11 protein-coding genes and 2 pseudogenes (2 of these 13 only partly in view) are annotated in these 115,343 nt (G+C 75.1%); 1 reads left to right on the top strand and 12 read right to left on the bottom strand.

The genetic code is table 11. The annotated features are described in order from the left end of the window. The 8 genes and pseudogenes from OIM89_RS29230 to OIM89_RS29195 form a co-directional block, all read right to left on the bottom strand. On the bottom strand, window positions 1-30,791 hold the 5' portion of the coding sequence (locus OIM89_RS29230) for a type I polyketide synthase (protein ID WP_264491745.1). 1,102 nt of this gene lie to the left of the window's left edge; the window shows 30,791 of its 31,893 coding nt (coding positions 1-30,791); it begins with the start codon at window positions 30,789-30,791; the stop codon falls past the left edge of the window. Between the two features lie 101 nt (window positions 30,792-30,892). Then, entirely contained in the window at window positions 30,893-47,524 is a 16,632-nt protein-coding gene (locus OIM89_RS29225) for a type I polyketide synthase (RefSeq protein ID WP_413747431.1), read from the bottom strand. Between the two features lie 411 nt (window positions 47,525-47,935). Then, window positions 47,936-54,085 (bottom strand): type I polyketide synthase, encoded by a 6,150-nt coding sequence (locus OIM89_RS29220; RefSeq protein WP_264491743.1) that lies wholly within the window; start codon window positions 54,083-54,085, stop codon window positions 47,936-47,938. A 37-nt stretch (window positions 54,086-54,122) separates the two neighbouring features. Further along, window positions 54,123-77,438, bottom strand: coding sequence for a type I polyketide synthase (locus OIM89_RS29215; RefSeq protein WP_264491742.1), 23,316 nt, complete (start codon window positions 77,436-77,438; stop codon window positions 54,123-54,125). Window positions 77,439-77,448: 10 nt separating this feature from the next. Then, window positions 77,449-106,089 (bottom strand): type I polyketide synthase, encoded by a 28,641-nt coding sequence (locus OIM89_RS29210; protein WP_264491741.1) that lies wholly within the window; start codon window positions 106,087-106,089, stop codon window positions 77,449-77,451. 422 nt (window positions 106,090-106,511) lie between these two features. Continuing rightward, on the bottom strand, window positions 106,512-107,546 hold the full coding sequence (locus OIM89_RS29205; protein WP_030699017.1) for a GDP-mannose 4,6-dehydratase: 1,035 nt from the start codon (window positions 107,544-107,546) through the stop codon (window positions 106,512-106,514). A gap of 273 nt (window positions 107,547-107,819) precedes the next feature. Next, complete coding sequence (locus tag OIM89_RS29200; protein WP_030699016.1) at window positions 107,820-108,671, bottom strand: peptidoglycan recognition protein; 852 nt, start codon at window positions 108,669-108,671, stop codon at window positions 107,820-107,822. A gap of 74 nt (window positions 108,672-108,745) precedes the next feature. Next, window positions 108,746-110,214, bottom strand: a pseudogene (locus tag OIM89_RS29195) (alpha/beta hydrolase family protein). A gap of 304 nt (window positions 110,215-110,518) precedes the next feature. On the opposite strand from OIM89_RS29195, the gene OIM89_RS29190 reads away from it, so the two are divergent. After that, window positions 110,519-111,838, top strand: a complete 1,320-nt coding sequence (locus OIM89_RS29190; RefSeq protein ID WP_047467482.1) for a globin domain-containing protein — start codon at window positions 110,519-110,521, stop codon at window positions 111,836-111,838. A 35-nt stretch (window positions 111,839-111,873) separates the two neighbouring features. Here OIM89_RS29190 and OIM89_RS29185 read toward each other — a convergent pair. From OIM89_RS29185 to OIM89_RS29170, 4 genes and pseudogenes are all read right to left on the bottom strand, one after another. After that, window positions 111,874-113,310, bottom strand: a pseudogene (locus OIM89_RS29185) (carotenoid oxygenase family protein). 100 nt (window positions 113,311-113,410) lie between these two features. Further along, the gene (locus tag OIM89_RS29180; RefSeq protein ID WP_030699013.1) at window positions 113,411-113,590 is read right to left on the bottom strand and encodes a hypothetical protein; all 180 of its coding nucleotides are present in this window, start codon (window positions 113,588-113,590) and stop codon (window positions 113,411-113,413) included. A 113-nt stretch (window positions 113,591-113,703) separates the two neighbouring features. Beyond that, a complete protein-coding gene (locus OIM89_RS29175) occupies window positions 113,704-114,822 on the bottom strand; it encodes a polyprenyl synthetase family protein (protein WP_264491740.1) in 1,119 nt (372 codons plus the stop codon). Further along, on the bottom strand, window positions 114,819-115,343 hold the 3' portion of the coding sequence (locus OIM89_RS29170; RefSeq protein ID WP_047467485.1) for a tetratricopeptide repeat protein. The gene runs 636 nt beyond the window's last position; the window shows 525 of its 1,161 coding nt (coding positions 637-1,161); the start codon falls outside the window, past its right edge; it ends in the stop codon at window positions 114,819-114,821. The genes OIM89_RS29175 and OIM89_RS29170 overlap by 4 nt, the downstream gene beginning before the upstream one ends.

Here is a 115,343-nt window from a genome sequence, read left to right as displayed (position 1 = left end):
GCGGGGATGTCCGCCAGCAGCGCGTCGACGGCCGTACGGTCGCCGACGTCGCAGGCGGCGACGGTGACGTGGGCGCCGGACTCCTCCAGCGCGGCGGCCAGTTCGCCGGCCCCCTCGGCGGCCGGACCACGACGGCTGACCAGGAGCAGGCTCCGGACCCCGTGCTCGGCGACCAGGTGGCGGGCGACGGTGGCGCCGAGGCCGCCGGTGCCGCCGGTGATCAGCACGGTGCCCTCCGGGTCCCAGCCGGCCGCGTCGCCGTCGGCGGGCGTCGCCGCGCGCACCAGGCGGGGTGCCAACGGGCGGCCCTCGCGCAGGGCGAGCTGCGGTTCGCCCGAGGCCAGCGCCGCCCGCAGGGCGGACATCCCGAGCGGAGAGGTGGCCGAGGGCTCCAGGTCGAGGAGGGTGATCCGGCCGGGGTTCTCCGCCTGCGCGGCGCGGACCAGCCCCCAGACCGCCGCGGCGGCCGGGTCGGCGCCGTCGGAGGCGCCCCGGGTGACGACGACCAGGCGGGAGGCGGCGAACCGCTCCTCGGCCGACCAGCCGTGGAGGGTCTCCAGGACCCGGGCGGTGGCGGCGTGGGCGGCGGCGGCCAGGTCCCCGGTGCCGGACCCGGCCTCCGGGGCGGTGGTGACCGGCAGCAGTACCACGGGCGGCACGTCGTCCTCGGGGCCGGTGCCGGTGACGAGGTCCGCCAGGCCGGCCGCGCCCTCCGTCCCGGCTTCCGCGAGGAGGCCGCCGTCGCCGAGGAGCGCGGTGTCCGGGCCGAGCACAGCGACCGGGCCGGGCGTCTCGGCGTCCCGCGTGGCGAGGTCCCCGGCCGCCACCCAGTCCAGCCGGAACAGGGAGTCGCGGCCCGCGCCGCCCGCGCCACCGAACTGCCCGGCGGAGAGGGGACGCGTCACCAGGGACCCGACCGAGGCGACCGGGGTGCCGGTGGTGTCGGTGACGGCGATCGCGAGGGTGCCGTCGTCGGTGCGGGAGAGCCGCAGGCGTACGGCCGAGGCGCCGACGGCGTGCACGGAGACCGCGTTCCAGGAGAAGGGGACTCCACCGGTGCCTCCGGCCTCCCCGCCGTCACCGGCCAGGGCGGTGGCGTGGAGGCCGGCGTCGAAGAGCGCCGGGTGCAGGGTGAAGGCGTCGCCGTCGGTGCCGTCGGGCAGCGACGCCTCGGCGAAGACCTCGCCGTCGCGGCTCCAGGCTGCACGCAGCCCCTGGAAGACGGGCCCGTAGGCGAACCCGGCGTCCTCGAAACGCTCGTACAGCCCGGTGGTGTCGAGCGGCTCGGCCTTCTCCGGCGGCCACACGGTGGCGTCGAAGTCGGTGGCGGGGGCCTGCGCCGGTCCGGCGGCCAGGGTGCCCTCGGCGTGCGAGGTCCACGGGGCGCCGGAGTCGTCGGCGGGCCGGGAGTGGATGGTGATCCCGCGCCGGCCCTCCTCGTCGGGGGCGCCGACGCCGACCTGCACCTGGACCGTGACCTGCTCGGGCAGGACCAGCGGGGCCGCCAAGGTCAGTTCCTCCACCCGGTCGCAGCCGAGCACGCCGCCCGCGTGGACCGCGAGTTCCAGCAGGGCGGTGCCGGGCACCAGGACGGCGCCCATGACACGGTGGTCGGAGATCCAGCCGTGGGTGCCCTGGGAAAGACGTCCGGTGAACAGGTGGCCGTCCGTGCCGGCCAGTTCGACCGCGCCGCCGAGCAGCGGATGGCCGGCGGGCGCGAGCCCGGCGGCCTCCGCACCGGCACCCAGGGGCATCATCCCGGCGGGCCAGAACCGGCGCCGCTGGAAGGCGTACGTGGGCAGCTCCACCCGGCGGGCGCCACGGCCGGCGAAGAACGCGGGCCAGTCGACGCGGACGCCGTGGCCGTGCAGCCGGGCGACCGCCTCGACCAGTGCCTGCTCGCCGGGCACGGTGCGGCGCTGGGCGGCGACCGTCACGGCGGACTCGGGCAGGGACTCGCGGGCCATGGCGCAGGCGACGCCGTCGGGGCCCAGTTCCAGGTAGCGGGTGGCACCGGCCTCGTGGAGGGCCCGGACGCCGTCGGCGAAGCGGACGGCCTCCCGGACGTGTCGCACCCAGTACTCGGCGGAGCACAGTTCCTCCGCGCGGGCCGTGGTCCCGGTGAGGTTGGAGACGACGGGCGTCACGGGTGCCTGCGGGGAGAGGCCGGCGACCACGGCCCGGAACTCGGCGAGCATCGGCTCCATCAGCGGCGAGTGGAAGGCGTGCGAGACGCGCAGCGCGGTCGTCCGGCGACCGCGCTGCCGCAGGGCCTCGGTCACCTTCTCCACGCCTTCGGCGGTGCCCGACACCACGACGGACGTGGGTCCGTTGACGGCGGCTACCGAGACCCCGTCGGTGAGGTGCGCCAGCACCTCCTCCTCGGTGGCCTGGACGGCGGCCATCGCGCCGCCCTCCGGCAGTGCCTGCATCAGGCGGCCTCGCGCGGCGACCAGGGCGCAGGCGTCGGCCAGCGAGAAGACCCCGGCGACGTGCGCGGCGGCGATCTCGCCGATCGAGTGGCCCGCCACCAGGTCGGGGGTGACGCCCCACGAGACGACGAGCCGGTGGAGGCCCACTCCCAGGGCGAAGAGCGCCGCCTGCGCGTAGGCGGTGGCGTTCAGGGCGTCCTCGTCGTCGCCCCAGACCACCTCGCGCAGCGGGCGGTCCAGGTGCTCGTCGAGTCCGGCGCAGACCGCGTCGAACGCCTCCGCGAACACCGGGAAACGCTCGTGGAGGTCGCGGCCCATGCCGAGCCGCTGGGAGCCCTGCCCCGGGAAGAGGAGGGCGAGCAGTCCCTCACCGGTCGTCGTGGCCGGTTCCTCGCCCCGGGCAACGGAGCCGAGCGCGGCCAGCAGCCCGTCCCGGCCGGCGCCCGTGACGGCGACCCGGTGCTCGAACGAGGTACGGGTGGTGGCCAGGGAGTAGGCGACATCCAGCGGGCGCGGCGCCTCGGTTCCGCCGGCGGCCGGGTGGTCCCCCGTCAGGTGGTGGAGGAGCCGCTCGGCCTGGGCACGCAGGGCGTCCCGGTCACGGGCCGACAGCAGCCACGGGACGACGGGGGCGGCGCCACCGCCGTCCGCGCCGGTCGCGGTCCCGCCGGCCGGCGGGACCGCGGGCGCCTGCTCGACGATGACGTGGGCGTTGGTGCCGCTGATCCCGAAGGAGGAGATCCCGGCGCGGCGCGGGCGCCCGGAGCCGGTCCACTGCCGGGCCTCGGTCAGCAGCTCCACCGACCCGGTGGTCCAGTCGACCTGGTCGCTGGGGGCGTCGACGTTCAGCGTGGCGGGCAGCAGCCCGTTGCGCAGCGCCAGCACCATCTTGATGACGCCGGCGACTCCCGCGGCGGCCTGCGTGTGCCCGATGTTCGACTTGACCGAGCCGAGCAGCAGTGGCCGGTCCTCGGGGCGGTCCTGGCCGTAGGTGGCGAGGAGCGCCTGGGCCTCGATGGGGTCGCCCAGGGTGGTCCCGGTGCCGTGCGCCTCGACGACGTCGACCTGGTCGGCGGCGAGCCGGGCGTTGGCCAGGGCCTGCCGGATGACGCGGCGCTGGGACGGGCCGTTGGGCGCGGTGAGGCCGTTGCTCGCGCCGTCCTGGTTGACGGCGGAGCCGCGGACGACGGCGAGTACCTCGTGGCCGTTGCGCACCGCGTCGGAGAGCCGCTCGACGACGAGGAAGCCCGCGCCCTCGGAGAAGCCGGTGCCGTCGGCCGCCGACGCGAAGGACTTGCAGCGGCCGTCGGGGGCGAGACCGCCCTGGCGGCCGAACTCGGCGAACACGGCCGGCGTCGACAGCACGGTGACACCACCGGTGACCGCCAGGGAGCACTCGCCCTGCCGGAGCGCCTGCACGGCGAGGTGCAGGGCGACCAGCGAGGAGGAGCAGGCGGTGTCGACGGAGACGGCGGGGCCCTCCAGCCCGAGCTTGTAGGCGACGCGGCCGGTGACCACGCTGCCGTTGCCGTCGCTGCCCGGGTAGTCGTGGTACATCACGCCGGTGAAGACGCCGGTCCGGCTGCCCTTGAGCGAGGCCGGGTCGATCCCGGCCCGCTCCAGGGCCTCCCAGGACATCTCCAGCGCCAGGCGCTGCTGCGGGTCCATGCCGAGCGCCTCACGCGGCGAGATGCCGAAGAAGGCGGGGTCGAAGTCGGCCGCCCCGTCGAGGAAGCCGCCTTCCCGGGCGTACAGGCCGTCCGGGTGGTCGCCGTCGGGGTCGCGGAGGATCGACAGGTCCCAGCCGCGGTCCTGGGGGAACGGGACGATCGCGTCGTCGCCGGAGGTGACCAGGCGCCAGAGGTCCTCGGGCGAGCTGACGCCGCCCGGGTAGCGGCAGGCCATACCGACGATGGCGATGGGCTCGTGCTGGGCCGAGGTGAGCCTGCGGTTGTCGCGGCGCAGCCGGGCGGTCTCGGCACGGGCGGCACGGAGCGCGTCGGCGCCCGGTCCGGTGGCCGTGCCGGTCCCGGCGGTCTCGGCCGCGCCGTCGCTCTCGTCGTACGGTCCGGACGCGTCGTCCTCGTCGTCGCCGTCGAAGGCGGCGAGCAGGGCGTCCCGGTCGGTGTTGGACATCTCGTCGGAGTCCGCGGCGAGTTCGAGCAGCGTCTCCGCCAGCCCCGCGTCACGCAGGCGGCGGGCCGGGATGGCGGAGAGGGCGCGGCGCACCCCGTCGTCGTCGCCGGTGGCGCCGTCCGCGCCGGAGGCGGGGTGGGCGGCGGCGAGTTCCTCCTCTACGACCTCGGTGACGGCGAGGGCGTTGGGGTGGTCGAAGACGAGGGTGGCGGGCAGCCGCAGTCCGGTCAGCGTGTTGAGCTGGTTGCGCAGCTCGGTCGCGGCCAGCGAGTCGAAGCCCAGCTCCTGGAAGGCCCGGTCCGCACCGATCGCCTCCGCCGAACCGTGCCCCAGCACCGCCGCCACCTGCGACCGTACAAGATGCAGCACCGCGCGGTGCCGTTCGGGCGCGGGCAGTTCGGCGAGCCTGCGGGACGGGGAGTCGTCCGGGCCCGGCGCAGGAGCCGAACCCGAGGCCGCGGTGGCGCGGCGGGCGGGAGCCAGCGCGCGCAGGAGGGCGGGGATCTCGTCGGTGCGGGTGCGCAGTGCGGCGGTGTCGACGCGCAGCGGCACGACGGTCGCCTCGCCCCGGTCCAGGCCGGCCGCGAACAGCTCCAGCCCCGCCTCGTGCGACAGCAACGGCAGACCCTGCGACGCCATCCGGCGCCGGTCCACCTCCGACAGATACTCCCCCAGCCCCGCACCCACGTCCCAGAACCCGAAGGCCATGGACGTGGCCACCAGGCCCTCGGCCCGACGCCGCGCCGCCAACGCGTCCAGGAACACATTGGCCGCCGCGTAGTTACCCTGACCCGCCGTCAGCACCAGACCACCCGCCGACGACACCAGCACGAACGCAGCCAGCTCCACACCCACCGTCGCCTCGTGCAACCACCACGCCGCATCGGCCTTCGCACCCAGCACCGCGTCGAACCGGTCGAGAGTGAGGGAGCCCAGGAGCCCGTTGTCACCGACTCCGGCCGCGTGGACCACGGCCAGCAGCCCGCGCCCGGAGACGAGAGAGCCGACGAGGTCCACGACCGATTCACGGTCGGACAGGTCGCACGCGACGACCTCCACCGCCGCACCGGCCTCACGCAGTTCCGCCGCCAGCTCCGCCGCGCCCGGGGCGTCCCCGCCCCGCCGCGACACCAGCACCAGATCCCGCACCCCACGCTCAGCCACCAGATACCGCGCCATCACCGCACCCAGACCACCCGTACCACCCGTCACCAGCACCGCACCCTCACCATCCAGCGACGGCACGGACACCGGCAGTTCGGCAGCGGGTGCGTCGGCGGTCAGCCGCGTCAGCCTCGGTACGAGGACCACGCCGTCCCGGACGGCCACCTCGGCCTCGCCCGAGAGGACAGCCGCGACCGCACGCTCCACCGCCGCATCGTCCGCGTCCACGGCGACATCGGCCAGAGCGAACCGGCCCGGATTCTCCGCAAGTGCTGCCCGCACCAGACCCCACACGGGGGCCTGGACGACGTCGCCTGGGGCGGGGTCGCCGCCGGGGCCCACGGGCATGGCGTCCCGGGTCACCACGACGAGCCGGGAGGCGGCGAACCGCTCCTCGGTCAGCCAGCGCTGTGCCACGGTCAGCACAGCGTCCAGAGCGGAGCGCACCGAACCGGGCACGTCGGTGTCGGCCGGGACGGAAGCGTCCAGCACGACCACGGCGGGCACCTCGGTACCGGCCTCCGCGACCCGGGGCCAGGTGGCCCAGGCCGTGTCGGTGCTGTCGAGCCGGGTCACGGGGACCCACTCGGGGGCGTAGAGCGCGCCCGCGTCACGGGGCGCCGCACCGAGCTGGCCGGCGGAGACGGTGCGGCTCACCATGGAGCCGACCGTCAGGACCGGGGCTCCGGTGACGTCGGCGACGCGGATGTCCATACCGCCGTCGGCGGCGGTGGCGATCCGGACGCGGACGGCGGCGGCACCGACCGCGTGCAGGGCGACGCGGTTCCACGCGAACGGGATGACGGTCCCGCCGCTCCCGCCCTCGGCGTTGTCGTTGCTGTCGTTGCTGTCGTTGCTGTCGTTGAGGATCGCGACGTGCATGGCGGCGTCGAGCAGCGCCGGGTGGAGGCCGAAGCGGCCCGCCTCCGAGGCAGCCTCCTCCGGGAGCGCCACCTCGGCGAAGAGTTCCCCGCCCCGGCGCCAGGCGGCGCGCAGCCCCTGGAAGACCGGCCCGTAGCCGTAGCCACGCTCGCGGAAGATCTGGTACGCGCTGTCCACGGGCACGCTCGCGGCCCCGGCCGGCGGCCACTGCTCCAGTGCGGCCTCGGTCCCTGCCACGAGGGCGTTGTCGGTGAGGAAGCCGGTGGCGTGGGTGGCCCACTCCTGCCCGGTGCCCTCGGGGCGTGAGTAGACGGCGACCGTGCGGCGTTCGGCGGTGCGCGGTCCGACGACCACGCGGACCTGGGCGCCGCCGCGCTCGGGCAGTACCAGGGGGGTCGCCAGGGTCAGTTCGTCGAGTACGGCGCAGTCGACGGATTCTCCGGCCGCGAGGGCCAGTTCCACGAGGACGGCGCCGGGCAGCATGACCCGGCCGAGGACCACATGGTCGGCGAGCCACGGCTGTGCCTCCACCGACAGCAGGCCCGTCAGCACCGCGCCTCCGGAGTCCGGCAGCGACACCACCGCGCCCAGCAACGGATGGTCGGCCGCGTCGAGTCCGGCTCCGGCCGCGGCCGGGGCTCCGTCGGTGGCGGTCAGCCAGTACCGCTGGCGTTGGAAGGCGTAGGTGGGCAGGTCGACGGGTCCGGCGCCGGAGCCGGCGAAGAAGCCGGCCCAGTCGACGGCCGTGCCCGCGGTGTGCAGCCGCGCGAGCGCGGTGAGCAGGGCGTCGGGCTCCTCCCTTCCCTTGCGGGCCGCCGGCACCAGCAGGACTGCGGTGTCCTCGTCGCCGTCGAGGCAGGTGCGGGCCATCCCGGTGAGTACGGCGTCGGGGCCGATCTCGACACAGCGGTCCACGCCCGCGGCGCGCAGCGCCCGGACGCCGTCGCCGAAGCGGACGGGCTCGCGGACGTGCCGCACCCAGTAGTCAGGTGTGGTCAGTTCACCCCGCTCGGCGATCCGGCCCGAGACGTTCGAGACGACGGGCAGGCGCGGTTCCGCGTACGACAGACCGGCCAGGACCGCTCGGAAGTCACCGAGCATCGGTTCCATCAGCGGCGAGTGGAAAGCGTGCGACACCCGCAGACGGCTGACCCGGCGCCCCAGCTCACGGAACACCTCCGCCACCGCCTCGACGGCCTCCTCGGCGCCCGAGACGACCACCGAGGACGGGCCGTTGACGGCAGCGACCGACACACCCGCGACGGGCTCCAGGTGCGGCAGCACCTCCGCCTCGGACGCCTCCACAGCCACCATCGCGCCACCCTCCGGCAACGCCTGCATCAGCCGACCCCGGGCGGCCACCAGAGCACAGGCATCCGCCAGCGAGAACACACCCGCCACGTGCGCGGCCGCCACCTCACCGATCGAATGTCCGGCCACGAGGTCCGGCGTGACGCCCCACGAGGCGAGAAGCCGGAAGAGGGCGACTTCGTAGGCGAACAGGGCGGACTGGGCGTACGCCGTGCCGTCGAGGTCCGGCGCGTTCTCGCCCCAGGCCACCTCGCGCACGGGCCGGTCCAGGTGCTCGTCGAGCCCGGCACAGACCGCGTCGAACGCCTCCGCGAAGACGGGGAACGCCTCGTGGAGGCCGCGCCCCATCTCCAGGCGCTGCGCGCCCTGCCCGGAGAAGAGGAAGGCCGTGGTGCCGACGGAGCGGGCGGTTCCGGTGACGACCCCGGGGGCGTTCTCACCGGCCGCGAGGGCGCGCAGACCGGTCAGGAGGTCGTCCCGGCCGGTGCCGAGGACCACCGCGCGGGCCTCCAGCGAGGTGCGGGAGGTGGCCAGCGCGTGGGCGACGTCCAGAGGACGGGTTCCGGGCCGGTCCGCCAGGTGGGCCAGGAGGCGGGCGGCCTGGGCGCGCAGGGCGTCCGGGGTGGCCGCCGAGACCGTCCACGGGAGGACGGCGGGGGCGCGGCCCTCCTCGGCGGAGCGCGGCGCGTCGGCCGCGGCGTCGGGGCCCTGCTCCAGGACGACGTGCGCGTTGGTGCCGCTGAGGCCGAACGCCGAGACGCTCGCCCGGCGGGGGCGGCCGGTGACCGGCCACGGCCGGTCCTCGGTGACGAGTTCGGCGCTGCCCTCGGTCCAGTCGACGTGCGGGGACGGCTGGTCGACGTGGAGGGTGCGCGGCACGGTGCCGTGCTCCATCGCCATGACCATCTTGATGACGCCGGCGACTCCCGCCGCGGCCTGGGCGTGCCCGATGTTCGACTTGACCGAGCCGAGCAGCAGTGGCCGGTCCTCCGGGCGGTCCTGGCCGTAGGTGGCGAGGAGCGCCTGGGCCTCGATGGGGTCGCCCAGGGTGGTGCCGGTGCCGTGCGCCTCGACCACGTCGACCTCGGAGGCGGGGACCCCGGCGCCGCGCAAGGCCTGGCGGATCACTCGCTGCTGGGAAGGGCCGTTGGGGGCGGTGAAGCCGTTGGAGGCGCCGTCCTGGTTGACGGCCGTGCCCTTGACGACGGCCAGCACGCGGTGGCCGTTGCGCACGGCGTCGGAGAGTCGCTCCACCAGGAGGACGCCGACGCCCTCGGACCAGCCCACGCCGTCCGCCGCGCCCGCGAACGCCTTGCAGCGGCCGTCCACCGACAGGCCACGCTGGCGGCTGAACTCGACGAACATGCCGGGCGTCGACATCACGGTGGCGCCGCCGGCCACGGCCAGCGAGCACTCGCCCGAGCGCAGGGCCTGCACCGCGAGGTGCAGGGCGACCAGGGACGAGGAGCAGGCCGTGTCCACGGTGACGGCCGGGCCCTCCCAGCCGAAGGTGTACGACAGGCGGCCGGAGACCACGCTGCCGCCGGCGGTACCGGAGGGCGAGACGTTCAGCGCGTAGTCGTGGTACATGACGCCGGCGAAGACGCCGGTGCGGCTGCCCCGCAGCGTCGCCGGGTCGATCCCGGCGCGTTCCAGCGCCTCCCAGGAGGTCTCCAGGAGCAGGCGCTGCTGCGGGTCCATGTACAGGGCCTCGCGGGGCGAGATGCCGAAGAAGCCGGGGTCGAACTGGGCGGCGTCGTGCAGGAAGCTGCCACGCCTGGTGTAGCTCTTGCCCTCCTTGCCGGGCTCGGGGTCGTAGAGGCCCTCGATGTCCCAGCCCCGGTCACCGGGGAGGTCGGAGACGGTGTCCACGCCGTCGGCGACCAGGCGCCACAGCTCCTCGGGGGTGGTGACGCCGCCGGGGTAGCGGCAGGCCATCCCGACGATCGCGATGGGCTCGTCGTCGGCCGGTGCCGCCGTGCCCGTACGGACGGGGGTCTCCGCCCGCGCGGTCTCCCCGGCGAGCCGCGCCGAGAGGTGATCGGTGACGGCGAGGGCGTTGGGGTGGTCGAAGACGAGGGTGGCGGGCAGCCTCAGTCCGGTCAGCGTGTTGAGCTGGTTGCGCAGCTCGGTCGCGGCCAGCGAGTCGAAGCCCAGCTCCTGGAAGGCCCGGTCCGCACCGATCGCCTCCGCCGAACCGTGCCCCAGCACCGCCGCCACCTGCGACCGTACAAGATGCAGCACCGCGCGGTGCCGTTCGGGCGCGGGCAGTTCGGCGAGCCTGCGGGACGGGGAGTCGTCCGGGCCCGGCGCAGGAGCCGAACCCGAGGCCGCGGTGGCGCGGCGGGCGGGAGCCAGCGCGCGCAGGAGGGCGGGGATCTCGTCGGTGCGGGTGCGCAGTGCGGCGGTGTCGACGCGCAGCGGCACGACGGTCGCCTCGCCCCGGTCCAGGCCGGCCGCGAACAGCTCCAGCCCCGCCTCGTGCGACAGCAACGGCAGACCCTGCGACGCCATCCGGCGCCGGTCCACCTCCGACAGATACTCCCCCAGCCCCGCACCCACGTCCCAGAACCCGAACGCCATCGACGTGGCCACCAGACCCTCGGCCCGACGCCGCGCCGCCAACGCGTCCAAGAACACGTTCGCGGCAGCGTAGTTACCCTGCCCCGCCGTCAGCACCAGACCACCCGCCGACGACACCAGCACGAACCCGGCCAGCTCCACACCCGCCGTCGCCTCGTGCAACCACCACGCCGCATCCGCCTTCGCACCCAGCACCGCGTCGAACCGGTCGGACGACAGCGTGCCCACCAGGCCGCCGCCCCCGACCCCGGCCGCGTGCACGACGGCGCGCAGCCCACGCCCGGCGACGAGGGACTCGACCAGGCCGACGACCGATTCGCGGTCGGACAGGTCGCACGCGACGACCTCCACCGCGGCACCGGCCTCACGCAGCTCCCCGGCCAGCTCCGCCGCACCCGGAGCGTCCCCGCCCCGCCGCGACACCAGCACCAGATCACGCACGCCACGCTCAGCCACCAGATACCGGGCCATCACCGCACCCAGACCACCCGTACCACCCGTCACCAGCACCGCACCCTCACCATCCAACGACGGCACGGACAACGGCACTTCGGGATCGCCGAGCCGACCGAGCCTCGGCACCAGCACCACACCGTCACGGACGGCCACCTCGGCCTCGCCCGAGAGGACAGCCGCGACCGCACGCTCCACCGCCGCATCGTCCGCGTCCACGGCGACATCGGCCAGAGCGAACCGGCCCGGATTCTCCGCGAGGGCCGCCCGCACCAGACCCCACACGGGGGCCTGGACGACGTCGGCGGATGAACCTGCCGGGGCGACGCCACGGGTGACGACGACCAGACGCGAGGAGGTGAAGCGCGCGTCCTGAAGCCACTGCTGGATCGCGGAGAGGACCTGGTCCAGGACGGTCCGGACGGCCGCCGGGACGTCCGGACCGGAGGGCTCGCGCACCTCCAGGACGACCGCGCCCGGCGTCGTGCTGTCCGCCTCCAGGGCTTCGGCCCAGGAGACGTAGGCGGGGGCCGTGGAGGTGTCCACGGTGACCGGCGTCCACTCGATGCCGTAGAGGGCGCCCGCGCCGGCGGAGGCGCTGCCCAGCTGTTCGGCGGAGACCGGGCGGCTCGCGAGGGAGCCCACGGTCAGGACGGGCGCGCCGGTGGAGTCGGCGAGGGCCAGGGAGACGGTGTGGGCGTCGATGCGGCTCACGCGTACGCGGACGGCGGAGGCGCCGACGGCGTGGAGGGTCACGTCGTTCCAGGCGAACGGGACGACCGCCTGGCCCTCCTCCTCGTTCAGGATGCCGGCGTGCATGGCGGCGTCGAGTACGGCCGGGTGCAGGCCGAACCGGCCCGCCTCGCCTGCCGCTTCCTCGGGGAGCGCCACTTCCGCGAACATCGCGTCGCCGCGCCGCCAGGCGGCGCGCAGGCCCTGGAAGACCGGCCCGTAGCCGTAGCCACGCTCGCGGAACTCCTCGTAGGCGTGCTCGACCGGTACCGGCTCGGCGCCGGGCGGGGGCCACTCGGTCAGGGCCTCGCCGGCGCCTGCCGGAGCGTCGGTGAGGAAGCCGTGCGCATGGGCTGTCCACGGCGCGTCCTCCGCGCCTTCGGGACGCGAGTGGACGGCCACGGTGCGGCGTCCGTCGGTCTTCGGCCCCGCGACGACGCGAAGCTGGAGGCCGGTGTCCTCGGGCAGCACCAGCGGCGCGGCGAGGGTCAGCTCCTCGAGAGCGGCGGACCCGGCCGCGTCCCCGGCCGCGAGGGCCAGTTCCACCAGGCCCGTACCGGGCAGCAGGGCCCGGCCGAGGACCACGTGGTCGGCGAGCCACGGCTGCGCCTCCACCGACAGCCAGCCCGTCAGCACCAGGCCACCCGAGTCGGGCAGCGACACCACCGCGCCCAGCAACGGGTGATCGGCCGCGTCGATCCCCGCCGACCTGGGGTCGGCGGCGGCGCGGACGGTGGCCTCCGGCCAGAAGCGCCGCTTCTGGAAGGCGTAGGTCGGCAGGTCGACGGTGCGGGCCGCGGTACCGGCGAAGAAGCCGCTCCACGTCACCTCGGCGCCCACCGTGTGGAGACGGGCCAGCGCGGCGAGCGCGGTCGACGTCTCCTCGCGGTCCTTGCGCAGGAGCGGGACGAGGACGGCGTCCTCACCGGCGCTCTCGCGCGCCATGCCGCTGAGCACCCCGTCGGGACCCAGCTCCACGAACCGTGTGACGCCCTCTTCCACGAGGACCCGGACACCGTCGTCGAACCGGACGGCCTCCCGGACGTGGGCGACCCAGTAGTCCGGCGTGGTCAGTTCACCGGACTCCGCGATCCGCCCCGTGACGTTCGAGACGACGGGCAGCGACGGCTCCGCGTACGACAGACCGGCCAGGACCTCTCGGAAGTCACCGAGCATGGGCTCCATCAGCGGCGAGTGGAAAGCGTGCGACACCCGCAGACGGCTGACCCGGCGCCCCAGCTCACGGAACACCTCGGCCACCGCCTCGACCGCGCCCTCGGCGCCCGAGACGACCACGGACGAAGAACCGTTGACGGCGGCGATGGACACCCCCTCGACCAATTCCAGGCGCGGCAGCACCTCCGCCTCCGACGCCTCCAGGGCGACCATGGCGCCGCCCTCGGGCAGCGCCTGCATCAGGCGGCCCCGGGCGGCGACGAGCGCGGCGGCGTCGGCGAGGGTGAGCACCCCGGCCACGTGCGCCGCGGCGACCTCACCGATGGAGTGACCGGCCACGAACTCCGGCCGCACCCCCCACGACTCGACAAGACGGAACAGCGCCACCTCGACGGCGAAGAGACCGGCCTGCGCGTACGCCGTCCCGTCCAGTACCGACGGGTCGTCGCCCCAGACCACCTCGCGCAGCGGGCGGTCCAGGTGCGCGTCGAGTCCGGCGCAGATCGCGTCGAACGCCTCCGCGAACACCGGGAACGCCTCGTACAGGCCACGTCCCATCCCCAGCCGCTGCGACCCCTGCCCCGAGAACAGGAACGCGGTACGGCCTCCGGTGACCACGCCTTCCACGACGCCCGCGTCGGGCAGGCCCGAGGCCAGGGCATCCAGGGCCGCTTCACGGTCGGTGCCCAGGACCACCGCCCGGTGGTCGAAGGTGGCACGGCCGGAGACGAGCGAGAAGGCCACGTCCAGCGCGCTCGCCGGTTCGGCGGCCACATGCGCGCGCAGCCGCTCGGCCTGGGCGCGCAGCGCTGGGGCCGACCGTGCGGAGAGCACCCACGGCACGTCGACGGCGGGCGTCACCGTGGGCACGGGCGCCGGCGCCTCCTCCGGCTGTTCGAGGATGACGTGGGCGTTGGTGCCGCTGATCCCGAACGAGGACACACCGGCCCGGCGCACCCGCTCCTCCCCCGGCCACACACGCTCACCCGTCAGCAGCTCCACAGCACCCGCCGACCAGTCGACGTGCGACGACGGAGCATCCACGTGCAGCGTGCGCGGCAGCCTCCCGTGACGCATCGCCATCACCATCTTGATGACACCCGCGACACCCGCCGCAGCTTGCGTGTGCCCGATGTTGGACTTGACGGAGCCGAGCAGCAACGGCCGGCCCTCGTCCCGGCCCTGCCCGTACGTCGCCAGGAGTGCCTGCGCCTCGATCGGGTCACCCAGCGTCGTCCCCGTACCGTGGGCCTCCACCACATCCACATCACCGGCCGACAGACCACCACTCGCCAGAGCCTGACGGATCACCCGCTGCTGAGAGGGACCGTTCGGCGCCGTCAGACCGTTCGACGCACCATCCTGGTTCACCGCCGAACCACGCACCACCGCCAGCACACGATGACCGTTGCGCCGGGCATCCGACAGACGCTCCAGCACCACCATCCCCACACCCTCGGACCAGCCCGCGCCGTCGGCGGCGTCGGAGAACGCCTTGCAGCGGCTGTCCGGGGAGAGGGCGCCCTGGCGGGAGAACTCCACGAACGCGGTGGGGGTGGCCATGACGGTGACGCCGCCGGCCACGGCCAGCGAGCACTCACCGGAGCGCAGCGCCTGCGCCGCCCAGTGCATGGCGACGAGCGACGAGGAGCAGGCGGTGTCGACCGTGACCGCGGGTCCCTCGAAGCCGAAGGTGTAGGAGACACGGCCCGAGGCGATGCTGCCCGCGCTGCCGTTGCCGCGATAGCCCTCGTACTGGTCGTCGGTGAGGATGCTGCCGTAGTCGTTGTACATGACACCGGCGAAGACGCCCGTCTGGCTGCCGCGCAGGGAGGCCGGGTCGATGCCCGACCGCTCGATCGCCTCCCACGTCGTCTCCAACAGCAGACGCTGCTGCGCGTCCGTGGAGACCGCCTCGCGCGGGCTCATCCCGAAGAACTCCGGGTCGAACTCGGGCGCGTCGTGGAGGAAGCCACCGGACCGGGTGTACGTGGTGCCGGGCACGCCCCGATCCTCGCTGTAGAGGGATTCCACGTCCCAGCCACGGTCGGACGGGAAGTCTCCGACCGCGTCGACGCCGTCGGAGACGATGCGCCACAGGTCCTCGGGGGACGTGACGCCGCCCGGGTAGCGGCAGGCCATGCCGACGATGACGACCGGGTCGTCGGCCACGGACGGCAGTGCCGCGACGGGGGTGGCCACGGACGGCTCGGTGCCGAGGACGCTGTCGAGGAGGTGACCGGCGAGGAGGTCGGCGGTCGGGTAGTCGAAGACGACCGTCGCGGGCAGGCGCAGTCCGGTGACCTTGCCGAGCCGGTTGCGCAGTTCCACAGCCGTCAGGGAATCGAAACCGAGGTCCTGGAAGGCGCGGTGCGGGTTGACGGTCTGGGCACCGGAATGGCCGAGCACGACGGCGATCTGGCCACGGACCAGGTCGAGCAGCACCTCTCGGCGCTCGGCCTCCGCGAGGCCGGCGAGGCGCGCGGCCAGGCCGGTGGCGGCGGCCGAGCCGGCTGCGGCAGCGGTGCGGCGGACCGGGGTGCGGATCAGCCCGCCGAGCAGCGGCGGCACCTCACCCCGAGCGCGCAGCGCCGGGAGGTCGAGGCGGACGGGGAGGACGACCGGCTCACCGGAGGCCAGGGCCGCGTCGAAGAGCGCGGTCCCCTGCTCGGCCTCGACCGGCGGCAGACCGGACCGGGCCATACGACGCCGGTCGGTTTCCGACAGCCCCCGCGTCATCCCCGCGTCCCGCGCCCAGGGACCCCACACCAGCGACACACCGGGAAGACCCAGAGCCCGCCGGTACTCCACCAGCGCGTCCAGGAACACATTCCCCGCCGCGTACGCACCCTGCCCCGCACTCCCGAACGTCCCCGCCACCGACGAGAACACCACGAACGCCTCAAGGCCCAGGTCACGCGTCGCCTCATGGAGATTCCACGCCGCATCCACCTTCGGACGCAACACCGCCGCAACGCGCTCCACCGTCAGCGAGGCGAGCGTGGCGTCGTCGATGACGCCCGCCGCGTGTACCACCGCGCGCACGGCGTGCCGGGCGACGAGCCCGGCGACGGCGTCGGCGTCGGCGGCGTCGCACGCCTCGACGGTCACGTGTGCGCCGGCCTCCGTCAGTTCGGCGACGAGTTCCCCGGCGCCCTCGGCGGTGGCACCGCTCCGGCTGACCAGCAGCAGGTCCCGCACCCCGTGCGTCATGACGAGGTGGCGGGCCAGTACCCGGCCCAGGCCGCCGGTACCGCCGGTGATCAGCACCGGACCGGTGAGGGTGTCCCAGCGCGGGCTCTCGGTTGCTTCCTGCGTGACGCGGGCCAGGCGCGGCACCCGCACCTCGCCGTCCCGCACCGCCGACTCCGCCTCGCCGGAGGCGAGAGCAGAGCGGACGGACGCGGTGTCCGCGTCGGCCGGAAGCTCCAGCAGCCCGAAGCGGCCAGGGTGTTCGGAGATCGCGGAGCGCACCAGTCCCCGGGCGGCGGCGTCGGCGAGCCCGGTGGTGTCGTCGGTGGAGGCCGTGACGAAGACCAGGCGGGATCCGGCGAACCGGTCCTCGGCCAGCCACGACCGCACCAGGGCGAGAGCACGGGCGGCGGCGGTGTGCGCGGCCCGGGCCGGGTCGGTCCCGCCGGCGTCGTCGGAGGCGGCCACCAGCACCGTGGAGGGCGTCTCCTCCGCAGCCGCCAGCTCCTCCAGGGTGGCGTACGTGACGAAGTCGTCGGCGGTCGGCACGGCGCACCGGGCCTGGCCCTGACCGAGGACGGCCACCGCACCGGTGTCGGCAGGGCTGTCCACCGGCCGGGCCGGAACCCATTCCACCTGGTAGAGGGAGTCCCGCGCCGGGGTGGCGAGCTGTCCCGTGGCGAGCGGGCGCACCGTCAGGGAGTGGACGGTGGCGACCGGGGAACCGGCGGGGTCGGCGAGGGCGAGGGCCATGGTGCCGTCGGCGTCCCGGGTGAGACGGACGCGGAGGGCCGTGGCGCCGGAGGCGTGGAGGGAGACGCCGCCCCACGAGAACGGGACACCCCCACGGCCGTCGTCGCCAAGGGCGAAGGCGTGCAGCGCGGCGTCGAAGAGCGCGGGGTGCAGGCCGAAGGCGCCGCCGTCGGCACCCTCGTCCAGTGCGACGTCGGCGTAGAGGGCGTCGCCGTGCCGCCAGGCGGCCCGCAGCCCCCGGAAGACGGGGCCGTAGGCGAAGCCGGCCTCCGCCAGGCGCTCGTAGCAGTCGGTCACGTCGACCGGGGCCGCGTCGCGCGGCGGCCAGACGGTGGCGTCGAAGGGGACGGGGGCGAGGGTCTCGGGGGCGAGGACTCCGGTGGCGTGGACGGTCCACGGAGCACCGTCGTCGTCCTCGGTGCGCGCGTGTACGCCGAGGGCACGGCGGCCGCCCTCGTCGGGAGCGGCGACCCGTATCTGGATCTGGAGGGCGCCGCGTTCGGACAGGACCAGCGGGGAGGAGAGCGTCAGCTCCTCGACCGAACCGCAGCCCGCCTCGTCGGCGGCACGGACGGCCATCTCCAGCAGGGCCGTGCCCGGAACCAGCACGGCACCCTGGACGACATGGTCCGCGAGCCACGGATGCGACCGCGTCGACAGGCGTCCGGTGAGGACCACCCCGTCCGCGCCGTCGGCGCCGGCGAGTTCGACGGCCGCGCCGAGCAGCGGGTGGCCGGCGGCGCCGAGACCCGCGAAGCGCACGTCACCGGCGAGCGGGAGCGTGGCCTCGGGCCAGTAGCGCTGCTTCTGGAAGGCGTAGGTCGGCAGGTCGACGGGGCGGGCGCCCACGAGGAAGCCGGACCAGTCGACGTCCACGCCGACGGTGTGGAGCCGGCCGAGGGCGCTCAGCGCCGAGCCCGTCTCCTGGCGGTCCTTGCGCAGGAGCGGGACGAGGACGGCGTCCTCACCGGCGCTCTCGCGCGCCATGCCGCTGAGCACCCCGTCGGGACCCAGCTCCACGAACCGTGTGACGCCCTCTTCCGCGAGGGCCCGGACACCGTCGTCGAACCGGACGGCCTCGCGGACGTGGGCGACCCAGTACTCGGGCTCCTCCACCTGTCCCGCTTCGGCGAGCGTGCCGGTGACGTTCGAGACCAGCGGGATCCTCGGCGCGGCGAAGGACAGCCCCTCCACCACCTCGCGGAACGCGTGGAGCATCGGCTCCATCAGCGGGGAGTGGAAGGCGTGCGAGACGCGCAGCCGGCTGACCCGGCGGCCGAGCTCCCGGAAGACCTCGGCGACCGTCTCGACGGACGCTTCGGAGCCCGAGACGACCACCGAGGACGGGCCGTTGACGGCGGCGATGGACAGCTCGCCGGTCAGGTGCGGCAGTACCTCGGCGCACGTGGCCTCGACCGCCGCCATGGCGCCGCCCTCGGGAAGCGCCTGCATCAGGCGGCCCCGGGCGGCGACGAGCGCGGCGGCGTCGGCGAGGGTGAGCACCCCGGCCACGTGCGCCGCGGCGACCTCACCGATGGAGTGACCGGCCACGAACTCCGGCCGCACGCCCCACGACTCGACAAGACGGAACAGCGCCACCTCCACGGCGAACAGGCCCGGCTGGGCGTAGGCCGTGCGGTTCAGGAGTTCGGCGTCCTCGCCCCACGCGACCTCACGGAGCGGGCGGTCCAGGTGCTCGTCCAGCTCGGCGCATACCGCGTCGAAGGCCTCGGCGAAGACGGGGAACCGTTCGTACAGGTCACGCCCCATACCGAGCCGCTGGGAGCCCTGCCCGGAGAAGAGGAAGGCGGTGCGACCGTTCCCGGCCACGCCTTCCACGACGGCGGCGTCGGGAGTCCCGGTGGCCAGCGCGCGAAGGGACGTCAGTGCCGTTTCCAGGTCGGCGCCCAGGACCACCGCGCGGTGGTCGAAGAGGGTGCGCTGCGTGGCCAGGGAGAGCGCCACGTCCCGTACGTCCGCCGGCGCGTCGGTGAGGAAGTCGGCCAGGCGGGCGGCCTGGGCGCGCAGTGCCTCCTCGGTACGAGCCGACAGGACCCACGGCTGGACACCGGACGGTGCCTCCGTCCCGTCTGCCTCTTCCGGGCCCGACTCGGTGACCGGCTCGGGCTGTTCGAGGATGACGTGGGCGTTGGTGCCGCTGATCCCGAACGAGGACACACCGGCCCGGCGCACCCGCTCCTCCCCCGGCCACACACGCTCACCCGTCAGCAGCTCCACAGCACCGGCCGACCAGTCGACGTGCGACGACGGAGCATCCACGTGCAGCGTGCGCGGCAGCCTCCCGTGACGCATCGCCATCACCATCTTGATGACACCCGCGACACCGGCCGCGGCCTGCGTGTGCCCGATGTTGGACTTGACGGAGCCGAGCAGCAACGGCCGGCCCTCGTCCCGGCCCTGCCCGTACGTCGCCAGGAGTGCCTGCGCCTCGATCGGGTCACCCAGCGTCGTCCCCGTACCGTGGGCCTCCACGACGTCCACATCTCCGGCCGACAGACCACCGCTGGCCAGAGCCTGACGGATCACCCGCTGCTGGGAGGGACCGTTCGGCGCCGTCAGACCGTTCGACGCACCATCCTGGTTCACCGCCGAACCACGCACCACCGCCAGCACACGATGACCGTTGCGCCGGGCATCCGACAGACGCTCCAGCACCACCATCCCCACACCCTCGGACCAGCCCACACCATCAGCCGAGTCCGCGAACGAACGGCACCGCCCGTCCGCCGACAGACCACCCTGCCGTGAGAACTCCACGAACGTCGTCGGCGTCGACATCACCGTCACACCACCGGCAACCGCCAGCGAGCACTCACCCGAACGCAACGCCTGCGCCGCCCAGTGCAACGCCACCAACGACGACGAACACGCCGTGTCCACCGTCACCGCCGGCCCCTCGAACCCGAACGTGTACGAGACACGGCCCGAGGCCACGCTTCCGGCACTGCCGCTGCCCTGGTACCCCTCGTACTCCGGGGAGGCCAGCAGGTTGGCGTAGTCGTGGTACATGACGCCGGCGAAGACACCGGTCTGGCTGCCGCGCAGGGAGACCGGGTCGATGCCCGACCGCTCGATCGCCTCCCACGTCGTCTCCAACAGCAGACGCTGCTGCGCGTCCGTGGAGACGGCCTCACGCGGGCTCATCCCGAAGAACTCCGGGTCGAACTCGGGCGCGTCGTGCAGGAAACCACCGGAGCGCGTGTAGGAGGTACCCGGCACAGCGCGGTCGGGGTTGTAGAGCGCGTCGACGTCCCAGCCTCGGTCCGAGGGGAAGTCCGAGACCGTGTCGACGCCTTCGGAGACGACGGTCCAGAGGTCCTCGGGTGAGGAGACACCACCGGGGTAGCGGCAGGCCATGCCCACGATCACGATCGGGTCCTCGGCCACCGACGGCAGCGCCGACACCGGCACCACCTCCGCCGGCTCCACCCCACCGAACAACTCCTCCAGCAGATACCCCACCAACGCGTTGACCGTCGGATAGTCGAACACCACCGTCGCCGGCAACCGCAACCCCGTCGACTTCCCCAACCGGTTCCGCAACTCCACCGCGGTCAACGAATCAAAACCCAGATCCTGAAACGCACGCCCCGGATCCACCGACTGCACACCCGCATGCCCCAACACCACAGCGACCTGACCACGCACCAGATCCAGCAACACCTCACGACGCTCATCCCCACCCAACGCCCCAAGACGCTGCACCAGACCCGCCGCCGCCACCGAACCACCCGCAGCCGCACGACGACCACGCCGCCGCACCAGACCACGGAAGAGGGCCGGTACGTCCTCCTCACCCCGCAGAGCGGCCAGGTCGAGGCGGACGGGGAGGACGACCGGCTCACCGGAGGCCAGGGCCGCGTCGAAGAGGGCGGTCCCCTGCTCGGCCTCGACCGGCGGCAGACCGGACCGGGCCATACGACGCCGGTCCGTCTCCGACAGCCCCCGCGTCATCCCCGCGTCCCGCGCCCACGGACCCCACACCAGCGACACACCGGGAAGACCCAGAGCACGCCGGTACTCCACCAGCGCGTCCAGGAACACATTCCCCGCCGCGTACGCACCCTGCCCCGCACTCCCGAACGTCCCCGCCACCGACGAGAACACCACGAACGCCTCAAGATCAAGACCACGCGTCGCCTCGTGCAGGTTCCACGCCGCGTCCACCTTCGGACGCAGGACCGCAGCAACCCGCTCCGCCGTCAGCGACTCGGCCATGCCGTCGTCCAGGACGCCCGCCGCGTGCACGACGGCGCGCACCGGGCGGTCGGCCGGTACTCCGGCCAGCAGGGCGTCGAGTGCGGTGCGGTCGGCCAGGTCGCAGGCGGCGACCGCCACCCGGGCGCCGAGGCCGGTCAGCTCCGCGGTGAAGGCGTCGACGCCCTCGGCGGCAGCCCCGCTCCGGCTCACCAGCAGCAGGTCCCGCACCCCGCGCTCGACCACCAGGTGCCGGGCGACGATCCGCCCCAGCCCACCTGTGCCACCGGTCAGCAGCACGGTGCCGGAGCCGAGACCGGCCGATGATTCCGCGGCCTCCTCTCCCCCGGCGTCCGGCGTCGTGCGGACCAGGCGCGGGACGCACACCTCGCCGTCCAGCACGGCGGTCTCCTGTTCGTCCACGGCGAGGGCCGCGAACAGCCGCTCCGCGTCCGTAACCGCCGGGAGGTCCAGCAGGCCGAAGCGGCCGGGGTGTTCCAACGCCACGGAACGCACCAGACCGCGTACGGGCGCGCTGGTCAGAGTGGAGGCGGGCTCCGTCACGTGACCGCCTCGCGTGATGAAGACCAGACGGGAGCCGGCGAACCGCTCCTGCGCCAGCCACTCCTTGACCAGGGCGAGCGCCCAGGCGGCCGAGGCGTGCGCGGAGCCCACGACGCCCTCGGTGTCCGGGGCGGGCGGAACGGCGACCACGACGGTCTCCGGCACCGCTTCGGCCGCGGCCAGCTCCTCCAGGTCGGCGTGGACAGCTGCGTCGTCGCCCGCAAGATCGGCGAGGCCCTCGCCGAGGAGGGCGACGGAACCTGTTGCGGTGGTGGCGCGCGTGCCCAGGGCCGGGACCCACTCCACGCGGTACAGCGGTTCGGCGGTGTCGGCTGCGGCGGCAGCGCGGACGGTGAGGGAGCCGACCGAGGCGACGGGTGCTCCGGTCGGGTCGGCCACGTGCACGGCCAGCGTGTCGTCACCGGTCCGCGTCAGCCGGGTCCGCAGGACGGAGGCGCCGGACGCGTGCAGGGTGGCGTTCTCCCAGACGAAGGGCACTCCGCCGGGCGCGTCGCCGCCGCCGAAGGCGAAGGAGGCGTGCAGGGCGGCGTCGAAGAGGGCCGGGTGCAGGCCGAAGGCGGTGGCGTCGACACCGTCGGGCAGGGCGACCTCGGCGAACACCTCGTCGTCCCGGCGCCAGGCGGCCCGCAGCCCTTGGAAGACGGGGCCGTAGCGCAGTCCGGCCTCGGCCAGGCTCTCGTAGCAGTCGGTCACGTCGACCGGCACGGCATCCCGTGGGGGCCATACGGAGGCGTCGAAGCCTTCGGCCGCCGGAGTCGCATCGGTGGCCTCCGGGGCAAGTACGCCCTGGGCGTGCAGGCTCCAGGGCTGCCGTTCGTCGCCGTCGTCCCGGGAGTGGATCGCCACGGTGCGGCGGCCGGATTCGTCGGGTTCGCCGACGCCCACCTGAACGCGCACGGCGCCGCGCTCGGGCAGCACCAGCGGCGCGGACAGGGCCAGCTCCTCGACGGTCTCGCAGCCCGCCTCGTCGGCGGCGCGGACAGCCATCTCCAGCAGCGCCGTGCCCGGCACCAGCACGGCACCCTGGACGACGTGGTCGGCGAGCCACGGGTGCGACCGCGTCGACAGGCGTCCGGTGAGGATCAGACCATCGGCGCCGGCCAGCTCCACGGCCGCGCCGAGCAGCGGGTGCCTGGCCGCGCCGAGTCCGGCGAGGCGGATGTCCCCGGCCCCGGTGGTCGTTCCGGTGGGCCAGTAGTGCTCGTGCTGGAACGCGTACGTGGGCAGGTCGACCGCCCGGCCGCCCGTGCCGTCGAGGACGGCGCCCCAGCCGGCGGAGACGCCCCGCACGTGCAGTTCGGCGAGGGCGCTCAGGGCGACGGCCACTTCCTCGCGGTCCTTGCGCAGGAGCGGGACGAGGACGGCGTCCTCACCGGCGCTCTCGCGCGCCATGCCGCTGAGCACCCCGTCGGGCCCCAGCTCCACGAACCGCGCGACACCCTCCGCCGCCAGAGTCCGGACACCGTCGTCGAACCGGACGGCCTCACGGACATGCCGCACCCAGTAGCCAGCCGTGGTCAGTTCGCCCGGCTCGGCAACCCTGCCCGAGACGTTCGAGACGACCGGCAGGCACGGCTCGGCGAACGACAGGTCCCGCAGGACCTCGTGGAACGCGTCGAGCATGGGCTCCATCAGCGGCGAGTGGAAGGCGTGCGACACCCGCAGACGGCTGACCCGGCGCCCCAGCTCACGGAACGCCTCCGCCACCGTCTCCACGGCTTCCTCGACGCCCGAGACGACCACCGACGACGGACCGTTTACGGCAGCGACCGACACACCCTCGACAGAGTCCAGGTGCGGCAGCACCTCCGCCTCGCTCGCCTCCACAGCCACCATCGCGCCACCCACCGGCAACGCCTGCATCAACCGCCCACGAGCAGCCACCAGTGCACACGCGTCCGCCAGCGAGAACACACCCGCCACATGCGCGGCCGCCACCTCACCGATCGAATGACCGGCAACGAACTCCGGCCGCACACCCCACGACTCGACGAGCCGGAACAACGCCACCTCGACCGCGAAGAGACCCGCCTGCGCGTACGCCGTCCCGTCCAGTACCGACGCGTCGTCGCCCCACACCACCTCACGCAGCGAACGCTCCAAGTGCGCGTCCAGCCCCGCGCACACCGCGTCGAACGCCTCCGCGAACACCGGGAAACGCTCGTACAGACCACGCCCCATCCCCAGCCGCTGCGACCCCTGCCCCGAGAACAGGAACGCGGTGCGGCCGGGCTCGACGGCGCCGAGGACGACGGCGGGATCCGGCTCACCGACGCATACGGCCGCGAGGCCACGGACGGCGGTCTCGCGGTCGTCCGTCAGGACCACGGCACGGTGGTCGAAGAGGGAACGCTGGGTGGCCAGGGAGAGCGCCAGGTCCACGGGGCGCAGGCCGGGGTGGCCCTCGACCTGGGCCAGCAGCCGGGCGGCCTGGGCGCGCAGCGCCTCCTCGGTACGGCCCGACAGGACCCACGGCACGATGCCGGGGGCGAGGGCGGCGATCCCGTCCCCGCCGGTCTCGGGTTCCGTGACCGGCTCGGGCTGTTCGAGGATGACGTGGGCGTTGGTGCCGCTGATCCCGAACGAGGACACACCGGCCCGGCGCACCCGCTCCTCCGCCGGCCACACACGCTCACCCGTCAGCAGCTCCACAGCACCGGCCGACCAGTCGACGTGCGACGACGGAGCATCCACGTGCAGCGTGCGCGGCAGCCTCCCGTGACGCATCGCCATCACCATCTTGATGACACCCGCGACACCCGCCGCGGCCTGCGTGTGCCCCAGGTTCGACTTCACCGAACCGAGCCAGAGCGGCTTGCCCTCCTCACGCTCCTGGCCGTACGTGGCCAGGAGTGCCTGCGCCTCGATCGGGTCACCCAGCGTCGTCCCGGTGCCGTGGGCCTCCACGACGTCCACATCTCCGGCCGACAGACCACCGCTGGCCAGAGCCTGACGGATCACCCGCTGCTGGGAGGGACCGTTCGGCGCCGTCAGACCGTTCGACGCACCATCCTGGTTCACCGCCGAACCACGCACCACCGCCAGCACGCGATGACCGTTGCGCCGGGCATCCGACAGACGCTCCAGCACCACCATCCCCACACCCTCGGACCAGCCCACACCATCAGCCGAGTCCGCGAACGAACGGCACCGCCCGTCCGCCGACAGACCACCCTGCCGTGAGAACTCCACGAACGTCGTCGGCGTCGACATCACCGTCACACCACCGGCAACCGCCAGCGAGCACTCACCCGAACGCAACGCCTGCGCGGCCCAGTGCAACGCCACCAACGACGACGAACACGCCGTGTCCACCGTCACCGCCGGCCCCTCGAACCCGAACGTGTACGAGACACGGCCGGACGCGATGCTGGGTGCGCTGCCGTTGCTGCGGAAGCCCTCGTACCGCTCGTCGGCGAGCATGTTGCCGTAGTCGTTGTACATGACACCGGCGAAGACGCCCGTCTGGCTGCCGCGCAGGGAGACCGGGTCGATGCCCGACCGCTCGATCGCCTCCCACGTCGTCTCCAACAGCAGACGCTGCTGGGAATCGGTCGCCACCGCCTCGCGCGGGCTCATCCCGAAGAACTCGGAGTCGAAGGCTCCGGCCTCGTGCAGGAAGCCACCGGCCTTGGTGTAGGTGGTGCCGGACGCGTCCCGGTCGGGATTGTAGAGCGCGTCGGTGTCCCAGCCCCGGTTGCCCGGGAAGTCGGAAACGGTGTCGACGCCTTCGGAGACGACGGTCCAGAGGTCCTCGGGTGAGGAAACACCACCCGGGTAGCGGCAGGCCATGCCCACGATCACGATCGGGTCCTCGGCCAGCGACGGCAGCGCCGACACCGGCACCACCTCCGCCGGCTCCACCCCACCGAACAACTCCTCCAGCAGATACCCCACCAACGCGTTGACCGTCGGATAGTCGAACACCACCGTCGCCGGCAACCGCAACCCCGTCGACTTCCCCAACCGGTTCCGCAACTCCACCGCGGTCAACGAATCAAAACCCAGATCCTGAAACGCACGCCCCGGATCCACCGACTGCACACCCGCATGCCCCAACACCACAGCGACCTGACCACGCACCAGATCCAGCAACACCTCACGACGCTCATCCCCACCCAACGCCCCAAGACGCTGCACCAGACCCGCCGCCGCCACCGAACCACCCGCAGCCGCACGACGACCACGCCGCCGCACCAGACCGAGCATCATCGGGTGCAGGTCACCCTGCCCACGCAGGGCGGCCAGGTCGAGGCGGACAGGGAGGACGACCGGCTCACCGGAGGCCAGGGCCGCGTCGAAGAGGGCGGCCCCCTGCTCGGCGGTCAGCTCGGGCATGCCTGCGCGGGCGACGCGCTGCCGGCTGGTCCCGGAGAGGGTGCCGATCATGCCGGCGTCCTGGGTCCACGGGCCCCAGGCGAGCGAGGCCGCGGGCAGGCCGAGGCTGCGGCGGTGGCGTACCAGGGCGTCGAGGAAGGTGTTGCCGGCCGCGTAGTTGGCCTGGCCGGGGCCGCCGAGGATGCCGGACATCGAGGAGAAGACGACGAAGGCTTCGAGGTCGAGGGCGCGGGTGGCCTCGTGCAGGTTCCACGCGGCGTCCGCCTTCGGGCGCAGCACGCGGGCCATGCGCTCGGCCGTGAGCGATTCCACCGTGCCGTCGTCCAGCACCCCGGCCGAGTGGACGACCGCGCGCACCGGGTGGCGGGCGACCAGGTCCGCGACGGCGGCGGGGTCGGAGACGTCGCACGCCTCGACGGTCACGTGCGCACCGGCCTGGGACAGTTCGGCGACCAGTTGCTCGGCGCCGTCCGCTGCGGCCCCGCTGCGGCTCACCAGCAACAGGTCCCGCACCCCGCGCTCGACCACCAGGTGCCGGGCGACGATCCGCCCCAGCCCACCCGTACCACCGGTCAGCAGCACGGTGCCGTCGAGGCTGTCCCAGCGCGGGCCCGTCGTGGTGCCGGCGGCGATCCGGGCCAGTCGCGGAGTGAGCACCTCGCCGTCGCGTGCGGCGGTCTCCGGCTCGCCCGTGGCGACGGCGGCCAGCACGGTCGCGGCGTCGGTGCCGCGTCCCGCCTCCATCAGGCCGAAGCGGCCGGGGTGCTCGGAGACGGCGGAGCGCACCAGGCCCCGGAGCGCCGAGTCGGCCAGATCGCCGCCGTCGACGGCGTCCGAGGTGACGAAGACCAGGCGGGAGTCGGTGAACCGCTCCTGCGCCAGCCACTCCCGCACCAGCTCCAGGCCCCGGGCGGCCAGGGCGTGGACGGCGTCCACCACCGCCTCGGGCCGCGTCGCGGCGTCGGGACGCACCCGGGCCAGCACTGTCGCCGGTACCTCTTCGGCGGCGGCCAGGGCTGCCAGGTCGGGGAAGGCCACGAACCCGCCGTCCGACAGCCCTTCGGCCCGGAGGACTCCCGCGAGGGCCGTGGGCGCGTCGGAATCCCCGAGGACGCCGACCGGACCGGTGTCGGCCGCGTCACCAGGTGTCCCGGTCCGGAGCCAGTCCACCCGGAAGAGCGCGTCACGGGTCAGGGCATCGACACCGGTGGCGTCGGGCGCGACCGGGCGGAGCACCAGGTTCTCGACGCTGGCGACGGGCGCACCGGTGGGGTCGGCCACGGCGACCGTCACGGTCTCGTCGCCGGTCCGGGTCATCCGGACCCGGACCTCCCGGGCGCCGGTGGCGTGCAGGCAAACCCCTTCCCAGGAGAACGGAACCACCCCGCGCGCGAGACCACCCAGGGCCGAGACGTGCAAGGAGGCGTCGAGCAGCGCCGGGTGCAGGCCGAAGCCGGCGGCGTCGCGCTCGGCGGAGTCGGGCAGGGCGACCTCGGCGAAGACGTCGTCGCCCCGCCGCCAGGCGGCCCGCAGGCCCTGGAAGAGCGGCCCGTACCGGTAGCCGCCCTCGGCCATGCGCTCGTACAGGCCGGTGAGGTCGAGGGGTTCGGCGTCGGCGGGGGGCCACACCGCGGTGTCGAACTCCACGGTGCGCTCCCCGGGAGCGAGGACACCGGTGGCGTGCTCGGTCCAGGGCTGGTCGTCGGCGCCCTCGGCGCGGGAGCGGGCGGCGAGGACGCGGCGGCCCGCGGCGTCGGCGGGGCCCACGTGCAGGTGGAGCTGGACGCCGCCCTGCTCGGGCAGAACGAGCGGGGCGGCGAGGGTCAGTTCCTCGACGCGGTCGCAGCCGACCTCGTCGCCGGCGCGGACCGCGAGTTCCACGAAGGCCGTGCCGGGCAGCAGCGCGTTGCCCATGACGACGTGCTCGCCGAGCCAGGGGTGGGTGCGCAGGGACAGCCGGGTGGTGAGCAGCAGGCCGCCGGAGTCGGAGAGTTCGACGGCGGCGCTGAGCAGGGGGTGCCCGGCGGCGCGCAGTCCGGCGGACTCCACGTCACCGGCGGGCATGAGGGCGGGCACGGGCCAGTAGTGCTCGTGCTGGAAGGCGTACGTGGGCAGGTCGGTGAGGCGGGCGCCGGTCCCGGCGAGGACGGCGGTCCAGTCGACGGGCGCACCGGTGGCGTGGAGGCGGCCCAGCGCGCTGAGCGCGGTGATCTCCTCGTCGCGGTCCTTGCGCAGGAGCGGGACGAGAACGGCGTCCTCACCGGCACCGGCCCGCGCCATGCCACTGAGCACCCCGTCGGGCCCCAGCTCCACGAACCGCGCGACACCCTCCGCCGCCAAGGCCCGGACACCGTCGTCGAACCGGACGGTCTCGCGGACGTGCCGCACCCAGTAGTCAGGTGTGGTCAGTTCACCGGACTCCGCGATCCGGCCCGAGACGTTCGAGACGACGGGCAGCGACGGCTCCGCGTACGACAGACCGGCCAGGACCTCTCGGAAGTCACCGAGCATGGGCTCCATCAGCGGCGAGTGGAAGGCGTGCGACACCCGCAGACGGCTGACCCGGCGCCCCAGCTCACGGAACACCTCCGCCACCGCCTCCACGGCTTCCTCGACGCCCGAGACGACCACCGACGACGGACCGTTGACGGCAGCGACCGACACGCCCACGACGGACTCCAGGTGCGGCAGCACCTCCGCCTCGGACGCCTCCACAGCCACCATCGCGCCACCCACCGGCAACGCCTGCATCAACCGCCCACGAGCAGCCACCAGAGCACACGCGTCCGCCAGCGAGAACACACCCGCCACATGCGCGGCCGCCACCTCACCGATCGAATGACCGGCAACGAACTCCGGACGCACACCCCACGACTCGACAAGACGGAACAACGCCACCTCGACCGCGAAGAGACCCGCCTGCGCGTACGCCGTCCCGTCCAGAACCGACGCGTCGTCGCCCCACACCACCTCACGCAGCGAACGCTCCAAGTGCGCGTCCAGCCCCGCGCACACCGCGTCGAACGCCTCCGCGAACACCGGGAAACGCTCGTACAGACCACGCCCCATCCCCAGTCGCTGCGACCCCTGCCCCGAGAACAGGAACGCGGTGGAGGCGCTGCGGACGGAGTCCTCCAGGACCGCGGGGTGGGGTTCGTCGGCGGCGAGGGCGGTGAGGGCCGCTTCGGTGGTTCCGGGGTCGGTGGCGAGGACGACCGCTCGGTGCGGGAGCGGGGCGCGGCTGGTGGCGAGGGAGAGGGCGATGTCCACCGGGCGCGGGGAGTCGGGGCCGGTACGGTCGGTGAGGTGGGCCAGGAGTCGTGCCGCCTGGGCGCGCAGCGCGGTCTGCGAGCGGGCGGAGAGGAGCCAGGGGGTGACGGCCGGGTCGGTGGCCGTCACCGGTTCGGCGGGGGTGGCGTCCTGAGGGGTGTCCTCGGCCGCGGCGAGTTCGGGGGTGGCCTGTTCGAGCAGGACGTGGGCGTTGGTGCCGCTGATGCCGAAGGCGGAGACGCCGGCCCGGCGGGGGCGCTCGGCGTCGGGCCAGTCGACGGCCTCGGTGAGGAGTTCGACGGCGCCCGCCGTCCAGTCGACGTGCGGGGTGGGGGTGTCGACGTGGAGGGTGGCGGGCAGCAGGCCGTGGCGGATGGCCATGACCATCTTGATGACGCCGGCGACACCGGCGGCGGCCTGGGCGTGGCCGATGTTCGACTTGATGCCGCCCAGCCGCAGCGGGCGGTCCTCCGGGCGGTTCTGGCCGTACGTGGCGAGGAGGGCCTGGGCCTCGATGGGGTCGCCCAGGGTGGTGCCGGTGCCGTGCGCCTCGACGGCGTCGACCTGGTCGGCGGCGAGGCGGGCGTCGGCGAGCGCGGCCTCGATGACGCGGCGCTGGGAGGGCCCGTTGGGCGCGGTGAGGCGGCTGCTGGCACCGTCCTGGTTGACGGCGGTGCCGCGGACGACGGCGAGGACGGGGTGGCCGTTGCGGCGGGCGTCGGAGAGCCGCTCGACGAGCAGCACGCCGACGCCTTCGCCCCAGGAGGTGCCGTCGGCGGCTTCGGCGAAGGGCTTGCAGCGGCCGTCGGTGGCGAGGCCGCGCTGGCGGGAGAACTCGGTGAAGAGTTCGGTGGTCGGCATCATGGCGACGCCGCCGGCGAGGGCGAGGGAGCACTCGCCCGCGCGCAGGGCGCGGACCGCGAGGTGCAGGGCGACCAGGGACGAGGAGCAGGCGGTGTCGACGGTGACCGCCGGGCCCTCCAGGCCGAGAGTGTAGGAGATCCGGCCGGAGAGGACGCTCATGGCGCCGCCGGTGAGGTTGTGGCCCTCGGTCTCCTCGGCGGTGCGGGCCAGGGAGCCGTAGTTGGTGTCGGCCCCGCCGACGAAGACGCCGGTGTCGGTGTTGCGCAGGGAGGCGGGGCTGATGCGGGCGCGCTCGACGGCCTCCCAGGCGGTTTCCAGGAGCAGGCGCTGCTGGGGGTCCATGGCGAGGGCTTCGCGCGGGGCGATGCCGAACAGGTCCGCGTCGAAGTCGGCGGCACCTTCGAGGAAGCCACCCTCACGCACATAGCTCTTGCCGGGGGTGCCCGGGTCCGGGTCGTAGAGGCCGTCCAGGTCCCAGCCACGGTCCACGGGGAGGGGGCCGATGGCGTCGGTGCCCTCGGCGACCAGCTGCCACAGGTCCTCCGGGGAGCGGACACCGCCGGGGAACCGGCAGGCCATGCCGATGACGGCGATGGGCTCGCTCTCCCGGGCCTCGACCGACTCCAGCCGCTGCCGGGTGCGGCGAAGGTCGGTGGTGACCTTCTTGAGGTAGTCGCGGAGTTTGGCTTCGGAGCTTGCCATGGGGTGGATCCTCTGAATTCGGGAAGGACGCGGTGGCCGGGACGGGGGGCGGGAGCGGTGGCCGCCGACGCGCTCGTGGACGCGCCGGCGGCCAGGCGCCGTCAGGCGAGCCCGAGTTCGTTGTCGATGAGGTCGAACATCTCGTCGTCCGTGGTGGTGTCGAGGTCGGAGTCGTCGTCGGGCTCTTCGGCGTCCCGGGAGGTGGCGTCGAGCTTCCACCCGAGGGCCTTGAGTCGCTGCGCCAGGCGGGCGCGGTCCTGGTCGTCGAGGGCGGCGCCGCCGACGGCGGCCTCCAGGGCGGCCAGTTCCGCGAAGACGGGCTGGCCGGATTCGCCGTTGGCTGTGCCGAGTTCGGCCTGGAGGTGGCGTACGAGGGCGGCCGGGTCCGGGTGGTCGAAGATCAGGGTGGTGGGCAGGGAGAGCCCGGTGTCGGCGTTGAGCCGGTTGCGGAGTTCGACCGCGGTCAGCGAGGACATCCCGAGGTCGAGGAAGCCGCGGTCCGCGTCGAGGGACGCGGCGGAGGCGTGGCCGAGGACGGCGGCGAGGTGGCCGAGGACCGTACGGTGCAGCAGCGCCCGCTGCTGGGGGCCGCTGAGGCCGGCCAGCCGCTCGCGGAGGTCCGCCGGAGCGCCGGTGGCCGCGTCGGGCCCGGAGTCGGCGGCGCGCCGTACGGTCGGGCGGGCCAGGGCCCGTAGCAGCTGGGGCACCTCGTCGGCGCGCAGGGTGCGGGTGTCGAGCCGTACGGGGACGAGGTGGGCGGTGTCCAGGGCGGTGCTCGCGTCGAGGAGGGCGAGCCCCTGTCCGGCGGTGAGGGGCCGGATGCCGGAGCGTTCCAGGCGGGCGAGACCGGTGGTGTCGAGGGCGCCGGTCAGGTCGCTGCGGTCCTCCCAGAGGCCCCAGGCCAGGGAGTGCGCGGGCAGGCCGCTCGCCCGGCGGTGCTGCGCGAGGGCGTCGAGGAAGGCGTTGGCGGCCGCGTAGTTGGCCTGGCCGGGGCCACCGGCGACGCCCGCGTAGGAGGAGAACATCACGAACGCGGTGAGTTTGGTGTCGCGGGTGAGTTCGTGGAGGTGCCAGGCGGCATCGGCCTTGGGGCGCAGGACGTGGGCGACGCGGTCGGGGGTGAGGCCGTCCAGTGTGCTGTCGTCCAGGACGCCGGCCGTGTGGACGACGGCGGTCAGGGGGTGCTCGGCCGGTACGGCGTCGAGGGCGCCGGCCAGTTGCTCGCGGTCGGCGACGTCGCAGGCGACGATCTCGGCCTCGGCGCCGAGCGCGGCGAGTTCCTCGCGCAGGGCCGCCGCGCCGGGGGCGTCGGGCCCGCGACGGCTGGTGAGCAGCAGGTGGCGTACGCCGTGGCGGGTGACGAGGTGACGGGCGACGAGGGCGCCGAGGGTGCCGGTTCCGCCCGTGATCAGCACGGTGCCGGCTCCGGTTCCCTCGCCCCACGGAGCGGTGGCGGTGGGCGCGGGGGCGCCCTCCGGGTGGCCGGCGGGGACGAGGCGCGGCACGGTGACGGTGCCGGCCCGTACGGCGAGCTGGTGCTCGCCGGTGCGCCCGGCCGCCGCGGCGGCGGCGATCAGGGTGTCCGCGGCGCTGTCCTCGTCGGTGCCGCCGGGGGCGGGGTCGAGGTCGGCCAGGAGGAAGCGTCCGGGGTGCTCGGTCTGGGCGGAGCGCAGCAGGCCCCAGGCGGTGGCGTCGGCGAGGCCGGGAACGGTGTCGTCCGGGCCGGTGGCGACGGCGCCCTCGGTGACCAGGAGGAGCCGGGCGTCGGCGAGGCGCGGCTCCCGGAGCCAGGCGGTGGACAGCTCCAGGGCACGGGTCGCGGAGGTGTGCGCGGCCCTCGTCGGGTCCTCGCCGCTGTCGCGGCCGTGGAAAGCGACGACCAGGGCGGGAGGTGCGGCCTCGTCGTTGTCGAGGGCGGTGGTGAGGGCGGCCAGGTCGGGGTGGAGCTGAACGGTGGCGCCGCTGCGTTCGAGGGCGGCGGCGAGCCGTCCGGGGGCACCGATGACGGCCCACGGGCCGTGTGGTTCCGGGCTGGCGGAGGAGGTGCTGTCGGTCCACGGGAGCCAGGCGACCCGGTACGGGGCCTCAGGGCCGGCGGTGGCGGGGAGCCGGTCGGGGCCGGCCGGGCGGGTCACGGCGGTGCCGGTGAGGACGAGGTCGCCTGCGGCGTCGCGGGCTTCGACGGTCCAGGTGGAGTCGTCTCCCGGGGTGAGGCGGACGCGGAGCCTGGTGGCACCGGTGGCGTGCACGGTGACGTCCCGCCAGGCGGCGGGCAGGACGGGTGCGGTGGCCTCCTCGGCGGTCGCGGCCAGGGCGAGCGGGGTCTGGAGCAGCGCCGGGTGGAGGCGGAAAAGCGCCGCCTCGGCGTGCGCGGTGTCGGGAAGTGCGACCTCGGCGAGGACGTCGGTGCCGGCACGCCACAGGGAGCGCACCGTGTCGAAGGGCGCGGCGAGGTCGAGACCGCGGTCCTCGGCGAGGGCGCGCGCGGGGGCAGGGTCCCCCGCGACCGCGTCGGCGGGCGGCCAGGGGCCGGAAGCCTGCGGGGTGGTGGTGGGCCGGTCGGTGAGGACACCGGTCGCGTTCCGCGTCCAGGGGGTGGTGGGCTCTCCCGCGTCGGCGGCGTGTGGCCTTGAGTGGACGGAGAACGGCCGGGAGTTGGTCTCGGGGGCGGAGACGGTGAGCTGGATCTCGACGCGCCCCTCCTCGGGCACGACGAGCGGGCTGTGCTCGTCGAGTGCGGCGACCACGGGCAGGCCGGTCTCGTCGCCGGCCCGGACCGCCCAGTCCAGCAGGGCGGTGGTGGGGAGGACGGCGACGCCGTGGGTCCGGTGGGCGTCCAGCCAGGGCTGGGTGGCGAGGGACAGGGAGCCGCTGAGGACGGCTCCGCCATCGGCCAGGCGGACGACGGTGTCGAGGCCGGCCGGGTCGCCCTGAGAGGTGCCGGCCTCCAGCCAGTACCGCCGGCGCTGGAAGGCGTAGGTCGGCAGGTCGACGGGGGTGCCGTGGGACACGGCGGGGCGCCAGTCGACGGGAACGCCTTCGACGTGGGCGGCGGCGAGGGCGGTCAGGACACGGGCGGGGCCGCCGTCGTCGCGGCGCAGCGAGCCGAGGGCCACCGCGTCGGCCCCGAGGGCGGCGACGGTGTCCTCGATGCCGACGGTGAGCACCGGGTGCGGGCCGCACTCCACGAAGACGTCGTGGCCCTGCTCGACGAGGGCCCGCAGGGACTCCTCCAGGCGGACGGTGCCGCGCAGGTTGCGGTGCCAGTAGTCTGCGCCGAGTCCGGTGCCGGGGTGCCAGTCCGCGGTGACGGTGGAGAAGAAGGGGATGTCGCCGTCGCGGGGCTCGATGCCGTCGAGGGCGGCGGGCAGGCTCTCGGCGAGCCGGTCGACGTGGGCCGAGTGGGAGGCGTAGTCGACGGGGACGCGGCGGGCGCGGACGCCCTGTTCCTCGCAGGCGGCGAGGAGCGTGTCGAGGCCACCGGTGTCGCCGGAGACCACCACGGAGGAGGGTCCGTTGACGGCGGCGACACAGACGCCGGGCAGGTCGGCGAGGAGGGCGGTCACCTCGTCGTGCGAGGCGGTGACGGCCACCATGCCGCCGTGTCCGGAGAGTTCGCGGGCGATGGCCCGGCTGCGGACCGCGACGATCCTGGCTGCGTCGGCGAGGGAGAGCACTCCGGCGACGGCCGCCGCGGCGATCTCGCCCTGGGAGTGGCCGAGGACGGCGGCCGGGCGCAGGCCGTGGGCGCGCCACACCTCGGCGAGGGCGACCATCACGGCCCAGGTGACGGGCTGGACGACGTCGACGCGGTCGAGGGTGGGGGCGCCCTCCTCCTGGCGCAGGACGGCGGTCAGGGACCAGTCGACGTACGGGGCGAGCGCCTCCTCGCAGGCGGCGACGCGGTCGGCGAAGGCCGGGCTGGCGTCGAGGAGTTCGGCGCCCATGCCGGCCCACTGGGAACCCTGTCCGGGGAAGACGAGGACGGTCCGGCGGTCGCGTCCGGCTCCCCGGCCGCCGGTCACCACGTGGGCGGCGGGGCTGCCCTCGGCGAGGGCGGCGAGGCCGGCGCGGAAGTCGCCGGTGGCGCTTCCGACGACGACGGCCCGCTTCTCCAGCTGGGCCCGGCGCGTGACCAGGGTGTGGGCGATGTCGGCGGGGTCGGTCCCGGGGTGGGCGTCGAGGTGGGCGAGGAGGGCCCTGGCCTGGCCGCGCAGGGCGGCCTCGCTGCGGGCGGACAGCACCCACGGCAGGGGCGCGGGGCCGGTCTCCGCCGCGTCGGCGCCGGTGGGCTCCGGCTCGCCGCCGTCCGGGCCGGCGGCGGGGGCCTCCTCCAGGATCACGTGGGCGTTGGTGCCGCTGATGCCGAAGGAGGAGACGGCGGCGCGGCGCGGGCGGGGGGCGGGGGGCTCGGGCCAGGCGGTGGCCTCGGTCAGCAGGCGCACGCCGGAGTCCGCCCAGTCGACGTGCGGGGTCGGCGCGCCGATGTGCAGGCTCTCGGGGAGCAGGCGGTGACGCAGGGCCAGCACCATCTTCATCACCCCGGCGACACCGGCCGCGGCCTGGGTGTGGCCGAGGTTGGACTTGACGGAGCCGAGGAGCAGCGGGTGGCCGCCGTCCCGGTCGCGGCCGTACGTGGCGAGGAGCGCCTGGGCCTCGATCGGGTCGCCGAGGCGGGTCCCTGTGCCGTGCGCCTCGACGGCGTCGACCTCGGCGGCGCCGACACCCGCGTCGGCGAGGGCCTGGCGGATCACCCGCTGCTGGGCGGGGCCGTTGGGGGCGCTGAGGCCGTTGCTGGCACCGTCCTGGTTGACGGCGGAGCCCCGGATCAGGGCGAGCACCTGGTGGCCGTTGCGGCGGGCGTCGGAGAGCCGCTCGACGAGGATCAGGCCGACGCCCTCGGAGAAGCCGGTGCCGTCGGCGGCCTCGGCGAAGGGCTTGCAGCGGCCGTCGGCGGCGAGGCCGCGCTGCCGGGAGAAGTCCACGATGATCTCGGGCGAGGACATGACGGTGACGCCGCCCGCCAGAGCCATGGTGCATTCGCCGCGTCGCAGGGCCTGGAGCGCCATGTGCAGCGCGACGAGGGAGGAGGAGCAGGCGGTGTCGACGGTGACGGCCGGGCCCTCCAGGCCGAGGGTGTAGGAGACGCGGCCGGAGACGATGCTGTTGGCGTTGCCGTTGTTGACGTATCCGGCGATCTCGTCGGGGACGTGGGTGACCCGCTTGAGGTAGTCGCTGGAGGAGAGGCCGGCGAAGACGCCGGTGCGGCTGCCGCGTACCGAGCGGGGGTCGATGCCGGCGTGTTCGAAGGTCTCCCAGGCCGTCTCCAGGAGCAGGCGCTGCTGCGGGTCCATGGCCAGCGCCTCACGAGGGGAGATGCCGAAGAAGTCGGCGTCGAAGTCGGCGGCGTCGTGGAGGAAGCCGCCCTCGCGGGTACGGGAACTGCCCTGGCCCTCGGGGACGGAGTCGTAGAGGCGGGCGAGGTCCCAGCCACGGTCGTCGGGGAAGGGCGCGACGGCGTCGGCGCCGTCGGCCAGCAGCCGCCACAGGTCCTCGGGCGAGTGGATGTCGCCGGGGAGGCGGCAGGCCATGCCGACGACGGCGAAGGGGTCGTCGTCGCGGGTCGCGGCGGGAGCCGGTGCGGGCGCGGCGGGGAGCGCGGCCGGGGTGCCGTCGGAGAGTTCGCCGTCGAGGTGGGCGGCGAGCGCGGCGACGGTCGGGTGGTCGAAGACGAGGGTGGCGGGCAGCCGCAGACCGGTGGCGGTGCTGAGGCGGTTGCGCAGTTCGACGGCGGTCAGCGAGTCGAAGCCGAGGTCTCGGAAGGCGCGGCCGGCGTGGAACGGCTCGGTGTCGTCGTGGCCGAGGACGGCGGCCGCGTGGGCACCGACCAGGTCGCGCAGGGTGCTGAGCCGGTCCTCGGCGGAGCGGCCGGCCAGGCGCGCGCGCAGGCCGTCGGTACCGGTCGCGGCGCCCGCGTCGGCGGTGCGCCGGGCCGGGCCCCGGTACAGGGAGCGCAGCAGGGGCGGGACCTCGTCGCCGGAGGCGCGCAGCTGCCCGGTCTCCAGGCGGACCGGCACCAGGTGGGGGCGCTGCTCGGCGAGGGCGGCGTCGAAGAGGGCCGTGCCGTCGGCGGCGGAGAGCGGCAGGACACCGGAGCGGCGCACCCGGGCGAGGTCGGTGTCGTCGAGCTGCCCGGTCAGGGCGCTGGTGTCGGCCCACAGGCCCCAGGAGAGGGAGGTGGTGGGCAGGCCGTCGGCGCGGCGCCGGTGGGCGAGGGCGTCGAGGTAGGTGTTGGCGGCGGCGTAGTTGGCCTGTCCGGCGTTGCCGAAGACGCCGGCGCCCGCGGAGAACAGGACCAGCTCCGCGAGGTCGAGGTCGCGGGTGAGGCGGTGCAGGTGGCGGGCGGCGTCGGCCTTCGGGGCGAGGACGGTGCGCAGCCGGTCGGGGGTGAGGGATTCGAGGACGCCGTCGTCGAGGACGCCCGCGGCGTGGACGACGGCGGTCAGCGGGTGCTCGGCGGGGACGGCGGCGAGCACCGCGGCGAGGGCGTCGGCGTCGGCCGCGTCGCAGGCGGCGAGGGTGACCTCGGCGCCCAGTTCCCGCAGCTCCGCGGCGAGTTCTCCGGCGCCGGGGGTGTCGGGGCCCCGGCGGCCGGTGAGGACGAGGTGGCGCATGCCGTGGCGGGTGACGAGGTGGCGGGCGAGGATGCCGCCGAGGACACCGGCGCCCCCGGTGACGAGGACGGTGCCCTCGGGGTCCCAGGCGCGCGGCAGGGTGAGCACGATCTTGCCGTAGTGCTTGGCCTGGGCCATGTGGCGGAAGGCTTCGCGGGCGTGCCGGACGTCCCAGGTGACGGTGGGCAGGGGCCGCAGGGCTCCGGAGGCGAAGAGTTCCGACAGGTCGCGGAACATCTCCTGGATGCGGTCCTCACCGGCCTCACGCAGTTCGTACGCCTGGTAGAGGGCGACGGCGGGGTGGTCACGGAGGACCTGCCCGGGGTCGCGGACATCGGTCTTGCCCATGTCGACGAGGCGTCCGCCGGGGGCGAGCAGCCGCAGGGAGGCATCGATGTAGTCGCCGGCCAGGGAGTTGAGGACGACGTCGACGCCGCGGCCGCCGCTGGTGGCGCGGAAGCGGTCCTCGAAGGCGAGGGTGCGGGAGGAGGCGAGGTGGGCGTCGTCCCAGCCGTCGGCGCGCAGCAGGGTGCGCTTGTGGTCGCCCGCGGTGCCGTAGACCTCGGCGCCCCAGTGGCGGGCGAGCTGGGCGGCGGCCATGCCGACACCGCCGGCGGCGGCGTGTACGAGGACGGACTCGCCGGAGTCGAGGTGGGCGAGGTCGCGCAGTCCGTAGTAGGCGGTGAGGAAGGCGACGGGGACGGAGGCGGCCTGCGCCCAGGTCCAGCCGTCGGGTACGGGGGCGAGCATGCGGGCGTCGGCGACGGCGCGGGGGGCGAAACCGCCGGAGACCAGGCCCATGACGCGGTCGCCCGGGGCGAAGCCGGTGACTTGCTCGCCCACGGCGGTGACCACGCCGGCCGCCTCGGCGCCGAGGAGCACGGCGGGGCCGGGGTACATGCCGAGGGTGTTGAGGACGTCGCGGAAGTTCAGTCCGGCGGCACGCACCTCGATCACCACCTCGCCGGCGGCGGGCTCCTCGGCCGTCCCGGGGGCGGCGACGAGGTCCAGCCGGTCGACGGACCCCTTCTCGGGGATGTCGAGGCGCCAGTTCCCTGTCCCCTCGGGCACGGTGAGGGTGTCGGAGGTGCGGGGGCGGACCAGGCGCGGCGCGTACGCGGCGCCCTCGCGGAGGGCGAGTTGGGGCTCACCGGCGGCGAGCGCGGCCGGCAGGGCGAGCCAGGAGTCGTCGTGGACGTCGAGGTCCACCAGGACGAGGCGGCCCGGGTGCTGGGACTGGGCGGAGCGCACCAGGCCCCAGACGGCGGCGCCGGGCAGGTCGTGGGCGGGGTCGGCGGGGCCGGTGGGGACGGCGCCGCGGGTGACGACGACCAGCGGGACGCCCTCGGTGGTCTCGTCGGCGAGCCAGCTCTGGACGGTGGCGAGCACGTCGCCGAGGACGGCGTCCGGGACGCCCGGCTCGGTGTCGGGCGCGGCGGCCGTGCCCGACGCGGCGGCCCCGGCGAACAGCAGGACTGCGCCCGGCCGGTGACCGGTGGCCTCGGTGTGCTCGGCCAGTCCGCCGGGGGTGGCGAAGGCGGGCAGCGCGGCTCCGCTGCCGTCGGGTGCGGTGACCGGGGCGGCCGGGGTGCCGAGGACGGCCCAGCCGGTGGCGGCGGGGACGGCGGCGGGCGGCGTGACCGGTGTCCAGTCGAGGCGGAACAGCCAGTCGCGGGCGGCGCGGGCGGACGGATCGAGGGTGTCCGGCGCGATCTCGCGTACGACCAGGGCGTCGATGGTGGCGACCGGGGCGCCGGTCGGGTCGGTGAGCTGGACGGAGATGGCGTCCTGCCCTGCCGGGGAGACGCGGACGCGCAGCGAGGTCGCTCCGGCGGCGTGCAGGCAGACCCCGCTCCAGGTGAACGGGACGACCGTGCGCCCGGCGCTGCCGGGGGCGAGGTGGGCGGCGTGCAGGGCGGCGTCGAGGAGCGCGGGGTGGATGCCGAACCGCCCGGCGTCGCCGCGGACCTCCTCGGGCAGGACGACCTCGGCGTACAGGTCCTCACCGCGGCTCCAGGTGGCGCGTACGCCCTGGAAGACGGGCCCGAACGCGTAGCCACGGGCGGCGAGCAGCTCGTAGAAGCCCTCGGCGGCGACGGCGGTGGCGCCGGGGGGCGGCCAGGCGGTGAACTCCTCGGGCCGGTCGACGGCGGGGGCGCCCGGCTCGGTGAGGGTGCCCTGGGCGCGGAGCGTCCAGAGTTCCTCGGTGGCGCCGTCGGGGCCGGTGGTGCGGGTGTGGACGGTGACGGGACGGCGGCCGGAGGCGTCGGGCTCGCCGACGCCGATCTGAACCTGTGCCTCGCCCCGTTCCCGGAGGACCACGGGGGCCTGGAGGGTCAGTTCCTCGATCCGGCCGCAGCCGAGGACGTCTCCGGCCCGGATCACGGACTCCACGAGCGCGGTTCCGGGGACGATCACGGTGCCGGACACCGCGTGGTCCGCCAGCCAGGGGTGGGTGCGCAGCGACCACCGTGCCGTGGCCACCAGGCCGTCACCGCCCGCCAGTTCGACGGAGGCACCGAGCAGGGGGTGGTCGGGCGAGTCGAGGCCGGCCGAGCTGACGTCACCGCCCAGCTCGGCGAAACGCGGCCAGTAGTGCTGCCGCTGGAAGGCATAGGTGGGGAGGTCGACGTGGCCGGGCCGGGTGCCCGCGTAGTGCGTCTCCCAGTCCACCCCGGCACCCAGCGCCCACGCCTCACCCAGCGACAGCGCGAACCGCTCCAGACCACCCTCGTCACGCCGCAGCGTGCCGACGACACCGGCCTGCACCCCCGCGTCCTCGATGGTCTCCTGCACCCCGGTCGCCACCACCGGATGCGCACTCACCTCCACGAACACCCGGAACCCGTCAGCCAGCAACGCACGCGTCCCCGCCTCGAACTCCACCGTCCCCCGCAGGTTCCCGTACCAGTACGCCGCGTCCAGACCAGCCGTGTCGATCACCCCACCGGACAACGTCGAATAGAACGGCACGTCACACGAACGCGGCGCCACCGGAGCCAGGAGCTCGGCCAGCTCCTCCTCGATGCGCTCCACATGGGCGGAGTGCGACGCGTAGTCCACCGCCACCCGACGCGCCCGCACACCCGACTCCTCACACACGGCCACGAACTCGTCCAACGCACCCGCATCACCCGACACCACCACCGACGACGGCCCGTTCACCGCCGCCACACCAATCCGCCCCTCCCAGCCCGCCAGCAGACCACGAACCTCCTCCACACCCCGCGCCACCGACACCATGCCGCCCAGACCCGACAACGCACGCAACGCACGCGACCGCAGCGCCACCACCCGCGCACCGTCCTCCAACGACAGACCACCCGCCACCACCGCAGCCGCGATCTCGCCCTGCGAATGACCGATCACCGCACCCGGCTCCACACCCTGAGCCCGCCACACCTCCGCCAACGACACCATCACCGCCCACAACACCGGCTGCACCACATCCACCCGCTCCAACGACGCGGCACCCTCCACACCGTTCAGCACATCCAGCAACGACCACCCGGTGAACGGCTCCAACACCGCCGCACACTCCGCCACCCGCCCCGCGAACACCGGCGACGAACCCAACAACTCCACCGCCATACCCACCCACTGCGAACCCTGCCCCGGGAACACGAAGGCGACCTTGCCGGAGCCCTCACCGACCGAGCCTTCCACCAGACGCGGGGAAGGCTCCCCGGCGGCGAGCGCGTCCAGCCCCGCGAGCAGCTCCATACGGTCGGATCCCACGACCACCGCACGCCGGTCCATCGCCACCCGCGAGGAGACCAGCGCATGCGCCACGTCCAGCACCGAGGCCCCGGACGCACGCACCGACGCCGCCAGACGCGCCGCCTGCTCCCCCACCGCCGCACGCGACTTGCCCGACACCATCCACGACCGGACGGTGTCGGCCGAGTCGTCCGCGGAGGGCTCGGTGAACGGGTCCGCCGGCTCGTCCTCGGCGGGTTCGGGGGCGGGGGCCTCCTCCAGGATGAGGTGGCCGTTGGTGCCGCTGATGCCGAACGAGGAGACGCCGGCGCGGCGCGGACGCCCGGTCTCGGGCCAGGGGGTGGACTCGGTGACGAGGCGGACGGCGCCGCTCGACCAGTCCACGACGGAGGTCGGCCGGGTGATGTGGAGGCTCTTGGGCAGGGTGCCCTGCCGCATCGCCAGGATCATCTTCATCATGCCGGCGACGCCGGCGGCGGCCTGGGTGTGGCCGATGTTGGACTTGAGCGAACCGAGCAGCAGCGGCCGGGCCGGGTCGCGGTCCTGGCCGTAGGTGGCGAGGATGGCCTGCGCCTCGATGGGGTCGCCGAGCGGGGTGCCGGTGCCGTGCGCCTCGACCACGTCGACCTCGCCCGGGGCGAGGCCCGCGTTGGCGAGGGCCTGGCGGATGACGCGCTGCTGGGAGGGGCCGTTGGGGGCGGTCAGGCCGTTGGACGCGCCGTCCTGGTTCAGGGCGGAGCCGCGGACCACGGCGAGCACCGGGTGACCGTTGCGGCGCGCGTCGGAGAGCCGCTCCAGCAGGACCAGGCCGACGCCCTCGGCGAAGCCCATGCCGTCGGCGCCCTCGGCGAATGCCTTGCAGCGCCCGTCGGCCGCCAGACCCCGCTGCCGGGAGAACTCGACGTAGGGCTCGGGCGTGGACATGACGGTGACACCGCCGGCCAGGGCCATCGTGCACTCGCCGGTGCGCAGCGACTGCAGGGCCAGGTGGAGGGCGACCATGGACGAGGAGCAGCCGGTGTCCATGGTGACGGCGGGGCCCTCGAAGCCGTACGTGTACGACAGGCGGCCGGAGGCGATGCTGGAGGCGTTGCCGGTCATGAGGTGGCCGGCGAGCTGTTCCTGGGCGGCGGCGCCGCCCAGGCGGACCTGGTAGTCCGTGGTGATGCTGCCGACGAAGACACCGGTGGCGCTGTTGCGCAGGGTTCCCGGGTCGATGCCGGCGCGTTCGAAGGTCTCCCAGGAGGTCTCCAGCAGGAGCCGCTGCTGCGGGTCCATGGCCAGGGCCTCGCGCGGCGAGATCCCGAAGAACGCCGGGTCGAATCCGGCGACGTCCTGGATGAAGCCGCCCTCACGGCTGTAGGTGGTGCCGTGGCGTTCGGGGTCCGGGTCGTACAGGGCGTCGAGGTCCCAGCCGCGGTCCTCGGGCGGGGTGGAGACGGCGTCCACCTCGGCGGCCATGAGGTGCCACAGTTCCTCGGGCGTGGTGACGCCGCCGGGGAAGCGGCAGGCCATGGCGACGACCGCCATGGGCTCGTCGGTGGCGCCCGCGGAGACGACGACGGGCGCGGCGGCGGGGCGCTCGTCGCCGAGGAGCAGGGTACGCAGGTGGGCGACGACCGCCCTGGTGTTGGGGTGGTCGAAGAGGAGGGTGGTGGGCAGCTTGACGTCGGTGGCGGCGGTGATCCGGTTACGGACCTCCACGGCGGTCAGCGAGTCGAAGCCCAGGTCCTTGAAAGCACGGTTGACGTCCACGGCCTCCGGTGACGAATGGCGCAGCGCGGTGGCGACCTCGGCGCGGACCAGGTCGGTGAGCAGCCGGTCCTGTTCGGCGGGGGCGAGGCCGCGCAGCCGGTCGCGCAGGGCGTGGGTGTCGGGCGCGGAGGCGGCGGCCGCCTCCAGAGCACGGCGGACCTCGGGGAGGTCGCCGACGAGCGGGCTGGGCCGGGCCGCGGTCATGGCGGAGGCGTAGGACCGCCAGTCCACGTCGAGGACGGTGGCGTGCGGGGCGCCCTCGGCGACGGCGGCGCGCAGCGCGGCGACAGCGGTGTCGGGGTCCATCGGGGCGAGCCCGTCGTGGCTCATCCGGTCGGCGAGCACGTCGGCGGTGGCCATGCCCGCGTCGGCCCACGGCCCCCAGGCCACGGAGGTGACGGGCAGGCCCTCGGCCCGCCGCTGCTCGGCGACGGCGTCCAGATAGGCGTTGGCGGCGGCGTAGTTGGCCTGTCCGGCGTTGCCGAGGACACCGACGATCGAGGAGAAGAGCACGAACAGGGTGACGCCGTGGTCGCGGGTCAGCTCGTGGAGGTTGGCGGTGCCGAGGGTCTTGGGGCGCAGGACGGCGTCGAAGCGGTCCAGGGTGAGGGCGTCGAGGACACCGTCGTCCAGGACACCGGCGGCGTGCACGACGCCGGTGAGGGGGAGGTCGGCGGGGAGGGAGTCCAGCAGACCGGCGAGCTGGTCGCGGTCGGCCACGTCGCAGTCGGCGACGGTGACCCGGGCGCCCAGCTCCTCCAGTTCGGCGACGAGTTCGGCGGCACCGGGACTTCCGGGCCCGCGGCGGCTGGTGAGCACCAGGTGGCGGGCGCCGGAGGCGGCGAGCGAGCGGGCCACGCGGGCGCCCAGCGCACCGGTGCCGCCGGTGATCAGGACGGTGTCGTGGTCGCCCCAGCCCCCGATCCCGTCGTCGTCGGCCGCCCGCACGGCGAGTTCCGCGTCCGCGCCGGTGGCCCGGGCCGGCTCGGGCAGCGGCATCCGGGCCAGCCGGCGGGCGTACGCGCCGGAGGAGCGTACGGCGATCTGGTCCTCGGGGCCGCCGAGGAGCGTGGCGAGGCGGGCGAGGCTGCGGGCGTCGGGGTCGGCGGGCACGTCGGCGAGGCCGCCCCAGGCGTCGGGGAGTTCCAGGGCGACGGCGCGTCCGAAGCCCCAGGTCTCGGCCTGGACGGGCGAGGTCAGCCGGTCGCGGCTGTCGACGGCGACGGCGCCGCGGGTCAGCGCCCACACCGAGGCTTCGGTGCCGGACAGCGCGTGCAGCAGCTCCTTGGCGGTGGCGAGGCCGCGCGGTACGGCGGGGTGGTCGGGGTGGGGGCGCTCGTCGAGGGCGAGGAACGAGAGGACGCCCGCGATGCCTTCGGCGCCGTCGGTCTCGGTGTCACCGGCGCCGGTGAGCAGGGCGGTGAGCGCGGCGGTGTCCTCGTCGCCGGTGAGGTCGTGGCGCTCGACGCGCAGGCCGCGAGCGGTGAGGGCGCCCAGCACCGCGCGCACCCAGGGGTCGTCGGCGTGGCCGGCGGGGACGAGCGCGGGCCAGCGGCCGGCGGGGACGGCGCCGTCTGCGCCGTCTGCGCCGGTCAGCGCGGTCCAGGTGACGCGGTAGCGCCAGGTGTCGAGGGTGGAGCGCAGGGTGCGGCGACGGCGCCAGGACGCCAGCGCGGGCAGCAGCGTGCCGAACGCCTCCACGTCGTCCCCGGTGACCTCCAGCACGGAGGAGAGCCGGGTGAGGTCACCGCTCTCGATGGCCGACCAGAAGTCGCCGTCGGCGGGGTCGCCGGTGGCCGCCGCTGCCGCCGACTCGGCGGGCGTCAGCCAGTACCAGTCACGGCGGAAGGGATAGGTGGGGAGGTCGACGTGGCGGGGCCGGGTGCCCGCGTAGTGCGTCTCCCAGTCCACCCCGGCACCCAGCGCCCACGCCTCACCCAGCGACAGCGCGAACCGCTCCAGACCACCCTCGTCACGCCGCAGCGTGCCGACGACACCGGCCTGCACCCCCGCGTCCTCGATGGTCTCCTGCACCCCGGTCGCCACCACCGGATGCGCACTCACCTCCACGAACACCCGGAACCCGTCAGCCAGCAACGCACGCGTCCCCGCCTCGAACTCCACCGTCCCCCGCAGGTTCCCGTACCAGTACGCCGCGTCCAGACCAGCCGTGTCGATCACCCCACCGGACAACGTCGAATAGAACGGCACATCACACGAACGCGGCGCCACCGGAGCCAGGAGCTCGGCCAGCTCCTCCTCGATGCGCTCCACATGGGCGGAGTGCGACGCGTAGTCCACCGCCACCCGACGCGCCCGCACACCCGACTCCTCACACACGGCCACGAACTCGTCCAACGCACCCGCATCACCCGACACCACCACCGACGACGGCCCGTTCACCGCCGCCACACCAATCCGCCCCTCCCAGCCCGCCAGCAGACCACGAACCTCCTCCACACCCCGCGCCACCGACACCATGCCGCCCAGACCCGACAACGCACGCAACGCACGCGACCGCAGCGCCACCACCCGCGCACCGTCCTCCAACGACAGACCACCCGCCACCACCGCAGCCGCGATCTCGCCCTGCGAATGACCGATCACCGCACCCGGCTCCACACCCTGAGCCCGCCACACCTCCGCCAACGACACCATCACCGCCCACAACACCGGCTGCACCACATCCACCCGCTCCAACGACGCGGCACCCTCCACACCGTTCAGCACATCCAGCAACGACCACCCGGTAAACGGCTCCAACACCGCCGCACACTCCGCCACCCGCCCCGCGAACACCGGCGACGAACCCAACAACTCCACCGCCATACCCACCCACTGCGAACCCTGCCCCGGAAACACGAAGACCACATCACCCGCACCCTCACCGGCGGTGCCCTCGACCACACGCACGGACGGCTCACCCGCCGCCAGCGCGTCCAGCCCCGCGAGCAGCTCCTCACGGTCGGACCCCACGACCACCGCACGCCGGTCCATCGCCACCCGCGACGACACCAGCGCATGCGCCACGTCCAGCACCGAGGCCCCGGACGCACGCACCGACGCCGCCAGACGCGCCGCCTGCTCCCCCACCGCCGCACGCGACTTGCCCGACACCATCCACGACCGCCACGTCCCGTCGCCGGTCGTTCCGGCGGGCTCGGTGCCGGGGTCCTCCGTGCGGGGGGCCTGGTCCTCGGGGGCCTGTTCCAGGATGAGGTGGGCGTTGGTGCCGCTGACGCCGAAGGAGGAGACGGCGGCGCGGCGCGGACGGCCCGTCTCGGGCCAGGTGGTGGACTCGGTGAGCAGTTCCACGCCCCCGGCCGCCCAGTCGGCGTGCGGGGTGGGCGCGTCGACGTGGAGGCTCTTGGGCAGGGTGCCGTGGCGCATGGCCTGCACCATCTTGATGACCCCGGCGACGCCGGAAGCGGCCTGGGTGTGGCCGGTGTTGGACTTCAGCGAGCCGAGCAGCAGCGGGTGCGCGTCGCCGCGGTCCTGCCCGTAGGTGTTGAGGAGGGCCTGTGCCTCGATGGGGTCGCCGAGGGTGGTGCCGGTGCCGTGCGCCTCGACCACGTCGACCTCGCCCGAGGTGAGGCCGGCGTCGATGAGGGCCTGGCGGATCAGCCGCTGCTGGGAGGGGCCGTTGGGGGCGGTCAGGCCGTTGGACGCGCCGTCCTGGTTGATGGCGGAACCCCGGATGACGGCGAGGATCTCGTGGCCGTTGCGCTGCGCGTCGGAGAGCCGCTCCAGCAGGACCAGGCCGACGCCCTCGGACCAGGCGGTGCCGTCGGCGCCGGCGGCGAAGGGCTTGCAGCGCCCGTCGGCCGCCAGGCCCTGCTGGCGGGAGAACTCGGTGAACATCTTCGGCGTCGACATGACCGTGGCGCCGCCGGCCAGGGCCAGCGAGCATTCGCCCTGCCGCAGCGAACGGACGGCCAGGTGCAGGGCGACGAGGGAGGAGGAGCAGGCGGTGTCCACCGTCACGGCGGGGCCCTCGAAGCCGTACGTGTACGACAGGCGGCCGGAGGCGACAGCGACCGTGTTGCCGGTGAGCAGGTGCCCGGCGACCTCCTCCTGGCGGCCGCGCGAGGCGCCGTCGTAGTCGCCGTGCCCGGTGCCGACGAAGACACCGGTGGTGCTGCCCGCGAGGGTGTCGGGCAGGATGCCGGCGCGCTCCAGCGCCTCCCAGGAGGTCTCCAGCAGGAGCCGCTGCTGCGGGTCCATGGCCAGGGCCTCGCGCGGCGAGATCCCGAAGAACGCCGGGTCGAACTCACCGGCGTCGTGGAGGAATCCGCCTTCACGCGTGTAGGTGGTGCCGTGGTGGGCGGGGTCCGGGTGGAACAGGTGGTCGAGGTCCCAGCCACGGTTCGCGGGGAACGCGGAGATGGCGTCCACTCCGTCGCGGGCCAGTTCCCACAGGTCCTCGGGGGTACGCACGCCGCCGGGGTAGCGGCAGGCCATGGCGACGACGGCGACGGGCTCGCGGTCGCGGTTCTCGGCGTCGCTGAGCTGCTGCCGGGCCTCCTGGAGATCGGTGACGGCCCGCTTGAGATATGCGCGGAGCCTGTCCTCGTTCGACATCAGGTGCCCACCTCTCCATGAGATACCGGAAAACGCGGAGGCGGCGATTCCCGAATTCCACGCCCCGACCCAGTTCGCGCTCCCGGAAGTCAGGGGACTCGTCCGGGAAAGCGGCCCCGGGCCGTACGGGACGGCCCGGTGCGAGAGCCAGTCTGGCCGTCTTGGACTGCGGGTTTCCCTAAAGCATGGGGAGGCTGGTGGGGGCGCGGGTTCCGGTCGAGGCGGGTTCTCCGTCCGAGGTCTGGTGAATTCCCTCGACGGTTTCCGATATCGGCGGGGCGGATCGCCGGGCGGGGAATTCGCGACGGCGGAGGGCGGGACGGCTCGGGGGGGGCCGGGCCCGCTCGGTCCCGGGGCCGACGAGGCCCCGCTCCGTCGGGGGTGACGGAACGGGGCCTCGCGGGTGGGGGGCAGTCAGCCGGCGGGGGCGGTCTCCGGCTCGTCGGTGGCGGCCGTGGTCTCCAGGGCGGTCAGCCACGCGTCCATGAGGTCGGCGGCGGGGCCGGAGTCCTCACGGATGAGGGAGAGGTGGTCGGAGTCCAGGGGGCGGACCTCCGCGTCGGGGACGACCGGAAGGTACAGGCGCTCGGGGTCGGGGGCGGGGACGCCCTCGATGAGCGCCCGGGTGCACTTGATCTCCAGGACGGGGGCGGTGGTGGGGTGCACGTCGAGGGCGTTGAGGAGCACCATCCAGCGGCCCATGGCGGACAGGCGGGAGTTGGTCAGGCGCACCGGGGAGTCGTCGACGGCGGTGAAGTTGAACTTCATCATGCCGTTGTAGTCGACGCCCTCGTCGCTCTTGTGCTGGATGCTGAGGGTGTCGAGGAGGACGACGGCCTCGGGCCGGATGCCCCAGACGTGTTCCAGGACTCCGGCCGCCGCGTAGGCGAGGGAGCCTCCGGAGGAGTGGCCGACCAGGACGAAGGGCTTGCCGTCGGCGGCCTGGAGGGTGCAGTCAGCGATGATCCGCGCGGCCGCCTCGGCGTGGGCGGGCAGGGCCTCACCGGTGTTGAAGCCGATGAGGGGCAGCGCGGTGACGTCGCGGCGGCCGCGGAAGTGGCCGGAGAGGGTGGCGTACTGGTGGACGCCGCCGTTGGCGGTGGGGGCGCTGACGCATACCAGGCGGGTCGGTGCGGGGCCCTCGGAGAGCGTCACCGGCCAGGGCAGGTCCTCCAGTTCGGCGGTCACCTCGAAGGAGGGGCGCAGCGCCGCGACGGTGGCGAGCATCCGCTGTGCCTCGCGCACCTTGCCCTGGGCCAGGCCGTCGAGGAACAGCCGCTCCATGGAGTCGTTCTCGGTGGGGCCCCCGGCGGCGCCGGTCTGCGGGGCGCCGCCGCCCTGCGCGCCGAGTTCGGTACGCAGCCAGGCGGTGAGCCCGTTCGGGGAGCCGCTGTCGTAGACGATGCTCGCGGGGAGCTGGAGACCGGTGACCTCGCTGAGCTTGCGGCGCAGTTCGATACCGATCAGGGAGTCGAAGCCGAGCTCCAGGAAGTCGCGGTCGGGGTCGATCTCCGAGGTGTCGGTGTGGCCGAGGAGGGCGGCGGCGCAGGCCACGACCGTCTCGCGCAGGGTGGTCTCCTGCTCCCCCGCGCCGAGATGCGCGAACTCCTCGCGGAAGGAGGCCGCGTCCAGGACGCGGGCCGGGGCGTCGGTCGTGGCGGAGGCGGTCCGGCGCGGGGGACGGACCAGGCCCCGCATGAGCGGCGGCACCTCGTCGAGGTGGGCGGTGGCGGGCGGTGCGGCCAGGTTGGTGGCGACCACCAGCGGCTCGCCGAGCGTGAGCGCGGTGTCGAGAAGGTCCAGGGCGCGGTCGCCGGGCAGGGTGTCGATGCCGCCGGAGCGGATACGGCGGCGGCCGGTGTCGGTGAGGAGGTCGCCGGCCATGCCCTCGTCGAGGTCCCACGCGCCCCAGGCGACGGAGAGGGCCGGCAGGCCCTGGGCGGCCCGGTGCTGGGCGAGGGTGTCGAGGAAGAGGTTGGCGGCGACGTAGTTGGCCTGGCCGGCGCGGGCGGTGACGCCTGAGATGGAGGAGTAGAGGACGAAGGCGTCGAGGCCGAGGCCACGGGTGAGGTCGTGCAGGTGCCAGGCGGCGTCCGCCTTGGACCGCAGGACGGTGGCCAGGCGGTCCGGTGTGAGGGAGGTGACGACGGCGTCGTCGAGGACTCCGGCGGCGTGCACGACGGCGGTGAGCGGGTGCTCGGCGGGGATGCCGCCGAGCAGTGCGGCGAGGGCGTCGCGGTCGGAGACGTCGCAGGCGGCGACGGTGACCTGGGCGCCGAGGGCGGTCAGTTCCTCGCACAGGGCGGCGGCGCCGGGGGCGTCGGGGCCCTGGCGGCCCGCCAGCAGGAGCCGGGTGGCGCCGTGGCGGGTGACGAGGTGGCGGGCGGTACGGGCGCCGAGGGTGCCGGTGCCCCCGGTCACCAGGACGGTGCCGCCACGGGTGACACCGAACGGGTCGGTGTTCTCCGGACCGTCCTGGGGCGTGGGCGGGGGCAGTTGGGTGAGGCGGCCGACGAGGACCTGTCCGTCGCGGACGGCGGCCTGCGGCTCGTCGACGGCGAGGACGGCCTCCAGGGGGAACGGGGCGCCCGGTTCGACGTCGACCAGGGAGAAGTCGGCGGGGTGCTCGGCCTGGGCGGTGCGGACCATGCCCCACACCGCGGCCCCGGCCAGGTTGGCGGCCATGTCGCCGGGACGGGCGGCCACGACGCCGCGCGCCACGAAGACCAGCCGTGCGCCCGCCGGGCGGGGGCCGTCCAGCCACTCCTGGACGAGGGCGAGGGTGGCGCGGGTCGCCTCGTGGGTGGCGGTGACCGGGTCCTCGCCGCCGTCGGGGACGGGTACGAGGACCTGGGTGCCTGCCTCGGTGACCTCGTGAAGGCCTGCCAGGACGGTGCCGGTGCCGAACGGGTCGGTGCCGAGGGCGACCCGGGGGCCGGCGACGGCGGGCCCGGTGGGTTCGGCGGGGACCCAGTCGAGGCCGAGGAGCGTGGAGCGGTCGGTTCCGGGCTTGAGCAGGCGAGCCGCCCCGGAGGGCCGCAGGGCCAGCGACTCGACCGACAGCACGGGCCGGCCGGCGGTGTCGACGGCGGCGATGCTGACGGTGTCCTCACCGGCCTTGGTGATACGGACCCGGAGCCGGGCGGCCCCGGAGGCGTGCAGGGTGACGCCGGACCAGGAGAAGGGCAGGAGCCCTTGGTCGGCGTCCTTCAGCTCGACGTACTCCACGGCGTGGAGGGCGGCGGTGAGCAGGGCGGGGTGGAGGCCGAAGAGGGCGGCGTCGTCGGCGCGGGCGGGGAGTTCGAGTTCGGCGAGGACCTCGTCGTCCCGGGTCCACACGGCACGCAGCCCTTGGAAGAGCGGGCCGTACTCGGTGCGCTCGTAGAAGCCGTCCAGGTCGACGGGGGTGGCGTCGGCGGGGGGCCAGGCACTCTGGCCGAAGGCGACCTGGCGTGCTCCGGCGACCAGGACGCCGGTGGCGTGCTGGGTCCAGGGCTCGTCGTCGGCGGCGTCCTCGGGCCGGGAGTGGATGGCGAGCGGGCGGCAGCCGGCGGCGTCGGGGGGGCCGACGCCGACCTGCACGGAGGCGGCGCCTCGCGGGTCGAGGACGAGCGGAGTGGTGAGGGTGAGTTCCTGGACGCGGCCGCAGCCGGCCTGGTCGCCCGCGCGGACGGCGAGTTCGAGGAAGGCCGTGGCGGGGAAGAGGACGAGGCCGCCCATGACGTGGTCGGCGAGCCAGGGATGAGTGCGCAGACCCACGCGCCCGGTCAGCAGGACGCCCTCGGAACCGGCGAGGGAGACCGCGGCCCCGAGCAGGGGGTGCTCGGCCGGGGTGAGTCCGGCGCCGGGGAGGTCGGCGGCGTGGGCGAGCGGGCGCGGCCAGTACCGGCGGTGCTGCCAGGCGTACGTGGGCAGGTCGGTGCGGCGGGCGCCGGTGCCGGTGAACCAGGCGCCCCAGTCGACGCGGACGCCCGCGACGTGCAGCTGGGCGAGACCGGTGAGCAGGGCTTCCTGCTCGGGCCGCCGGGAGCGCAGCGCCGGGGCGGCCACGGCGCCGGGACCGCCGTCGGGCGTGTCGAGGCTCTGCCGGGCGAGGGCCGTGAGGACGCCGCCGGGGCCGATCTCCAGGTAGGCGTCGGCTCCCGCCTCGGCGAGGGCGCGGACGCCGTCGGCGAAGCGTACGGTCTCGCGGACGTGCCGCACCCAGTACTCGGGGTCGGTGAGCTGACCGGGCTCCGCGAGGGCGCCGGTGACGTGGGAGACCACCGGGACGCGCGGTTCGGCGTAGACCAGTGAGCGGGCGACCTCGCGGAAGGCGTCGAGCATCGGCTCCATCAGCGCCGAGTGGAAGGCGTGACTGACGGACAGACGCTGGACCTTCCGCCCTTCGGCCTCGAACTCGGCCGCGAGGGCGGCCACTTCGCTCTCGGGGCCGGACACGACGACGGAGTCGGGACCGTTCACGGCGGCGAGGGACAGGCCGTCGGTCAGCCGGGGCGCCACCTCGTCCTCGGCCGCCCGCACGGCCACCATCGCCCCGCCGGAGGGAAGCTCCTGCATCAGACGGGCGCGGGCGGCGACCAGCGCGCAGGCGTCGTCCAGCGAGAGGACCCCCGCCACATGAGCCGCCGCGATCTCCCCGACCGAATGCCCCGCCACGAACTCCGGCGAGACCCCCCACGACTCCACCAGCCGGAACAGCGCCACCTCCACCGCGAACAGCGCGGGCTGCGTGTACCCGGTCGCATCCAGCAGCGCCGCCGCCTCCGAACCCTCCTCCGCGAACAGCACCTCCCGCAGCGGACGCTCCAGCCCCGCGTCCAGACGGGCCACCACCGCGTCCAGCGCCTCCGCGAACACCGGGAAACGCCCGTACAACTCCCGGCCCATCCCCGCACGCTGCGAACCCTGCCCCGAGAACAGGACAGCGAGTGTGCGCTCGGTGGCCCGTCCTCGCGCGGCCTCGGCCGGTTCACTCTCGGGGCCCGCGAGGAGAACCGCACGGTGTTCGAAGGTGGAGCGTCCGGTGGCCAGCGAGTGACCGACGTCGAGCGGTGTGGGGCCGGTGACCGAGGTGACGCGGGCGAGTTGCGCGTCGAGCGCCTCGCGGGTCTTCGCGGACACCACCCAGGGGACGACGGTGGGCCTGGCGGCGGGCGTCCCGTCCTCGGGCGCCGCGGGCTCCTCGGGCTCGGGCGCCTGCTCGATCACGACGTGGGCGTTGGTGCCGCTGATGCCGAAGGAGGAGACCCCGGCGCGGCGTGGGCGGCCGGTCTCGGGCCAGACGGTGTTCTCGGTGAGCAGGCGGACGTTGCCCGCGCTCCAGTCGACGTGGCTGGAGGGCTCGTCGATGTGGAGGGAGCGGGGAAGGACGCCGTGCTGGATGGCGAGCACGGTCTTGATGACGCCCGCGACGCCGGCGGCGGCCTGGGAGTGGCCGATGTTCGACTTCACCGAGCCGAGCAGCAACGGCCGGTCCTCGGGCCGGTCCTGCCCGTACGTCGCCAGCAGCGCCTGGGCCTCGATCGGGTCGCCCAGCGGGGTGCCTGTCCCGTGTGCCTCCACGGCGTCCACGTCGGCGGCGGAGAGTCCGGCGCCGGCCAGTGCCTGGCGGATGACGCGCTGCTGGGACGGGCCGTTGGGGGCGGTCAGACCGTTGGAGGCACCGTCCTGGTTGACGGCCGAGCCGCGCACGACGGCCAGTACCTGGTGGCCGTTGCGGCGGGCGTCGGAGAGCCGCTCCAGGACGAGGACGCCGGCGCCCTCGGCCCAGCCGGTCCCGTCGGCGGAGTCGGCGAACGCCTTGCAGCGGCCGCTGGTGGAGATGCCGCCCTGGCGGGTGAAGCCCGAGAAGCCCATCGGGGTGGACATCACGGTGACGCCGCCGGCCAGCGCGAGGCCGCACTCGCCGTTGCGCAGCGCCTGGGCCGCCAGGTGGATGGCGACCAGCGAGGCGGAGCAGGCGGTGTCGACGGTGACGGCGGGCCCGGCGAGGTCGAAGGCGTACGACAGGCGGCCGGAGACCACGCTGGCGGTGAGGCCGGTGGTGGCGTGGCCCTCGGCGTCCTCCCGGGAGTTCATGACGACACCGACGTAGTCGACACCGGCCGTGCCGACGTAGACGCCGGTGCGGCTGCCACGCAGGGAGACCGGGTCGATGCCCGCCCTCTCCACCGCCTCCCAGGTGGTCTCCAGCAGGATGCGCTGCTGCGGGTCCATGGCGACCGCCTCGCGGGGCGAGATCCCGAAGAAGCCCGCGTCGAAGGCGGCGGCGTCGACGAAGCCGCCCTCACCCGCCGCGCTGCTGCCGGCCCCCTCACCGTTCAGGGCGTCGAGGTCCCAGCCGCGGTCGGCCGGGAAGGGCGCGATGCCGTCTCGGCCCTCCTCCAGGAGCCGCCAGTACTCCTCGGGGGTCGCGACGCCTCCGGGCAGTCGGCAGGCCATGCCGACGACCGCGATGGGTTCGCGGCGGTGGGCCTCCGCCTCCTCCAGCCGCCGACGGGTCTTGTGCAGATCGGCCGTGACCCACTTGAGGTAGTCGACGAGCTTCTTGTCATCGGGCATGACGTGGGGAACCTTCCTGTAGTGGATCAAGCTCGTCTCAGCGGTCGCCCAGGCGGCCGAGCTCGTTGTCGATGAAGGCGAACACCTCGTCGGTGCTGGCCGACTCGAAGTTGTCGTCGAGGGAGGAACCGGCCTGCTCGGGGGCCTTGCCGCGCACCTGGTCGAGCATCTGGCCCAGCCGCAGGGCGAGGCCCGCGCGGGTGATCTCGTCCGGGTCCCCGGCCGACAGCAGCGTCTCGAAGCGGTCGAGTTCGGCGAGGAGCGACGGTCCCTGCGGGACGGCGTCGTCACCGGCCAGCTCGGCGACGAAGTGTTCGGCGAGCGAGGTGGGGGTCGGGTAGTCGAAGACCAGCGTGGCGGGCAGCCGCAGCCCGGTCGCGGTCGCCAGGTGGTTACGGAGTTCCAGCGCCGTCAGCGAGTCGACGCCCAGCTCGCGGAACTCCTGGCTGACGTCGACGGACTTCGGTGAGGCGTGGCCGAGGACCCGGGCGGCCTGTTCGCGGACCAGGTCGGTGACGTACCGGACGCGCTCGGCGCCACCGAGCCCGGCGAGCTTGGCGCCGAGCGCGGCGGAGGCGCCGGCCGCGTCCGTGGAGGCGGCGGTACGGCGGCCGCTGCGGACCATGGAGCGGAACAGCGGGGGCAGGTCCTCCGGCGCCGCGCCGCGCATCGCTCCCGCGGCGAGACCGACCAGGACGAGGAAGGACTCGTCCGAGCCACGGGCGATGTCGAACAGTTCCAGGCCCTGGTCGACGGCGAGCGGCGGGAGGCCACCGGACTGCATACGGCGCATGTCCGTGTCGGACAGGGTGCTGGTCATGCCGCCGTCGTGGGCCCAGGGGCCCCAGGCCAGCGAGGTGCCGGCCAGGCCGAGGTGGCGCCGGTGCCGGGTGAGGGCGTCCAGGAAGGAGTTGGCCGCGGCGTAGTTGCCCTGGCCGGGACTGCCCATGACGCCCGCGACGGAGGAGAAGGGCAGGAAGGCGGCGAGGTCGAGGTCCCGGGTCAGCTCGTGCAGGTGCCAGGCGGCGTCCACCTTGGGCCGCAGGACGGAGGCGAGGCGTTCGGGCGTGAGGGAGGCGATCACCCCGTCGTCGAGGATGCCCGCGGTGTGCACGACGGCGGTGAGGGGGTGTGCGGCCGGGACCGCGTCGAGGAGCGCGGCCGTCGCCTCGCGGTCGGCGGTGTCGCAGGCGGCGACGGTGACCTCGGCGCCCAGTTCCTCCAGCTCGGCGGCGAGTTCGGCGGCGCCGGGGGCGTCGGCGCCGCGTCGGCTGGTCAGCAGCAGGTGGCGCATGCCGGCCCGGGCGAAGCGGCGGGCGAGGTGGCCGCCGAGTGCGCCGGTGCCGCCGGTGACGAGGACGGTGCCCTCGGGGTTCCAGCGGGGCGGCATGGTCAGCACGATCTTGCCGGTGTGCTTGGCCTGGCTCATGAAGCGGAACGCCTCGCGGGCCCGGCGGACGTCCCAGGTGCGCACCGGGAGCGGCCGCAGCGCGCCCTCGGCGAAGAGGTCGAGGAGTTCGCCGAGGAGGGCCTTGTTCCGCTCCGGTCCGGCCTCGCCGAGGTCGAAGGCCTGGTAGCGGACCTCGCCCGTGGAGTGCGGGTCGCGGATGTCGGTCTTGCCCATCTCCAGGAACCGGCCACCGGGAGCCGTGATCCGCAACGACGCGTCCACGAACTCGCCCGCCAGCGCGTTCAGGACCACATCCATCCCAGCGCCGCCCGTGACCTCGCGGAACTTCTCCTCGAAGCCCAGGTCACGGGAGGACGCGAGGTGAGCGTCGTCCAGGCCCAGCCCTCGCAGCGTCTCCCACTTGGGCTCACTCGCCGTGGCGAAGACCTCGGCGCCCATGTGCCGTGCCAGCTGGATCGCCGCCATACCGACACCGCCCGCACCGGCGTGGATCAGCACCCGCTCCCCCGCCCGGACCGAGGCCAGGTCACGGAAGGCGTACAGGGCGGTGAGGAAGACCAGCGGCACCGAGGCCGCGTCCTGCATGGTCCAGCCTTCGGGGACCTGGGTGACGTAGTGCTGGTCGGCGACGACGACGGGGCCGAATCCGCCGGGCACGGTGCCGAGGACGCGGTCGCCGGGGGCGAGGCCGGTGACGGCCTCGCCGACGGCGGTGACCACGCCGGCGGCCTCGGTGCCCATGGGGCCCGACTCGCCCGGGTACATGCCGAGCGCGTTCAGCACGTCGCGGAAGTTGAGACCGGCCGCCTCGACGTCGATGCGGACCTCGTGGGCGCCGAGTGGCTGGAGGACCTCCGGGCACGCGGCGAGGACCAGGTTGTCCAGGCTGCCCTTGCCGGTGGTGTCCAGGCGCCACGGGGTGCCGGTGAGGGCGAGGAGGCCGGGTGCCGTGGTGAGCCGTTCGAGCCGGCCGACCAGCGCGGTGCCCTCGCGGACGGCGAACTGGGCGTCGCCGCTGCCCAGCAGACCCGGCAGGTCGGGCAGGAGCGCGCGCAGGGTGTCCGGGGCGTCCGCTCCGTCGAGGTCCAGCAGGACGAAGCGGTCCGGGTTCTCGGACTGGGCGGAGCGCACCAGGCCCCAGGCGGCACCGGCCGCGAGGTCGCGGACGGTCTCGGTGTCGTGGGCGGCGACCGCTCCCGTGGTGACGAAGACCAGGCGGGAGTGGGCGAGCCGGTCGGCTGCCTGCCACTGCTGGAGCAGGTCGAGCGTCCGCGTGGTCAGCGTGTGGACGGCGGCGGGCACGTCGGCGCCGTGGGCGTACGGGTCCTCGGCGCCGGCCGTGTCACAGGCCCCGGCGAGCGGGACGAGGACGAAGTCGGGTGCTGCGGACGGGTCGGCGTCGGGGCCGGTCAGGTCGGTGAGGGAGGCCAGGGTGGTGCCCACGCCGAACACGTCGTCGCCGAGGGTCGCCGCGGTCAGGCCCTCGGTGGGCTTGACCGCGGGTGCGGCCGTCCAGTCCAGGCGGAAGACCGGCTCCTGGCCGCCGGTGGCGACCGGGGCGCTGGGCACGGTGGGGGCGCGCAGGACCAGGGACTCTGCGCAGAGCACCGGGACGCCCTCGGCGTCGACGGCGGTCAGCCGGACCGACTCGTCCCCGAGCCGGGTGATCCGCACCCGCAGCGTGGTGGCGCCCCTGGCGTGCAGGGAGACGCCGTTCCAGGCGAAGGGCAGCAGCGGGTTGTCCTCGCTGCCGACCCCGAGGTAGCCGTTGGCGTGCTGGACGGCGTCAAGGAGCGCGGGGTGCATGCCGAAGTACTGGGCGTCCCCGGCGACCTCCTCGGGGAGGGCGACCTCCACGAAGGCCTCCTCACCGCGGAGCCACACCTGGCGCAGGCCCTGGAAGGACGGCCCGTACCCGGTACGGCTGTAGTCGCCGTCGAACTCCACGGAGACCGCGTCGGCCGGGGGCCAGACGGGTGCTTCGAAGGAGTCGGTGCGCTCCTCCACGGCCAGGAACCCGTCGGCGTGCCGCGTCCACGGCGCGTCCACGGCGTCGGAGGGCCGCGAGTAGAAGGTGATCGACCTGGAGCCGGTGTCGTCGGGAGCGCCGACGGCGACCTGGACGGAGACCGGGTGCTTCTCGTCGAGGACCATCGGCGCGGCGAGGACGAGTTCCTCGACGCGGGCGCAGCCGACCTGGTCGGCGGCGCGGATGGCCATCTCCAGGTAGCCGGTGCCCGGCATGATGACGGTGCCGCCGACGCGGTGGTCGAGCAGCCAGGGGTGGACCTGCATCGAGATCTGGCTGGTGAACAGGACGCCCTCGGAGCCGGCGAGCGGGACGGCCGCGCCGAGCAGGGGGTGTTCGGCGGAGATGAGGCCGGCCGTGCTGATGTCGCCGGTGAGGGCGGCCGGGCGCGGCCAGTACCGCTCGCGCTGGAAGGCGTAGGTGGGCAGCTCGGTGCGGCGGGCGCCGGTGCCGGTGAACCAGGCGGACCAGTCCACCCGGACACCGCTGACGTGGAGCCCGGCGACCGCGCCGAGCAGCGCGGTCTCCTCGTCGCGGTCCTTGCGCAGGGCCGGGAGGACGACCGCCTCGTCCCGGTCGTCGGCTTCGAGGACGCTCTGAGCCAGGGCGGTGAGGACGCCGCCGGGGCCGATCTCCAGGAAGGCGTTGGCACCGGCGCCGGTGAGGGCGCGGACGCCGTCGGCGAAGCGGACGGTGGCACGGACGTGCTCGACCCAGTACGCGGCCCGGGTGAGCTGTCCGGGTTCGGCGAGGGCGCCGGTGACGTCGGAGACCACCGGGATACGCGGCTCGGCGTACTCCAGGCTCTCCGCCACCTGCCGGAACGCGTCGAGCATCGGCTCCATCAGCGGGGAGTGGAAGGCGTGGCTGACCGGCAGGCGCTGGGTCTTGCGGCCTTCGGCCGCGAACGCCTCCGCGAGGGCGAGGGCTTCGTCCTCGGCGCCGGCGATCACCACGGAGTCGGGGCCGTTCACGGCCGCCAGGGACAGGCCGTCGGTGACCCGGGGCACCACCTCGGCCTCGGTCGCCCGCACGGCCACCATCGCCCCGCCGGAGGGGAGTTCCTGCATCAGACGGGCGCGGGCGGCGACCAGCGTGCACGCGTCCTCCAGCGAGAAGACTCCCGCCACGTGGGCCGCCGCGATCTCGCCGACCGAGTGGCCCGCGACGTGGCCGGGACGCACGCCCCACGACTCGACGAGGCGGTACAGGGCGACCTCGACGGCGAACAGCGCGGGCTGCGTGTACCCGGTCGTGTCCAGGAGAGCCGCCGTCTCGGAGCCCTCCTCCGCGAACAGCACCTCCCGCAGTGAGGGGGTCAGGCCGGTGTCCAGCCGGGCGAGGACGGCGTCCAGCGCCTCGGCGAAGACCGGGAAACGGTCGTACAGTTCGCGGCCCGTGCCGGCACGTTGCGATCCCTGGCCGGAGAAGAGCAGGGCGAGCGAGCGCACCGCGGCCCGGCCTCGGGCGGCCTCCCACGGCGTCGTGCCGGGGCGGGCGAGGAGCACGGCGCGGTGGTCGAAGCGGGCGCGGCCGGTGGCCAGGGAGTGGCCGACGTCGAGCGGGGCCGCGCCGTCGAGCGCGGTGACGGCCGCGATCTGCGCGTCGAGGGCCTCCTCGGACTTGGCCGACACCGGCCACGGCACCACGGTGGGCGTGGGCCCCGGCAGGACGGCCGCACCGGGTTCGGCGGGCTCCGGGGCCGGGGCCTGCTCGATGATGGTGTGCGCGTTGGTGCCGCTGATGCCGAAGGACGAGATGCCCGCCCGCCAGGGCCGGCCGGTGTCGGGCCAGGCCGACTCCTCCGTGAGCAGCCGTATCGCCCCGGCCTCCCAGTCGACGTGGGTCGAGGGCCGGTCGACGTGGAGCGTGCGCGGCAGGACGCCGTGGCGCATCGCCATGACGGTCTTGATGATGCCGGCGACGCCGGCGGCGGCCTGGGTGTGGCCGATGTTCGACTTGATGGAGCCGAGCAGCAGCGGCCGGTCCGCGGGCCGGTCCTGCCCGTACGTCGCCAGCAGCGCCTGCGCCTCGATCGGGTCGCCCAGCGGGGTGCCCGTGCCGTGGCCCTCGACCGCGTCGATGTCGGACGGGGTCAGTCCGCCGCCGGCCAGCGCCTGGCGGATGACGCGCTGCTGGGACGGGCCGTTGGGCGCGGTGAGGCCGTTGGAGGCGCCGTCCTGGTTGATGGCCGAGCCGCGGACGACGGCCAGTACCTCGTGACCGTTGCGGCGGGCGTCGGAGAGCCGCTCGACGACGATCAGGCCGACCCCCTCCGACCAGCCGGTGCCGTCCGCCGCGTCCGCGTACGCCTTGCAGCGGCCGTCGACGGCCAGGCCGTTCTGGAGGGTGAAGCCGGAGAAGGCGGACGGGGTGCTCATCATGGTGATGCCGCCCGCCACGGCGAGGTCGCACTCCCCCGCGCGCAGCGCCTGCATCGCCCAGTGGAGGGCGACCAGTGAGGAGGAGCAGGCGGTGTCGACGGTGACCGCCGGGCCTTCCAGGCCGAACGTGTAGGCCAGTCGGCCCGAGACGACGCTCGCGGCGAGGCCGGTGCCGGCGTGGCCCTCCAGGTCCTCGCGGGAGTTCATGACGAGCGTGGAGTAGTCCTGGCCGTTGGTGCCGACGAAGACACCGGTACGGCTGCCGCGCAGTGTGTCGGCGTCGATGCCGGACCGTTCGAACGCCTCCCAGGTGGTCTCCAGGAGCAGGCGCTGCTGCGGGTCCATCGCCAGCGCCTCACGCGGGGAGATACCGAAGAAGCCCGCGTCGAAGTCGGCTGCTCCGGAGAGGAATCCGCCGCGCAGGGTGGCGCTGCGGCCCCGGCCGTCGGCGCCGCCTGTCGTCAGGGTGGCGAGGTCCCAGCCTCGGTCCTCGGGGAATGCCTCGATGCCGTCGCGGCCCTCGCTGACCATGGCCCACAGGTCCTGCGGGGAGCGGACCCCGCCGGGCAGGCGGCAGGCCATGCCGACTATGACGACCGGGTCCTCGGCCAGTGCCGCCGGGGTGGCCCGGCCGGAGGCGGGGGTGTCCTGCTCGCCCAGCAGTTCGGCGACGAGGTGTTCGGCGAGTGCCTGGGCGGTCGGGTAGTCGTAGACGGTGGTGGCGGGCAGGCGCAGGCCGGTCGCGAGGGCGATCCGGTTGGGCAGCTCGATGGCGGTGAGCGAGTCGAAGCCCAGGTCGCGGAAGTTACGGTCGGCGGCGACGGACTCCGGTCCCGGGTGGCCGAGGACGGCTGCCGCGTGGGTGCGCACCAGCTCCGTGACGCTGTCGGTGCGCTCCTCCGCGGGGAGGCCGCGCAGCCGCTCGGCGAGCCCGGAGGCTGCCGTCCGGGCACGGTCGCGGGTGGTCTCGGCGTCGGCGAGAGCCTGCCGGGCCTCGGGCAGGTCGCGCAGGAGCGCGTTGCCGCGCATGCCGATCAGGCTGTCCAGGACCTGCGGCTGGCGCGGGTCGAACAGGACGGGTGCGGCCTCGGGCCGGGTCACGGCCTGCCGCAGTGCGGCCAGCGCCAGATCCGGGTGGACCGCCGGGTGCCCGGCTCCCGCCCTCGGGACGGCGGGGGCGTCGTCCCCTCCGGCCTCGTCGGCGTCCCCGATCCAGGCTCCCCAGGCCATCGAGGTGGCGGGCAGCCCCTCGCCCCGGCGGCTCCGGGCGAGGGCGTCGAGTACGGCGGTGGCGGCGGCGAGGTTGGCCCGGCCCGCCGTGCCGACGGTGCCGGCGACGGAGGAGCAGAGGGCGAAGACGTCGAGGTCGAGGCCGCGGGTCAGCTCGTCCAGGTGGAGGGCGGGCGCGGTCCGCGCGTGGTGCAGAGCGGCGAACCGTTCCGGGGTCAGGTCGTCGAGGACTCCGTCGTCGACGACTCCGGCGGCGTGCACGACGGCGGAGAGCGGGGTGTCGGCGGGAATGCCGTCGAGGACGGCCGCGAGGGCGTCCCGGTCGGCGGCGTCGCAGGCGACGAGGGTGACGCGGGCACCGGCCGCCTCCAGTTCGGCGCGGAGCGCGCCGGCGCCGGGGGCGTCGGGACCGCGGCGGCCGAGGAGCACCAGGTGTGCGGCGCCGGCTCCGGCGAGCCAGCGCGCGACGTGGGCGCCGCGTCCGCCGGTACCGCCGGTGACGAGGACGGTTCCGCGGGGCTGCCAGCCGTCGCCGGGCTCCGCGGCCGGTGCCGGGACGAGCCGGCGTGCGAAGGCGGCGGAGGAGCGGACGGCCACCTGGTCCTCGCCGTCGTGTCCGGCGAGGACGGCGGCGAAGCGGCGGGCGGCGCGTTCGTCCCACGCGGAGGGCAGGTCGACGAGCCCGCCCCACACGGCGGGGTGTTCGAGGGCGGCGACCCGGCCCAGGCCCCAGACGGCGGCCTGGGCGGGGGCGGTGACGGCCTCGGAACCGGCCACCGCGACGGCTCCTCGGGTCAGACACCACAGGGGGGCGTCGACCTCGGCGTCGAGCAGGGCCTGGAACAGGACGGCGGTCGGGGCGCCGGGGACTCCCGACGGGTCGCCGGAGACGGCTGCCTCCGGCGTGTCGGCGAGGGCCAGCAGGGAGACCACACCGGCGAGGGCGGCGCCGTCGGCCGCGAGGGCGCGCAGGCGGTCGGCGAGCGCGTGGCGCTCGACGGTGTCCACGGTGAGGCGGACGACGTCGGTGCCGACGGTGTCGAGGACGGCGGAGATCCAGGGGTCCTCGCCGTACGCGGCGGGCACGACGGCCAGCCAGGTTCCGGCCGGGGCGGGCGCAGCGGCCGGCAGCGACAACGGCTTCCACGTCTCGTGGTGGCGGTTGGAGTCGACCATGGCCTGGTCCCGGCGCCGGCGCCGCCAGGTGGAGAGGGCCGGAAGTACCGCGCCGAGCGCCTCGGTGTCCACGGCCAGGTCGCTGGCGAGACGGGTCAGGTCCTCGCCCTCGACGGCGGTCCAGAAGGCGCCGTCGAGCGGGTCGGAGGAGCCGCCGCCCGTACCGGGGCGCCGGGTGTCGGGCCAGTGGCGGACCCGCTGGAAGGGGTAGGTGGGCAGGTCGACGCGGCGGGCGCCGGTGCCCTCGAAGCAGGCGGCCCAGTCGACGGGGACGCCGGTGACGTGGAGCGTGGCGAGCGCGGTGAGCAGGGCGGGCTCCTCGGCCCGGTCCTTGCGCAGTGCCGGCGCGGTCACGGCCGCGGAGTCGGTGCCGAGGGTCTGCCGGGCGAGGGCGGTGAGGACGCCGCCGGGACCGGCCTCCAGGTAGGCGTCGGCTCCGGCGTCGGCGAGGGCGCGGACGCCGTCGGCGAAGCGGACGGTCTCGCGGACGTGCCGCACCCAGTACTCGGGGTCGGTGAGCTGACCGGGCTCCGCGAGGGCGCCGGTGACGTCGGAGACGACGGGGATACGCGGTTCGGCGTACGCCAGGGAGCGGGCGACCTCGCGGAACGCGTCGAGCATCGGCTCCGTGAGCGCGGAGTGGAAGGCGTGACTGACCGGCAGGCGCTGGGTCTTGCGTTCCTCGGCCACGAACTCGGCTGCCAGCGCGGTCACTTCGTTCTCCGGGCCGGACACGACCACGGAGTCCGGGCCGTTCACCGCCGCCAGGGAGAGTCCCTCGGTCAGCCGTGGGGCGGCCTCCGCCTCGGTGGCCTGCACGGCCACCATGGCGCCGCCGGCGGGGAGTTCCTGCATCAGGCGGGCGCGGGCGACGACCAGCCGGCAGGCGTCCTCCAGCGAGAAGACCCCCGCCACGTGCGCGGCGGCGATCTCGCCGACGGAGTGACCGGCCACGTACTCCGGCGACACGCCCTGCGACTCCAGCAGGCGGTGCAGGGCCACCTCCACGGCGAAGAGCGCGGGCTGGGTGTAGCCGGTGGTGTCCAGGAGAGCCGCCGTCTCGGAGCCTTCCTCCGCGAACAGCACCTCGCGCAGCGGACGGTCCAGCCCCGGGTCGAGCAGGGCGGTGATCTCGTCGAGCGCCTTCGCGAACACCGGGTAACGGTCGTACAGTTCACGGCCCATCCCGGCCCGCTGGGAGCCCTGGCCCGGGAACAGCACCGCGAGCCTGCGCTCGCCGGCCCGGCCCCGTGCCACCTCCACCGGCTCGTCCCCCGCACCGGTCCCCGCCAGCAGGACCGCCCGGTACTCGAAGGAGGCGCGGCCGGTGGCCAGGGAGTGACCGATGTCGAGCGGGGTGGCGCCGGTGACGGTGGTGATCCGGGCGAGCTGCGCGTCGAGCGCCTCCGGGGACTTCGCGGAGACCGGCCAGGGGACGGCCGCCGGAGCCGGGGCGGACGGGGTGGCCGGCGCGGCCTCCACGATCTCCGGGGCCTGCTCGATGATGGTGTGCGCGTTGGTGCCGCTGATGCCGAAGGAGGAGACGGCGGCGCGGCGGGGGCGGCCGGTCTCGGGCCACTCCGTGGTCTCGGTCAGCAGGCGGACGTCGCCCTCGGTCCAGTCCACGTGCGTGGAGGGCCGGTCGATGTGGAGCGACCGGGGCAGGACGCCGTGCCGGATCGCCATGACGGTCTTGATCACACCCGCGACGCCGGCGGCGGCCTGGGTGTGGCCGATGTTCGACTTGATGGAGCCGAGCAGCAGCGGCCGGTCGCTGGGCCGGTCCTGCCCGTACGTCGCCAGCAGCGCCTGCGCCTCGATCGGGTCACCCAGGGTGGTGCCCGTCCCGTGCGCCTCCACGGCGTCGACCTCGTCGGTCGAGAGTCCGGCGCTCGCGAGGGCCTGACGGATGACCCGCTGCTGCGAGGGTCCGTTGGGCGCGGTCAGCCCGTTGGAGGCGCCGTCCTGGTTGACGGCGGAGCCGCGCAGTACCGCGAGGACCGGGTGGCCGTTGCGGCGGGCGTCGGACAGGCGCTCGACGACGAGCATGCCCACGCCCTCGGACCAGCCGGTCCCGTCCGCCGCGTCCGCGAACGCCTTGCAGCGGCCGTCGGCGGCCAGGCCGCCCTGCCGGGTGAAGCCGGCGTACCCCATGGCGGTGGACATGACGGTGACGCCGCCGGCGAGCGCCAGGTCGGCTTCGCCGGAGCGCAGCGCGTGCGCGGCCCAGTGGAGGGCGACGAGCGAGGAGGAGCAGGCGGTGTCGATGGTGACCGCCGGGCCCTCCAGGCCGAAGGTGTAGGACAGCCGGCCGGAGATGACGCTGGTGGCGAGGCCGGTGGGGGCGTGGCCCTCGGCGTCCTGACGGGAGTTCATGACCAGGGTGGTGTAGTCCTGGCCACTGGTGCCGACGAAGACACCGGTACGGCTGCCGCGTACCTCGGCGGGGGTGATGCCGGCCCGCTCGAACGCCTCCCAGGTGGTCTCCAGGAGCAGGCGCTGCTGGGGGTCCATCGCCAGCGCCTCGCGCGGGGAGATGCCGAAGAAGCCGGCGTCGAAGTCGGCGACGTCGTAGAGGAATCCGCCTTCCGAGGTGGCACTGCGGCCGTGGCCGCCCTCGCCGCCGCGCTGGAGGGTGTCGAGGTCCCAGCCCCGGTCGGTCGGGAAGGCGGAGATGCCCTCCTGGCCGTCGAGGACGAGCTGCCACAGCTCCTCGGGGGAGCTGACGCCGCCGGGCATCCGGCAGGCCATGCCGACGATGACGACGGGGTCCTCGGCGAGGGCCGCGGCGACGGGCGTCGGGGCGGTGGCGCCGGTGGCGCGCTGCTCGTCGAGCAGGGCGGCGATCAGGTGCTCCGCCAGCACGCCGGGCGTCGGGTGGTCGAAGACGAGGGTGGCGGGCAGCCGCAGGCCGGTGGCGCCGGTGAGGCGGTTGCGCAGTTCGACGGCGGTGAGGGAGTCGAAGCCCAGGTCGTGGAAGTCGCGTTCGGCGTCGATGGCCTGGGCGGAGGAGTGGCCGAGGACCGAGGCGGCCTCGGCCCGGATCAGGTTCACGGCGAAGCGGAGCCGCTCGTCCTCACGCAGGTCGAGGAGGCGCCGGGTGAGCTCGTCGGCGGTACCCGCGCCGCCGACGGCGGTCGCGGCGGCACGCCGGGTGCCGCGGACCAGGTTGCGCAGCAGCGGCGGCACCTCCCCGGGCATCCGGGTGGAGCCCGAGGCACCGAGGGGCACGAGGTGCGGCTCGTCGGAGACGACCGCGGCGTCGAGGAGGGCGAGCCCCTGCTCGACGGTGAGGGCGGGGGCCGCCGACGCCGACATGCGCCGCGCGCCCGCGTCCGTGAGGGTGCCGGTCATGCCGCTGGTCTGTTCCCAGGCACCCCAGGCCAGGGAGAGCCCGGCCAGCCCCTCGGCCCGGCGGTACTGCGCCAGCGCGTCCATGAACACGTTGGCAGCGGCATAGTTTGCCTGCCCCGCACTGCCCATCACACCCGACACCGACGAGAACATCACGAACGCCGCCAGACCCATGTCCCGCGTCAACTCGTGCAGATGCCACGCAGCGTCCACCTTCGGACGCAACACCCCCGACAACCGCTCCGGCGACAACCCCGTCACCACACCGTCGTCCAGCACACCCGCCGTATGCACCACAGCCGTCAACGGATGCCCCACCGGCACCGAACCCAACAGCCCCGCCACCGCACCACGGTCCGCCACGTCACAGGCCACCACGTCCACCTGGGCACCCAGCCCGGCCAGCTCCTCACGGAAGGCGTCCACACCCTCCGCCGCCGGACCACGCCGCGACACCAGCAACAGACGCCGCACCCCACGCACCGACACCAGATGACGCGCCACCTCACGCCCCAGACCACCCGTCCCACCAGTGACCAGGACAGTCCCCTCGGGGTCCCAGCGCGGCGGCATCGTCAACACGATCTTGCCCACATGCTTCGCCCGACTCATGAAACGGAACGCCTCACGCGCCCGCCGCACATCCCACGTACGCACCGGCAACGGGCGCAACGCCCCCTCCGCGAACAGGCCCAGGAGTTCGCTCAGCATCTCGCCGGTCCGGTCCGGCCCCGCCTCGCCCAGATCGAAAGCGCGGTACCGCACGTCACCGACCGCGTGCGGGTCGCGGATGTCGGTCTTGCCCATCTCCAGGAACCGGCCACCGGGAGCCGTGACCCGCAACGACGCGTCCACGAACTCCCCCGCCAGCGCGTTCAGGACCACATCCATCCCAGCGCCACCGGTCACCTCACGGAACTTCTCCTCGAAGCCCAGATCACGCGAGGACGCGATATGAGCGTCGTCCAGCCCCAGCCCCCGCAACGTCTCCCACTTGGGCTCACTCGCCGTCGCGAACACCTCGGCCCCTATGTGCCGCGCGAGCTGGATCGCCGCCATCCCCACACCACCCGCACCGGCGTGGATCAGCACCCGCTCCCCCGCCGACAGGCCGGCGAGTTCGGTGAGCGCGTAGTAGGCGGTGAGGAAGACCAGGGGCACCGAGGCGGCGTCCTCGTCGCTCCACTCCCCGGGTACGCGGGTGAGGAAGCGCTCGTCGATCAGGGTCTCCGTGGCGAGGCCGCCGGGGACCATGCCCATGACGCGGTCGCCCACGGAGAGCCCGGTGACCTCGGGGCCCATGGCGGTGACGAACCCGGCCGCTTCCGCGCCGAGCAGCCCGGCCTCGCCGGGGTACATGCCGAGCGCGTTCAGCACGTCACGGAAGTTCAGGCCCGCAGCTCGTACCTCGACCCGGACCTGGCGCTCCTGAGGCTCCGACCGCTCCTCGGGGCAGGGGCGCAGGGTGAGCGCGTCCAGGCTGCCGCGCGAGCGGGAGTCCAGGCGCCAGGGGCCGTCGGTGGGCGGCAGGAGGGACGGGGCGGTCACGGCCCGGTCGAGGCGGCCGACCAGGACGGCGCCCTCGCGGACGACGAACTGGGCGTCGCCGCCCGAAAGCGGGCCGAGGAGTTGCGGCAGAGCGGTCTCGACGGGGGTGGCGCGGTCCAGGTCGAGGAGGGCGAACCGGGTGGGGTTCTCCGACTGGGCGGCGCGGACGAGGCCCCAGACGGCGGCGGCGGGGAGGTCGTCGACCCGCTCGCCGGGGCGGGTGGAGACCGCGCCCCGGGTGACGAAGACGAGGCGGGCGTCGGCGAACCGTTCGTCGGCCAGCCACTCCTGCGCCAAGGCGAGGGCCTGCGCGGCGCGCTCGTGGGTGGCGGCGGGCACGTCGGCGCCCCCGGCCGGCGCGGGGACCTCGACCAGGACGAGGTCCTCCTCGCCGGTCAGCGGGGCGAGGGTGGCAGCGGCCCCGTCGGTGCCGAGGGCACCGACGGTCGTGTGACGGGCGGCGGGGGCGTCGCCGGTCTCGGGGGCGGCGGTCCACTCCAGGCGGAGCAGCGAGTCGAGTTCGGTGCGGCGCGCGGCCGGGGCGTGGTCCCCGGCGGGGACGCGCAGCACCAGCGACTCGGCGGAGAGCACCGGGGCGCCCTCGACGTCCACGGCGGCGATGGAGACGGAGTCCTCGCCGGTCCGGGCGACGCGGAAGCGGACCACGGAGGCGCCGCCGGCGTGCAGGGAGACTCCGGCCCACAGGAACGGGAGCAGCTGGTGCTCGTCGTCGAGCCCGGCGAAGCCGACGGACTGGACGGCGGCGTCGAGCAGCGCGGGGTGCATCCCGTAGTACTCGGCGTCGTCGGCCTGCGGGGGCAGGGCCGCCTCGACGAACGCCTCGTCGCCGCGCTTCCAGACGGCGCGGATGGTGCGGAAGACCGGGCCGTACTCGGTGCGGTCGTAGAAGTCCTCCAGGCCGACGGCGACCGCGCCCTTGGGGGGCCAGGTCTCGGCATCGGCGGGGAGGGTGACGGCACCGGTGGTCAGGACGCCGCTCGCGTGCTGGGTCCAGAGGGCGTCCGGGGTGTCGGCGGACCGGGAGTACAGGCTGACCGTGCGGGCGCCGCTCTCGTCGGGGGCGCCGGCCCAGACCTGGACGACCACGGCGGTGTCCGCGGGCAGCAGCAGCGGGGTGGCGAGGGTGAACTCCTCGACGCGGTCGCAGCCGACCTCGTCGGCGGCGCGTACGGCCAGTTCCAGGAAGCCGGTGGCGGGGAAGAGCACCATGCCGCCGCCGACGGTGTGGTCGGCGAGCCAGGGGTGCGTGGTGAGGGAGAGGCGTCCGGTGAAGAGGACGCCTTCGGAGGCGGCGAGGCCGGTGGCGGCGCCCAGCAGCGGGTGCGCGGCCGGACTCAGACCGGCGCCGGTGACGTCCCCGCCGTGTGCGGAGGGGCGCGGCCAGTACCGCTCGTGCTGGAAGGCGTAGGTGGGCAGGTCGACGCGGCGGGCGCCGGTGCCCTCGAAGCAGGCGGCCCAGTCGACGGGGACGCCGGTGACGTGGAGCGTGGCGAGCGCGGTGAGCAGGGCGGGCTCCTCGGCCCGGTCCTTGCGCAGCGCCGGCGCGGTCACGCTGTCGCTCGCGGTGCCGGCGGCGTCGAGGGTCTGCTGGGCGAGGGCGGTGAGGACGCCGCCGGGGCCGATCTCCAGATAGGCGTTGGCGCCGGCCTGGTCGAGGGCGTGGACGGCGTCGGCGAAGCGGACGGTGGAGCGGACGTGCTCGACCCAGTACGCGGGCGTGCTGAGCTGCCCGGGCTCGGCGAGGGTGCCGGTCACGTCGGAGACGACGGGGATGCGCGGTTCGCCGTACCCCAGGCCCTTGGCGACATCGTGGAAGGCGTCGAGCATCGGCTCCATGAGCACCGAGTGGAAGGCATGGCTGACCGCCAGGCGCTGGACCTTGCGTCCTTCGGCGGTGAACTCCGACGCCAGGGCGTCGATCTCGTGGTCCGGACCGGCGATCACCACGGACTCCGGGCCGTTGACCGCGGCCAGGGACAGGCCCTCGGTCAGCCGCCCGGCGGTCTCGGTCTCGGTCGCCTGGACGGCCACCATGGCGCCGCCGGCGGGCAGTTCCTGCATCAGGCGGGCGCGGGCGGCGACCAGCGTGCACGCGTCCTCCAGGGAGAGGACGCCCGCGACGTGGGCGGCGACGATCTCCCCGACGGAGTGGCCCGCGACGAACTCGGGGACGACCCCGAAGGACTCGACCAGGCGGTAGAGGGCGACCTCCACGGCGAAGAGCGCGGGCTGGGTGTAGCCGGTGGTGTCCAGGAGGGCGGCTTCGTCGGAGCCTTCCTCCGCGAAGAGCACCTCGCGCAGCGGACGGTCCAGCCTCGGGTCGAGCAGGGCCAGGACTTCGTCCAGCGCCTTCGCGAACACCGGGAAACGGCCGTACAGTTCACGCCCCATTCCGGCGCGCTGCGAGCCCTGGCCGGAGAACAGCACCGCGAGCCTGCGCTCCAGGGCACGGCCCCGCGCCACCTCCACCGGCTCGTCCTCGCCGTCGGCGCCCGCCAGCAGGACCACCCGGTGGTCGAAGGAGGCGCGGCCGGTGGCCAGGGAGTGCCCGATGTCCAGGGGTGCGGCGTCGACTGCGGTGATCCGGGCGAGCTGGCCGGACAGTGCTTCCCCGGTACGGGCGGAGACGGGCCACGGGACGACCCGCGCGACGGCTTCGGGCTCCGTCAGGGGCTCGGGGGACTCCGTGTCGGCGGTCTCCGGCTCCGGCTGTTCGAGGATCACGTGGGCGTTGGTGCCGCTGAGGCCGAAGGAGGAGACTCCGGCGCGCCAGGGGCGCCCGGTCTCGGGCCAGCCGGTCGTCTCGGTGAGGAGCCGGACCGCTCCGGCCTCCCAGTCGACGTGGGTGGAGGGCTGGTCGATGTGGAGGGACCGCGGCAGGGCGCCGTGGCGCATGGCGAGCACCATCTTGATCACACCCGCGACGCCGGCGGCGGCCTGGGTGTGGCCGATGTTCGACTTGATGGAGCCGAGCAGCAGCGGCCGGTCCGCGGGCCGGTCCTGCCCGTACGTCGCCAGCAGCGCCTGCGCCTCGATCGGGTCACCCAGCGGGGTGCCCGTCCCGTGCGCCTCCACCGCGTCGACCTCGTCGGCGGTGAGCCCGGCCGTCGCCAGCGCCTGACGGATGACCCGCTGCTGCGAGGGTCCGTTGGGCGCGGTCAGCCCGTTGGAGGCGCCGTCCTGGTTGACGGCCGAGCCGCGCACGACGGCGAGGATGTCGTGACCGTTGCGGCGGGCGTCGGACAGGCGCTCCAGGACGAGCATGCCCACGCCCTCGGACCAGCCGGTCCCGTCGGCGGCGTCGGCGAACGCCTTGCACAGGCCGTCCCCGGCGAGGCCGCCCTGACGGGTGAACCCGAAGAAGTTCATGGGCGTCGACAGCACGGTCACCCCGCCCGCGAGGGCGAGAGAGCTCTCCCCGCTCCGCAGGGACTGGGCGGCGAGATGGAGCGCGACGAGGGAGGAGGAGCAGGCGGTGTCGACGGTGAGGGCGGGGCCTTCCAGTCCGAGCGCGTAGGAGACGCGACCGGAGATGACACTGGTGGCCAGGCCCGTACTGGCGTGCCCCTCGACGTCCTCGCGGGAGGTCATGACGAGGTTGGCGTAGTCCTGGCCGGTGGTGCCGACGAAGATGCCGGTGGCGCTGGAGCGCAGGCCGGTCGGGTCGATGCCGGACCGCTCCAGGGCCTCCCAGGAGGTCTCCAGCAGCAGGCGCTGCTGCGGGTCCATCGCCATCGCCTCACGCGGGGAGATCCCGAAGAACCCCGCGTCGAAACCGCCCACGTCGTGCAGGAAGCCGCCGCGCCGCGTGGCGCTGACGCCGCGGTTGTCGCCACCGCCGCCGAAGAGGGCGTCCAGGTCCCAGCCGCGGTCGGTGGGGAAGCCGGTGATGCGGTCCTCGCCGTCGGCGAGCATCCGCCACAGGTCCTCGGGAGTCTCGATGCCGCCGGGCATCCGGCAGGCCATGCCGACGATGACGACCGGGTCGTCGGCGACATCGGCGGCCACCGTCGGCATGCCGGCCTCGCCCTGTTCGTCGAGGAGTTCGGCGACCAGGTGTTCGGCGAGGCCTTGGGGGGTGGGGTAGTCGAAGACGAGGGTGGCGGTGAGGCGCAGGCCGGTGACGGTGGTCAGGCGGTTGCGCAGTTCGACGGCGGTGAGGGAGTCGAAGCCCAGCTCGCGGAACTCGCGCCCGGGTTCCACGGCCCGCCCCGAGGCGTGGCCCAGTACGGTGGCGGCCTCGGTACGGACCAGTTCGACGGCGTGGCGGACCCGGTCCTCGGCGGGAAGCGCCAGGAGGCGGCGGGCGAGGTCGGCCGCGGTGCTCGCGCCGCCGGCGGCCGTGGCGGCGGCGCGACGCGTGCCGCGAACGAGGTTGCGCAGCAGCGGCGGGACCAGGCCGAGGACGCGTTGGTCGCCCGACGGGGCGCCGATCGGCACGACCAGGGGCTCGTCGGAGCCGGTGGCGGCGTCGAGGAGGGCGAGCCCCTGCTCGACGGTGAGCGGGGCGGCCCCCGAGGCGGTGACGCGCTGCATGTCGGCCTCGGTGAGGGTGCCGGTCATGCCGCTGGTCTGTTCCCAGGCACCCCAGGCCAGGGAGAGCCCGGCCAGCCCCTCGGCCCGGCGGTACTGCGCCAGCGCGTCCATGAACACGTTGGCAGCGGCATAGTTTGCCTGCCCCGCACTGCCCATCACACCCGACACCGACGAGAACATCACGAACGCCGCCAGACCCATGTCCCGCGTCAACTCGTGCAGATGCCACGCAGCGTCCACCTTCGGACGCAACACCCCCGACAACCGCTCCGGCGACAACCCCGTCACCACACCGTCGTCCAGCACACCCGCCGTATGCACCACAGCCGTCAACGGATGCCCCACCGGCACCGAACCCAACAGCCCCGCCACCGCACCACGGTCCGCCACATCACAGGCCACCACGTCCACCTGGGCACCCAGCCCGGCCAACTCCTCACGGAAGGCGTCCACACCCTCCGCCGCCGGACCACGCCGCGACACCAGCAACAGACGCCGCACCCCACGCGCCGACACCAGATGACGCGCCACCTCACGCCCCAGACCACCCGTCCCACCAGTGACCAGCACGGTGCCCTCGGGGTCCCAGCGCGGCGGCATCGTCAACACGATCTTGCCCACATGCTTCGCCCGACTCATGAAGCGGAACGCCTCACGCGCCCGCCGCACATCCCACGTACGCACCGGCAACGGGCGCAACGCCCCCTCCGCGAACAGGCCCAGGAGTTCGCTCAGCATCTCGCCGATACGCTCGGGGGCTGCTTCGCCGAGGTCGAAGGCCCGGTAGCGGACCTCCCCCGTGGTCTGTGGGTCGCGGATGTCGGTCTTGCCCATCTCCAGGAACCGGCCACCGGGAGCCGTGACCCGCAACGACGCGTCCACGAACTCCCCCGCCAGCGCGTTCAGGACCACATCCATCCCAGCGCCACCGGTCACCTCACGGAACTTCTCCTCGAAGCCCAGATCACGCGAGGACGCGATATGAGCGTCGTCCAGCCCCAGCCCCCGCAACGTCTCCCACTTGGGCTCACTCGCCGTCGCGAACACCTCGGCGCCCATGTGCCGCGCGAGCTGGATCGCCGCCATCCCCACACCACCCGCACCGGCGTGGATCAGCACCCGCTCCCCCGCCTGGACCGAGGCCAGGTCACGGAAGGCGTACAGGGCGGTGAGGAAGACCAGCGGCACCGAGGCAGCGTCCTCGTCGCTCCACTCCTCTGGCACGCGGGTCACGTACCGCTCGTCGACGAGGACGGTGTCGGCGAGGCCGCCGGGGATCATGCCGGTCACGCGGTCGCCGACGGCGATCCCGGTGGCGTCCGGGCCCACTGCCGTGACGAGGCCGACCGCCTCCGAGCCGAGCAGTCCGGCCTCGCCGGGGTACATGCCGAGCGCGTTCAGCACGTCACGGAAGTTCAGGCCCGCGGCCCGCACCTCGACCCGGACGGCGCGGCCCTCCGGCTCGTCCAGTGCCTCGGGTGCGGGGACGAGGGAGAGGCCGTCGATGCTGCCGGGGACGGTGGTGTCCAGGCGCCATGGCAGCCCCGGGACCGGCAGCAGGCTCGCGCCGGTGGCCAGCCGGGCCAGCCGGGCCACCAGGACGGCCTCGTCGCGTACGGCGAACTGCGTGTCGCCGGCCGCCAGCAGGGGAGGTAGCTGCGCCAGGAGTTCGTCGGAGGGCGCGGCGGTGCCCGCGTCGAGGTCGAGGAGGGCGAAGCGGCCGGGGTTCTCGGCCTCGGCGCTGCGGACGAGTCCGTGCACCGCGGCGGCGGCGAGATCGCTCACGCCGGTGTCGGACCCGGTGGCGACGGCGCCCCGGGTGACGAACACGAGACGTCCGGCGGCGGAGGTGGCCGGATCCAGCCACTCCTGGATCAGTGCCAGGGCGCGCGTGGTGGCCGCGTGGACGGCCGTGGGGGTGTCGTCCTCGACGCCCTCCAACGGGGCCAGGACCAGGTCGGGGGCGGGCGTGACGGCGGCGGCGTCGGCGAGGGAGGCCACCGGGCCGGGCCAGGCCCGGTCGGCACCGAGGGTGACGGCGCGCGCGGGGGCGGCGCCGCCCTCGGGCGCGGCCACCCACTCCAGGCGCAGGAGCCCGTCCTGCTCACTGCTGTGCAGGGTGGGGGCCCGAAGCGCCGAAGGGGCGCGCAGGATGAGGGAGTCGGCGGAGAGCACCGGGGCGCCTTCGACGTCCACGGCGGCGATGGACACGGTGTCCTCGCCGACCCGGGCGACCCGCACTCGCACCACGGAGGCGCCGCCCGCGTGCAGCGAAACGCCGGACCAGGAGAACGGTACGAGCTTTTTGCCGTCGCCGAGGCCGGCGAAGCCGACGGACTGGACGGCCGCGTCGAGCAGCGCCGGATGCATCCCGTAGTACTCGGCGTCGTCCACCTGGGGCGGCAGCGCGACCTCGACGAAGGCCTCGTCGTCGCGGGTCCAGACGGCGCGCAGGCCCTGGAAGACCGGGCCGTACTCGGTGCGCGCGTAGAAGCCCTCGAGGTCGGCGGCGACGGCGCCGCGGGGCGGCCAGACGGCGGAGTCGAAGCCGGTGACGCGCTCGCCACGGGTCAGCAGCCCGGAGGCGTGCTCGGTCCAGCGCTGCTCGGGGTCGTCGACGGCCTGGGAGTAGACGGTGACGCGGCGGGCGCCGTCGGCGTCGGCCGCGCCGACGTGGACCTGGACGACGGCCGCGGAGTTCTCGGTGAGGATGAGGGGCTTGGCGAGGGTGAGGTCCTCGACGCGGTCGCAGCCGACCTGGTCACCGGCGCGGACGGCGAGTTCGAGGAAGCCGGTGCCGGGGAAGGCCACCATCCCGCCGACCGTGTGGTCCAGCAGCCACGGGTGGGTCTGCACGGAGAGGCGTCCGGTGAAGAGGACCCCGTCGCTGCCTGCCAGCGACACGGCGGCGCCGAGCAGCGGGTGTTCGGCGGAGACCAGGCCCGCGGCGCTGACGTCTCCGGCGGCGGCCATCAGCACGGGCCAGTAGCGCTCGTGCTGCCAGCGGTAGGTGGGCAGCTCGGTGCGGCGGGCGCCGGTGCCCTCGAAGCAGGCGGCCCAGTCGACGTCGACACCGGCGACGTGGAGCCGGGCCAGCGCGGTGAGCAGGGCGCGCTCCTCGGCGCGGTCCTTGCGCAGGACGGGGACGGCGACGACGTCGGGCCCGTCCAGGCACTGCTGGGCGAGGGCGGTGAGGATGCCGTCGGGGCCCAGTTCGACGAAGGTGTCGGCGCCGGCGCCGGCCAGGGCGCGGACGCCGTCGGCGAAGCGGACCGTGGAGCGGACGTGGTCCACCCAGTACTCGGGGTCGCACAGCAGGCGGTCGTCGGCGAAGGCGCCGGTGACGTTGGAGACGACCGGCAGGACCGGCTCGTGGTAGGTGAGGCTCTCGGCGACGCGGCGGAACTCCGCGAGCATCGGCTCCATCAGCGGCGAGTGGAAGGCGTGGCTGACTGCCAGGCGCTGCGTCTTGCGGCCCTCGGCGGCGAACTCGGCGGCCAGCGCGAGGACCTGGGCCTCGTCGCCCGCCAGGGTGACGGAGTCGGGGCCGTTGACGGCGGCCAGGGCGACGCCCTCGGTCAGGCGCGGGGCGGCCTCGGCCTCGGTGGCCTGGACGGCGACCATGGCGCCGCCCGCGGGCAGTTCCTGCATGAGGCGAGCGCGGGCGGCGACCAGCGTGCAGGCGTCCTCCAGCGAGAGCACACCGGCGACGTGGGCGGCGGCGATCTCGCCGATGGAGTGGCCGGCCACGAAGTCCGGGACCACGCCCCAGGACTCGACGAGGCGGTGCAGGGCGACCTCGACGGCGAAGAGCGCGGGCTGGGTGTAGCCGGTGGTGTCCAGGAGGGCCGCCTCGGGGGTGCGGCGCCGGGCGAACATCACCTCCCGCAGCGGACGGTCCAGTCGCGGATCGAACAGGGCGGTGATCTCGTCCAGTGCCTTCGCGAAGACCGGGAAGCGGGCGTACAGTTCGCGGCCCATCTCGGCGCGCTGGGCGCCCTGGCCGGAGAACAGGACGGCGAGGGAGCGTTCGGTGGCGCGGCCGCGGGCCACCTCGGCGGGGACGCCGTCGAGGCCGGAGAGCAGGACGGCGCGGTGCTCGAAGAGGGAGCGCCCGGTGGCCAGGGAGTGGCCGATGTCCAGGGGCGTGGCCTCGGTGAGAGCGGTGACGGCCTCGATCTGCGCGTCCAGGGACGCCTCGGAGCGGGCGTGGACGGGCCACGGCACGACGGTCGGGACGGTCTCGGGCTCTGCCGGGGACTCCGGTTCGGCGGCGGGTCCGGCCTGCTCGATGACGACGTGGGCGTTGGTGCCGCTGATGCCGAAGGAGGAGACGCCGGCGCGGCGAGGGCGGCCGGTCTCGGGCCATTCGACGTCCTCGGAGAGCAGCCGGACGGCCCCGGAGTCCCAGTCGACGTGGCGCGAGGGGTGGTCGGCGTGGAGGGAGCGCGGGACGACGCCGTGCCGCATCGCCATGATCATCTTGATGACCCCGGCGACTCCCGCGGCGGCCTGCGCGTGGCCGATGTTCGACTTGACGGAGCCGAGCAGCAACGGCCGGTCCTCGGGGCGGCCCTGGCCGTAGGTGGCGAGCAGGGCCTGCGCCTCGATGGGGTCGCCGAGGGGCGTTCCCGTCCCGTGGCCCTCGACCGCGTCGACGTCGGCGGCGGTGAGTCCGGCGGCGGCCAGCGCCTGCTGGATGACGCGCTGCTGGGAGGGGCCGTTGGGGGCGGTGAAGCCGTTGGAGGCGCCGTCCTGGTTGACGGCCGAGCCGCGCAGCACGGCGAGGACCGGGTGACCGTTGCGGCGGGCGTCGGAGAGCCGCTCCAGGAGGAGGACACCGACCCCCTCCGACCAGCCGGTGCCGTCGGCCTCGTCGGCGAACGCCTTGCAGCGGCCGTCACCGGCCAGGCCGCCGGCGCGGCTGAACTCCATCAGCGAGCCGGGGGCGGACATGACGTTGACGCCGCCGGCGAGGGCGAGGCCGCACTCCCCCGCGCGCAGGGCGTGGGCGGCGGCGTGGAGGGCGACGAGGGAGGAGGAGCAGGCGGTGTCGACGGTGACCGCCGGGCCCTCCAGGCCCAGGGTGTAGGAGAGGCGGCCGGAGGTGGCGCTGGCGGCGATGCCGGTGCCGATGTCGCCGGTCGCGTCGGCGAGGGAGCGCACCAGGAGGTACGCGTAGTCCTGGCCGTTGGTGCCGACGAAGACGCCGGTGCGGCTGCCGCGCAGGCTGCGCGGGTCGATGCCCGCCCGCTCGACGGCCTCCCAGGAGGTCTCCAGCAGCAGCCGCTGCTGGGGGTCCATGGAGACGGCTTCGCGCGGGGAGACGCCGAAGAAGGAGGCGTCGAAGTCGGCGACCCCGTCGAGGAAGCCGCCCTGCTGGCTGACGGAATGGCCACGGGCGTCGACCCCGGCGTCCCGCAGCGCGTCCAGGTCCCAGCCCCGGTCGGTGGGGAAGCCGCCGACGGCGTCGGTGCCGGAGGCGACGAGGTGCCACAGGTCCTCGGGGGAGGTGACTCCCCCGGGGTAACGGCAGCTCATCGCGACGACGGCGACAGGCTCCGAGGCGGCGGCCGCGAGGTCGCGGTTCTGCCGGCGCAGGCGTTCGGTCTCCTTGAGCGAGGCCCGGAGAGCTTCGACAACTTTTTCGCTGGGCGTGGTCATGATGGCTCCGTCAGTCCCGCTCTTCGTCAGGGTTACCGTTGAGTGCCGCCTGCACCAGGCCGTCGACGTCCATGGCGTCGATCGACGCGTCGTAGGCGTCGCCGGCCCCGGAGGGCTCGGCCTCCTGGCCCGTGCCTGTTCCGGCCGGGTCCTGCCCGGCGAGGTCCAGCAGCTGGTCCAGGAGTCCGCTGTCGCGCAGCCGGTCCATGGGGACCTGGGCGAGGGCGGCGCGCACGGCCCGCTCCTCTTCGCCGGCTCCGTCCGTGGCGGGGGCACCGGGGGTGCCGGCCGGGAGAAGCTGTCCGAGGATGTGGGCGGCGAGTGCGGCGGGCGTGGGGTGGTCGAACACGAGGGTCGCGGACAGCGTGAGTCCACTGGCGGCGCCGAGCTGGTTGCGCAGCTCGACGGCGCCGAGGGAGTCGAATCCGAGGTCGCGGAAGGCCCGGTCGGGGCCCACCTGGTCGGTTCCGGAGAGGCCGAGGACCTCCGCGGCGCGTTCGCGCACCAGCGTCAGGACCGTCTGGGTACGGCGGCTCTCGGGGAGCCTGGCCAGCCGGTCGCGCAGCGACGGACCGGAGTCCGCGGCCCGGTCGGCGGCGGACGCGGCCTTCTTGAGGGCGGCGTACGCGGGCATCTCGGCCAGCAGGCTGCTGGGCCGGACGGTGGTGAACGCGCGGACGAACCGGTCGGGGTCGACGTCGGCGACGACGGCGACCGGGTCGCTGCCCGTGACGACCTGCCGCAGCGCGAGGACCGCGAGGTCCGGGTCGAGCGGCCGGATGCCGGTGCGGCGGGCGAGCGCGGCGGCGCGGACGCCGTCGGCCATGCCCTCCCCGCCCCAGGCGCCGTACGCCACGGAGGTGGCGGGCAGCCCTTCGGCCCTGCGCTGTTCGGCGAGGGCGTCGAGGACCGCGTTGGCGGCGGCGTAGGTGCCCTGACCCGGGTTGCCGACGGCGGCGGACGCCGAGGAGAACAGGGCGAACACCTCCAGGTCGTGGGCGCGGGTCAGTTCGTCCAGGAGCAGCGCGGAGGCCACCTTGGCCCGGAACACCGTGGCGAACCGCTCGGGGGTCAGGCCGTCCACGACGCCGTCGTCCAGCACCCCGGCGGTGTGGATGACGCCGGTGAGCGGCGCGTCCTCGGGGATCGCCGCGAGGACGGCGGCCAGGGCCTTGCGGTCGGCGGTGTCGCAGGCGGTGATGACGGGTTCGGCGCCGAGCGCGCGCAGGTCGGCGGCGAGTTCACCGGCGCCGGGCGCGTCGGGTCCGCTGCGGCTGAGGAGGACCAGGCGGCGGGCTCCGGCCCCGGCCAGACGGCGGGCGGTGCGGGCGCCGAGGGCGCCGGTGCCGCCGGTGATCAGGACGGTTCCGGTGGGCTTCCAGTCGCGGGGCGTCCCTGGCCGGACGGCGGCGAGGCGGCGGCCGAAGACCGCACCGGGCCGTACGGCGAGCTGGTCCTCGCCCTCGGGGTCGGCGAGGACGGCGGCGAGCCGTTCGGCGGTCCGGGCGTCGACGGCGAGCGGCAGATCGACGGTGCCGCCCCAGCGCTGCGGGTGCTCCAGCGCGGCGACCCGGCCGAGTCCGTGGACGGCGGCCTGGAGCGGTGCGGCGACGGTCTCGGCGGGCGAGACGGCGGCGGCGCCACGGGTGAGGCACCACAGCGGGGCGTCGGTGCGGGCGTCGCCGAGCGCCTGGACCAGGGTCGCGGTCAGGGCCGCGCCGACCGGGACGCCGCCGGGGAGGGCGCCGGTCCCGTCACCGGGTTCCCCGGCGACGGCGAGCAGGGAGACCACGCCGGTGAACGGCCCGGTGGCGTCGAGCCGTTCGCGGATCGCGGCGGCGAGTGAGGCGCGGTCCTCGCCGGAGACCTCCAGGACCTGGGCACCCGTGCCGAGCGCGGCCAGGACGGCGGTGGTCCAGGGGTGGTCGGCGTGGTCGGCGGGCACGACGGCGAGCCAGGTGCCGGCGGGGGTGCCGGCGGTGGCCCGGTTCAGGGGCCGCCAGGCGATGCGCTGGCGCCAGCCGTCCACGGTGGTCTGGTCGCCGTGCTTGCGGCGCCAGTCCCGCAGGGCCGGCAGGACGCGCAGCAACGCGTCGCCGTCGACGCCGAGTTCCCCGGCGAGGGAGTCGAACTGCTCGTCCTGGACCGCCGCCCAGAAGGCGGCGTCCCCGGCGTCGGCCGTGGTGCCGGTGGCGGCGGCGGGTGCCTCGTCGGGCCAGAACCGCAGTCGGCGGAACGGGTAGGTGGGCAGGTCGACGCGGCGGGCGCCGGTGCCGTCGAGCAGCGCCGTCCAGTCGAGTCCCTGGCCCGCCGCGTGCAGCCGGGCCACGGCGGTGATCAGGGCCTGCTCCTCGTCGCGTCCGGTGCGCAGGGCCGGGACGGCCGTGGGGGCCGGGCGGTTCTCGTCGGCGAGGGTGTCGAGGGTCTCCTGGGCGAGGCCGCACAGGACTCCGTCGGGGCCGAGTTCGAGGTAGCGGGTGGCGCCGCGGCCGGCGAGGGTGCGCACACCGTCGCCGAAGCGGACCGCCTCGCGGGCGTGCCGGACCCAGTACCCGGGGTCGCACACCTGCGCGTCGGTGACCGCGTCCCCGGTGAGGTTCGAGACCAGGGGCAGCTTCGGCGGGGCGTACGACACACTCCTGGTGACCCGTTCGAAGTCCTGAAGCATGGCGTCCATGTGCAGTGAGTGAAACGCATGGCTCACCCGCAAACGCCTAGTCTTCCCGCCCTGTTCGGCGAAGGCCTCGGCGAGCGCGGTGACCGCCTTCTCGTCGCCCGAGACCACCACGGACTCCGGGCCGTTGACGGCGGCGAGGCAGACGTGGTCGGTCAGGTACGGGGCGATCTCGTCCTCGGTGGCGCGCACGGCGAGCATGGCGCCGCCCGCCGGGAGTGCCTCCATGAGGCGGGCGCGGGCGGAGACGACGCGGCAGGCGTCCGGCAGGGAGAGGACCCCGGCCACGTGGGCGGCCGCGAGCTCGCCGACCGAGTGCCCGGCGAGCAGGTCGGGTCGTACGCCCCAGGACTCGACCAGCCGGTACAGGGCCACGCCGAGGGCGAAGAGGGCGGGCTGGGTCCAGCCGGTCCGGTCGAGGAGCGCCGCCTCGGGGGTGCCCTCGTCGGCGAACATCACGTCGCGCAGCGGGCGTTCGAGTTCCTGGTCGAAGTGGGCGAGCACCTCGTCGAGGGCGGTGGCGAAGACCGGGAAGCGGGCGTACAGGGCGCGGCCCGCGCCGGGGCGCTGGGAGCCTTGCCCGGGGAAGAGGAACGCGGTCCGGCCGCCGGGGGCCGCGCGGCCGCGCAGTACGGCGGGGTGGGCGCGGTCCTCGGCGAGGGCGGTGAGCGCGTCGAGGAGTTCGTCGCGGCCGGCCACGGCGAGGACGGCCCGGTGCTCGAAGGCGGAGCGGGTGGTGCCCAGGGAGAGCGCCAGGTCGGCGGTGGCCGGCGGCTGCGTCGCACCGGCGGTGAGCCGGTCCCGGAGCCGGGCGGCCTGCTCGGTCAGGGAGTCCGCGGTGGCCGCCGACAGTGGCAGGGGCAGCAGCCGTGCGGCGCCGGGGGCGGGCGTGTCGGGCTCCGGGTCCCGCGCGGGGGCGGCCGGGCCGGTGGGGGCCTGTTCCAGGATGACGTGCGCGTTGGTGCCGCTGGCGCCGAAGGAGGAGACACCGGCGCGGCGGGGGCGTCCGGTCTCGGGCCAGTCGGCCGCCTCGGTCAGCAGGTGGACCGCGTCCGGGTCCCAGGCGACGTGACGCGAGGGCTTCTCGGCGTGCAGGGTGCGCGGCAGCGTGCCGTGCCGCATGGCGAGGACCATCTTGATGATGCCCGCGACGCCGGAGGCCGCCTGGCTGTGACCGATGTTGGACTTGACCGAGCCGAGCAGCAGCGGCTGCCCCTCGGGGCGGTCCTGCCCGTAGGTCGCCAGGAGGGCCTGGGCCTCGATGGGGTCACCGAGGGTGGTCCCGGTCCCGTGTGCCTCCACGGCGTCGACCTCGCGGGCGGTGAGCCCGGCGGCGGCCAGCGCCTTGCGGATGACGCGCTGCTGGGAGGGGCCGTTGGGGGCGGTCAGACCGTTGGAGGCGCCGTCCTGGTTGATGGCGGAGCCGCGCAGGACCGCGAGGACCTCGTGGCCGCGCCGGCGTGCCTCGGAGAGGCGCTCGACGACGAGCATGCCCACGCCCTCGGACCAGGCGGTGCCGTCGGCGGCGTCGGAGAAGGGCTTGCAGCGGCCGTCCGGCGAGAGGGCGCCCATCTCGCCGAACTCGACGAAGCCGACCGGGGTGGACATCACGGTGACACCGCCGGCCAGGGCGAGCGAGCATTCGCCGGAGCGGATCGCCTGCGCGGCGAGGTGCAGGGCGGTCAGGGACGACGAGCAGGCCGTGTCGACGCTGACGGAGGGGCCCTCCAGGCCGAGGGTGTAGGAGAGCCGTCCGGAGAGGAGGCTCGCCGACTGGGCGGTCTCGACGTGCCCGGACTGGCCGATGGCGGGGCGGTAGTCGCCGCTGCCGCCGCCGACGAAGACACCGGTGTCGCCGCCGCGGAGCACGGCGGGGTCGATCCCGGCCCGCTCCAGCGCCTCCCAGGCGGCCTGGAGGACGATCCGCTGCTGCGGGTCGATGACCAGGGCCTCGCGCGGGGAGATCCCGAAGAAGGCGGGGTCGAAGTCGGCGACGTCGTAGAGGAATCCCCCCTCACGGGTGACACTGCGGCCCCGGCCGTCCTCGTCGCCGTGGAGCAGCTTCTCCAGGTCCCAGCCGCGGTCGGTGGGGAAGCCGCCGATGGCGTCGGTGCCGGCCCCGACCAGTTCCCACAGGTCCTCGGGCGAGCGGACGTCGCCGGGGTAGCGGCAGCTCATGCCGACGATGACGACGGGGTCGTCCGCGTCGGCTGCGGCGGGTGCCACGGGGGCGCCGGTGCCGGGGGCGGTGTCCTCGCCGAGGAGTCCGGTGAGGAGGTGGGCGGCGAGGGCGGCGGGGGTCGGGTAGTCGAAGACCAGGGTCGCGGGCAGGGTGAGCCCGGTGGCCGTGGTGAGGCGGTTGCGCAAATCGACCGCGGTGAGCGAGTCGAAGCCGAGGTCGTTGAAGGCGTTCTCGGCCGGGACGGCGGCGGCGTCGGTGTGACCGAGCACCGAGGCGGTCTCGGTGAGCACGGTGTCGAGGAGGGTGCGCGAGCGCTCGGAGGGGTCGGACTGCCGCAGTCGCTCGCGCAGCGCGGAGGCGGTACCGGCGTCCGCGCCGTCGCCGCCGGTGGTGCTCAGGGCCTCGCGGGCCTCGGGCACGCCGGTGAGGAGCAGACCGGCTCGGGTGCGGGTGAACGCCGGGGCGAACCGGTCCCAGGCCACGTCCGCGACGGTCACCGAGGCGGGAGCGGCCGGGTCGGCGGCGGCCTCGCCGATCGCGGGGGCGAGTGCGTCGAGCGCGCGGGCCGGTTCCATGGCGGGCAGGCCGTTGGCGCGCAGGTGGGCGGTGAGACCGTCGGGGCCGGCGCCCTGCCAGGCGCCCCAGGAGACCGAGACGGCGTTGGTGCCGTGGGCGCGGTGTCGCTGGACGAGGGCGTCCAGGCAGACACCGGCCGCGGCGCCCGCGCCCTGGCCGCCGACGCCCCAGACGGCGGAGATGGAGCCGAAGACGACGAAGGCGTCCAGGTCACGGTCACCGACGGCGGTGGTCAGCGCCTCGTAGGCGGCGCGCGCTCCGGTGACGCCGGGCGTCTCCTCGCCGGTGTCCCCGGTGTGGAAGACGGCGGTCAGCGGCCGGTCGTCGGCCCGCGCCGCCAGCGCCTCGGTGAGCGGACCGGCGTCGGCCGGGTCGGGGTGGGGGACGACGGTGAGGGTGGCGCCGAGCGCCTCCACCTCGGCGCGCAGGGCGGTGGTGGCGGCGTCCTCGGGGCCGGCCGGGCCGACGAGCAGCACCCCGGCGGCGCCGTGCGCGGCGAGCCAGCGGGCGACGTGCCCGCCGAAGCCCTCCGCCCGGCCGGTGACCAGGACGGTCCCGGCGGGGCGCCAGGTGACGTCCGGGGCGGGGGCGGCGGCCCGGGACAGCCGGCGGCCGAAGGCGCCGGAGGCACGCAGCGCCACCTGGTCCTCGGCCGGGCCGTCGGTGCGGGCGGCGGTCAGGACGGCGCGCAGGCGGTCGACGGTGCGGGCGTCGGCGACGTGGCCGACGTCGACCAGTCCGCCCCAGCGCTCGGACTCGTCCAGGGCGAGTACCCGGCCCAGGCCCCACAGGGCGGCGCGGTCCGGGTCGGCCGTGGAGTCGGAGCGGCCGACGGAGACGGCGCGGCGGGTGACGCACCACAGCGGGGCGTCGATCCCGGCGGCCGCCAGCAGGCGGAGCAGGGTGTCGGGGCGGGCGATGCCGTCCGTCGCGGTGCCGGCGAGCAGCGAGAGGACACCGGCGTACGCGGTGCTGTCGGCGGCCGCGCCGAGCAGGGCGGCGGTGCCGTCCTCGTCGGCGGGGACGGCGAGGTGGACGGCGCGCTCGCCGAAGGTGGCGGCCAGGGCCTCGGTCCACGCGTCGTCGTGTCCGGCCGGGGTCAGGACGAGCCAGGTTCCGGCCGGGCCCTCGTCGGCGGCGTTCCCGAGGGGGACGGGCTGCCACGTGACGCGGTAGCGCCAGCCGTCGAGCAGGGTGCGCTCGGACAGGCCACGGCGCCAGGTGGAGAGGGCGGGCAGCACGCTCGACAGGACCGTGTCGTCCAGGTCGAGGGTGGCGGAGAGCGACTCCAGGTCCTCGCGCTCCACAGCGGCCCAGAACGCGGCGTCCGCCGGGTCCTGCGCGGTGGCCGTGTGCGGCCCCGTGGCCGGCTCGGGCCAGTACAGCTCGCGTTGGAAGGCGTAGGTCGGCAGGTCGGTGCGGCGGGCACCGGTACCGGTGAACCAGGCGGTCCAGTCGACGACGACACCGGCGGTGTGGAGCCGGGCCAGCGCGGTGAGCAGCGCGCGCTCCTCGGCCCGGTCCTTGCGCAGCGCCGGGACGCTCACGCTGCCGGTTCCGTCGGCGGCCGTGTCGAGGACCCGGGCGGCCATGCCGGTGAGGACCCCGTCGGGGCCGATCTCCAGGTAGGCGTCGGCTCCGGCGTCGGCGAGGGCGCGGACGCCGTCGGCGAAGCGTACGGTCTCGCGGACGTGCCGCACCCAGTACTCGGGGTCGGTGAGCTGACCGGGCTCCGCGAGGGCGCCGGTGCCGTTGGAGACCACCGGGACGCGCGGTTCGGCGTACTCCAGGCTCTCCGCGACCCGGCGGAACTCGGCGAGCATCGGTTCCATCAGCGCCGAGTGGAAGGCGTGACTGACCGGCAGAGGCTGCGTCTTGCGCCCCTCCCCCGCGAAATCGGCTGCCAGGGAGAGGACTTCCTCCTGCTCACCGGCAATGACGACGGAGTCGGGACCGTTCACGGCGGCGAGGGACAGGCCGTCGGTCAGCCGGGGCGCCACCTCGTCCTCGGCCGCCCGCACGGCCACCATCGCCCCGCCGGAGGGAAGCTCCTGCATCAGACGGGCGCGGGCGGCGACCAGCGCGCAGGCGTCGTCCAGCGAGAGGACCCCCGCCACATGAGCCGCCGCGATCTCCCCGACCGAATGCCCCGCCACGAACTCCGGCGAGACCCCCCACGACTCCACCAGCCGGAACAGCGCCACCTCCACCGCGAACAGCGCGGGCTGCGTGTACCCGGTCGCATCCAGCAGCGCCGCCGCCTCCGAACCCTCCTCCGCGAACAGCACCTCCCGCAGCGGACGCTCCAGCCCCGTGTCCAGACGGGCCGCCACCGCGTCCAGCGCCTCCGCGAACACCGGGAAACGCCCGTACAACTCCCGGCCCATCCCCGCACGCTGCGAACCCTGCCCCGAGAAGAGCAGGGCGAGGCGGCGTTCCGAGGCACGGTCGCGGACGGTCTCCAGGGGTTCGCCCCCGGCGGTGACCAGGTGGACGGCGCGGTGGGCGAAGGCTCCTCGGCCGGTGGCCAGGCTGTAGGCGGTGTCGAGCGCGGGGACCTCGGGCCGGGCCTGAGTGAAGGCGGTCAGCCGTGCGGTCTGGGCCGCCAGGGCGTTCTCCGAGCGGGCCGAGACCAGCCAGGGCAGGACGGACGGCTCGGTGGCCGGTTCCGTGGCCTCGGCGGTGTCCGGTCCGGGCTGCTCCAGGATGACGTGGGCGTTGGTGCCGCTCACGCCGAAGGCGGAGACGCCCGCCCGGCGCGCACGGCCCGTCTCGGGCCAGGCGCGGTGCTCGCGGAGCAGTTCGACGGTGCCGTCGGACCAGTCGACGTGCGAGGACGGCGCGTCGACGTGCAGGGTGCGCGGCAGTTCGCCGTGGCCCAGGGCGAGGACGGTCTTGATGACACCGGCGGCGCCCGCGGCGGCCTGGGTGTGGCCCAGGTTGGACTTGACGGTACCGAGCAGCAGCGGCTGCTCCGGGTCGCGGCCCTCGCCGTAGGCGGCGATCAAAGCGTGGGCCTCGATCGGGTCGCCCAGGGTGGTGCCGGTGCCGTGCGCCTCGACGGCGTCGACCTCCGCCGGGGTGAGGTGCGCGTCGGCCAGCGCCTGGCGGATGACGCGCTGCTGGGCGCGGCCGTTGGGCGCGGTGAGGCCGTTGGAGGCGCCGTCCTGGTTGACGGCCGAGCCACGCAGCACGGCGAGGACGGGGTGGCCGTGGCGGCGGGCGTCGGAGAGGCGCTCCAGGACGAGGACGCCGGCGCCCTCGCCCCAGGCGGTGCCGTCCGCGGCGTCGGAGAAGGCCTTGCAGCGGCCGTCGCCGGCCAGGCCGCCCTGCGCGGTGAACTCCACGAAGGCGTCCGGGCTCGCCATCACGGAGACGCCGCCGGCGAGGGCCAGGGTGCACTCGCCGGAGCGCAGCGCCCCGGCGGCCATGTGCAGGGCCACCAGCGCCGAGGAGCAGGCGGTGTCGACGGTGACCGCCGGGCCCTCCAGCCCCAGGGTGTAGGACAGGCGGCCGGACATCACGCTGGCGGTGGTGCCGGTCGCGGCGTGGCCCCGCACGTCGGTGGTGCCACGCCGCAGCACGGTGGCGTAGTCCTGGCCGTTGGTGCCGACGAAGACGCCGGTGGCACTGGAGCGCAGGCCCTGCGGGTCGATGCCGGCCCGCTCCAGGGCCTCCCAGGAGGTCTCCAGCAGCAGGCGCTGCTGGGGGTCCATCGCGAGAGCCTCGCGCGGGGAGATGCCGAAGAACGAGGCGTCGAAGAGTCCGGCGCCCTGGAGGAATCCGCCCTCCAGGGTGGCGGAGCCGCCACGGGCCAGCGAGTCCAGGTCCCAGCCGCGGTCGGCGGGGAAGCCGGAGACGGCGTCGCGGCCCTCGCCGAGGAGCTGCCAGAGCTCCTCGGGCGACTCGACACCGCCGGGGAAGCGGCAGCCCATGCCGACCACGACGACCGGGTCGGTCTCCGTGGCGCGGGGAGCCTCGTCGGCCGCGTTCCCGCCCGCCGCCGGCTCGGGCAGGTCGCCCAGGATCTCGGCCAGGAGGTGGGCGGCCAGGTCGCGGGCGGTCGGGTGGTCGTAGACGAGGGTGGCGGGCAGGCGCAGGCCGGTGGTGGCGCCCAGGGTGTTGCGCAGTTCGACGGTGGTGAGCGAGTCGAAGCCGAGGTCGGTGAAGGCATGGTCGGGTTCGACGGCGTCCGGGTCGGGGTGACCCAGGACGGCGGCGACCTGGGCGCGCAGGAAGTCCAGCACGTACCGCTCGCGGGCGGGGCCGGTCAGGGCGGCGACCTGGCGCCGCAGCGCCGGTTCGGTGTCGCCGTGGGCGGTGGCCGCGCCGCCGGTGGCGCGTACCTCGGGCAGGTCACCGACGAGGGCGCGGTGCGGGGCGAAGACGGCGGCGTAGCGCGGCCAGTCGATGTCGGCGAGGAGGAGCGCGGTGTCGCGGTGGCCGACGGCGGCGTCGAGGGCGGTGAGCGCGTCCTCGGGGCTCATCGGGGTGAAGCCGCCACGCCGGACCCGGTCCTCGACGCCGGTGCCCTCGCCGGCCATGCCGGTGCCGGACCAGGGGCCCCAGGCCACCGAGGTGGCGGGCAGGCCCTGTTCGCGCCGGTGTTCGGCGAGGGCGTCGAGGTAGGCGTTGGCGGCGGCGTAGTTGGCCTGGCCGGCGGCGCCGAGGGTGCCGGCGGCCGAGGAGAACAGGACGAAGTCGGTGAGGCCGAGGTCGCGGGTCAGCTCGTGCAGGTGGGCGGCGGAGCGGGCCTTGGCGTCGAGGACGGCGGCGAACCGCTCCGGGGTGAGGGTGTCCAGGAGGCCGTCGTCGAGGACGCCCGCCGCGTGCACCACGGAGGCGAGGGGGCGGTCGGCGGGCACCTCGGCCAGGAGCGCGGCGAGCGCCTCCCGGTCGGCGGTGTCGCAGGCGGCGAGGGTGACCTCGGCGCCCAGTTCCCGCAGCTCGGCGGCGAGTTCGGCGGCGCCGGGAGCGTCCGGCCCACGCCGCCCGGCGAGCAGCAGGTGCGGCGTGCCGCGCCCGGCCAGGAGCCGGGCGACGTGGGCGCCGAGGGCGCCGGTGCCGCCGGTGATCAGGACGGTGCCCTCGGGGGCGAACGGACGCGCCGGTTCCTGGGGGGCCGGGTGGTGGGCGATCCGCCGTGCGTAGGTGGCGGAGGCGCGGACGGCGAGCTGGTTCTCCGTGCCGGGCACGGCCAGGAGGTGCGCCAGCCGGCGGGCGACGCGGGCGTCGAACTGCTCGGGCAGGTCGACCAGGGCGAGGCGGCGCGCCGGGTTCTCCAGGGCGGCGGCCCGGCCGAGGCCCCACACACCCGCCTGCCCGGGGCGGGCCAGCCGGTCGGCGCGTCCGGTGCTCACGGCCTGCCGGGTGACGATCCACAGGGGCGCGGTGATCCCGGCGTCGTCCAGGGCGTTCAGGGCGGTGGCCGTCGGCGCCACGGCGCCGGTCCCTGCCACGTCGTCGGCGGTGGGGGCGGTGTCGAGGGCCAGCAGGGCGAGGACGCCGGTGAAGCCCTCCTCGGGGCGCGGCAGCCGGCGCAGGGTGTCGGCGAGCGCGGCACGGTCGGGGTCCGCGAGGTCGACGGTGACCTCGGCGGTGTCCAGGCCGAGGGTGTCCAGCAGGGCGGCGGTCTCGGACGCGGCGGCGCCTGCCGGGCGCAGGACCAGCCAGGTGCCCTCGGGCCGTCCGGTGGGGGCGCCGTCGAGCGGCTTCCACACGATCCGGTGGCGGCGGCCGTCGGCGACGGCCTGTGCGGTGCGGCGGCGCCGCCACGAGGACAGGGCCGGCACCAGGGCGGACAGCGTGTCGTCGTCCAGGCCGAGGTCGGCGCCGAGCGTGGGCAGGTCGGCCCGCTCGACGGCCGACCAGAACGCGGCGTCGGCGCCGGTGTCGGCGGGGCCCGCGGCCGTGGCCGGGGTGAAGGTGGTGTCGGGCCAGTAGCGGCTGCGCTGGAAGGCGTAGGTGGGCAGGTCGACGCGGCGGGCGCCGGTTCCCTCGAAGGCGCCGGTCCAGTCGACGGCGGTGCCGTGGACGTGCAGCCGGGCGAGGGCGGCGGTGAGGGACGACACCTCGTCGCGGTCGCGGCGCAGCGCGGGGACGACGGTGACGGGCCGGGCACCGGTGGCGTCGGCCGGGTCGGCGTCGAGGACGTCGCGGGCGGCGGCGGAGAGGGTGCCGTCGGGGCCGAGTTCCAGGCAGGAGGTGACGCCCTGGCGGGCGAGGGTGCGTACGGCGTCGGCGAACCGGACGGTGGCACGGACCTGGCCGACCCAGTACTCGGGCGAACCCAGTTCCTCCGGGGTGGCGGGGGCGCCGGTGACGGTGGAGACCACCGGCACGAGCGGCGTCTCGTAGGTGAGGCCGCGGGCGACGCGGGCGAAGTCGTCGAGCATGGCGTCCATGCGCGGCGAGTGGAAGGCGTGGCTGACCTTCAGCGCGCGGGTGCGGCGGCCGTCCTCGGCGAGGCGGGCGGCGACGGCGGCGACCGGCTCCTCGTCGCCGGCGATCACCACGGCGCGCGGGCCGTTCACCGCGGCCAGGGAGATCCGGTCCTCGCGTCCCTCCAGGAGGGGCAGCACCTCTTCCTCGCTCGCCTCGACGGCGACCATGGCGCCGCCCGCCGGAAGGGCGGCCATGAGGCGGCCACGGGCGGCGACGAGGGCGCAGGCGTCGTCCAGGGAGAAGACCCCCGCCACGTGGGCGGCGGCGATCTCCCCGACGGAGTGGCCGACGACCTGGTCGGGGCGCACCCCCCAGGACTCGACGAGCCGGTACAGCGCCACTTCGAGGGCGAACAGGGCGGGTTGCGTGTACGCCGTGTCGTGCAGGAGCGCGGCCTCGGCAGTGCCCTCGTCGGCGAAGAGCACCTCGCGCAGCGGGCGGTCCAGGTCCTGGTCGAAGCGGGTGAGGACGGCGTCCAGGGCTTCCGCGAAGACCGGGTGACGGTCGTACAGCTCCCGTCCCATGGCCGGGCGCTGACTGCCCTGGCCGGTGAAGAGGAAGGCGAGCCCTCCTCGTGCGGGGGCGCCGGTGAGCAGCGAGGCGTCGGGGGTGCCCCCGCGCAGCGCGGTGAGCGCCCGCAGCAGGCCGTCCCGGTCGCCGGTGAGGACGGCGGCGCGGTGTTCCAGGGCGCCGCGGGTGGTGGCCAGCGAGTGGGCCAGGTCCACCAGCGGTACGTCCGGACGGCCTGCGAGGTGTCCGGCGAGGCGGTCGGCCTGCTCACGCAGGGCGGCCGGGGTCCGGGCGGAGAGCACGACGGGGACGCCCGGAGGCAGGGTGGCCGGGTCGCCGGCGGGGACCGGGGGTGCGGTGTGCTCGGTCGCGGGCTCCTCGGGCGCCTGCTCGACGATGGTGTGGACGTTGGTGCCGGAGAGGCCGAAGGAGGAGACGGCGGCCCGGTGGGGGCGTCCGGTCTGGGGCCACGGCACGGTCTCGGTGGCCAGGTCGATGGCGCCGGAGCTCCAGTCGACGTGGCTGGAGGGGGTGTCGACGTGCAGGGTGCGCGGGACGGTGCCGTGCCGCATCGCCATGACCATCTTCATGACACCGGCGATGCCGGAGGCCATCTGGGTGTGGCCGATGTTGGACTTCACCGAGCCGAGCAGCAGCGGCCGGTCCCCGGGCCGGTCCTGTCCGTACGTCGCCAGCAGGGCCTGGGCCTCGATCGGGTCCCCGAGGGCGGTGCCGGTGCCGTGGCCCTCGACCACGTCCACCTCGCCCGGGGTGAGCCGGGCGTTGGCGAGGGCCTGGCGGATGACGCGCGCCTGGGAGGGGCCGTTGGGGGCGGTGAGGCCGTTCGAGGCGCCGTCCTGGTTGACGGCGGAACCCCGGATGACGGCGAGGACGGGGTGGCCGTTGCGGCGCGCGTCGGACAGCCGCTCGACGAGGACCAGGCCGACGCCCTCGGCCAGGCTCATGCCGTCGGCGCCCTCGGCGTACGCCTTGCAGCGGCCGTCGGGGGCCATCGCGCGCTGGCGGCTGAAGCCGGTGAACGCCTGCGGGGTGGCCATGACGCTGACGCCGCCCGCCAGGGCGAGGGTGGACTCGCCGTTGCGCAGCGACTGGCAGGCCAGGTGGAGCGCGACCAGGGAGGAGGAGCAGGCGGTGTCGAGGGTGACGGCCGGGCCCTCCAGGCCGAAGGTGTAGGCGAGCCGGCCGGACATCACGCTGGAGATGGTGCCGGTGATCAGGTGGCCCTCGGCACCCTCGGAGCCGGCGCCGCCCGCGGTGTAGTCCTGGTAGCTGGCGCCGATGAAGGTACCGGTCATGCTTCCGCGCAGGGTCGCGGGGTCGATGCCCGCGCGCTCGATGGCCTCCCAGCCGGTCTCCAGCAGCAGGCGCTGCTGGGGGTCCATCGCCAGTGCCTCGCGCGGGGAGATCCCGAAGAAGCCGGCGTCGAAGTCGGCGACGTCGTGGAGGAATCCGCCCTGCGTGGAGTAGGTGGTGCCGGGCCGGTCGGGGTCCGGGTCGTAGAGGGCGTCGGCGTCCCAGCCCCGGTCGGCGGGGAAGCCGGTGATGGCGTCGGCGCCGGCCGCGATCAGCTCCCACAGGGCCTCGGGCGAACTGACGCCGCCGGGGTAGCGGCAGCTCATCGCGACGACGGCGATCGGCTCGTCGTCGGTGGCGGCCGTGGTGCGGAGCGGGCTCTCGGAGTCGGCGGCGGGACCGCCGACCAGGCCGCGCAGATAGCCCACGAGGGTGAGCGGGTCCGGGTAGTCGAACACCATGGTGCTCGGCAGGGTGAGGCCGGTGACGGAGGCCAGCCGGTTGCGCAGGTCGACGGCGGTGAGCGAGTCGAACCCGATGTCGCGGAAGGCGCGACGCTCCGACAGCACCTCCGGGGAGGCGTGGCCGAGGACGGTGGCGGCCTCCGAGCGGACGAGTTCCAGCAGGAGGCGGTCCTGCTCGCCGGCGGGCAGGGAGCGCAGGCGGTGGGTGAACTCTCCGGCCTCGCCGGCGCGGGCCTCGTCCTGCTCGGTGAGGCGGCGGACCTCGGGCACGTTCTCGAAGAGCTCGGTGGGCCGCGAGGAGGTGAAGACGGGGTGGTAGCGGTCCCAGTCGACGTCGGCGACGGCGACGGCGCCCTCGTCCCCGTCGAGGACCTGCCGGAGTCCGGCGAGGGCGAGCCGCGGGTCCATGAACTGCAGGCCGCTGCGGCGGATCTGGCCGGGGTCGACCCGGCCGAGCTTCATGTCGTCGGCCCAGATGCCCCAGGAGATCGCGGTCCCGTGGGCGCCTCGGGCGCACCGGTGCTCGGCGAGCGCGTTGACGTGGGCGTTGGCGGCGACGTACGCAGCGTGCCGGCCGCTCCCCCACATGCCGGCGGTGGACGAGTAGAGGACGAACGCGTCGAGCTGGTCGTCGTCGAGGAGTTCGTCGAGGTGCGCGGCGCCCGCGGTCTTGGCGTGGACGACCTTGGCGAACGCGTCGAGGCTGGTCTCCTCGATGGACTGGAGCTCGATGACGGCGGCGGTGTGGAAGACGCTGCGGACGGTGCGGCCCTCGGCGGTGAGACCGTCGAGGAGCGCGACGACCGCCTCGCGGTCGGTGACGTCGCAGGCGGCGACCGTCACCCGGCAGCCGCGTTCGCCGAGTTCGGCGGCGAGTTCGGCGGCGCCGGGGGCGTCCGCGCCACGGCGGCTGGTGAGGACCAGGTCACGGGCGCCCTGGTCGGCGAGCCAGCGGGCCAGGTGCGGGCCGAGCGTTCCGGTGCCGCCGGTGACCAGGACCGTGCCGCGCGGGCTCCAGCGGCCGGAGCCGGTGGGCGCCGGGGCCGGGGAGACGCGGCGGGCCAGGACGCCGGAGGCGCGGACGGCCAGCTGGTCCTCGCCGGTGGTGCCGGACAGGACGGCGGCGAGACGTTCGCCCGCCCGGCGGTCCAGGGTCTCGGGCAGGTCGACGGTGCCGCCCCACCGGTCCGGGTGTTCCAGGGCCGCGGTCCAGCCGAAGCCCTGGACGAGGGCCTGGGCGGGCCGGGTGAGGCGGTCGGCGCGCCCGGTGGAGACGGCGCCGCGGGTGAGCGCCCAGAAGGGTGCCTCGATCCCGGCGTCGCCGAGGGCCTGCGTCAGTGTGACGCTGAGGGCGAGACCGGTGGTGAGGACCGGGTGGGCGGTCCCGGTGGACTCGTCGTCGGCCAGCAGGGAGACCACCCCGGCCGGTTCGGGCAGGTCGCGCAGCCGCTCCGTGAGAACTGCCCGGTCGGCGTCGGCGTCTGTCAGCGCCAAGGGCAGGGTCCGGGCGCCGTGCGCGGTCAGCTGCTCCGCCACGGCGGCGGCGTACTCCGGGTCGGTGCCCTCCGCGGTGACGAGCAGCCAGGTGCCGTCCAAGGTGGCGGAGGGGAGCGCGCCGAGCGGCTTCCAGGTGGCGCGGTAGCGCCAGGACCCGACGGTGGAACGGTCGCGCTTTCCACGGCGCCAGGTGGAGAGGGCGGGCAGCAGCGGGGCGAGCGCCTCCCGGTCGAGTTCCAGGCGGGAGGCGAGGGACTCCGCGTCCTCCCGCTCGACCTCGGCCCAGAACTCGGCGTCGGCGGGGTCGCCGTCGCCGGAGCCCTGCGGGCGGGCGGAGACGGCCCACAGGTGCTCGCGCTGGAAGGCGTAGGTGGGCAGGGGTGTCCTGCGGGCGCCGGTGCCCGCGTAGACCGCGTTCCAGTCGGCCCGGCCGCCGCGCACCCACTGTTCGGCGAGGGAGGTGAGGAAGCGCGCGGTGCCGCCCTGTTCGCGGCGCAGGGTGCCGACGGCGACGGCCGGGCGGGCGGCCTCCTCGGCGGTGGCCTGAACGGCCATGGTCAGCACGGGGTGGGGACTGATCTCGACGAAGAGCGTGTGCTCGGTGTCGAGCAGGGCGCGCACGCCGTCCTCGAAGCGGACGGTCTGCCGCAGGTTGCGGTACCAGTAGGCGGCGTCCATGCCGGTGGTGTCGAGCGCGGTGCCGGTGACCGTGGAGTGGAACGGGACACCGGCGGCGCGGGGTGCCACCGGGGCGAGGATGTCGAGGAGTTCGGCCTCGATCCGCTCCACCTGTGCCGTGTGGGAGGCGTAGTCCACGGCGATCCGGCGGGCCCGCAGGTCGCGGGCGGCGAACTCCGCCTGGAGGGCGTCCAGGGCCTCGGGCGTACCGGCGAGGACGACGGAGCGCGGGCCGTTGACGGCGGCGACGGAGACCGCGCCCGCGTGGGGGGTCAGGTACTGCTCGGCCTCGGCGGCGGACACCTGGACGGACATCATGCCGCCGGCCCCGGCCAGGACCCGGCGGATGGCCTGGGAGCGCAGGGCGACGACGCGGGCGCCGTCGTCGAGGGTGAGGGCGCCGGAGACGACGGCGGCGGCGATCTCGCCCTGGGAGTGGCCGATCACCGCGTCGGGGGTGACGCCGTGGGCCCGCCACAGCTCCGCGAGGGAGACCATCACGGCCCAGGTGGCGGGCTGCACGACGTCGACCCGGTCCAGGGTGGGCGCGCCGTCGGCCTGGCGGACGACGTCGACGAGGTTCCAGTCGGTGTACGGGGCCAGAGCGGCCGCGCACGCGTGGAACCGCTCGGCGAACGCCGGTGAAGTGTCCAGGAGTTCGGCCCCCATGCCCGCCCACTGGGAGCCCTGGCCGGGGAAGACGAAGACGGTGCGGCCGTCGGTGTCGGCGGTGCCGTGGACCACCTGGCCGGTGGACTCGCCCGCACCGAACGCGGCGAGCGCGTCGGTGAGTTCGCCGGTGCCGGCGCCGAGGGCGACGGCGCGGTGCTCCAGGACGGAGCGTGCGGTGATCAGGGTGTGGCCGACGTCGGCGGGGTGCGGTGCCGCGCCGGAGGTGACGTGGGCGGCGAGGTGGGCGGCCTGCTCGCGCAGGGCGGAGGGGGCGGCGGCCGAGAGAATCCAGGGCAGGGTGCCGCCCGCGGGCAGGGTGGGTTCGGCGGCGGGGGCGGGCTCCTCGACGGGGGCCGCCTGTTCCAGGATGGCGTGCGCGTTGGTGCCGCTGATCCCGAAGGAGGAGACGGCGGCGCGCAGCGGGCGGTCCTCCCGGGCCCAGCCGGTGTTCTCGGTGACGAGGCGGACGGTGCCGCTGGACCAGTCGATGTGGCTGGAGGGCTCCGCGGCGTGCAGGGTGCGGGGCAGGGTGCCGTGGCGCATCGCCATGACCATCTTGATGACGCCCGCGACACCGGCGGCCGACTGGGTGTGGCCGATGTTGGACTTCACCGAGCCGAGCAGCAGCGGGTTGTCGGGGTCGCGGTCCCTGCCGTAGGTGGCGTGCAGGGCCTGGGCCTCGATGGGGTCGCCCAGGGCGGTGCCGGTGCCGTGCGCCTCGACCGCGTCGATGTCGTCGGGGGTGAGACCGGAGGCGGCCAGGGCCTGGCGGATGACGCGGACCTGGGAGGGGCCGTTGGGGGCGGTCAGGCCGTTGGAGGCGCCGTCCTGGTTGATGGCGGAGCCGCGGACGACGGCGAGGACCTCGTGGCCGTTGCGGCGGGCGTCGGAGAGCCGCTCCAGGACGAGGATGCCGACGCCCTCGGCGAGGGTCATGCCGTCGGCGCTCTCGGAGAAGGCCTTGCAGCGGCCGTCCCGGGCGAGGGCCCGTTGCCGGCTGAACGCGATGAACGGCATCGGGTTGGTCATGACGGTGGCGCCGCCCGCCAGGGCGAGGGTGGTCTCGCCGTTGCGCAGCGACTGGCAGGCCAGGTGCAGCGCCACCAGCGACGAGGAGCAGGCGGTGTCGACGGTGACGGCCGGGCCCTCCAGGCCGAAGGAGTAGGCGAGACGGCCGGAGAGCACGCTGGGGCTGGAGCCCGTGACGGCGTGGCCCGCGGACCCGTCGTCCATGGCGACGCCGTAGTCCTGGTAGGTGGAGCCGATGAAGGTGCCGGTGGGCGTGGAGTGCACGGCGGCCGGGTCGATGCCCGCGTGCTCGAACGCCTCCCAGGTGGTCTCCAGCAGGAGGCGCTGCTGCGGGTCCATGGAAACGGCCTCGCGCGGCGAGATGCCGAAGAACCCGGCGTCGAACTCGCCCGCGTCGTGCAGGAATCCGCCCTGCGTGGAGTAGGTGGTGCCGGGCCGGTCGGGGTCCGGGTCGTAGAGCGCGTCGCCGTCCCAGCCCCGGTTGACCGGGAACTCCGAGATCGCGTCGGTGTTGTCGGCGACGAGCTGCCAGAAGGCGTCGGCGGAGCGGGCGCCGCCGGGGAAGCGGCAGCTCATCCCGACGATGGCGATGGGCTCGTCGGTGACGGCGGGGCCGGTCGCCACGGGGGCGGTCTCGGCCGTGCCGAGGAGTTCGGCACGGAGGTGGCGGGCGAGGGCGAGCGGGTTCGGGTAGTCGAACACCAGGGTGCTCGGCAGCGCGAGTCCGGTGAGGACGGCGAGCCGCTTGCGCAGTTCGACGGCGGTCAGCGAGTCGAACCCCGCGTCACGGAACGCCTTCTTGACCGGCACCCCCTCGGCGGAGGTGTGCCCGAGCACGACGGCGGCCTCGGCCCGCACGAGGTCGACGAGCAGGCGCTCCTGTTCCTGCTCGGTGAGGCCGCCGAGGCGGTCCGCCAGCCCGGAGACGGTACCGGGTGCCCCGGAACTGCCCAGGGCCGCGACGGTGTCGACCGTGTCGAAGAGACGGCTGGACCGGGCGGCGGTGAAGACCGGGTGGTACTGCTCCCAGTCGACGTCGGCGACGGTCACGGCGGTCTCGCCGCGTACGACGGCCCGGCGCAGCTCCGTCATGGCGGTGGCGGGGTTCAGCAGCCGCAGGCCGACGCGTTCCAGGTTCTCGGAGACCGTCCGGTGGGCGCTGGCCATGCCGACCTCGGCCCAGGGGCCCCAGGCGACGGAGGTGGCGGCGAGGCCGCGCGAGCGGCGGTTCTCGGCGAGCGCGTCGAGATAGGCGTTGGCTGCGGCGTAGGCGCTCTGGCCCGCGCTCCCCCAGACCCCGGCGACGGAGGAGACCAGGACGAGGAAGTCGAGGTCGTGGCCGTCGAGGAGGGCGTGGAGGTGGGCGGCGCCGAGGGTCTTGGCGGCCATGGCGGCGGCGACCTGGTCGAGCGGGGTGTCGGCGAGCGGCGCGGCCTGGCCGACGCCGGCGGCGTGCACGACTCCGGTGAGGGGGGCGTCCTCGGGCACCGCGGCGAGGACCGCGGCGAGGGCGTCGCGGTCGGCGCTGTCGCAGGCGGCGAGGGTGACACGGGCGCCCAGCTCCTCCAGTTCGGCGCGGAGTTCGGCGGCGCCGGGGGCGTCGGGGCCGCGGCGGCCGGTGAGGACGAGGTGGGCGGCGCCGGAGCGGGCGAGCCAGCGCGCGGCCTCGGCGCCGAGGCCGCCGGTGCCGCCGGTGACCAGGACGGTGCCGGAAGCGGTGAACTCGTCCTCGCGGGGCAGGGCGTCGCCGGGGTGGCGGACCACGCGGCGGGCCAGGGTGCCGCCCGCCCGGACGGCGAGCTGGTCCTCGCCGTCACGGGTGGCGAGGACGCTGACCAGACGCTGGGTGGCCGGGGCGTCGAGGACCTCCGGCAGGTCGACCAGACCGCTCCACTGCTCGGGGCGTTCCAGAGCGGCGACCCGGCCCAGGCCCCAGGCGGCGGCGCGAGCGGGGTGGGTGAGCGGGTCGCCGGGGCCGGTGGAGACGGCACCGCGGGTGACCGTCCACAGCGGGGCGGTGACGGAGGCGTCGCCGAGTGCCTGGGCGAGGACCACGCCCAGGGCGAAGCCGGCCGGGAGTCCGCCTGCGGGTGCGTCGGTGCCGGTGGCCTCGGGGTGGGCGGCGTCGGCGAGCGGCAGCAGCGACAGGATGCCGCTGACACCGGCGGTGCCGTCCGCCGCGGCGTTCTCGACGGCGGCGCGCAGGGTGATGGCGAGGCGGTCGCGGTCGAGGTGGGAGGCGTCGAGCACCAGGCGCTCGAGGACGGCGCCGTGGCCGCGCAGGGCGGCGAGGACGGTGTCGGACGCGCCGTCGTCGGCGGTGGTGACGGCCAGCCAGGTCCCGTCGAGCACCGGGGCACTCTCGGTACCGGCGGGCTGCCAGGCGATCCGGTAGCGGGCCGCGTCGAGGACGGCGCGTTCCTGACGGGCGCGGCGCCAGGAGCTCAGCGACGGCAGCAGCGCGTAGAGGGAGGCGTGCTCCTCGTCGCGGAGGCCGAGGAGCCCCGCGAGCCCGGCGGCGTCGCCTCGTTCGACGGCGGTCCACAGCTCGGCGTCGGCGGGGTCGCCGGTGCCGTCGCCGGTGCGGCGCACGGTCGGCGCGGTCGTGTCCGGCCAGTAGCTCTCGTGCTGGAAGGCGTACGTGGGCAGCTCGACGGTGCCGGCGCCGGCCGGGTGGACCGCGCCCCAGTCGACGCGGACACCGCGGACGTGGAGCCGGGCGAGGGCGGTGAGGACGGACTCGTCCTCCGGCCGGCCGCTGCGCAGCGTCGGGACGGCGTCGGCCTCGGCGGCGTCACCGAGGGTGTCCTGGGCGGCGGCGCACAGGGAGCCACCGGGGCCCAGTTCGAGGTAGGTGCTGGCGCCGGCCTCGTGGGCGGCGCGCACGGCGTCGGCGAAGCGGACGGTGGAGCGCACGTGGCGGACCCAGTAGTCGGCGGTCCGCAGGTCGTCGCCCTCGGCGAGGCGGCCCGTGAGGTCGCAGGCCACGGGGACGGTGGGCTCGTGGTAGGTCAGGCCCTCGGCGACCTCGCGGAAGGCGTCCAGGACGGCGTCCATGCGGGGCGAGTGGAAGGCGTGGCTGACCCGCAGGCGGCGGGTGGCGCGGCCGAGGCCGGCGAAGTGCGCGGCGATGCCCGCGGCGGCCTCCTCCTCGCCGGAGACGACGACGGCCGACGGCCCGTTGACGGCGGCGAGGGAGACCACGTCCTCCTGCCCCTGGAGCAGGGGCAGGACCTCCTCCTCGGACGCCTGGAGCGACCACATGGCGCCGCCCTCGGGCAGGGCCTGCATCAGGCGGGCGCGGGCGGCGACCAGGGCGCAGGCGTCGTCCAGGGAGAGGACGCCTGCGGCGTGGGCGGCGCCGATGCCGCCGACGGAATGGCCGAGGAGTACGCCGGGGCGCACGCCCCAGGACCGGACGAGCCGGTACAGCGCGGTCTCCAGAGCGAACAGAGCGGGCTGGGTCCAGCCGGTCTCGTACAGGGCGGCGGCGCCCGGGGTGCCCTCCTCGGCGAACATGACGTCCTTGAGGGAGCCGTGCGGGGTGCCGGAGGGCGCGTCGACGAGGAGCGCATCGAGGCGCGCGACGACCTCGTCCAGAGCCTCGGCGAAGACCGGGTGCCGCTCGTACAGTTCGCGGCCGGTGCCGGGGCGCTGGCTGCCCTGGCCGGTGAAGAGCAGGGCGGTGCGGCCGGTACCACCGGTCTCGCCGAGGACGAGCGCCGGGTCGGGGCGGTCGGCGGCGAGGGCGGCCAGGGCGCGGCGGGCGTCGTCGGCGGTGCCGACGACCACGGCGCGCTGCTCGAAGGCCGGGCGGGTGGTGGCCAGCGAGTGGGTGACGTCGACGGGGGCGTCGCCGGGGCGCGCGTCGAGGTGGGCGAGCAGCCGGGCGGCCTGGGCGCGCAGCGCGGGCCGGGTGCGGCCGGAGAGAGTCCAGGGCAGGACGGCGGGTTCGGCGGGCGCGGGGACGGCGGACCCGGCGGGGGCGGGCTCGCCCTGTTCCAGGACGATGTGCGCGTTGGTGCCGCTGATGCCGAAGGAGGAGACGCCGGCGCGGCGCGGGCGACCGGTCTCGGGCCAGCGGGCCGGCTCCTGGAGGATGCGGACGTCGCCGGACTCCCAGTCGACGTGGCGGGAGGGGCTGCCGGCGTGCAGGGTGCGGGGCAGTTCCCCGTGGCGCATCGCCATGACCATCTTGATGACGCCCGCGACACCGGCGGCGGCCTGGGTGTGGCCGATGTTCGACTTCACCGAGCCGAGCAGCAACGGCCGCTCCTCGGGCCGGTCCTGGCCGTACGTGGCGAGGAGGGCCTGGGCCTCGATGGGGTCGCCGAGAGCGGTGCCGGTGCCGTGCGCCTCGACGGCGTCGACGTCGGCGGTGGTGAGGCCGGCGGTGTCCAGGGCCTGGCGGATGACGCGCTGCTGGGAGGGGCCGTTGGGGGCGGTCAGGCCGTTGGAGGCACCGTCCTGGTTGACGGCGGAGCCCCGGACCACGGCGAGGACGCGGTGGCCGTTGCGGCGCGCGTCGGAGAGCCGCTCCAGGACGAGCATGCCGACGCCCTCGGACCAGCCGACCCCGTCGGCCTCGTCGGAGAACGCCTTGCAGCGGCCGTCGGGCGACAGGCCGCGCTGGCGGGAGAACTCGATGAGGGAGGTCGGCGTGGACATCACCGTGACGCCGCCGGCCAGGGCGAGCGAGCACTCGCCCGAGCGCAGGGCCTGCATCGCCCAGTGCATGGCGACCAGGGAGGAGGAGCAGGCGGTGTCGACGGTGACGGCCGGGCCCTCCAGGCCCAGGGCGTAGGAGACGCGGCCGGAGGCGATGCTGGGGGCGGTCCCGCTGCCCTGGTGGCCCTCGAAGCGCTCGTCGGCGAGGGTCGCCGAGTAGTCGCTGTACATGACGCCGGCGAAGACGCCGGTCCGGCTGCCGCGCAGGCCCACCGGGTCGATACCGGCGTGCTCGACGGCGGTCCAGGACGCCTCCAGCAGCAGCCGCTGCTGGGAGTCGGTGGCGAGCGCCTCACGGGGGCTCATGCCGAAGAAGCCCGCGTCGAACTCGCCCGCGTCGTGCAGGAATCCGCCGTAGCGGGTGTACGAGGTGCCGGGGTGGTCCGGGTCCGGGTGGTACAGGGAGTCGAGGTCCCAGCCGCGGTTGACGGGCAGGCCGCCGATCGCGTCGGTGCCCTCGGTGACCAGGCGCCACAGATCGTCGGGCGAGCCGACGCCGCCGGGGTAGCGGCAGCTCATGCCGACGATGACGATCGGGTCGTCGGCGGTGGCCGGCGTCCGCGGGGCGGGGGCGGGGGCAGCGGTCTCCGGGGCGTCGGTCAGCTCGGCCAGGAGGTGGCCGGCCAGGGCCGCGACGGTCGGGTAGTCGAAGGTGACGGTGGCGGAGGTGCGCAGGCCGGTGGCGGCGGCCAGCCGGTTCCGCAGCTCGACGGCGGTCAGGGAGTCGAACCCGAGATCCTGGAAGGGGCGTTCGGGGTCGATGTCGGCGGCCGAGGCGTGGCCGAGGACGGCGGCCGTCCGGTCGCGCACCAGGTCGACGACGGCCTCCGTACGGGCCTGCTCGTCGAGCCGGGCGAGCCGCTGGGCGAGGCCGAGGGCTGCCTCGGAGCCGGTGCGTACCGTGCGGCGGGCGCGGGTGCGGACCAGGCCGCGCAGGAGCGGGGGCACCTCGCCCCGGCCCCGCAGGGCGGCCAGGTCCAGGCGGACGGGGAGGACGGCGGCGCGGGGCAGGGCGAGAGCGGCGTCGAACAGGGCCAGGCCCTGTTCGACGGTGAGCGGGGGCGTGCCGGAGCGGGACATGCGCTCCAGGTCCCGCTCGGACAGTTCGCCGGTCATGCCGCCGTCGAGGGGCACCCACGGACCCCAGCCGAGGGAGAGGCCGGGCAGCCCGGCGTCGCGGCGCAGGCGGGCCACGGCGTCCAGGAAGGCGTTGCCGGCCGCGTAGTTGGCCTGGCCGGGGGCGCCGGTGGTGCCGGCGAGGGAGGAGAACACGACGAAGGCGGCGAGGTCGAGGTCGCGGGTGGCCCGGTGCAGATGCCAGACGGCGTCGGCCTTGGGCCGCAGGACGGCGGCGAGCCGTTCCCCGGTGAGGGATTCGACCAGGCCGTCGTCGAGGATGCCGGCGGTGTGCACGACGGCCGTGACGGGGTGGGCGGCCGGTACGGCGGCGAACAGCCGGTCCACGGCTTCCGGATCGGCGACGTCGCAGGCGGCGAGGGTGACCTCGGCGCCCAGTCCGCCGAGGTCGGCGGCGAGTTCGGCGGCGCCGGGGGCGTCGGGGCCGCGCCGGCCGGCGAGCACCAGGTGGCGTACGCCGTGCTCGGTGACGAGGTGGCGGGCGAGGGCGGCGCCGAGGCCGCCGGTGCCGCCGGTGACGACGACCGTGCCCTCGGGGTTCCAGGCGGCGGCGGTTGCCTCGCCGTCGGGGCGGACGCGGGCGAGCCGGGCGGCGAACACGGTGTCGCCCCGCAGCGCGGTCTGCGGTTCCTCGGCGGCGAGGGCCGCGACGAGCGCCTCGGGGTCGGTCGGGGCGACGGGGTCGAGGTCGAGCAGGCCGAACCGGTGGGGGTGTTCGGCCTGGGCGGAGCGGACCAGGCCCCAGACGGCGGCGGCGGCCGGGTCGGTGAGTGGTCCTTCGCCGACGGCGACGGCGCCGCGGGTGACGAACACCAGGCGCGCGCCGGCCCGGGTGTCCTCGGCGAGCCAACGCTGGATGTGCCCGAGGACGCGGGCGGTGCTCGCGTGGACCTCGGCGGGTACGGCGTCGGGGTCGCCGCCGCCGACGGGGACGAGCACCAGGGCCGGTGTGTCGGGTCCTGCGGTCCCGGTGAGCGGGCTGACGGTGAGCCCGGCGGCGGTGAGGGCGGCGCCGAGCCGGAGGGGGTCGGTGCCGAGCAGGCCGACGGTGCCGGGCGCGTCAGGGGCGTCGGAGCCGTGGAGGCGGGTCCAGTCGAGGTGGAAGAGGGCGTCGCGCTCCAGCACGCCGGCGGCGGCCCGGCGCGCGTCGGGGGCGGAGCGCAGCACGAGGGAGCCGACCGAGGCGACGGGTGCCCCAGTGGTGTCCGCGACGGTGAGGGTGACGGCGTCGTCGCCCGCGGGGGTGATGCGGACGCGGGCCTCGGCGGCGCCGGCCGCGTGGAGGGTGACGTCCTGCCAGGCGAACGGCAGGCCGCCACGGGCGTCCTCGCCGAGCGGGGCCAGTGCGGTGGCGTGCAGGGCCGCGTCCAGCAGCGCGGGGTGCAGGCCGAAGGAGGAGGCGTCGCCCGCGGGTCCCGCGTCGAGAGCCACCTCGGCGAAGGTCTCCTCGCCCCGGCGCCAGACGGCGCGCAGGCCGCGGAAGGCGGGACCGTAGGCGAAGCCCGACTCGGCCAGGCCCTCGTAGAAGCCGTCGAGACCGACGCTCTCGGCACCGGCGGGCGGCCAGACGGCGGCGTCGAACTCCTCGCCGTGGTGGGCGCCGGAGGCCAGGGTGCCGGCGGCGTGCTGGGTCCAGGGCCGGTCGTCGTCGCCGTCGGGGCGGGAGTACAGGGTCAGGGCGCGGCGGCCGGTCTCGTCGGGGCTGCCGATCCAGACCTGGACCTGGACGCCGCCGTCCTCGGGCAGGGCGAGCGGGGCGGCGAGGGTGAGTTCCTCGACGCGGTCGCAGCCGACCTCGTCGCCGGCGCGGACGGCGAGTTCGAGGAAGGCGGTGCCGGCCAGCAGCACGGTGCCGCGCACGGTGTGGTCGGCGAGCCAGGGATGGGTGCGCACCGAGAGGCGGCCGGTGAGGAGCAGGCCGTCGGAGTTGGCGAGGGTGACGGCGGCGGCGAGCAGCGGGTGGTGGGCGGCGCCGAGGCCTGCGGAGCGCATGTCGCCGGTGAGCCCCGTGACGCCCTTGGGCCAGAAGCGGCGGTGCTGGAAGGCGTAGGTCGGCAGGTCGGTGTGGCCGGCGCCGGTCCCCTCGAACCAGCGGTCCCAGCGCACCGGGACGCCGCGCAGGTGGAGTCCGGTGGCGGTCTCGGTGAGGGTGGCGGCCTCGGGGCGGTCCTTGCGGAGCGCGGGCAGCACGGCGGCGTGCTCGTGCCCGGCGGCGTCCAGGACGGTCCGGGTGAGGGCGGCCAGGGTGGCGTCGGGGCCCAGTTCGAGGAAGAGCCCGGTGCCGTGTCCGGCGAGCCAGGAGACACCGTCGGCGAAGCGCACGGCGTGGCGGACGTGATCGGTCCAGTAGCCGGCGGAGGTGAGCTGCTCGACGGTGGCGGGTACGCCGGTGAGGTTGGAGACGACCGGGACGGTGGGGGCCTGCGGGGAGAGTCCGGCGACGACCGCGCGGAACTCCTCCAGCATCGGGTCCATGAGCGGCGAGTGGAACGCGTGGGAGACCCGCAGCCTGCGGGTGCGGCGCCCGAGGGCCTCGACACGGGCGGCGACGTCCTCGACGGCGTCCTCGGCTCCGGAGACGACGACCGCGGCCGGGCCGTTGACAGCGGCTACGGAGACCCGTCCGGCGTGTTCGGCGACGAGCGGCGCGACCTCGTCCTCGGTGGCCTCCAGGGAGACCATGGCGCCGCTCTCGTCCAGGGCCTGCATGAGGCGGCCACGGGCGGTGACCAGGGTGCAGGCGTCGGCGAGCGTGAACACCCCGGCGACATGGGCGGCGGCTATCTCGCCGACGGAGTGGCCGGTGAGGTGGTCGGGGGTGACGCCCCAGGACTCGACGAGCCGGTACAGGGCCACTTCGAGGGCGAACAGGGCGGGCTGCGCGTACTCGGTGCGGTCGAGGAGCGCGGCCTCCTCGCTGCCCTCCTCGGCGAGGATCAGGGGCTTCAGCGGGCGGTCGAGCCCCGCGTCGAGGTGCTCCAGGATCTCGTCGAGGGCGCGGGCGAAGACGGGGAAGCGGGCGTGGAGATCGCGGCCCATGCCGGGACGCTGGGAGCCCTGGCCGGAGAAGAGCACGGCGAGCTTGGTACGGCCACGCAGCTGGTGGGTGGTGAGACCCGGGGCGTCCTCACCGGCGGCGAGTGCGGTCAGGACGGCGACGGCGGTGTCCCGGTCGGCGGTGGTGAAAGCCGCTCGGTGCTCCAGGGCGGAGCGGGTGGTGGCGAGCGCGTGGGAGACGTCCAGGGCGGGCGCCGCGGGCCGGGCGGCGAGGTGGCCGAGGAGCCGGGCGGCCTGGGCGCGCAGGGCCTCGGGGGTGCGGCCGGAGAGCAGCCAGGGCAGCGCCCCGGCGTCGACGGCCGGGGCGGCCCCGCCGTCGTCGGCGGCCGGCTCCTGGGGAGCCTCCTCGATGATGGTGTGCGCGTTGGTGCCGGACAGGCCGAAGGAGGAGATGCCCGCGCGACGCGGCGCGTTCTCGCGGGGCGGCCAGGGGGCGGGCTCCGTCAGCAGGCGGACCGAGCCCTCGCTCCAGTCGACGTGGGTGGAGGGCTGGTCGACGTGGAGGGTGCGCGGCAGCAGGCCGTGGCGCATCGCCATGACCATCTTGATGACGCCCGCCACGCCCGCCGCGGCCTGGGTGTGGCTGATGTTGGACTTGACCGAGCCGAGGAGCAGCGGGTTGTCGGCCGCGCGGCCCTGGCCGTAGGTGGCCAGCAGGGCTTGGGCCTCGACGGGGTCACCGAGGACCGTACCGGTGCCGTGCGCCTCGACGGCGTCGACGTCCGCGGCGGTGAGCCGGGCGTTGACCAGGGCGGACTCGATGACGCGCTGCTGGGAGGGACCGTTGGGGGCGGTCAGGCCGTTGGAGGCACCGTCCTGGTTGACGGCGGACCCCCGGACCACCGCGAGGACGCGGTGGCCGTTGCGGCGGGCCTCGGAGAGCCGCTCCAGGACGAGGACGCCGACGCCCTCGGACCAGCCGGTGCCGTTGGCGGCGTCGGCGAAGGACCGGCAGCGCCCGTCGGCGGCGAGGCCGCCCTGGCGGGCGAACTCGACGAAGGTGGTGGGGCTGGCCATGACGGTGACACCGGCGGCCAGGGCCAGGGAGCACTCCCCCGCGCGCAACGACTGGGCGGCCAGGTGCAGGGCCACCAGGGAGGAGGAGCAGGCGGTGTCGACGGTCACGGCCGGTCCGACGGCACCGAAGAAGTAGGAGAGCCGCCCGGAGAGGATGCTGGTGGCGTTGCCGGTGAGCTGGAAGCCCTGGACGTCGTCGTCGGGGCCGACCCGGTAGTCCTGGGGCATGGCGCCGACGAACATGCCGGTGCGGCTGCCGCGTACGCCCGCGGGGTCGATGCCGGCCCGTTCGAAGGCCTCCCAGCCGGTCTCCAGGAGCAGACGCTGCTGCGGGTCCATGGACAGCGCCTCGCGGGGCGAGATGCCGAAGAAGTCCGGGTCGAAGGCGGGCGCGTCGTGCAGGAAGCCACCGGCGAAGTCGGCGGGGCCCTCGCCCAGGGCGGCCTCCCAGCCACGGTCCTCGGGCATGCCGGTGATGCCGTCCTCGCCGGCGACCAGCATTTTCCACAGGTCCTCGGGGCTGCTCACCCCGCCGGGGTAACGGCAGCTCATGCCGACGATCGCGATGGGCTCGGTGGCCGCCGCCTCCAGCTCGGTCACCCGCTGCCGGGAGCGCTTCAGATCGGCGCTCGCCCGCTTCAGGTAGTCCCGGAGCTTCTGTTCCTTGTCCATATCAACGCAACCCATCTGGATGAAGACCGGCGGACGGCTGGCGGTCCGGCGTGGGCACCGGGCGCCCGGGACGGCCGGAGGGGACCGGGCCGGGCGCGGTGTCCCGAGGAGGAGGAAGGGCAGGGGGCGGGGCCTGGGCGGCCTGCCGGGCGCGGTGTCTCACGTGCCCCCGGGGGCGGCCCGGGCGCCGCGCCGCGTGCCGGAGGGCCGGGGCGGCTCTCCGGTACGCGGGCGGGCGGGCAGCGCCCCCGCCGCTCCCTCGGAGCACACGCCAAGCACGTGTGCCGTGCCCACAGTTCCGCTGACCATGGGGCCCAGTCTGCGGCGGGTGGGGCTTTGGAAATCCCTAGTGTGTGCGGGTGCCGGGGCCGCAGGTTCGCAGGTCACGAGCGGCCCCGCCCCGGTCCCCGGACGGAGCCGGCCTACCAGCTGCCGGTGGCCAGGAGCTGGCTGTAGTCCCGCTCCCGGGAGGCCTGGCGCAGGTCGGACTCGACCATCATGCGCATCAGCTGCTCGAAGTCGACCTCGGGCTCCCAGCCCAGTTCACGCCGGGCGTTGCCCCAGTCGGCGCAGAGGGTCTCGACCTCGGCGGGGCGCACCAGGCCCGGGTCGACGACGACGTGCTCCTGCCAGTCGAGGCCGACGTGCTCGAAGGCGATCCGGGCGGCGTCGCGAACCTGGTGCATCGCCCCGGTCCCCACCACGTAGTCGCCGGCCTGTTCCTGCTGGAGCATCAGGTGCATGGCGCGGACGTAGTCACCCGCGAAGCCCCAGTCGCGCTCGGCGTCGAGGTTGCCGAGGTGCAGCTTGTCCATCAGGCCCAGTTTGATCTGGGAGACGGCCAGCGAGATCTTGCGGGTCACGAACTCGGCGCCACGACGCGGCGACTCGTGGTTGAACAGGATGCCGGAGACCCCGTACATCCCGTACGACTCGCGGTAGTTCTGGGTGATGTAGTGGCCGAAGGCCTTGGCCACGCCGTACGGGCTACGGGGGTGGAAGGAGGTGGTCTCCCGCTGCGGGCTCTCCGCCACCTCGCCGTACATCTCCGAGGAGGACGCCTGGTAGAAGCGGATCTGGCCGCGGGGCGAACTGCCGGAGGACTTGGTGAGGCCGGAGACGATGCGGACGGCCTCCAGCATGCGCAGCACGCCGGTGCCGTTGACCTCGGTGACCAGTTCGGGCTGTTGCCAGGACATGGGGACGAAGGAGATGGCGCCCAGGTTGTAGACCTCGTCGGGCTGGACCAGGTCGACCGCCGAGACCAGGCTGCCCTGGTCCATGAGGTCGCCGTCCACGAAGGACAGCTCCGGGATCAGCTTGGCGATCCGGTCCTTGCGGGGGTTGGCCTGACCCCGGCAGAGCCCCCAGACCTGGTACCCCTGGTCGAGGAGGTGTTCGGCCAGGTACGAACCGTCCTGTCCGGTGATTCCGGTGATGAGTGCACGCTTGGACATCTTTCCTCTTTCCACCGCCACGGTGAGGACCGGTCGGGCGGGTGTCCGCGCCGGCGGGGGCGGACTGATGGACCCCCATGCGTACTGACACGCTCCGGCGGCGGGCAGAGCCTTGCCCCCCGCCGGAGCACGAGACGCACGGCTGCGCTCACGAGCCGTCCTCGTCGCGGCCATGCAAGCACGGGCAGAGCTAAGGGATTTGCGAGTCTTCCGGGCCGCGTCCTGCCTACCGGTCGGCGAAAATCACCGCATAACGCGGCACACGCGCCGGGCTCAGCCCGCGCCGTCGGCCTGGCGGCGGGAGCGCCGGTCCTTCTCGTGGGCGAGGAGTTTCGCGTCGCCCTGGAGGCGGGCGGCGCCCTTGCGGAGGGCGGGGAGGAGCTGCATGAGGGCGTCGCCGGGGCAGTTGGTCTCGTAGGCGTCGATGTGGCCGAAGACGGCCGGCATGGTGACGGTGGTGTTCTTGGTGAAGCGGCTGTCGCTGTTCCTGGAGAGCAGGTGGGTGGTGGCGACCGGGTCGGCCTGGGCGAGGGCCAGCTTCCAGGCGATGAGTTTCTCGATGGAGCGGCGCATCGGCTCGGGCACCGGGGTGCCGGCCGTGAAGGTGCCGATCGCGGCGATGCCGGTCGTGCCGGTGTTCAGCCCGACGGTGTGGGCGCCGATCACGGCGCGGTCCGCGCCGCCGAGGCGGCCCTCGTAGATGGTGCCGCAGGTGTCGACCAGGAAGTTGTAGCCGATGTCTCCCCACTCCTTGTTCACGGCGTGCGCCTGGTAGACCTCGCGGACGAGGGCGGGGCTGTCCGCGCAGTCGTAGCCGTTGGGGTGGCCGGTGTGGTGGATGACGACAGCACGGACGCTGTCGGCGTAGTGGGGTTTCTGGTCCAGCAGCTTGGGGTCGGCGCCCCACTGGGCGCGCGTGACGATGGGCGGCTTCAGCGTGCCGGCCCAGACGAGGGGGCTGGTCGGGGCCGCGGGGGTCCGGGTGCCCTGGGCCGGGCCGATACCGAACGGGGGGACGCCGGCGAGGGGCAGCGCGAGAAGGACGGCAGCGGCCACCGCTCCGGAGCCCGCTGCCACCCGACGAACGCGATACCCACGCCGGCCAGCACCTCGCACATCGCTCATGTCTTCCTCAGCCTGCGCCCCCGGGCCCCCGGCCGCCTCTCCGGCTACTCCGGATGAACCGGGGACCGTGCAGGTCAGGGGGCGATGCCGACACCGTCGACGCGGCTCCACGCCCGTTCCTCAGCGGCGGTCATGGCGGGCCGGCCCAGACCGCCGGGCCGGAGGCGGACCCGGGAGGCGTACGGCGCGGGGTGGTGGCCGGGGTCGTAGAAGCACCCGGTGCCGTAGGTGGCGTCGAAGGCCGGGCAGGAGGCGGCGACCGTGTGTGGCGTGGGGGTGCGGCCGGTGCGTGCCCAGGTGCCGAGTGCGGCGAGGGAGGCGGCGTACTCGGCGTCGCTCAGGCCGCTGTGCTCGCGCTCCTTCGTGAACGTCTGGACCAGGTCCCCGGCGCGGCCGGCGCCGTGGAGGGTGGCGCGGTAGGCGGCCCCGTGTTCCACGAAGGCCGTCGGGTCGTCGATGGCGTGGAGGGCGAGGACGGGGAGGGAGACCTTGCCGGTGAGGTCGCTGTCCCAGGAGAGGTCGCGGCGGGCGGTGGGGTCGGGGGCGAACCCTTCGACGCCCGCGTTGAGGGCCTTGTCGTCGTGGGAGCCGGTGTAGCGGACGCCCTGGTTGCCGAAGGGGTTGCGGCCGTCGAGCCGGCTGGTGACGAGGTCGCGGAAGGTGAAGGTGGCGAACCGGAGGTGTGCTTCGAGGCTCCGTTCGGGGATGCGGGTGACGGCCAGGATGTCGTCGAGGTTGCGCTGTTGCGGGGCGGTGCGGTCGGCGGGGTCGGAGGTGAGGCCGGTGCACTCGTCGAGGCGGGCGCGGAGTCCGGCCGGGGTCAGGGGGAGCCGGCGCGCAGGCCCTTCCACAGAGGGTACTGGTGTTCGGTGGGGCGGGGGTGGTTGCGGCAGTAGCACTGGTAGACGACGCGCAGGTCGACGCGGTGGTCGTAGCCGCGTGAGCCGCTGCCGAGGACGCCGTTGGCCAGGAGGACGCCGTCGTAGGCGCCGGGCCTGGTGCCGTAGGTCTCGGCGGTCTTCGCGGCGGCGTTGCCGCCCCAGGACTGGCCGTGGAGGTAGGTGCGCCCGGGCCGGCCGAAGTGCTCGGTGAAGAGGCGGCGGACGTTCTCCGTGTCGGCGGCGGCCATGCGGGTGCCGTAGCCGCCCCGGCGGTAGGCGGAGCCGGCCCAGGCGTACCCCTCCTCGACCATCACGGCGAAGCGTTCCAGGTCGCCGGTGCTGCGCTCGGGGTCGGAGGTGTCGCCGAGGCCGGGGCCGCCGTGGGCGTGGACGACGAGTGCGCCGTTCCGGTCGGCCGGTACGGCCATGGTCCAGTGGGCGCCGTTGTCGTCCTGGCCGGTCCAGCAGCGTGCGGTGGAGGCGAGCCGGGGCGGGCACTCGGCGGCCGCGGGCGGCGACGGGGTGCCGCTGGCGTGGCTCACGGGGGCGTTGCCGAGGCTGCCGAGGAAGAGGGCGGCGAGGACGGCGGTCAGCACGGCGTGCCCGTGCCGGCGGTGGACGGGCCGGACGGGGGTGCGGGTGCGGTGGTCGGGGGTGGTCAAGGAGCGGCTCCTGTACGTGCTCTGCCACCGCGCGATGTCGCGCTGTGAGCCGGGATGTCAGGAAGCCGCCGGGACCGGGGACACCCCGCCGGTCATTGCGTTCATGGTGTTTGGCCGCTTCGCCGGGGCACAGCCTCGGGAAGGTCTGTCCAGGGACCAACGGCCCCCTCCGGCAGGGCCCTTGGGGCATATCACCGCAATGCCATACTGACCTGCGGTTTCACCCGGCGGGGACCGGCGGACGGGTGTGTGTCCGCCGGCGGCCCTGTCCCTTCCGCCCCCACATCCGCCAAGGAGCCCAGCCATGCCCCGGTCCACCCAGCTCGCGGGGAGCACCAGCACGGAGAACGGCGCGTACCACGCGCTCCTCGCCCGGCACGACGCGATGCGGCTGCGCCGCCGGATGCTGTCGCCGGGAGACGGGGCGGGGGCGGGGCGGGCGGCCGGGGAGGCGTACGACGGGGCGGCCGACCAGCGGGTCGTCAGGGCCCACCTGGAGCTGGTGGGCCCCTTCGAGGAGCTGATCACCCAGCTGTACGAGGTGCTGTTCACGCGGCATCCGGCGCTGCGTGGTCTCTTCCCCGGCGAGATGGCCTTTCAGGAGGCCCATCTGGCCCGCGCGTTCTGGTATCTGCTGGACCATCTGGACCGGCCGGAGGAGATCACGGAGACGTTCACCCGGCTGGGCCGCGATCACCGGAAGCTGGGCGTGCGTCCGGCGCAGTACGCGGCGTTCGAGGAGGCACTGCGTGCGGCCTTGCGTATGCGGGCCGGTGGGCGCGGGGACGCGGGGCTGGAGGAGGCGTGGGTGCGGATGGTGCGGTTCGGCGTGACGGCCATGGTGCGGGGCGCGGAGGCCGCGCTGCACGAACCACCCTTCTGGACAGCAGCGGTGACGGCACATCAGGTCATCGGTGGCGATCTCGCGGTGCTCCGGGTGGTGCCGCACGAGACCTTCCGGTACGAGGCCGGGCAGTACACCGATCTGGAGTCGCCGTTGCTGCCGCACACCTGGCGTCCGTACTACCTGGCGGGTGAGCCGGGCGCCGGTGGTGAGCTGGAGCTGCACGTCCGGTGCACCGGCCCGGGCGGGGTGAGTGAGGCGCTGGTGCACCGCACGGCCGTCGGCGACGAGGTGCGGCTCGGGCCGCCGAAGGGGAACCTGACACTCGGCGAGGAGCCCGTCGGGGATCTGCGGCTGGTCGCCTGGGACACCGGGTGGGCCGCCATGAAGGCGCTGCTCCAGGAGGTGGACCGGCGGGTGCGGATGTCGCCCGGGCACGGGGTGCGGCGGGTGCGGCTGTTCCTGGGCGCCACGGACGTGGCCGGTCTGTACGACACGGAGTACCTGGCCGGGCTGGAGCGCCGCCGCCCGTGGCTGTCGGTGGTGCCGGTGACGGGCGGGGCTCCGGGTGGGGAGGGGTACGGTCGGCTGGCCGCCGCGGTGACCCGCGCCGCCGCTCCCTCGGGGGGCCGGGTGCTGGTTTCGGGGCCGCCCGCGATGGTCCGGGCCGTGGGCGCCTCGCTCGCGCGGGCCGGGGTGGCGGGCGAGGACGTCCGGCACGATCTGCTGCCGACCGGGGCGGAGTTCGGGCACACCGCGCCGGGAGCGGTGCCTGCCTGACGGGGCGGTGCCCCTCCCCCCGGTCCTGTGCTCCCTCACTCCTCGGTGGGCAGCCAGGTGCCGTGCAGGCCCAGGGGGACGCGGACGGGGATGCGGACGCGGGCGACGGGTCCTCGCGCGGGGTCGTCGCCCGGCAGGACGAGGAGCCAGCTGGTGTCGTCGGTGCGGTCGGTGGCGAAGGTGAGCCAGTGGCCGTCGGTGGCGTCGCGGGTGCCGGGGGTGGGGGCGAAGACGGGCTCGCCGACGGAGAGGTCACCGGCCGGCCAGAGGCGGGTGGTGGCGTGGCCGTCCTCGATGTCGTACCAGCACAGGGCGTCGTACTCGCCGGTGAGCAGGCCCGGGGTCCGGCCGCTGCCGGCGGCGGTGGCGAGGCGGTGGTGGGGTCGGCCGGTGCCCCGGTCGTCGATGCGGGGGAGTTCCACGCGGGTGTCGTCGAGCTGGGTGCGGCGGACCGTGCCGGTGGCCGGGTCGACGAGGGCGCGGGTCAGGCCGCTGTGCGCGCCGTGCCCGGCCGGGGCGGGTTCGGGGCTGCGGCCCAGCGAGAGGGCGGGCCACTGGACGTAGTCGAGGACGACGCGGCCGTCCGGGGTGTCGTAGGCGTTGACGGTGTGCCACAGCCAGAACGCCTCGTCGTCGGCCCAGCGGACGGGGCCGCCGTCGCGCGGGACCAGGGCGATCCGGGTGCCCCGGTCGGGGCGCCAGGCGAGGAAGGAGCCGCCTTTCATGGCGGCGTCGAGGTCGAAGAGGGCGGGGGCGCAGACGAGGACGAGGTAGCGGTCGGTGAGCGCCATGTCGTGGATCATCCGGGGTTCCACGGCGCCGTCGACGGGCGTGGGGCCGCGGCGGACCGCGCCGTCGGGACCGATGACCGACCAGGTCAGGTAGGGGGGTTCCAGGGCGTAGCAGAAGACCGCCAGCTCGCCGGTGGCCGGGTCGGTCTTGGGATGGGCGGTGATCCCGGCGGGGAGGTGGCCGTCGAAGGTCTCCTTGCCGAGGGTGTCCAGTTCCGGGCTCATGCGGTACGGGCAGCCGGACTCGGCGAGGGCGAGGAGGCGGCCGGCGTGCTGGACGACGTTGATGTCGGGGAGGGGTTTGAAGCTGCCCGCCAGGGCCTCGCCGACCTGGTCGGCGCCGGGGGTGATCAGGGACTGGAGGCCGCCCTAGAGGGCGTGCCCGGCCCTCTCCTCGGCGCGCATGGCGGGGGTGCGGACGAAGCGGTTGCGGTAGCGGGCTCTGCCCTGGGAGAGCCACACCCCGTGGATCATGCCGTCGCCGTCGATCGGGTAGAGGTAGCTGCCGACCGGGGTGAAGCGGGGATTGGGGCCGTTGCGCAGGTAGACGCCGTCGAGGCTGTCGGGGAGGGTGCCGGTGACCCGCAGCTCCGTCTCGTCGACCTCCTCGGTGACGGGCGCGAACCGGCCGCCCAGGTGCGGGACGCGGGCGGGGTCGAAGGGGGTTCCTCGCGGAGTCATACGGGCCTCCCGGGCGGGAGAGGGCCCGGCGCCGTGGGCCCGCCCGTTCCGCCACGCGCCGGGGTGGTGCGCGCGGCGGGCGGACCTTCGCCGGGCGGGCCTACTTCTCGTCGTAGTCCTCGGGTTTCACGTCGGCGTCCTGGAGCGCTTCGCCCATGGTGCGGCCCTCGCTGCGTTCCTCGTCGCGGCGGCCGCGCCGGGGCTGCTTCTGCTCGATGTTCCCTCCGGTGGCCGGGGCGGTCTTGCCGGTCTTGCGGCGGTTCTCCTCTGGCACGCTCATCAGGCGCTCTCCTCGCGTCAGGGTCTGGTGTGCCGGCCACCGCCGTCCTGCGGCCGCCGGATACGTCCATCGTGCGGGAGGCGGGCCGACTGCGCACGGGCTGGCGGGAGCCCTCACCAGGCGCGGTCGAGGAGGGAGCCGACGAGGGCGTCCAGGTCGCGGGCGGCCGCCGGGGCGGGCCGGGTGGCCGCGAGACAGGTACGGGCCGCCTCCAGGTGCGTGCTCGCCTCGGCGCGGGTGGCGGCGCGGCCCCCGGCCTCGTCCACGAGGGAGGCGGCGTAAGCGGCCCGCGGGCCCTCCAGGGGCTCGGCGGAGTCCAGGAGGGCGGCCAGTTCACGGCGGGCGGGGCCGGCTCCGGCCAGCGCGGCGAGGACGGGGTGGGTCTTCTTGCGCTGCCGCAGGTCGCTGTGGACGGGTTTGCCGGTCAGCGCGGGGTCGCCCCAGATGCCGAGCAGGTCGTCCACGGCCTGGAAGGCGACGCCGAGGTGGCGGCCGGCCCGGTCCAGAGCGGTGACGGTCGCGCCGGGCGCGCCGCCCAGTTCGGCGCCGAGGGCGGCGGCGCAGCCCAGCAGGGCGCCGGTCTTCTGCTCGGCCATGGCGCGGTACGCCGCGAGGCCGGGGGCGTCGGGTCCCGTCCAGGGGAGTTCCTCGAACCGCAGGTCGTCGGCCTGGCCCCGGACGAGGGCGGTCAGGCTGCGGCTGAGGTGGCGGACGGCTGCCGGGGCCCGCTCCCCCGGGGCCTCGGCGAGGGTCTGTACGGCGAGGGCGTGCAGGGCGTCGCCGGCCAGGACGGCGGGGCCGACGCCGTAGGCGCGCCAGACGGCCGGCCGGCGGCGGCGCAGCGGGTCGCCGTCCATGATGTCGTCGTGCAGCAGGGAGAAGGTGTGCACCAGTTCGACGGCGACCGCCGCGGGCAGGGCCGTGGCGCCGTCGGCGCCGGCGGCTTCGGCGGAGAGCACGGCGAGGGCCTGCCGCAGGCCCTTGCCGCCTGAACCGGTGGGGTCGGGGGCGCCGCCGGCGTCGCGCCAGCCGAGGGCGTAGGCGGCCATCCGCCCGGTCCACGGGTCGAGCTGTCCGACGGCGTCGACGAGGGCCGGGTGGGTCAGTTCCCGGCAGCGTGCGAGGACGGCGTCGGCCCGGGCGGTGTCGGCCGGAGGCCGGGCGAAGGGCCGGCCGGGGGCGGCGAGGGGGGCTTCGGGGGCGCGGGGCGCGGTCCGGGCGGCGCGGCTCATCGCAGGCCCGCCACGTCGGTGGCGCGCAGCGCCTCGGTGCGGTAGGCGTCGGGCGGCGTCGCGGTCGCCGCCGTCCCGGGGCCGGGCAGGGGCCCCACGCCCAGTTCGGCCGCCGCCTTGTCCACCATCTCGCGGGCGTGGTGGAGGCCGATGCGGTTGAACTGGTCGCGCAGGATGGCGAGTTCGGCGGCGGTCTCGGCGCTGTCGCGACCCAGCCGGGCGCGTGCCTTGGCCAGTCCGAGGCGGGAGAGGGCGGTCCCCCGGGGTTCGGTCATGTCGCGGAACTCGGCGAGCGCCTGGGTGTACAGGTCGCGGGCCTCCTCGTAGCGGCCGGCGCGGTAGAGGACGTTGCCGCGCATCTTGTGGTTGAAGGCGAGCGCGCCGCGCAGGTCCATCGCCCGGCAGGCGGCCTCGGCGCGGGTGAGGAGCGAGAGGGCCTGTGCCACGTCGCCGTCGCGTACGGAGACCACGTCGGCCATGCCGCGCAGGGCCCAGGCCCAGCCCCGGTGGTCCTCGGCGCG

It is taken from the genome of Streptomyces sp. BI87 (assembly GCF_025957665.1).
In the GTDB taxonomy this organism is placed as follows: Bacteria; Actinomycetota; Actinomycetes; order Streptomycetales; family Streptomycetaceae; genus Streptomyces; species Streptomyces albidoflavus.
The sequence above is the reverse complement of the archived record's forward strand: the minus strand, read 5'-3'. Positions and strand labels throughout refer to the sequence as shown.

What these genes read in the sequence shown, in the direction of transcription:
- OIM89_RS29180 (WP_030699013.1), bottom strand. Translation starts at nt 113,590, where the DNA reads ATGAGCGTGCCAGAGGAGAACCGCCGCAAGACCGGCAAGACCGCCCCG.
- OIM89_RS29200 (WP_030699016.1), bottom strand. Translation starts at nt 108,671, where the DNA reads ATGAGCGATGTGCGAGGTGCTGGCCGGCGTGGGTATCGCGTTCGTCGG.
- OIM89_RS29215 (WP_264491742.1), bottom strand. Translation starts at nt 77,438, where the DNA reads ATGACCACGCCCAGCGAAAAAGTTGTCGAAGCTCTCCGGGCCTCGCTC.
- OIM89_RS29175 (WP_264491740.1), bottom strand. Translation starts at nt 114,822, where the DNA reads ATGAGCCGCGCCGCCCGGACCGCGCCCCGCGCCCCCGAAGCCCCCCTC.
- OIM89_RS29210 (WP_264491741.1), bottom strand. Translation starts at nt 106,089, where the DNA reads ATGGACAAGGAACAGAAGCTCCGGGACTACCTGAAGCGGGCGAGCGCC.
- OIM89_RS29220 (WP_264491743.1), bottom strand. Translation starts at nt 54,085, where the DNA reads ATGCCCGATGACAAGAAGCTCGTCGACTACCTCAAGTGGGTCACGGCC.
- OIM89_RS29190 (WP_047467482.1), top strand. Translation starts at nt 110,519, where the DNA reads ATGCCCCGGTCCACCCAGCTCGCGGGGAGCACCAGCACGGAGAACGGC.
- OIM89_RS29205 (WP_030699017.1), bottom strand. Translation starts at nt 107,546, where the DNA reads ATGTCCAAGCGTGCACTCATCACCGGAATCACCGGACAGGACGGTTCG.